This window comes from Acidovorax sp. (assembly GCF_034519795.1).
Classification (GTDB): domain Bacteria; phylum Pseudomonadota; class Gammaproteobacteria; order Burkholderiales; family Burkholderiaceae_C; genus Acidovorax.
In genome coordinates this window covers 565,156-677,055 of sequence record NZ_JAXHOB010000020.1, presented here as the reverse complement: position 1 = coordinate 677,055, position 111,900 = coordinate 565,156, and the positions used below count along the sequence as shown (strand labels likewise).

Sequence of the window (111,900 nt, the reverse complement as noted above, 5' to 3'; positions counted from 1 at the left end):
GCAGCCAGTGAGCTTCGCGGAAAATGCAAATACCGAAGTGATGGCCATCAAGGACGTCGATTTTCGACGTGGTGCCGACGGGTCTGGCAGGGTGGTGGTGACGCTGCCCAATAACCAGGTCGGTGTGGACCTGCGCCCCATTGGCAAGGGTCTGACGGTGGATTTTCTGAAGTCTTCGCTGTCCGAGGGGTTGCGCAGGCGTCTGGATGTCACGGATTTTGGTACGCCCGTGCAGATCATCTCGACCACGCAGCAGGGTGAGCGCGTGCGCATGGTGATCGAGCCGGTCGGGGAGTGGGAGCACAGCGCCTACCAGAGTGACAACCAGTTCGTGGTGGAAGTGCGCCAGAAGAAGGTGGATCTGACCAAGCTGACCCAGGGGCCTGGCTACAGTGGTGAAAAGTTGTCGCTCAACTTCCAAAACATCGAGGTGCGGTCCCTGCTGCAGGTGATTGCTGACTTCACCAACTTCAATATCGTTACTTCCGACACGGTCACGGGCGCGCTGACACTGCGGCTCAAGGATGTTCCGTGGGATCAGGCTCTGCAGATCATCATGGATGCCAAGGGCCTTGGCATGCGCAAGAATGGTTCTGTTCTCTGGATTGCCCCCAAGGACGAAATAGATGACCGTACGAAGAAAGATTTTGAAGCCGCATTGGCCATTCAGAAGCTTGAGCCTCTGCGGACGCAGGCGTTCCAGATGAACTATGCCAAGGCAGTAGACATGGTGGTGCAGCTTTCCGCCACTTCTTCGGGAGGGACGTCGAATCGCTTTTTGAGCGAACGTGGCAGCGCCATTGCCGAGCCGCGCACCAACCAACTGTTCGTAACTGATACAGCCAGCAAGCTAGAAGAGGTGCGCCAGCTCCTTTCTACGCTGGATGTCGCCGTTCGGCAGGTGATGATCGAAGCGCGCATTGTGGAGGCGTCTGACACATTTGGGCGTTCGCTTGGAGTGCGACTGGGTGCGACAGACCTTCGCGCTGCGCGTGGTGGAGACGGTGGGTACTCGTTGGGGACCAGTGGCAACCGGATTGGTTTTGGAACCAACTACAGCAATGCGGTCGCGTCCACTTCGGCGGGTGGCGTGGTCAACACAAATGGTAACTTTGTCAATCTGCCAGCCACTGCGATTGGCGGCTACGATCCATCGAGCTTTGCGATCTCTATTTTCAATTCGGCTGCGAACCGATTCTTGAATCTCGAAATCTCTGCGCTGGAGGCCGATGGCAAAGGCAAGATCGTCTCCAGCCCGCGGGTTGTGACTGCTGACCAGACAAAGGCGTCTATCGAACAAGGCACGGAGTTCCCTTACCCGGTGACTGCGCCGAATGGCGGAACGGTGATTGCGTTCAAGAAGGCCGTGCTGAAGCTGGAAGTGCTGCCTCAGATCACCCCTGAAGGCAATATCATTCTTGATCTGGATGTCAACAAAGACAGCCCTGGCGAGGTGCTGAACAATGTGCGGGCAATCAACACCAAGCACATCAAGACGCAGGTGCTGGTGGAGAATGGTGGAACTGTGGTGATTGGCGGAATTTTTGAGTTGTTCGAAGACAACACTGAAACCAAGGTTCCTCTGCTGGGCGATATTCCCGGGGTGGGCAATCTTTTCAAGACGCGCACGAAATCAGCGAATAAGCAGGAAATGCTGATTTTCATCACACCCAAAGTCATCACCGATCGCTCGGCATTCCGTTAAAGTTATTTGAAATGGGAAAGAAAATGAAAAAGTTATGGAAAGCCTTTCTCCTGTCCTCTGTTGCTGTGCTAGCGGCTTGCGGTGGTGGCGGGGGTAGTGGGGGAGAGTCCAATCTCCAGTACCGCATTACTTTGACGACGGCAAAATCTCAGTTGCCCATCAATATCGGCAATTCGCCTGCCAATATCGGTGCCTTTGCAGCTTATACAACGACGCTCTATGTGGATGCACGAGTCGGCTCCAACCCTATTCCCGGCGGCGAAGATATCTTTGCCTGCAATATTGTCCAAGGTCTCGATACTGGGGCCTTGTACTATCTTGATGGCGATGAAGAACACGAAGACGACAATGGAAATCAGTTACCCTTCCGCTCTATCGTCTTGGGTGCCAACGCTGGTGGCGCTTCCTTTCACTTTCATGCAGGCGATCAGGCAGGCACAGCGCGTGTCGTTTGCTCGGTGACCGACCCTCGTGACAGGAGGGTATACAGCGCGAGCGTGGACATTGCGGTGGGCGCTGCGACGGGTAAAGTCTCGAGCGTCACAGGAGTGGCAGAAGCTCCTGGCGTTTTGTTGTCGCGAGACAACATTGCCCGGGTTCCCTACCGGAACAATATCGGCGTGCAAGCGTTCGTCATGGACGATGCCAATCAGCCTATTCCAGCTCCGTCGGCCCCTAATTTGCAAGTCAGCATCCGACCGATTGGCCAAGCTGCTGTGGGTGCACGCCTGTTGCAAGGGAACCAGTCGGGTAGCGTCTTGCAAGTGCGTACCATTGGCGGCGTGGGACTGTTCTCACTTTCAAGCGGTCCTAGCAACGGCGCTATCGTGCTGGAATATGTCACTGACCGGTTTGACAATGACGTCACCAACGGCATTCAGGACCCAGTGACGGCGCTTCACGCAGTGCCTGTGGTTGACAACGTTGCACAGGCGCCGCTGACCCTGCCCACGCCTGCGGATCAGGAGGCGACGGTTGGCCTGCCTTTTGCCGCAGTGTTCCCAGTTCAGGGAGGCGTTGGTCCCTACACCTGGTCCGCTATTGCGCTGCCAAGTGGTCTGTCCATCAGCAATGATGGCATCGTGAGCGGGGTGCCCCAAGGTCCTGGCTCCTACAGCGGGGTGCTTACGGTGGTCGATTCCCTGGGTGCCAAGGCATCGGGCAATGTGAAGTTCACGGTGGAGGCTGGTGCGTCTGTCCCTAATCCCCTGACGGTGAACGGCTGTGTGAGCAATGGCAGTGCCGTGTGCTCTCTGCCTGCTGGGAATGTTGGCGAAGCGTATCTGTACAGCTTGTCAGTGACTGGTGGAAATGCGACGGACCCCGTGGTATGGACCTTCGCCCCCACCCCCCTGCCAGCAGGCCTGAGGGGCAGCAGCACGGGCAACAGCGGTGTGGTCAGCGGCACCCCTACCGCCTCCTGCAATGCCAGGTTCCTGGTGACGGCGACCCGCGGTTCGGTCACCGTGACTCAGCAGGTGTCTGTGCAGATCGGTGCCAACACGGCGGCGTGCCCTTGATGAGTCCCCAAGGGGCGTTTGGCTGGATTCGGAATTTTCGAGTCCTCTGAGCGCCCTGCAGGAGAATTGGAAAGCCCCGTGGGTCCTGACCCACGGGGCTTTCTCCATTGGACATTGCCGCCCGTGATGTCTCCTGGGGAGCGCGACGGCATTCTGCGTAAACTACAGCCCTATGTCTGAAACCGTCGATCTGAATCCTGTTGCTCGCCCTGCATCCACCGCAGGCATCGCCTCCCACACTGTCTCCATTGACCTGGGTGATCGCAGTTACGGCATCGAAATCGGTGCAGACCTCCTCAGTCGCCTGCAAGGGGGCTTGGAGCTCCCCTGCGGAACATCGGCGCTGGTCGTCACCAATGACACCGTAGGCCCTTTGTATGGCGCTCAGGTGGTGGAGGCATTGCGCAAGCGCTACCCGGTCGTGCACACGGTGACCTTGCCGGACGGCGAGGAGTTCAAAGGCTGGGAAACCCTGCAGCTGATCTTCGACGCCCTGCTTGCGAATGGTTGCGACCGCAAGGCCGTGCTGTTCGCGCTGGGCGGTGGTGTGATCGGCGACATGACCGGCTTTGCCGCAGCGACCTACATGCGCGGCGTGCCCTTTGTGCAGATACCCACGACTTTGCTGGCGCAGGTGGATTCCTCGGTGGGAGGCAAGACGGCCATCAACCACCCGCTGGGCAAGAACATGGTGGGCGCGTTCTACCAGCCTCGGCTGGTGGTGTGCGACCTGGCCACGCTCGACACGTTGAGCGCGCGCGAGATGAGTGCCGGGCTGGCGGAGGTGCTCAAGTACGGGCCCATCGCCGACATGGCATTCATGCAGTGGCTGGAGTCCTCCGTTGATGCCTTGCGTGCGCGCGATCGGGTGGCACTGGCCCATGCCGTGCGCCGCAGCTGCGAGATCAAGGCCTGGGTGGTGAGCCAGGACGAGCGTGAGGGCGGCCTGCGGGCCATCCTGAATTTTGGCCATACCTTCGGCCATGCCATCGAGGCGGGCATGGGCTACGGTGTGTGGCTGCATGGCGAAGGCGTGGGTGCCGGCATGGTGATGGCAGCCGAACTCTCGCGCCGTCTGGGCCTGGTCGACGATGCCTTCGTGCAGCGGCTCGTCACGCTGATCGAGCGTGCTGGGTTGCCGACCAAGGGGCCTGTCCTCGACGCGGCCGACAACGCAGGCCGCTACCTGGAGCTCATGCGCATCGACAAGAAGTCCGAGGCGGGCGAGATCCGCTTCGTGCTCATCGATGGCCCTGGCAAGGCGATTGTCCGAGCGGCTCCCGATGCGCTGGTGCGGGAGGTGATCGATGCATGCTGCCAGTAACGATGCGGGAGGCCTTCGTCCTGCCTGTTCAGCGGCACCACCACCTGTTGATTGATGGCAGGAATTTTGACCAATAGAGCGAATCTTGCCGTCTATGCCAGCCTGTCTGCCCTGAGCAGGGGCCGGCGGTATCCCGAAGCGCCGGCACCCACGCGGACAGAGTACCAGCGCGACCGCGACCGCATCGTGCACTCCACGGCCTTTCGCCGGCTGGTCTACAAGACCCAGGTCTTCCTCAACCACGAAGGCGATCTGTTCCGCACCCGCCTGACCCATTCGCTGGAGGTTGCGCAACTGGGGCGCTCGATTGCGCGCTCGTTGCGCATCGACGAAGACCTGGTCGAGGCCATTTCACTGGCCCACGATCTGGGCCATACACCCTTTGGCCATGCCGGGCAGGACGCCTTGCACGGCTGCATGGCCGGGCATGGCGGGTTCGAGCACAACCTGCAAAGCCTGCGCGTCGTGGACAAGCTGGAAGAACGCTACCCCCATTTCGACGGCCTGAACCTCAGCTTCGAGACGCGCGAGGGCATCCTCAAGCACTGCTCGCGCACCCATGCACAGCAGCTTGAGGAGGCCGAGCCGGGCGGGGTTGGGGGGCGCTTCCTGCGCCGCGAGCAGCCCAGTCTGGAGGCCCAGCTGTGCAACCTTGCCGACGAGATCGCCTACAACGCCCATGACATCGACGACGGAGTGCGTTCTGGCCTCATCACCCTGGCGCAACTGCGCGAGGTGCCGCTCTTCGACCAGTACCGCCATGCGGCCCAGGTGGCGCACCCGCACCTGAACGATGCCGCCATGCACCGCCGCCTGCTGTTCGAGGCCATTCGCCTCATGCTCAGCGCCCAGGTGTACGACGTGATCGACGCTACCTCGGCGGCGCTGGCACAGGCGGCGCCGGACAGCGCCGACGCGGTGCGGCAGTCTGAGCCGCTGGTGATGTTCAGCAATGCCATGCGTGAGCAGTCCACGGTGCTCAAGCGCTTCCTGTTCAAGAACCTGTACCGCCATCCCCAGGTCATGGAGACCACCGGGCGTGCGCAGCAGATCGTGCGGGACCTCTTTGCCGCCTATGTGCAGACGCCGCAGGAGATGAACCCCGCTTTTGCGCAACAGGCCAGCACCAGCGATGGCATGGTCAAGGCGCGTGCGATTGCCGATTTCATTGCGGGCATGACGGACCGCTTCGCCGCGCGAGAGCACGAGCGCTTGACGGGACAACGCCTGCTCTACTGACGGATGGAGGGGCGCTGGATCCGGCCGAAAAGGGTGGCAAAAGACCTGCTGGCCCCCGCCCGTTAAAATTGCCAGCCACCCCACGCGCGCACCCAGCGCCTTTGCATGAACACCCATTCTTCTGCGGCCTTGCCATCGACCGAGGTCTCCTTGCCCCCTGCTGAGCACCCGGTCGTCCGCAACACGGTGCAATGGCTGGAGCGGGCCGTCATCGGACTGAACCTGTGCCCTTTCGCTAAGGGAGTGCACGCCAAGGGGCAGATCCACTACGTGGTGAGTGCCGCCGTCCATCCCCAGCAACTGTTGGCCGACCTGCGTGAAGAGCTGCTTGCTTTGGCGGGGATGGATGCAGCCGTCCGGGACACCACCTTGCTCCTCGTGCCCACGCCGTTGCTGGCGGATTTCCTGGACTTCAACGACTTTCTCGGCGCGGCAGAAGACCTGGTGGACGAACTCGAACTCGACGGCACGCTGCAGATCGCCAGCTTTCATCCACAGTTCCAGTTCGCCGGCACCGCCGCGGACGACGTGACCAACTGCACCAACCGCTCCCCGTATCCTACGCTGCACTTGTTGCGTGAGGAAAGCATCGACCACGCGGTAGAGGTCTTCCCCGAGGCCGAGACCATCTACGAACGCAATATCGAAGTGCTTGAAAAGCTGGGCATGCCGGGGTGGGAGGCTCTGCAGGTTGGTGCCGGCTGCGCCGCTGCCCCAGCGGTGGGAGGTGCTGCATGAACGCGCCCCGCAACAAGCAAAGCGCCAAGCCTGCGGGCAAGGGTGCCCCAGCAGCACAAGCGGATCTGCTGTCCGAACTGCGCCCAGGCCAGTCGATCGAGCTGCTGCAGGAGCTGCACATCCTCACCCGCGATGGGCGGCTCAACCAGGATTCGCGGCGCAAGCTCAAGCAGGTGTACCACCTGTTCAACTTCATCGAGCCCCTGCTCACCGAGTTGTCGGCCGAGGGGCACAGCCCCAGCCTGGCCGACCATGGCGCGGGCAAGTCCTACCTCGGCTTCATCCTCTACGACCTGTACTTCAAGGCGCTCTCGCGCGGCCATATCTATGGCATCGAAACGCGCAGCGAGCTGGTGGACAAGTCGCGCGCGCTGGCCCAGCGGCTCGGTTTTGGCCGCATGTCCTTCCTGAACCTGTCGGTGGCTGAATCCTCCGATGCCGCTGAACTGCCTGCGCAGGTCGATGTCGTCACCGCGCTGCACGCCTGCGATACCGCCACCGACGATGCCATGGCCTTCGGCCTGCAAAAGCGGGCCCGCGCCATGGTCCTGGTGCCCTGCTGCCAGGCCGAGATGGCCGCCTGCCTGCGCCAGGGCAAGGCGCTGCAGCTGTCGCGCACGCCGCTGGCCGAGCTGTGGCGCCACCCCCTGCACACGCGCGAACTGGGCAGCCAGGTCACCAACGTGCTGCGCTGCCTGTACCTGGAGGCCAGCGGCTACCAGGTCACGGTGACCGAGCTCGTGGGCTGGGAGCACAGCATGAAGAACGAGCTCATCATCGCACGCTACACCGGCCAGAAGAAGCGCAGCGCGGCTGAACGTCTGCGCGCCATCCTGCGCGAAATGGGGCTGGAGCAGGCGATGGCCGCACGCTTCGGGCTGCAGCCCGGAGCCGAAGTACAGGCGGACAGCGCCGAAGCCGTCGCGCCCTAGGAGCGTGCGCGGCAGAAGGAGCATCGGCTGCAACGCCCGACAAACCGGTCTCGCCGGGTATCACCTCCGGCGCCCAGGGGGCCACCCTGGGCTTGTCGGTACTACCCAGCGATCCTCGGTTTTCGGACGTTTCGCTTCGATGCCTTCTGCCGCGCACGCTCCTAGAATCCACTCTGGGTCCCTGTGGGCGGCGGGCACCGCATTGGGTGAAATAGGGGACAGGTATATCATGCCTCTCCGTTCCCTCCAACCACCCGCCTTCGCCATGGCCCGCCTGCCCCGACTGACACTGCCCGGCTTTCCCCACCATGTGATCCAGCGCGGCAACAACCGCCAGGCGATCTTCCTGGACCGGGCCGACTTCGAGGCCATACTGGTACTCTTGGACGAAAACGCGCGCAAGTTCCAGGTGGCCCTGCATGCCTATGTGCTCATGGACAACCACTTTCATCTGCTGGCCACGCCGGCCACCGACGAAGGCCTGCCGCAGATGATGCAGTCCATCGGCCGCAGCTATGTGCGCTACTTCAACCAGCGCCACGGCCGCACTGGCACTCTGTGGGAGGGGCGCTACCGCTCCACCGTGATAGAGGCCGAGCGCCATTTGCTGGCCTGCATGGTCTATATCGATCTCAATCCCGTGCGCGCCGGCATCGCCGCGCGCGCAGCGGACTACCCTTGGTCCAGCCACGCCCACTGGCTGGGACTGCGTACCGACAAGCTTCTTACCACCCATGCGTTGTACTGGGCGCTGGGCAACACGCCTTTCGCGCGCGAGGCTGCCTATGCCGCTCTGGTGCAATCGGGCCTGGGCGACACGCAGCTCCAGGCCCTCACGCAGTCTGCCTTGAGCGGATGGGCGCTGGGCGAGCCCGACTTCGTTGCAGAGCTGCAGAAGCTGACCCCCCGTCGGGTGGCCAAGGCCAAGCCAGGCCGGCCGCCGATGCCCGCGCCCTCCATCGAGCTCTGAACGGGTTTTCAAAACGATCGCCCGCAATTCGCTTCGGTTAAATATGTCCCCAATTAAATCCGACTTGCTCGGTTGGGTAATTTAATAAGAATCTGACCCTAATTAATATGCTTGCCTTGCATGTTGCAATGCACTAATCTTGCACTCCCTGCGAAAATTCATGAGGAGTGCGCCATGACCACGGCTGCCGAGATCCAGCATCTCCAACAAAACGGTTTGTATTCATCGTCCAACGAACACGACGCCTGTGGCCTCGGTTTCGTCGCCCACATCAAGGGCGTCAAGCGCCACGACATCGTGACGCAGGCCTTGAAGATCCTGGAGAACATCGACCACCGGGGTGCCGTGGGTGCCGACAAGCTCATGGGCGACGGCGCGGGTATCCTGATCCAGATCCCCGACGCGCTGTACCGCGAAGAGATGGCCAAGCTGGGCGTCACGCTGCCTGCCGCCGGTGAATACGGCGTGGGCATGATCTTCCTGCCCAAGGAGCATGCCTCGCGCCTGGCCTGTGAGCAGGAGATGGAACGCGCCATCAAGGCCGAAGGCCAGGTGCTGCTCGGCTGGCGCGACGTGCCGGTGAACGTCGGCATGCCCATGTCGCCCACCGTGCGCAAGAAGGAGCCCATCCTGCGCCAGGTCTTCATCGGCCGCGGCAACGACGTGATCGTCCAGGACGCGCTGGAGCGCAAGCTGTACGTGATCCGCAAGACCGCCAGCGCCGCCATCCAGAACCTCAAGCTCAAGCACAGCAAGGAATACTACGTTCCCAGCATGTCCAGCCGCACCGTGGTCTACAAGGGCCTGCTGCTGGCCGACCAGGTGGGCACCTACTACATGGACCTGCAGGACGAGCGCTGCGTCTCGGCCATCGGCCTGGTGCACCAGCGCTTTTCCACCAACACCTTCCCCGAGTGGCCGCTGGCCCACCCCTACCGCTACGTGGCGCACAACGGTGAGATCAACACCGTCAAGGGCAACTACAACTGGATGAAGGCGCGCGAAGGCGTGATGGCCTCGCCCGTGCTCGCGGCCGATCTGCACAAGCTCTACCCCATCAGCTTCGCCGACCAATCCGATACCGCCACGTTCGACAACTGCCTGGAACTGCTGACCATGGCCGGCTACCCCATCAGCCAGGCCGTGATGATGATGATCCCCGAGCCCTGGGAGCAGCACACCACCATGGACGAGCGCCGCCGCGCCTTCTATGAATACCACGCCGCGATGATGGAACCCTGGGACGGCCCGGCCTCCATCGTCTTCACTGATGGCCGCCAGATCGGCGCCACGCTGGACCGCAACGGCCTGCGCCCCTCGCGCTATTGCATCACCGACGACGACCTGGTCATCATGGCCTCGGAATCGGGCGTGCTGCCCATCCCCGAGAACAAGATCGTGCGCAAGTGGCGCCTGCAGCCCGGCAAGATGTTCCTGATCGACCTGGAGCAGGGCCGCATGATCGACGACGAGGAGCTCAAGGCCAACGTCGTCAACACCAAGCCCTACAAGCAGTGGATCGAAAACCTGCGCATCAAGCTCGACAGCATCGACGCTGCGGCCGACGCGCCTGCGCCCGAAGCCGCCACGCTGCCGCTGCTCGACCGCCAGCAGGCCTTCGGCTACACGCAGGAAGACATCAAGTTCCTGATGGCCCCCATGGCCCGCAATGGCGAGGAAGGCATCGGCTCCATGGGCAACGACAGCCCGCTGGCCGTGCTCTCGGGCAAGAACAAGCCGCTGTACAACTACTTCAAGCAGCTGTTCGCCCAGGTGACGAACCCGCCGATCGACCCGATCCGCGAGGCCATCGTGATGTCGCTCAACAGCTTCATCGGCCCCAAGCCCAACCTGCTGGACATCAACCAGGTCAACCCGCCCATGCGGCTCGAAGTGAGCCAGCCCGTGCTCGACTTCGCCGACATGGCCAAGCTGCGCGACATCGAAAAGTACACGCAAGGCAAGTTCAAGAGCGCCACCATCGACATCACCTACCCGCTGGACTGGGGCCGTGAGGGCGTGGAAGCCAAGCTCGCCTCGCTGTGCGCACAGGCCGTGGACGCCATCAAGGGCGGTGCCAACATCCTGATCGTCAGCGACCGCGCCGTGAGCGCCACGCAGGTGGCCATCCCAGCACTGCTGGCCCTGTCGGCCATCCACCAGCACCTGGTGGGCGCCGGCCTGCGCACCACGGCCGGCCTGGTGGTCGAGACCGGTACCGCGCGCGAAGTGCACCACTTCGCCGTGCTGGGCGGCTACGGCGCCGAAGCCGTGCACCCCTACCTCGCGATGGAAACCCTGGCCGAGATGCACAAGAACATGCCCGGCGACCTGTCGCCGGACAAGGCCATCTACAACTACGTCAAGGCCATCGGCAAGGGCCTGTCCAAGATCATGTCCAAGATGGGCGTGAGCACCTACATGAGCTACTGCGGCGCGCAGCTGTTCGAGGCCATCGGCCTGAACACCGACACCGTGGGCAAGTACTTCACCGGCACCGCGAGCCGCGTGGAAGGCATCGGCGTGTTCGAGATCGCCGAGGAAGCCATCCGCATGCACAAGGCCGCCTTCGGCGACGACCCCGTGCTCGAGACCATGCTCGACGCCGGCGGCGAATACGCCTGGCGCGCCCGTGGTGAAGAGCACATGTGGAGCCCTGACGCGATCGCCAAGCTGCAGCACTCCACGCGTGCCAACAACTGGAACACGTACAAGGAATACGCGCAGATCATCAACGACCAGAGCAAGCGCCACATGACGCTGCGCGGCCTGTTCGAGTTCAAGATCGACCCCGCCAAGGCCATCCCCGTGGACGAGGTCGAACCCGCCAAGGAAATCGTCAAGCGCTTTGCCACCGGCGCCATGTCGCTGGGCTCCATCTCCACCGAGGCGCATGCCACGCTGGCCGTGGCCATGAACCGCATCGGCGGCAAGAGCAACACCGGCGAAGGCGGCGAGGACGCCGCGCGCTACCGCAACGAACTCAAGGGCATCCCGATCAAGCTGGGGGACACCTTGAAGAGCGTGATCGGCGCCGAGAACGTCGAGGTCGACCTGCCCCTGCAGGACGGCGACTCCCTGCGCAGCCGCATCAAGCAGGTGGCCTCGGGCCGCTTCGGCGTCACGGCCGAGTACCTGTCCTCGGCCGACCAGATCCAGATCAAGATGGCCCAGGGTGCCAAGCCCGGCGAAGGCGGCCAGCTGCCCGGTGGCAAGGTCTCCAACTACATCGGCAAGCTGCGCCACAGCGTGCCCGGCGTGGGCCTGATCTCGCCCCCGCCGCACCATGACATCTACTCCATCGAAGACCTGGCCCAGCTCATCCACGACCTGAAGAACGTGGCGCCGCACGCCAGCATCAGCACCAAGCTGGTGTCCGAAGTCGGCGTGGGCACCATCGCCGCAGGCGTCACCAAGTGCAAGAGCGACCACCTCGTGATCGCCGGCCACGACGGCGGCACGGGCGCATCGCCCTGGTCGTCGATCAAGCACGCGGGCGGCCCCTGGGAGATCGGCCTGGCCGAAACCCAGCAGACCCTGGTGCTCAACCGCCTGCGCGGCCGCGTGCGCGTGCAGGCCGACGGCCAGATGAAGACCGGCCGCGACGTTGCCATCGGCGCGCTGCTCGGTGCCGATGAGTTCGGCTTTGCCACGGCGCCCCTGGTCGTCGAAGGCTGCATCATGATGCGCAAGTGCCACCTCAACACCTGCCCCGTGGGCGTGGCCACGCAGGACCCCGCGCTGCGCGCCAAGTTCTCGGGCAAGCCCGAGCACGTGGTGAACTACTTCTTCTTCATCGCTGAAGAAGTGCGCCAGATCATGGCCCAGCTCGGCATCCGCAAGTTCGACGACCTGATCGGCCGCTCCGACCTGCTCGACACGCGTTCCGGCATCGCCCACTGGAAGGCCCGCGGCCTCGATTTCGGCCGCCTGTTCGCCCAGCCCAATGTGCCGGCCGACGTGCCGCGCTACCACGTGGACGTGCAGGACCACAACATCGAGAACACGCTCGACCGCAAGCTCATCGAGCGCAGCCGCCCGGCCATCGACAAGGGTGAGCGCGTGCAGTTCATCGAGGTGGCGCGCAACGTCAACCGCTCCGTGGGCGCCATGCTCTCGGGTGCCGTGACGCGTGCCCACCCCGAGGGCCTGCCGGACGACACCATCCGTATCCAGCTCGAAGGCACGGGCGGCCAATCGTTCGGCGCCTTCCTCACGCGCGGCATCACGCTGTACCTGATCGGCGACGCCAACGACTACACGGGCAAGGGCCTGTCGGGCGGCCGCGTCGTCGTGCGCCCCAGCATCGACTTCCGCGGTGACTCGGTACGCAACACCATCGTGGGCAACACCGTGATGTACGGCGCCACCACGGGTGAAGCCTTCTTCAGCGGCGTGGCCGGCGAACGCTTTGCCGTGCGCCTGTCGGGTGCCACGGCGGTCGTCGAAGGCACGGGCGACCATGGCTGCGAATACATGACCGGCGGCACCGTGATGGTGCTGGGCAAGACCGGCCGCAACTTCGCGGCCGGCATGAGTGGCGGCGTGGCCTATGTCTACGACGAAGATGGCCAGTTCGACACGCGCTGCAACATGTCCATGGTCACGCTCGAGCGCATCCTGCCGTCGTCCGAACAGGAAGCCACGGTTCCACGCGCCATCTGGCACAACGGCCAGACCGACGAAGCCCAGCTCAAGAAGCTGCTGGAGGACCACAACCGCTGGACGGGCAGCAAGCGTGCGCGCGAACTGCTCGACAACTGGGCGGCATCGCGCAGCAAGTTCGTCAAGGTCTTCCCGACCGAGTACAAGCGCGCGCTGGCCGAGATTTATGAACGCAAGGTGCTCGAGGAGCCTGCCACCCCTGCGGTGGCACCGGCCTCCAAGAACGTGGCCGTACCCGCCAAGTAAGGCGCTGCCCGACCACACACCTGCACAGCATTCATAGACATAGGACACGCAATCATGGGAAAGACCACCGGCTTCATGGAGTACGAGCGCATCGAAGAGGGCTACAAGCCCGTCGGCGAGCGCCTGAAGCATTACAAGGAATTCGTCATAGGCCTGGATGAGGCCCAGGCCAAGGTGCAGGGCGCGCGCTGCATGGACTGCGGCACGCCGTTCTGCAACAGCGGCTGCCCGGTGAACAACATCATTCCGGACTTCAACGACCTGGTCTACCAGGCCGACTGGAAGAGCGCCATCGCCGTGCTGCACAGCACCAACAACTTCCCCGAGTTCACCGGCCGCATCTGCCCCGCACCCTGCGAGGCGGCCTGCGTGCTCAACGTGAACGACGATGCCGTGGGCATCAAGTCCATCGAGCACGCCATCATCGACCGCGCCTGGGAAGAGGGCTGGGTCAAGCCCCTGCCGCCCAAGCACAAGACCGGCAAGAAGGTCGCCGTGATCGGTGCCGGCCCCGCCGGCATGGCTGCGGCCCAACAACTGGCGCGCGTGGGCCATGACGTGACCCTGTTCGAGAAGAACGACCGCATCGGCGGGCTGCTGCGTTACGGCATCCCCGACTTCAAGATGGAGAAGTCGCACATCGACCGCCGCGCTGACCAGCTCAAGGCCGAAGGCGTCACCATCCGCACCAGCGTTTTCGTCGGTGCCGCCAAGGACGGTCTGGGCAAGGGCTCCAAGGTCACCAACTGGGCCAAGGAAACCATCACCCCCGAGCAGTTGCAGGCCGAGTTCGACGCCGTGCTGCTCACCGGCGGCGCCGAGCAGAGCCGCGATCTGCCCGTGCCCGGCCGCGACCTCGATGGCATCCACTTCGCCATGGAGTTCCTGCCCCAGCAGAACAAGGTCAACGCCGGAGACAAGCTCAAGAACCAGCTGCGCGCCGACGGCAAGCACGTCATCGTGATCGGTGGCGGCGACACCGGCAGCGACTGCGTGGGCACCAGCAACCGCCATGGCGCAGTCAGTGTCACGCAGTTCGAGCTCATGCCCCAGCCGCCCGAAGTCGAAAACCGCCCCATGACCTGGCCCTACTGGCCGATCAAGCTGCGCACCAGCTCCAGCCATGAAGAGGGCTGCGAGCGCGAGTTCGCCATCTCCACCAAGGAGTTCATCGGCGAGAAGGGCAAGGTCACCGGCCTCAAGACCGTGCGCGTGGAGTGGAAGGACGGCAAGATGGTCGAGGTCGCCGGCTCCGAGAAGATCCTCAAGGCCGACCTGGTGCTGCTGGCCATGGGCTTCGTGAGCCCTGTGGCCGCCGTGCTCGAAGCCTTCGGCGTCGAGAAGGACGCCCGTGGCAACGCCCGCGCCACCACCGAGTTCGATGGCGGCTATGCCACCAGCGCCCCCAAGGTCTTTGCCGCCGGCGACATCCGCCGCGGCCAGTCCCTGGTGGTCTGGGCCATCCGCGAGGGCCGCCAGGCCGCGCGCTCGGTTGATGAGTTCCTCATGGGCTACTCGGACCTGCCGCGCTGATCGCTGACAGGTCGAAGGCTGAGAGCGGCGCCCGAGCGGCGCCGTTTTTCGTGGTGCGGACAGGGGGAGGTACCGGGAAAAAACCGTTGCGCACGCGCGACGCAGGATGTAGGCACAATTGGAAGCAATGTCCCTCCGGGAATACCAGACACTGGCATACCGGACACTGCTGCATAGCCGTACGGGAAGTGTGCAAACATTCATGTATGTATGTTTGCTGATTCGGCTACCATCGCTGCTGCCCCGCGCGTGGGTTGCCTTGCGTGTGGACCCCCGTTTCTGATCCTTGCCCATTGTTTCTCATCGATGCCTGAGCCCTCGCCCTTTGCCGAATTGCGCAACGTCACCTTCTCCTATGGTGACCGCGCCATCCTGCGCGACGTGTCGCTGAGCGTGCCGCGCGGCAAGGTCACGGCGCTCATGGGGGCCTCGGGCGGCGGCAAGACCACGGTGCTGCGCCTCATCGGCGGGCAGCAGCAGGCGCAGCAGGGCGAGGTGCTGTTCGATGGCCAGAATGTGGGGACGATGGATGCAGCCGCCCTGTACACGGCACGGCGGCGCATGGGCATGCTGTTCCAGTTCGGCGCCCTGTTCACCGACCTCGATGTGTTCGAGAACGTGGCCTTTCCGCTGCGTGAGCACACCGACCTGCCCGAGGCGCTGGTGCGCGATGTGGTGCTCATGAAGCTCAATGCCGTGGGCCTGCGCGGCGCACGCGATCTCATGCCCAGCGAGATCTCCGGCGGCATGGCGCGGCGCGTGGCGCTGGCCCGTGCCATCGCGCTCGACCCCGAGCTCGTCATGTACGACGAGCCCTTCGCCGGGCTCGACCCCATTTCTCTGGGCACGGCTGCCCAGCTCATCCGCCAGCTCAACGATGCCATGGGGCTGACGAGCATCGTGGTCTCGCACGACCTGGAGGAAACCTTCCGCCTGGCCGACCACGTGATCATCCTGGGGGAGGGCGTGGTCGCCGCGCAGGGCACGCCCGACGAGGTGCGCGCCAGCGAGGACCCGCTGGTGCACCAGTTCGTGCACGCACTGCCCACCGGGCCGGTGCCCTTCCATTACCCGGGGCCCACGGCAGAGCAGGACTTCGGCCCTGCCGGAGGGATAGGCCTGTGAGCTGGTACAAACCCTCCGACGTGGGTCTGGCGGTGCGCCAGCAACTGGCCGACATCGGTGCCGCGGCGCAGCTGTTCGTGCGCCTGGTGCGCCTGTTCGGTGCCACCTTCATGCGGCCCTCGCTGGTGCGCGACCAGGTGCACTTCCTGGGCAATTATTCGCTGGCCATCATCGCCGTCTCGGGCCTGTTCGTGGGTTTCGTGCTCGGCCTGCAGGGCTACTACACGCTGCAGCGCTATGGCTCGTCCGAGGCGCTGGGCATGCTGGTGGCGCTGTCGCTGGTGCGCGAGCTCGGGCCGGTGGTCACGGCGCTGCTGTTCGCCGGCCGGGCGGGCACCTCGCTCACGGCCGAAATCGGCCTCATGCGCGCGGGCGAGCAGCTCAGCGCCATGGAAATGATGGCCGTGGACCCCGTGCGCCGCATCCTGGCGCCGCGTTTCTGGGCCGGCATCATCACCATGCCGCTGCTGGCGGCGGTGTTCAGCGCCGTCGGCGTGATCGGCGGCTGGGTGGTCGGTGTGGTGCTGATCGGCATCGACCCCGGCGCTTTCTGGAGCCAGATGCAGGGTGGGGTGGATGTGTGGAAAGACGTCGGCAACGGCGTCGCCAAGAGCTTTGTCTTCGGCATCACCGTCACCTTCGTGGCACTGCTGCAGGGCTATGCCGCCAAGCCCACGCCCGAAGGGGTGTCCCGCGCCACCACGCGCACGGTGGTGATGGCTTCGCTGGCGGTGCTGGCGCTGGACTTCCTCCTCACCGCCATGATGTTCAGCATCTAAGAAGTAAGCAAAGAGATCGCAACCATGCAACGCTCCAAAAATGATGTCTGGGTAGGCCTGTTCGTGATGCTGGGCATCGCGGCGCTGGTGTTCCTGGCCCTGCAGTCGGCCAACCTGCTGACCCTCAATTTCCAGCGCGGCTACCAGCTTACCGCCCGCTTCGACAACATTGGTGGCCTGAAGCCCCAGGCGGCCGTGCGCAGCGCTGGCGTAGTCGTGGGCCGGGTCGAGTCCATCGCCTTCGACGACAAGACCTACCAGGCGCGCGTCACGCTGGCCATGCAGGACCGCTATGTGTTTCCCAAGGACAGTTCGCTCAAGATCCTCACCAGCGGCCTGCTGGGCGAGCAGTACATCGGCATCGAGGCCGGTGGCGACGAGAAGAACCTTGCGGCGGGCGACATGATCACCGCCACGCAGTCCGCCGTGGTGCTTGAAAACCTGATCGGACAATTTCTTTACAGCAAGGCCGAAGACGGCAGTAAGCCCGCAGGGGCAGGTAGCAAAAAATGATGAACAGGATGCCAGCGGGTACTGCCCGCGACGATGAAAACCACCCCGCCCATGGCGCTGCAGCGCTGCGGCGTGCCGGCCGGGCCCTGGTGGCCGTGGTGGGTCTGGCCTTGCTGGTCGGCTGCGCGAGTGGTCCCCGCAACGATCCGCGCGACCCGCTGGAGCCGTACAACCGCGGCGTCACCCAATTCAACGAGCAGGTCGATGCCATCGTGCTCAAGCCAGTGGCCACGGCCTACAAGGAAGTCACGCCACCGCTCGTGCGCACCGGCGTGAGCAACTTCTTCGCCAACCTGACCGACGTCTGGTCCTTCGTGAACAACGTGCTGCAGCTGCGGCTCGAAGGTGCGGCCTCCAGCTTCATGCGTGTCAACGTGAACACCTTCCTCGGACTGGGCGGCGTGCTGGACGTGGCCAGCGAGATCGGCATCGACCGCTACCGCCAGGATTTCGGCCTGACGCTGGGCAGTTGGGGCATGGCTACCGGCCCGTACCTGGTTCTGCCCATCCTGGGTCCTTCCACCGTGCGCGACACCCTGGCCCTGCCTGTCGACATGATGGGCAACCCCGGGCGCTACGTGGACCCGACATCGGCCCGCAATTCGCTGTACGCCCTGCGCGCGGTGGACGCGCGTGCCAACCTGCTGCGGGCCGGCTCGGTGCTCGACAGCGCGGCGCTCGACAAGTACAGCTTCACGCGCGATGTGTTCCTGCAGGTGCGCAGCCAGGCTGGGGCGGTCCCTTACGACAAGGACAAGGACAAGGACGACAGCCAACGCAACGCGAATGACGGTGTGCTGCCCGAGGAGCCCCCGCCGGCGGATGCCAAGACCCGCTGAACCACTGAACCCTGAACACCTGCCTGGTGTTGCACTTGCTTGCAACCCGCTACCGGGCAGAAGCACATGGCAGGCGCTTCGCGCCCACAATGAAATCAAGGGTGCCTTGCCCGCCCCATGAAAGAAGACGACATGATGATGAACCGACGACTCGTGGGCCACATGGCCCTGGCCTTGATGGCCGTGACTTCCCTGGGTCTGCCGCTGGCGGCCTCGGCCGCCGACGAGGCGCCCGATGCCCTGATCAAGCGCCTGTCCACCGACGTGCTCAACACGGTGAAGGCCGACAAGTCCATCCAGGGCGGCGACATCTCCAAGGTGATCGCGCTGGTGGACAAGACGGTCATGCCGAATGTGAATTTCCGCCGCATGACGGCCGCCGCCGTCGGCCCCGGCTGGCGCCAGGCCACGCCCGAGCAGCAAAAGCGCCTGCAGGACGAGTTCAAGATCCTGCTGGTGCGCACCTATGCGGGTGCGCTGGCCCAGGTGGGCGACCAGAGCATCCAGGTCAAGCCCCTGCGCGCCGACCCGGCCGACAAGGATGTCCTGGTGCGCACCGAGATCGTGGGCCGTGGCGACCCCATCCAGCTCGACTACCGCCTGGAAAAGACCCCGGGTGATGGCGCAGGCTGGAAGATCTACAACCTCAACGTGCTCGGCGTGTGGCTGGTGGAAACCTACAAGGGCCAGTTCGCGCAGGAAATCAACGCCAAGGGTGTGGATGGCCTGATCGCTACGCTCCAGGCGCGCAACAAGACCAATGCCGGCACCAAGGGCTGACCAGGCGCCGTCCTCCATGCCCGTACTGGTCCTTCCGCAGGAGCTGACCCACCGCCAGGCACCGGCGTGCCTGCGCATGCTCTTGCAGGGCCTCAAGGTGCACAAGGAACCGGGCGTGGTGGTCGATGCCCAGGCATTGGCCGTGTTCGACACCTCCGCCTTGGCGGTGCTGCTCGAGTGCCGGCGCGAGGCGCTCTCGGACCGCAAGACCTTTGCCGTGCAGGGCCTGCCCGCCGCGCTGGCCAGCATGGCCGGCCTCTACGGCGTCGCGGATCTGCTGCCTGCAGCCTGACCCGCCTAGCAGGGGCTACCGGGGCCGGCACAGCAGGTTTGTGCACCAGGCCTTAAAATCAGCGGCTCATGCCCGCAGTCTCATTCCAAGCCGTTTCCAAGACCTTTGATACGCCCAAAGGCCCTTTCCAGGCACTCAACCAGGTCAGCCTGGACATCGAGGAGGGGGAGTTCTTCGGACTGCTCGGCCCCAATGGTGCCGGCAAGACCACCCTGATCAGCATCCTCGCCGGCCTGGCGCGCCCCAGCAACGGCCGTGTGCTGGTGCAGGGCAGCGACGTGCAGGCGAACTTCGCCCAGGCCCGCCGCAAGCTCGGCGTGGTGCCACAGGAACTGGTCTTCGACCCTTTCTTCAACGTGCGCGAGGCGCTGCGCATCCAGTCCGGCTATTTCGGCGTCAAGAACAACGACGCCTGGATCGACGAGCTGCTGCACCACCTTGGCCTCACGGACAAGGCCAATGCCAACATGCGCCAGCTGTCGGGCGGCATGAAGCGCCGCGTGCTGGTGGCCCAGGCCCTGGTGCACAAGCCGCCCATCATCGTGCTCGACGAGCCCACCGCCGGGGTGGACGTGGAGTTGCGCCAGACCCTGTGGCAATTCATCGCCCGCCTGAACAAGGAAGGGCACACCGTGCTGCTCACCACGCACTACCTCGAAGAGGCCGAGGCCCTGTGCAACCGCATCGCCATGCTCAAGACCGGGCAGGTGGTGGCCCTGGCCGATACCAGCGACCTGCTCAAGGCCGCTTCGGGCAACGTGCTGCAGTTCAAGGCCGACGTGGAGCTGCCGCCCGCGCTGGCGCGCCTGGCGCGCGTCACCGGCCGCATCGTGCAGATGCCGGCGCACGACGCGCGCGAGATCGAGGAGCACCTGGCCGCACTGCGCGTGGCGGGTGTGGAGGTGCATGACATGGAGATCCGCCGCCCTGACCTGGAGGATGTGTTCCTGCAGGTGATGGCCGGCACGTCCTCATCCCATCCCCCTGCGGCGCCCAGCGCGGCCCCTGTGGAGGTGCGCGCATGACCGGCTGGCAGACCCTGTTCTACAAGGAGGTGCTGCGCTTCTGGAAGGTGAGCTTCCAGACCGTGGCCGCCCCGGTGCTCACTGCGGTGTTGTACCTGCTGATCTTTGGCCACGTGCTCGAAGACCATGTGAAGGTCTACGACCGCATCAGCTACACCGCCTTCCTGGTGCCCGGCCTGGTGATGATGAGCGTGCTGCAGAACGCCTTCGCCAACAGCTCGTCAAGCCTGATCCAGAGCAAGATCATGGGCAGCCTGGTGTTCGTGCTGCTCACCCCCCTGTCGCACTGGGCCTGGTTCGTGGCCTACGTGGGCTCGTCCATCGTGCGCGGGCTGGCCGTGGGGCTGGGTGTGTTCCTGGTGACCATCGCCTTCGCGCGGCCGGAGTTCGCCGCACCGCTGTGGATCCTCGCGTTCGCGTTCCTGGGCGCCGCGCTGCTGGCCACGCTGGGGCTCATCGCCGGGCTGTGGGCCGACAAGTTCGACCAGATGGCGGCGTTCCAGAACTTCGTGATCGTGCCCATGACCTTCCTGTCGGGCGTGTTCTACTCCATCCAGTCCCTGCCGCCGTTCTGGCAGACCGTGAGCCACCTGAACCCGTTCTTCTACATGATCGACGGTTTCCGCTATGGCTTCTTCGGCCAGAGCGACACCTCGCCCTGGCTCAGCCTGTCCATCGTCGGCGTGGCCTGGCTCGCGGTCAGCTGGCTGGCCGTGCACCTGCTGCGCACCGGCTACAAGATCCGCCATTGACCGATACTGAACCGCTCGGGAGCGGTTCGCGGTACCCTTGCCGCCCGCCCCGGATGCAGACAACCACGCCCCACCCATGACCGCCGACCAACTCAAAGACCTCATCGCCGCCGGCCTGGCCTGCGAGCACATCGACCTGCAGGGCGATGGCCGCCACTGGTACGCCACCATCGTCTCGGCCGAGTTCGAGGGCAAGCGCCCCATCCAGCGCCACCAGCGCGTGTACGCCACGCTGGGCACGCGCATGCAGACGGACGAGGTGCACGCCCTGTCCATGAAGACCTTCACGCCCGCCGAATGGGCAACGCAGCCGCGCTGAGGCGCTGCAACCCAGCCCTTCCAACAACTTTTTCACTGGTTTAGTGATGGACAAACTCCTCATCCGTGGTGGCCGCACCCTGCAGGGCGAGGTGCTGGTCTCCGGCGCCAAGAACGCCGCGCTGCCCGAACTGTGCGCCGCGCTGCTCACGGCCGAGCCGGTCACCCTGCTCAATGTGCCCCAGTTGCAGGACGTGAGCACCATGCTGACCCTGATCCGCAACATGGGCGTGGCGGCCGAGCGCAGCCCCGACGGCACGGTGCGCATCGACGCGAGCGGCCTGAACACGCCCGAGGCCCCGTACGAGCTGGTCAAGACCATGCGCGCCTCGGTGCTCGCCCTGGGCCCGCTGCTGGCGCGCTTCGGCGAGGCCACGGTGTCCCTGCCCGGCGGCTGCGCCATCGGCTCGCGCCCGGTGGACCAGCACATCAAGGGCCTGGCCACCATGGGTGCCGAGATCGTGGTCGAGCACGGCTACATGATCGCCAGGCTGCCCGCCGGTGCCACGCGCCTGAAGGGCGCGCGCATCACCACCGACATGGTCACCGTGACCGGCACCGAGAACTTCCTCATGGCCGCGTCGCTGGCCGAGGGCGAGACGGTGCTGGAGAACGCCGCGCAGGAGCCCGAGATCATCGACCTGGCCGAGATGCTGATCGCCATGGGCGCGAAGATCGAGGGCCACGGCACCAGCCGCATCCGCATACAGGGCGTGGAGCGCCTTTCCGGCTGCACCCACCGTGTGGTGGCCGACCGCATCGAGGCCGGCACCTTCCTGTGCGCGGTGGCCGCCACCGGCGGCGACGTGGTGCTGCGCCATGGCCGCGCCGACCACCTCGATGCCGTGATCGACAAGCTGCGCGAGGCCGGTGTGCAGGTGCAGGCCGTCGAGGCTGGCATCCGCGTGCAGAGCCCCGGTGCCGGCAAGCTGCGCGCCCAGGGCTTTCGCACCACCGAGTACCCCGGGTTCCCCACCGACATGCAGGCCCAGTTCATGGCCCTTAACTGCGTGGCGCAGGGCACCTCCACGGTGACCGAGACCATCTTCGAAAACCGCTTCATGCATGTGGACGAACTGGTGCGCCTGGGCGCCCGCATCCAGACCGATGGCAAAGTGGCCGTGATCGAGGGCCTGGGCAAGGCCGAGGCCGTGAATCCACCCCTGTCGGGCGCCACCGTGATGGCCACCGACCTGCGCGCCTCGGCCAGCCTGGTGATTGCTGGCCTGGTGGCCGACGGCGAGACCGTGGTGGACCGCATCTACCATCTGGACCGTGGCTACGACTGCATGGAAGCCAAGCTGCGCGGCATCGGCGCGGACATCGAGCGGATGTCCTGACCACCACACCGCCCGCGCCCCTTTTCAGAGAATCCGTATGACCATGATCACCCTCGCCCTGTCCAAGGGCCGCATCTTCGACGAAACCCTGCCGCTGCTGGCCGCCGCCGGCATCGAGGTGCTCGAAGACCCCGAAAAATCGCGCAAACTCATCCTGCCCACCAACCAGCCCGATGTGCGCGTGGTGCTGGTGCGCGCCACCGACGTGCCCACCTACGTGGAGTACGGGGGTGCCGACATCGGCGTGACCGGCAAGGACACGCTGATCGAGCATGGCGGCCAGGGCCTGTACCAGCCGCTGGACCTGCAGATCGCCAAGTGCCGCGTGAGCGTGGCCGTGCGCAACGACTTCGACTACGAGCGCGCCGTCAAGCAGGGCTCGCGCCTGAAGGTGGCCACCAAGTACACCTCCATCGCGCGCGACTTCTTCGCCACCAAGGGCGTGCATGTGGACATGGTCAAGCTCTACGGCAGCATGGAGCTGGCGCCGCTGATCGGTCTGTCCGACGCCATCGTCGACCTGGTGTCCACCGGCAACACCCTGCGCGCCAACCACCTGGTGGAAGTCGAGCGCATCATGGACATCAGCTCCTACCTGGTCGTCAACCAGGCCGCGCTCAAGCTCAAGCAGGCCCCGCTGCGCCGCATCATCGATGCCTTTGCCGCAGCCACCGCAGCGCGCGCCTGAACGATCCACCGATTTCCCACAGCGACAGAGACCCGAAAGCCATGCAAGCCAAGCCCGTTCGCCTGAGTACCGACAGCGCCGATTTCGAAGCCGCCTTCCGCGATCGCCTGCATTGGTCCGCCGACACGGATGCAGCCATAGAGCAGCGCGTGGCCGACATCCTGGCCGACGTGCAGGCGCGCGGCGATGCCGCCGTGCTCGACTACACGGCGCGCTTCGACGGCCTGGCGGCCGATTCCATGGCCGGACTCGAACTCACGCAGGCCGATTTCAAGGCGGCGTTCGACGCCATTCCCGCGGCCCAGCGCGATGCCCTGCAGGCCGCGGCCAAGCGGGTGCGCAGCTACCACGAGGCGCAGAAGAAGGCCTCGGGCGAGAGCTGGAGCTACCGCGACGAGGACGGCACCCTGCTGGGCCAGAAGGTCACCCCGCTCGACCGCGTGGGCATCTACGTGCCTGGCGGCAAGGCGGCCTATCCGTCGAGCCTGCTCATGAACGCCATCCCCGCCCACGTGGCCGGCGTGCAGGAGATCATCATGGTGGTGCCCACGCCCGTGCGCGGCAGCGTCGCCACCGGCGGCTCGGGCGCGCAGCTGGCGTCTACCAAGGGCGAGCGCAACGAACTGGTGCTGGCCGCCGCCTACGTGGCCGGCGTCACGCGCGCCTTCACGATTGGCGGGGCGCAGGCCGTGGCTGCGCTGGCCTATGGCACCGCGACCGTGCCCAAGGTCGACAAGATCACCGGCCCGGGCAATGCCTACGTGGCCAGCGCCAAGAAGCGCGTGTTCGGCACCGTGGGCATCGACATGATCGCCGGCCCCAGCGAAATCCTGGTGCTGGCCGACGGCAGCACCCCGGCCGACTGGGTGGCCATGGACCTGTTCTCCCAGGCCGAGCACGACGAGCTGGCGCAGAGCATCCTGCTGTGCCCCGACGCCGCCTACATCGACGCCGTGCAGGAGGCCATCGACCGCCTGCTGCCCGCCATGCCGCGCGCCGAGATCATCGCCAAGAGCCTGAACGGCCGCGGCGCGCTGATCCACACGCGCAGCATGGAAGAGGCCTGCGCCATCAGCAACCGCATCGCCCCCGAGCACCTGGAGGTGAGCAGCAACGAACCCCACCGCTGGGAGCCGCTGCTGCGCCACGCGGGCGCCATCTTCCTCGGCGCCTATACCAGCGAAAGCCTGGGCGACTACTGCGCCGGCCCGAACCACGTGCTGCCGACCAGCGGCACGGCACGCTTCAGTTCGCCACTGGGGGTGTACGACTTCCAGAAGCGCAGCAGCCTCATCGAGGTGAGCGAGGCCGGCGCCCAGGCCCTGGGCACCATTGCGGCTGAACTTGCCTATGGCGAAGGCCTGCAGGCCCATGCGCGCGCTGCCGAGCTGCGGCTCGTGCCGGTGCCGCCAGCGCGGGGCTGACGGCTGGCGTCAGGCCGCGCGCATGCGCAGGCCTGCAGCGGGCTGCGCACCGGCCAGCGGGGTGGTGGCGCGGCTGGCCGCATCGCTGGCGCGCAGGCTGGCCCAGTTCAGGCGTGCAGGGCGCTGACCCTCGGCGCTTACACGCAGCCGCACCGGCCCGGTGAAGCTCAGGCGTTGTCCGGCTTCCAGAAAATAGTCTTCGAGCAGGCCGTCGCAGGTCACCCAGACCCGGCCTTGCTCCACTTCCAGCAAGGCGGTTTCGCCGGCGCGGAATTCGAGTGTTTGCACCGCCTGCAGGGGCGGCAAGGGTTGGCGGTTCCACTGCAGCGCCAGGGCCTGTGGCCGCAGCGGAGGGACAGTGGGCAAAGCGGGGGAGGGGGTGTGCAGTGGGTTCATGCCTTGCACTGTGCGCGCCCGGGCCCTGGGCCACCAGCCACAGCACGGCGCGAGCTGGTGCAGTACAGATCCCCCGCTGCAGGGCTCTGTGTCGTACTGGCTGGGGGCAATCTGTACTGGCCACCGCTGGCCCTGCCAGTACAGAATGAAGCCATGGACGCCGTGGAAACCACCCCCCTCTACCTGCAGATCGCGGCCCAGCTGGCCGAGCTGGTGCGCAACGGCACCCTGGCGCGCGGCGAAAAGATGCCCTCGGTGCGCGAGCTGGCGCGCCAGCGCGGTGTGGCCCAGAGCACCGTGGTGCAGGCCTACCACTGGCTCGAAGACGCGCGGCTGATCACCGCGCGCCCGCGCTCGGGCTTCTTCGTGGCGGCGCGCCCGGTCAACCTGCCTGAGCCCACGACCCCGCGCCCGCTGCGCCGCCCGCGCGAGGTGTCGGTGGACTGGCTGGGCCAGCGCATCATGGGCCGCGCCCAGCCGGTGGACATGCTCTCATTCAGCAGCGGCACGCCGGGGCCCGACATGCTCAACCCCGACCGCGTGCGCCGCGCCGTGGTGCGATCGGTGCAGCGCAACCGGCAGCTGCTGTGCACCTACCCGTCCTCGGCCGGGCAGGAGGAGGCGCGGCGCGCCCTGGCACGCTATGCCGTGGGCCTGGGCTGCAGCCTGGACCCCGAGAACATCGTGATCACCGGCGGCTGCATGGACAGCATCGCCCTGTGCCTGCGTGCCGTCACCCAGCCAGGCGACGTGGTGGCGCTGGAGTCGCCGACGCACTTCTCCTTCCTCGAAGTGCTGCAGGGCCTGCACCTCAAGGCGCTGGAGATCCCCACGCACCCGCGCCACGGCATCTCGCTCGATGCGCTGCAGCTTGCGCTGGACACGCAGCCCGTGAAGGCCCTGATGGTGGTCCCCACGCTGAGCAACCCGCTGGGCAGCTGCATGCCCCAGCCCGAGCGTCGGCGCCTGGCGCAGATGGCCTCGCGCCACGGCATGGCCGTGATCGAAGACGCGATCTACGCCGACCTGGCCGAGTCCGACGAGATGCGCCGCACCGTCAAGTCCTACGACACCACGGGCCACGTCATGCTCTGCGACTCGTTCTCCAAGACGCTGGCCCCCGGCCTGCGCCTGGGCTGGGTCGAGGCGGGGCGCTGGACCGAGCAACTGCGCAGCATCAAGGACATGCAGGCCGGTGGCCAGTCGGCCGTGCTGGAGCTGGCGCTGGCCGACCTGATCAACCAGAGTGGCCATGCGGCCGCCATGCGCCAGCTGCGCGCCGCCGCAGCGGCCCGGCTCGACGAGGTGCGCCACACCATCGGCGCACATTTTCCGCCGGGCACGCGGGTCAGCGACCCGCCTGGCGGCATGCTGCTGTGGGTGGAGCTGCCGCGCGCGCTCGATTCGGTGCAGCTGCACGAGGCCTGCCTGGCCGAGCACATTCTGATCGCGCCCGGTACCGTGTTCAGCGCCAGCGGGCGTTTTCGCAACTGCCTGCGCATCGGCGTGGGGGGTGACTGGACCCCGGCACACCTGGTGGCCCTGCGCGCCGTGGGCGAGATGGCCTGCCGCGTGCTGGAGGCCAGCGGCCGTCAAGCCGCCTGAATTTTTTCACACGAACTTCGTGAAGCACGAAGTTCGTGTAATATTTGAGCCATGAAAAACGTCACCATCACCATGGACGACGCCGCCGCCGAATGGGTGCGCATCGAAGCCGCCAAGCGCGGCAGCAGCGTGTCGCGCCTGGTGGGTGAGTGGCTGGCCGAGAAGATGCGGCAGGAAGACGCCTATGCCCAGGCCATGCGCGAGGCGCTGGGCTTCGAGAGCTGGGGGGCATCCAGCGGCCCCTATGTACCGCGCGAGATTCTGTTCAAACGATGAGTACCACCGTCCCCCTCTTCGTCGACACCGAGCTGCTGCTCGCCAGCGTGGACGACCGCGACCCGGCGCGCCAGACACGGGCGCGCGAGTGGTTGACCTTCTGCTGGCAGACGCGCAGCGGCCGCATCAGCTCGCAGGTGCTCAACGAGCTGTACAACCAGGCCATCCAGCGCTTCGAGGGCCCGCGCACCGTGCCGCTGGTGCGCGCCCAGGTGCGGCGCCTGCGCGTGTGGCTGCCGCCGCACCTCGATGCCTATACGGTGGACGGCGCCTGGGACCTGCAGGACCGCTATGGCCTGGGCTACTGGGACGCCCTCATCGTCTCCTCGGCCCACCAGCAGGGCTGCCGCTACCTGCTCACCGAGGCGCTGCCGCACGACCAGATGCTGGACGCCGTGCGCTGCATCAACCCCTTTCTTGTCGCCCCCCACGAACTGGATACCGCAGAATGACCACCATTGCCCCGCCCTTGGCCGCCCTGAACCGCATCCGTGCCGACGTGCGCGCCATGCACGCCTATGGCGTGCAGCCGTCCGCCGGCATGCTCAAGATGGACGCGATGGAGAACCCCTTTCGCCTGCCCGCCCATCTGCAGGCCGCGCTGGGCCAGCGCCTGGGCGCGCTGGCACTCAACCGCTACCCCGGCGAGCGCCTGAACGACCTGAAGGCCGCGCTGGCGAAGTACGCCGGCATGCCCGAGGGCCATGGCATCGTGCTGGGCAACGGCTCGGACGAACTCATCACCTTGCTGGCCTTGGCCTGCGCCCAACCGGGCGAGCGCGCCACCATGCTGGCACCCATGCCCGGCTTCGTGATGTACCCGCTGAGCGCGCAGTTGCAGGGCCTGGATTTCGTGGGCGTGCCGCTCACACCCGATTTCGAGCTCGATGAGCCCGCCATGCTGGCCGCCATCGCCCAGCACCGCCCGGCCATCACCTACATCGCCTACCCCAACAACCCCACGGCCACGCTGTGGGATGAGGGTGCCGTACAGCGCATCATCGACGCGGTGGGCGCACAGGGCGGCTTCGTGGTGATGGACGAGGCCTACCAGCCTTTCGCCAGCCGCACCTGGATCGACCGCATGCGCGCCGAGCCCGCGCGCAACGCCCACGTGCTGCTCATGCGCACGCTCAGCAAGTTCGGCCTGGCCGGGGTGCGCCTGGGCTACCTCATCGCGCCGGCGGCCGTGACCACCGAGATCGACAAGGTGCGCCCGCCCTACAACGTGAGCGTGCTCAACTGCGAGGCAGCGCTGTTCGCGCTGGAGCATGCCGACGTGTTCGCCGACCAGGCGGCCGAGCTGCGCGCCCAGCGCACACTGCTGATGCAGGCCCTCAGGGCCCTGCCGGGCATCGAAAAGTGCTGGGACAGCGAGGCCAACATGGTGCTCGTGCGTGTGGCCGATTCCGCCACAACCTGCGAGGGCATGAAAAAGCGCAAGGTCCTCGTCAAGAACGTTTCTACAATGCACCCCATGCTGGTGAACTGCCTGCGCCTCACGGTGGGCAACGCCGACGACAACGCGCAGATGCTTGCTGCGCTCCAAGCCTCCCTATGACTTCTTCTGCTCTCGTAACTTCCGCCTCGACCGATCCCCAGGCCGACCGCACCGCCGAGGTCAGCCGCAACACCGCCGAGACGCACATCACGGTGCGCATCAACCTCGACGGCACCGGCCAGGCCAAGCTGCACACCGGCATCGGCTTTTTCGACCACATGCTCGAACAGATCGCCCGCCACGGGCTGATCGACCTGGAGATCGACTGCGACGGCGACCTGCACATCGACGGCCACCACACGGTGGAAGACGTGGGCATCACCCTGGGTCAGGCCTTCGCGCGTGCCGTGGGCGACAAGAAGGGCATCACCCGCTACGGCCATGCCTACGTGCCGCTGGACGAGGCGCTGAGCCGCGTGGTGGTCGATTTCTCGGGCCGCCCCGGGCTGCACCTGCACATCCCTTTCACGGCGGGCAGCATCGGCGGCTTCGATACGCAGCTCACCTACGAATTCTTCCAGGGCTTCGTGAACCATGCGGGCGTGACGCTGCACATCGACAACCTCAAGGGCATCAACGCGCACCACCAGTGCGAAACGGTGTTCAAGGCCTTTGCCCGCGCGCTGCGCTCGGCCCTCACGCGCGACCCGCGCGCCGCCGGCACCATTCCGTCCACCAAGGGCAGTCTCTGATACCCCTTCGCCAAGAAAAAGGCCGCTACCGCTTTTTGACCAAGCGCCGATAGCTATGAATATGGAAGCAAAAACCGTCGCCGTGGTTGATTACGGCATGGGCAACCTGCGCTCGGTGTCGCAGGCCGTGCAGGCCGCGGCCGAGGGCTCGGGCTGGACCGTGCTCGTCACCTCGCGCCCTGAAGAGGTGCGCGCTGCGCAGCGCATCGTGCTGCCGGGGCAGGGCGCCATGCCTGACTGCATGCGCGAGTTGCGCGACTCGGGCCTGCAGCAGTCCGTGCTCGAAGCGGCTGCCGGCAAACCGATGTTCGGCGTGTGCGTGGGCATGCAGATGCTGCTCGACCACAGCGCCGAGGGCGACACGCCCGGCCTGTCGCTGATCCCCGGTGAAGTGACCAAGTTCGACCTCGCCGGCCGCAACCAGCCCGACGGCAGCCGCTTCAAGGTGCCGCAGATGGGCTGGAACCAGGTGCGCCAGGTGCCCCATGGCAGCGCCGGCGTGCACCCGGTCTGGGCCGGCGTGCCCGATGGCAGCTACTTCTACTTCGTGCACAGCTTCTATGCCCGGCCCAAGGACGCGGCCCACTGCGCGGGCGAAGCCGACTACGGCGGTGTGTTCGCCGCGGCGATTGCACGCGATAATATTTTTGCCACCCAGTTCCACCCCGAGAAAAGTGCGGAGCACGGCCTGGCGCTGTACCGCAATTTCCTCCACTGGAATCCCTGAGTCTTTATTTTCCAACCCTGTTCGGGCCGAGCCCGGCCTCGCCCCTTTCCACCCGAACCCACCATGCTGCTCATTCCCGCCATCGACCTCAAGGACGGCCACTGCGTACGCCTCAAGCAAGGCGATATGGACCAATCCACCACCTTCGGTGAAGACCCTGCCGCCATGGCGCGCAAGTGGCTGGAGGCGGGCGCACGCCGCCTGCACCTGGTGGACCTGAATGGTGCCTTCGCCGGCGTGCCCAAGAACTTCACGGCGATCAAGTCCATCCTCAAGGAAGTGGGCGAGGACATCCCGGTGCAGCTCGGTGGCGGCATCCGCGACCTGGACACCATCGAGAAATACATCGACGGCGGCCTGCGCTACGTGATCATCGGCACGGCAGCCGTGAAGAACCCCGGTTTCCTCAAGGACGCCTGCAGCGCCTTCGGCGGCCACATCATCGTCGGCCTCGACGCCAAGGACGGCAAGGTCGCCACCGACGGCTGGAGCAAGCTCACCGGCCACGAGGTGGTGGACCTGGCCAAGAAGTTCGAGGACTGGGGCGTCGAGTCGATCATCTACACCGACATCGGCCGCGACGGCATGCTCTCGGGCATCAACATCGAAGCCACCGTCAAGCTCGCGCAGTCGCTGAGCATCCCGGTGATCGCCTCGGGCGGCCTGTCGAACATGGCCGACATCGAAAAGCTCTGCGCCGTCGAGGGCGAGGGCGTGGAAGGCGTGATCTGCGGGCGCGCCATCTACAGCGGCGACCTCGATTTCGCGGCGGCGCAGGCGCGCGCCGATGAACTCAACGGCTGACGCGCAAAGCGCGCCCCAACGACTACCTTTGACTGCCATGCTTGCCAAACGCATCATCCCCTGCCTGGACGTGACCGGAGGCCGCGTGGTCAAGGGCGTCAACTTCGTCGAGTTGCGCGATGCGGGCGACCCGGTCGAGATCGCCGCGCGCTACAACGCGCAGGGTGCCGACGAACTGACCTTTCTCGACATCACCGCCACCAGCGACGGGCGCGACCTGATCCTGCCCATCATCGAAGCCGTGGCCAGCCAGGTGTTCATTCCGCTCACCGTCGGCGGCGGCGTGCGCACGGTGGCCGATGTGCGCCGCCTGCTCAATGCGGGCGCCGACAAGACCAGCTTCAACTCGGCCGCGATCGCCGACCCCGACGTGATCAATGCCGCTTCGGACAGGTACGGTGCGCAGTGCATCGTGGTGGCCATCGATGCCAAGCGCCGCTCCGAAGAAGATGCGCAGCGCACCGGCGCCGACGGCAAGGCCGTGGGCCCGGGTTGGGATGTGTACAGCCATGGTGGGCGCAAGAACACCGGCCTGGACGCCGTGGCCTGGGCCACCGAGATGGCGCGCCGCGGCGCGGGCGAGATCCTGCTCACCAGCATGGACCGCGACGGCACCAAGGCCGGCTTCGACCTGGCGCTCACCCGTGCCGTGAGCGATGCGGTGAGCGTGCCCGTGATCGCCTCGGGCGGCGTGGGCAACCTCGACCACCTGGCCGACGGTATCCAGCTCGGCGGCGCCGACGCGGTGCTGGCCGCCAGCATCTTCCACTATGGTGAGTACACCGTGGGCCAGTCCAAGCAGCACATGGCAGGGCGGGGCATCCCCGTGCGCCTGTGAGCCGGCTGCCCCCTGTGCGCTGGACGCTTGCCCTGGTGGCGGGTCTGGTGGTGGCACCCGTGTTCGCCCAGGTGCCCGCGCCTTCGTATGTGAGCGGCTATTTTGATCGCGCGCCCTGCGTGGACCGCATCGGCCGCTGCTTCGACGCGACGATCGGAGGCAAGCCCGTACAGGTGATTGCCGACAAGGCCGAGTACACCCAGCTCAAGGCCCTGCTCAAGGAGCTCAACGACAACGTGCGCGAGGTCTACTGGATCGTGCGCGAGCCGGTGGACGGCAAGGTGGCGCTCGACGTGCTCACCCGTCCCAACGCCATGGGTCTGCCCCACGTGGGCGAAGAAAAGGAAGAGCCCGACGTCACGGTGTATGAGCTTGACGACCAAGGCCTGGAGAGCGAGACCGAAATGGTGGCGCAGCAGAGCGTGCGCATCAACGGCCAGCCCGTGGTCACGCAGCAGGAGACGCTGACGCAGGACTTCCTGCCGCCCGGCCGCTATGTGATCGCCATCAAGTACCTGGGCCGCAGGAACTGGGACCGCAAGTGGGTCTTCCTGACGGTGGCACAGCCCTGATGCACTGCTAGTTCACTGCAGCCGATTTCTCGGTTTCAGTGGACTAGGGTGCAGGCCAGCGCGAGTGCCTGAACCCCTCCGCCACAGGCGGCGGGCCCTGCAGCGGCAGCCACAGCTGCACCACTGTGCCGCCCCCGGCCCCCAGCACGATCCGCGCATGGCCGCCCAACTGCCGTGCGCGCTCCTCGATGTGGCCCAGCCCGCGGCCCTGGTGCCCATGCGGCCGGGCCTGCAGCCCGCGCCCGTCGTCCTCGATCTGCACGCACACCCCCGGCCCCGCGTCCAGTCTGGCCGACAGCGTGACGTTGCCTGCCCCGGAGTGCTTGACCACGTTGGCCAGTGCCTCCTGCACGATGCGCAGCACGTGCAGTGCCGCAGGGGCATCCAGCCAGGGCAGCGGCGGCAGGTCGTCCATGTGCCAGTGCAGGGTGATGCCGCCCTGTGCCAGCCGATGGCCCACGCGCTGGCGCAGGGTCGCCAGCAGGGTGGTGAGGTCCTGGTCGATGGGCTCCATGGAATCGATGGTCAGGCGCAAGTCCTCCAGGCAGTCGCGCAGCACCTGGGCCACCTCGGGCTGCGACAGGCGGCCCTGCTCGATCTGGCCGAGCGACGACACCAGCATGGCACCCAGCCCGTCGTGCATGTCGCGCGTGAGCCGCTGGCGCTCCATCAGGCGCACGCGCTCGTTCTCCACCTCGGCCAGCAGGACGAAATTGCCCTGCAGCGCGCGCTGCTGTTCGGCCAGCCTGTCCTGCAGCACCTGGGCGGCGCCCTCGGCATGCTCCAGCGCATCGATGTAGCGGCGGTTCACGGCGTACAGGAAGGCGCCCAGCACCAGCACCATGGCGTAGGGCATGAGGTACAGACTCTCGGGCGAGATGCGCAGCTGCAGCAGCGCCAGGTCGTGCACGCCCAGGCCCAGGCAGATGCACAGCGCCACAGTCAGCACGCGCAACTCGCGGCTGCCGCGCCAGGCCGACCCGGCGATGAGCAGGGTCACGCCCATGGCGACCAGCGTATTGGCGGCATGCAGCAGCAGCGGCGTATCCAGGGCCCAGGGCAGGAACGGCATGGACAGGGCCGATACCAGAAGTGCAAAGCCCAGCAGCAGGCGTTCTACCCAAGGGAAGCGGCGCGTGGCAAAGCGCAGGGAGAACAGGTAGACCAGCAGCATGACCCAGGTCATCGAGGCATCGGTGGCCCACCAGAACCAGCGCAGGGCGTCGAGGTTCTGCGGCAGCTCGATGCCGTAGTGCAGGTTGCGCAGCCACCAGGCCAGCGACGCGAGCCCGAAGTACAGGTAGGCCGTGTCCTGCCGGCGGCGCCACCAGAAGGCCAGCGAGAACAGCCCGAGCATGAGCAGCGTGGTGCTGGCCGCCAGGGGCACGGTGACGACCCAGCGCTGGCGCGCCGACCACAGGCCCTGGACCTCGGGCTCCGGCCCCATCCACAGGCGGCTCAGGGCATAGCTGCCATCGGCGCGCGGCGGCAGCGCGAGGAACAGCCAGCAACCGCCGCCCGGCTGCGAGGATGGGGAGGCGGCGCCGGGCAGGCGCAGCAGGATGGGCTGGTTCCACTGCGAGGGCCATGCCGGGCTGTTGTCCAGCAACTGCCGCGTGCCCTGCGCCGTGCGCATCCAGACCTGCAAGGGGCCGCCGTTGACGCGCGGCAGGTACAGGGCCAGGGTCTCCTGTGCGACGGGCGCCGGGCAGGGGGTACGGTGCCAGACGGTGGGCAGGGGCAGGTTGACGGCGGCGCGGGTGATCGGCTGGCGCCGCACCGCCTGCGGCAGGTCGACTGCATGCCAGGTGCCCTGCGCAGCGTCGTCTGCGGGCGGGCCGATGGAGGGCTCGGTTCCCGGCCTCGGGGCCCAGCGCTCCATGCGCGTGACCGGCATGGATGCTGCGGCCTCGGGTGCGGCAGCCTGGGCCAGCAGTGGGGGCGTGGCCAGGCAGGCGGCCACCATCCAGCGCAGGGCCTGCCGGCATGGCGGTCGCGTGGAGGATGGGCGGGCCACAGGTGTCACGGGCAGCGGGGCCTTCAGTCGCCCATCAGCCCGCGCTTGCGGGCTTCGTAGACGGCCTCGGAGCGGGAGTGCACCTGCAGCTTGCGGTAGCTGCGCTTGACGTAGGTGAGCACGGTCTGCTGGGTCACGCCCATCATCTGCGCGATCTCGCGGTAGCTGTAGCCCTTGGCGGCCATGCCGAGCATCTCGCATTCGCGCTCGCTGAGCAGGCCCGCGTCGGCTTCGCTGGCCGCGGTTTCCGGCGGGCCGGCCTGCACGCGCTGGCGCGACGGGCCGGCGGGCGCCAGCCGGGTCAGCAGGCGGCGCGCTATCACGGGGCTGATGGGGCTGCCGCCCGCATGCACGGCACGCACCATCTCGGCCAGGTCCAGGGCCGGTGTGTCCTTGAGCACATAACCCGTGGCGCCCGCAGCCAGCGCCTGCATGACATGGGCCTCGTCGCCGAACACCGTGACCACCACCACCTCGCAATGGGGTGCCACGCCTGCGCTGCGCACGATCACTTCGATGCCGTTGAGGTCGGGCAGGCCCAGGTCGAGCAGCAGGACTTGCGGTTGGTGCCGGGCCAGCAGGGCCAGTCCCGAGGCCGCGTCACCGGCAGCGCCCACCAGGCGCAGGTCGGGCGCGGCGGCAATGCTGTCGCACAGGCGCTGCCTGAAGAGCGGGTCGTCCTCGATCACGAGCACGGAGAGCAAAGCGGACATGGAGGGGGCAGGCCTTGGAAGCTCGGCGGTGCATTTCATGATACGCGGGGCCTGCTGTCACAGCTGCTTGCACATGAACCGTTTTGTCCCGTGTTCGAGGGACAGACGGCGAACGCCGGCGGCGGAAGAATCCAGGCACCTTCTTTCCCTCTTGCAGGAGCTGCTCCATGGCTGATTCTTTGAACAGGTTCTTGCGCCGGGCCCTCGTGCTGGCCGGCGCATTGCTCGGGCTGGCCGGCCCGGCGATGGCCGCCATTCCGCACGTCGTCATCGGCGACTACCACATGCTGCTGCTCCATGCGGATGGCAGCGTCACCTCGTGGGGGCGCGGTGACTCAGGGCAACTGGGCCGGGGCCAGGCCGACCGCAGCAACCCTGCGCCCGCGAAGATCGCCGCGCTGGGCACGGACGTGGTTGCCGTGACCGCAGGGGGGCAACTGTCGGCGGCCGTCAAGCGCGATGGCAGCGTCTGGGTCTGGGGCAATGTCTCCGACGGCCTCATCGGCTCCAACACCTCGGGCGGGCAGTTCCGCTACGAGCCTGTCCAGGTGCCGGGCCTCTCGGGCATCGTCTCGGTGCTGGCCGCGACCAATGGCTACTCGCTCTATGCCACGGACGGCAACGGGCAGGTCTGGGCCTGGGGCTATGACAGCGGCTATGGCAACCTGGGCCTGGGGCCCAACGGCCCGCAGCAGCGGGGGCAGCCGCTGCCCGTCGCCGGTGCCACCGGCATCGTGCAACTTGCCGTCACAGGCACCCAGATGATTGGCCGGCGCCAGGACGGCAGCCTGATCGGCTGGGGCAGCAACAGCGTGCGCGACAACCCCATGCAGGCGGTGAACGCTGCCACCGACCCTCTGGGCGTGACGGCGCTCCAGCCCACGGGCCTGGCTTTCATCGATGCGACGGCCACGGGCAACGCGGCCGGGCTGTACTACGGCATCAAGAATGGCCAGGCGCTGGCCTGGGGCGACACCAGCAGCGGCGTGCTGACCTGTGGCCAGGAGAACCCACAGACGGCGGCCCAGCCCTACACCATCAAGAACCTGGCCAACCTGCGCCAGATCGCGGCGGGCGGTGGCTCCGCGCTGTTCGTGGACGGTGCCGGCAGCGTGTTTGCGTGCGGCCAGGGCGCCAGCGGCCTGCTCGGAGACGGAACGACGGTCTCTACCAAGTGGGACTCGGTGCCTGCCAATGCCAAGGTGGGACCGGTGCAGGTGCAGGGCCTGCCCGGTCCGGTGTCGCATGTCTTCGTGGGTGCCTTCGCCGCAGCGGCGCTCATGCCCGACGGTGCGGTCTATACCTGGGGTCGCACCGATGGCGGCGTGCTGGGCAACGGGGTGACCACCTCCAACGGCGTCGTGAGCACGCCCACGCGCCTCGCGCTCAACGCCGGGGTGGACAACAGCAGCAATCCGGTCAATACCGGCAACCCGGGCTCCGGCGGCACCCCTGGCACGGGCACCCCGGCCCCCGGCGACCAGCCTGCGTTCAGCACCGCCCAGAGCGGGCCGCTCACCAGCCTGACGGCCAAGGCCGGCGTGACCCTGCCCGCAGCCCACGCCGGCCAGCCTGGGGCGATCTTCGTGGCCCTGCTGCTGCCCGACGGCCAGCTGTTCATGCTCGATGGTGCGCGGTCCAATTTCGTGCCCTACAACCCGTTCTACATGGCAGCGCTGTATGTCGGGGCATTGCCCGTCTCGGCGCCGGTGCTCAACATCAATGGCATGGACCTGAGCGCGCTGGCCGGCAGCATCGTTATCCTGGGCTACGGACTGGGCGTGAATGGCCAGGCTGCAGCGGCAGAGATGCTGCGTTCGGGGCGCTACTCCAACGTGCTGAACCTGCGCTGAGCGCCCGCTGCGCTGCGGCCCCTCTGCCCGACCAGGGTGCAGAGGGGCCGTTTTCATGTCTGCCCCGGGCCCTGCAATTCGGGCCGGTCACCCAAATCGCCGACAATCCGGGCCATGAACTGGCTCAACGAAGTGAAATGGGATGCGCAGGGCCTGGTGCCCGTGATCGCGCAGGAGCAGGGCACGGGCGACGTGCTGATGTTTGCCTGGATGAACCGCGAGGCCCTCGCGAAGACTGCAGAACTCGGCCGTGCCGTGTACTTCAGCCGTTCGCGCGGCAAGCTGTGGTTCAAGGGCGAGGAATCGGGCCATGTGCAGACCGTGCACGAGATCCGCCTGGACTGCGACAACGACGTGGTGCTGCTCAAGGTGACCCAGTTGGGCCACGCGCCCGGCATTGCCTGCCACACGGGCCGGCACAGCTGCTTTTTCAGCGTGCTCAAGGATGGTGCGTGGAAAACTGTCGATCCGGTCTTGAAAGACCCCGAATCCATCTACAGATAAGACCATGAGCTCCAACGATTCCCTGGTACCGTCCTCTGAGGGCGCGCTGGCGCGCCTGGCCGCCGTCATCGAGAGCCGCAAACCCGCCAACGGGGGCGACCCCGACAAGAGCTACGTCTCGCGCCTGCTGCACAAGGGCCCCGATGCCTTTCTCAAGAAGATCGGCGAGGAAGCCACCGAGGTGGTGATGGCCGCCAAGGACGTGGACCATGGTGCCGATGCCAGCAAGCTGGTCTACGAGGTGGCCGACCTGTGGTTCCATTCCATGATCGCGCTGGCCCACTATGGCCTGTCGCCAGCCGACGTGGTCACCGAGCTCGAGCGCCGCGAAGGCACCAGCGGCATCGAGGAGAAAGCCCTGCGCAAGGCCGTTGCGCGTGCAGCCCACGAGGAAGGATCTCCATGAGCGACATCATCGACGTGCGAACCAATGACCAGAAGGCCGAAAGCCTCAAGAACATCGGCTGGGTCAGCTATGCGCTGCACCTGATCGTGGCCCTGGGCGCCGTGCTGCCGGGCACGCAGGCCAGCGCGCTGCTGCTGGTCATCGCCCTGGTGCTCGACCTGGTCAAGCGCGGCGATGCCCAGGGTACCTGGCAGGAGAACCATTTCTCCTGGCGCATCCGCTCCGTTATCTGGGCCGGCGTGCTGTACGCCGTGACCGCGCCGCTGTGGCTGTTCTTCATCATTCCCGGCTGGATCGCCTGGGGCATCATCTCGCTGTGGTTCCTGTACCGCATCGTGCGTGGCATGCTGGCCATGAGCAAGAACCAGGCGGTGGATGCCTGAACCCCAGGCGCCGCGGCGCCTGAACCTGGCCTTGCAGGGCGGGGGCTCCCACGGCGCGCTGACCTGGGGCGTGCTCGATGCCCTGCTCGAAGACGGGCAGTGGCGTTTCGACGGCATCAGCGGCACCAGCGCCGGCGCCATGAATGCCGTGGCGCTGGCCCATGGCTTTGCCCAGGCGGCGCAGGCCCACAAGGATCCCGTCGAGGCCCATGCGGCCGGCTGCGCGCTGGCCCGGGAGTCCCTTGCCCGGCTGTGGCAGGGGGTGGGGTCTCTGGGCAGCCTGACCTGGGGCACGCCGCTGTCGGCCGCGAACCCGCTGGTGGGCATGATGTCCCAGTGGTTTTCGCCCTACCAGACCAATCCGCTCGGGTTCAATCCGTTGCGCAAGCTGCTGGAGCGCGAAGTGGATTTCGGCCTGCTGTGTTCGAGGCGAGCCAGCATCGAGACCGTGGTCCCTCAAGTCTTCGTGTGTGCCACCAATGTGCGCACGGGACGTGGCGAGATCTTCTCGGGTCCGCGGCTGAGCGCCGACGCCGTGATGGCCTCGGCCTGTCTGCCCATGGTCTTCAAGGCCGTGGAGATCGATGGCGAGCACTACTGGGATGGCGGTTATTCGGGCAACCCGGCGCTGCACCCGCTGATCTACCAGACCGAGACCTCGGACATTCTGCTGGTGCAGATCAACCCCATCGAACACCTCTCGGTGCCGGACAACGCGCACGAGATCATGGAGCGCATGAACGAGGTGACCTTCAACGCCAGCCTGCTGGCCGAGCTGCGCGCCATCGAGTTCGTGCGCCGGCTGCTGGCCGAGGGCAAGCTCGATGCGCGCCGCTACAAGAATGTGCTGATGCACCGCATCGACGGGGGCGCGGTGCTCGCTTCCTTCGGCGCGGACAGCAAGGTACGCGCCGATACGGCCTTCGTGCACCAGCTGTTCGAGCTGGGGCGCCAGCAGGGCAAGGCCTGGATGAAGGCCCACCGCAAGGACGTGGGCGTGCGCCCGAGCATCAAGATCGCCGACAATGGCTGAATGTGCCTTTTGGCAATGACATACCGCCTATTCCCATCCACCCACCATGCACGACCCGAACTGCCTTTTCTGCAAAATCATCGCGGGCCAGATTCCTTCGAAGAAGGTCCATGAAGACGATGACATGTTCGCCTTCCATGACATCCATCCGTGGGCCCCGGTGCACTTCCTGATGGTTCCCAAGGCGCATATCCCTTCCATGGCCCAGGTCACCGAGGCGCATGCCGGCGTGTTGGGGCGCATGATGGCGCTGGCGCCCAGGCTGGCCATGGAGCAGGGCTGCAACCCCTACCCGGAGGGCGGTTTTCGCATCGTGGTAAACACGGGGCTTGAAGGCGGGCAGGAAATCCACCATCTGCACATCCACGTGATGGGCGGTCCCCGCCCGTGGCTCAAAGGCTGACCCCAGCTGACGTTCTGCGGCGATAGACCCCTGTTTCGCCGCAGGGGGCGTGAACTCCGGTCACGGCCGGGGTCTAAAATGATTGCAATTCGTTAGGAGATTTTCCATGGGCTCTTTTTCCATCTGGCACTGGCTGATCGTGCTGTTGATCGTCGTCATGGTGTTCGGCACCAAGAAGCTCAAGAACATGGGTTCTGATCTGGGGGGCGCCGTCAAGGGCTTCAAGGACGGCATGAAGGACGGTTCCACGGCAGACAGCGGTGCTGTCAATCCTCCTGCGGGTCAGGTGACCAGCAGCCAGGCGGCCGACAAGACCACCATCGACGTCGAAGCCAAGCAAAAGAGCTGACCGCTGAACGGTCACCTGCTTCATGATTGATATTGGCCTGTCCAAGATGGCGCTGATCGGCGCCGTGGCGCTGATCGTCATCGGCCCCGAAAAGCTGCCGCGCGTGGCCCGCACGGTGGGTACCCTGCTGGGCAAGGCGCAGCGCTACGTGGCCGACGTCAAGTCCGAGGTCAACCGCTCCATGGAGCTCGACGAGCTGCGCAAGATGAAGGACACGGTGGAAGGCGCCGCACGCGACGTGCAGCAGTCCATCCAGACCGGTGCCAGCGAGTTCGAAAAGGACTGGGCCGCCGCAACGGACATGACCACCCCCGAGCCCTTCGAGACCTCGGTGGTGGTGCCTGCCTACAAGCACCCTGGCAAGAACTGGCGCCTCAAGCGCGGCGCCACACCCCAGTGGTACAAGTCGCGCAGCGGCGTGCGCACCAAGGCGCAGTCCGGCGCGGCGCGCGTTGCCCGTTACCGGCCCCAGAAATTCCATTGACGATGCCGCGCAGCCTCCGGTGCGCGCTGCATGGGTGGCCCCCACGCCCCTGAAAATCCAACATGTCCGAAACTCCCCCCAAAGAAGACGAACTGGCCGGCACCGAGCAGCCGTTCGTGCAGCACCTCATGGAACTGCGCGACCGGCTGGTCAAGGCCATCATCGCCATTGCCATCGCGGCGGCGATCCTGTTCTTCTTTCCCGGCCCTGGCGCGCTCTACGACTTTCTGGCGGCGCCTCTGGTGGCCCACCTGCCCAAGGGCGCCACGCTGATCGCCACCTCGGTGATCTCGCCCTTCATGGTGCCGCTCAAGATCCTGCTGATGTCGGCCTTCCTCATGGCGCTGCCCTTCGTGCTGTGGCAGGTCTGGGCCTTCGTGGCGCCGGGCCTGTACTCGCACGAGAAGAAGCTGGTGCTGCCGCTGGTGGTGTCCAGCACGCTGCTGTTCTTCATCGGCGTGGCGTTTTGCTATTACTTCGTGTTCGGGCAGGTATTTGCCTTCATCCAGAGCTTTGCACCCAAGAGCATCACGGCCGCGCCTGACATCGAGGCCTACCTGAGCTTCGTGCTCTCGATGTTCCTGGCCTTCGGCCTGGCATTCGAGGTGCCGATCGCGGTGGTGGTGCTGGCCCGCATGAACATCGTCAGCGTGGAAAAGCTCAAAAGCTTTCGCGGCTACTTCGTCGTGGGGGCGTTTGTCGTGGCGGCCATCGTGACGCCCCCGGACGTGGTGTCGCAGCTCGCGCTGGCCATTCCCATGTGCATCCTGTACGAGGTGGGCATCTGGGCCGCGCAGCTCTTCATCAAGCACACCAAGGCGCCGGAAGACGCCGAGAGCACGGCCTCGTCGTCCTCTTCCTCCTGACCGGATGCCATCCTTCCCGCGATGGGATGGATCCAAAAAAAAGCAACTGCAGCCAAGAGCGACAGTTGCTTTTTTTATGGGCATGAGTCTGGTAGCGGCCAACCTTTGAAGCCGGCGCGGTCATGCCAGTGCTCCCCTGTGCAAGCGCCGCCAATCTGCGGATGCGGCGGATTCGCCAGGGGGTCTACCTTCTCACGTTGCGTTGCGGCCGGGGGCGCAGGCCCGGGGTGATGTTCAGTTCGACCAGGGCATCGGCGCGCTTGACGTTGAAGGGGGCCGCCGTGCCGGGCTTGAGGGCCGCCACGGCGGTGAGCAGTTCGGAGACATTGCCCACGTTCTTGCCGTCCACCTTCACGATCACGTCACCCGGGCGCATGCCGGCCTGGGCCGCGGGGCCGTCCTGCAGCACGCCGGTGATGATCACGCCTTCGGAGGCCTTCACGCCGAAGGTTTCGGCCAGTTCGGGCGAGAGTTCGTTGGGCTCCACGCCGATCCAGCCGCGCGTGACCTGGCCGTCCTTGACGATGCCGTCGAGCACCAGGCGGGCCGTGGACACCGGGATGGCAAAGCCGATGCCCATGCTGCCGCCCGAGCGTGAGTAGATGGCGGTGTTGATGCCCAGCAGGTTGCCATTGACATCCACCAGCGCGCCGCCCGAGTTGCCGGGGTTGATGGCGGCGTCGGTCTGGATGAAGTTCTCGAAGGTGTTGATCCCGAGCTGGGTGCGGCCCAGTGCGCTGACGATGCCGCTGGTCACGGTCTGGCCGACGCCGAAGGGGTTGCCGATGGCCAGCACCTGGTCGCCCACGTCCAGGGTGTCCGAATTGCCCAGCACGATGACGGGCAGCTTGTCGAGTTCGATCCTGAGGATGGCCAGGTCGGTGTCGGGGTCGGTGCCGATCACGCGCGCGCGGGCGCGCCGGCTGTCGGTGAGGGTGACCTCGATCTCGTCGGCACCTTCCACCACATGGTTGTTGGTAAGGATGTAGCCGTCGGGGCTGATGATCACACCGCTGCCCAGGCCGGCCTGCTGCTGCTGGCTGTTGTTGCCTTGGTCGCCAAAGAAGAACTGGAACCAGGGGTCGTTGCTGCGCGGATGGCGCACGGCCTTGCTGGTGTTGATGCTCACCACGGCCGGCGCGGCCTTGCGCGCTGCGGCGCTGAAGCTGCCGGCGGCAGGCTGCTGGCCCGTGGCCGAGGTGTTGGCGGGGGCCTCGATCAGCGCGATGCCCGCGCCCGAGCGCACCGTGCCGTGCCCCAGCCAGCCAGGCTGGAGGGTGGCCACGACGAAATAGGCCGCGACGAGCACCGTCACGGTTTGGGAAAACAGCAGCCAGAGTCGCTTCATGGGTTGGATGGGGAAAGCATCGCAGGGGAATGTGCGCGCACGGCGCGGGAATGGCAGCATTGTCCTCCATGCGTGCCGCTGGAGGTTGTGGGCGTGGTGCCGCACCCGCGCGACAATAGGCCTATGAGCATTTCCCGGCCCCAACTTCTGCAGGCGTTCGATGCGCTGCTGCAGCCCGCGCGCTTCAAGGACTACGGCCCCAACGGCCTGCAGGTGGAGGGCAAGGCAGACATCGCCCGCATCGTGAGCGGCGTGACGGCCAGCCGCGCGCTGATCGAAGCCGCCATCGATGCGCGGGCGGATGCGATCTTCGTGCACCACGGCCTTTTCTGGCGCGGGCAGGACGGCCGCGTGGTGGGCTGGATGAAACAGCGCCTGCAGCTGCTGCTGGCGCACGACATCAACCTGTTCGCCTACCACCTGCCGCTCGATGCCCATCCCGAGCTGGGCAACAACGCGCAGCTCGGCCGGGTGCTGGGCCTGGCGGCCGATGCGCGTTTTGGCGAGCAGGACCTGGGTTGCGTGGCCAGCGCGCAGTTCACCGATGGCCAGGCTTTGGCCGACCATGTGGCCGGGGCCCTCGGCCGCACCGTGACGCTGGTGCAACCTCCGGGGGCGTTGCAGCGGCCGATTCGCCGCGTGGCCTGGTGCACGGGCGGGGCGCAGGGCTATTTCGAGCCGGCCATCGCTGCCGGTGCCGATGCCTTCATCACCGGCGAAATCTCCGAACCCCAGGCGCACCTGGCGCGCGAGACGGGGGTATGCTTCATCGCGGCGGGCCACCATGCAACGGAGCGCTACGGCGCCCCGGCGGTGGCCGCGCATGTGGCGCAGCAGGCGGGTGTGGAGCATGTCTTCATCGAGGTGGACAACCCCGCATGAGCACCGCCATCGCCATTACGCAGGGCGATCCCGCCGGGATCGGTCCCGAAATCATTGCCAAGGCCTTCCGCGATGCACCAGATGATCTGCGCGGCTGCTTCGTGGTGGGCGATGTGGCCACGCTGCGCCGGGCGGCGCAGTGCATCGAGCGCCCCGGCATGCCGTCGCTGCCGGTGGCGCTGATCGAGGCGCCGGAGCAGGCCCTGCAGGTGCCTGTGCGCTGTGTGCCGGTGCTGCCGTTGCCGGGGCTGCCCGGGCCGCAGCCCTGGGGCCATATCGGCGCCGAGGCCGGCCGCGCTGCTGCCGAATGCGTGGTGTGGGCGGCGCGCGGCGCGTTGCGCGGCGACGTGGCCGCGCTGGTCACTGCGCCGCTGCACAAGGAGGCGTTGTCGGCCGCTGGCGTGGACTACCCCGGCCATACGGAACTGCTGCAGGCCGAGGCAGCGCGGCACCGGGGCGTGCCCTTGGCCGCCATGCCGGTGCGCATGATGCTTGCCAGCGACGAGTTGCGCACGGTGCTGGTCAGCATCCACATGTCGCTGCGCGACGCCATCGATGCCGTGACCCCCGCCAACCTTGCACAGACGCTGCAGATCACCCATGCCGCCCTGCTGCGCACCCTGGGCCGCGCGCCGCGCATCGGTGTGGCGGGGCTCAATCCGCACGCGGGCGAGGGCGGCCTGTTCGGCCGGGAGGAAGTGGACACCATCGCCCCGGCCATCGCGACGGCGAGGGCGCAAGGCATGGACGTGCACGGCCCCTTCGCGCCCGACACGGTGTTCATGCGCGCGCGCCATGTGCCCGGCCACCCAGGCGAGTTCGATGTGGTGGTGGCCATGTACCACGACCAGGGCCTGATCCCCGTGAAGTACCTGGGGGTGGACAAGGGCGTGAACGTGACGCTGGGCCTGCCGCTGGTGCGCACCAGCCCCGACCATGGCACGGCCTTCGACATCGCCGGCCAGGGCATCGCCGACGCCAGCAGCCTGGTGGAGGCCGTGCGCATGGCCCGCCAACTGGCGCGATAGCGCCGGATGCTCAGGGCTGGCGGTTCCTGAGGCTGTCGCGGATTTCGCGCAGCAGCGCGATGTCTTCGGGCGGCGCGGCCGGAGCAGCGGGTGCCGCCGGGGTTTCGCGCTTGAGGCGGTTGATCTGCTTGATCATCATGAAGATGATGAACGCGAGGATGATGAAGTTCACTGCCACGGTGATGAAGTTGCCGTAGGCGAACACCGGCACGCCGGCCTTCTTGAGGGCGTCCAGCGTCATGGCCGTTCCGGCGGGCACATTGCCCAGCACGACGAACAGATTGGAAAAATCGAGTTTGCCGAACACCAGCCCGACCACGGGCAGGATCAGGTCGGACACGACCGAATCCACGATCTTGCCGAAGGCGCCGCCGATGATGACCCCCACGGCCAGGTCGATCACGTTGCCCTTGACCGCAAATTCCCGGAACTCTTGTGCAATGCCCATGGATAACCCCTCTTGATAATAGACAAGAAGGCGAGTATTGCCCAGGTCTGCCCCCTGTCAAGGCGGAGTGTCCGCCTGCAATGACCCTTTTCACTCCGCTACAATTCGCGGTTGACCCCAATAGCGATGTACATCGAGGATCCCCATGAGTGACACCCCAATCGACTCCAGCAAGCGGACGTGGCTGATTGCGTCCGGCTGTGCTGGTGCGGTGGGCGGCGTGGCAACCGCCGTTCCTTTCGTGAGTACCTTCCAGCCTTCCGAGCGGGCCAAGGCTGCAGGTGCGGCCGTCGAGGTGGACATCTCCGCGCTCAAACCCGGAGAAAAAGTCACCGTGGAGTGGCGCGGCAAGCCCGTCTGGATCGTCAAGCGCACGCCCGAGCAGCTCGCCGAGCTGCCCAAGCTCGATGGCCAGCTGGCGGATCCCAAGTCCGAGCGCAAGCCCTCGGAACTGACGCCCGAATACGCCCGCAACGAAGCGCGCTCCATCAAGCCCGAGATCCTGGTGGCGGTGGGCATCTGCTCGCACCTGGGGTGCTCGCCGTCGGACAAGTTCCAGACGGGCGCGCAGGCCTCGCTGCCCGACGACTGGAAGGGCGGGTTCCTGTGCCCATGCCACGGCTCCACCTTCGACATGGCCGGCCGTGTGTTCAAGAACAAGCCGGCCCCGGACAACCTGGAAGTGCCGCCCCACATGTACCTGTCGGAGACCCGCCTCCTGATCGGTGAAGACAAGGCTTGAGGGATACAAGAACATGGCCCACGAATTCAAGGAAATCTCCCCCAACGCCTCGGCTGGCGCGAAGGTCACCAACTGGTTCGAGAACCGGTTTCCGACCGCCTTCGATGCCTACCGCGTGCACATGTCGGAGTACTACGCGCCGAAGAACTTCAACTTCTGGTACATCTTCGGCTCGCTGTCGCTGCTGGTGCTGGTGATCCAGATCGTCACCGGGATCTTCCTGGTGATGCACTACAAGCCCGATGCGGCCAAGGCCTTCGAGTCGGTCGAGTACATCATGCGCGACGTGCCCTGGGGCTGGCTGATCCGCTACATGCACTCCACGGGGGCTTCGGCCTTCTTCGTGGTGGTCTATCTGCACATGTTCCGCGGGCTCATCTACGGCAGCTACCGCAAGCCGCGCGAGCTGGTGTGGGTGTTCGGCTGCGCGATCTTCCTGTGCCTGATGGCCGAGGCTTTCATGGGCTACCTGCTGCCCTGGGGCCAGATGTCGTACTGGGGCGCGCAGGTGATCGTGAACCTGTTCGCCGCGATTCCCTTCGTCGGCCCGGACCTGGCGCTGCTGATCCGCGGTGACTACGTGGTGGGCGATGCGACGCTGAACCGCTTCTTCAGCTTCCACGTGATCGCCGTGCCGCTGGTGCTGCTGGGCCTGGTGGTCGCCCACTTGCTGGCGCTGCACGACGTGGGCTCCAACAACCCCGACGGCGTGGAGATCAAGGGCCCCAAGGCGCCCAAGGATGCGAACGGCAAGCCGCTGGATGGCGTGCCCTTCCACCCTTACTACACGGTGCATGACATCTTCGGTGTCTGCGTGTTCCTGATGGCCTTCACGGCGGTGATCTTCTTCGCCCCCGAGTTCGGCGGCTACTTCCTCGAATACAACAACTTCATCCCGGCCGATCCGCTGAAGACGCCTGCGCACATCGCGCCGGTCTGGTACTTCACGCCGTTCTACTCGATGCTGCGCGCCATCACCAGCGAGATGATGTACGCGCTGATCCTGTGCGTGGTGGGTGGCGCCGTGCTGGCTTCGGTCAAGCTCAAGATCCCGAGCTTCATCAAGGCCGGTGCCGTGGTCGCCGCCCTGGTGGTGGCCGCGCTGATGCTGGCCATCGACGCCAAGTTCTGGGGCGTGGTGGTGATGGGTGGTGCCGTGATCATCCTGTTCTTCCTGCCATGGCTGGACTACAGCCCGGTCAAGTCGATCCGCTACCGTCCCGACTGGCACAAGTACCTGTACGGCATCTTCGTGCTCAACTTCCTGATCCTGGGTTACCTGGGTGTGCAGCCGCCGTCGCCGATCGGTGAGCGCGTCTCGCAGGTGGGTACGCTGTTCTACTTCGGCTTCTTCATCCTGATGCCCTGGTGGAGCCGCCTGGGCACGCCCAAGCCCGTGCCTGACCGTGTGACCTTTGCCGCGCACTGAGCGGGAGACAAGAACAATGAAGAAACTCATCCTCACGCTGATCGCAGCCCTGGGCATTGTTTCGGGTGCGCAGGCCGCCGAAGGCGGCATTGCCTGGGACAAGGCGCCCAACAAGACCAATGACCTGGCATCGCTGCAAAATGGCGCCAAGATCTTCGTCAACTACTGCCTGAGCTGCCACTCGGCGGCGTTCATGCGCTACAACCGCCTCAAGGACATCGGCCTGACCGAGCAGGAGATCAAGGACAACCTGCTGTTCGCGACCGACAAGGTCGGCGAGACCATGAAGGCGTCCATCGATCCCAAGCAGGCCAAGGAATGGTTCGGTGCCAACCCGCCCGACCTGACCGTGATCGCGCGTTCGCGCGCCGGCCATGGCGGCACGGGTGCGGACTACCTGTACACCTTCCTGCGCACCTTCTACCGCGACGAGACCAAGGCCACGGGCTGGAACAACCTGGCTTTCCCGAGCGTGGGCATGCCGCACGTGCTGTGGGAGATGCAGGGCGACCGCCGCCCGGTCTTCGAGGAGCACGAAAGCCATGGCCACAAGACCCAGGTCTTCAAGGGCTGGCAGCAGGTGACCCCTGGAACGGTGACGCCTTTGCAGTTCGAACAGAATATCGGCGATCTCGTGAGCTACCTGCAATGGATGGGTGAGCCCGCGCAGAACACCCGCATCCGCGTCGGTGTCTGGGTGCTGCTCTTCCTGGGTGTGTTCACGGTCATTGCCTGGAGACTGAACGCAGCGTTCTGGAAAGACGTCAAGTAACACGCCGGATCCACATGCCACACCCCTTCGCGGGGTGCGGCGGGGTCTTTACAGAGTGGGCGCTTTTGGCTCCCACTCTTTTGATTTTTAGGAGCCTCACACCATGATGGTGCTTTACTCGGGAACGACCTGTCCCTTCTCCCACCGCTGCCGCTTCGTCCTGTTCGAAAAGGGCATGGACTTCGAAATCCGCGATGTGGACCTGTACAACAAGCCCGAAGACATCAGCGTGATGAATCCCTACGGCCAGGTGCCCATCCTGGTCGAGCGCGACCTGATCCTGTACGAGTCGAACATCATCAACGAGTACATCGACGAGCGCTTCCCGCACCCGCAGCTGATGCCCGGTGACCCGGTGGACCGTGCCCGCGTGCGCCTGTTCCTGCTCAACTTCGAGAAGGAACTGTTCGTGCACGTGAACATCCTGGAGTCGCGCGCGACCAAGGGCAACGAGAAGGCGCTGGAAAAGGCACGCGCCCACATCCGTGACCGCCTGACGCAACTGGCACCCGTGTTCCTCAAGAACAAGTACATGCTGGGCGACAACTTCTCCATGCTGGATGTGGCCATTGCCCCGCTGCTGTGGCGCCTGGACTACTATGGCATCGACCTGAGCAAGAATGCCGCCCCGCTGCTCAAGTACGCCGAGCGCATTTTCTCGCGCCCTGCCTACATCGAAGCGCTGACGCCCTCCGAAAAGGTCATGCGCAAGTAATGCGCGTGCGCCATCGTCCGTCCCAGAACGCCTGCCTCTAGCCCATGAATGCCACGGAATCCACGTCCACACGCCCCTACCTGATCCGCGCCCTGTACGAATGGTGCACGGACAACGGGCTCACGCCCTATGTGGCGGTGCGGGTGGACGATTCCGTGCAGGTGCCGCGCGAGTATGTCAACGATGGCGAGATCGTGCTCAATATCAGCTACGACGCCACCAGTGCGCTGCAGCTGGGCAATGATTTCATCGAGTTCAAGGCCCGCTTTGGCGGCAAGCCGCGCGAGATCCTGGTGCCTGTGGGCCGGGTGATTGCGATCTATGCGCGCGAGAACGGGCAGGGCATGGCGTTTCCGCCGCCGGTGGACAACCTGGTGGGCGGCGCCCAGCCGCAGGGCGTTTCGGCCCCGGCTTCGGCGCCTGCCGAGCTGTCCCAGGTGCCGGTGGCCGTGCCCCCGACGGCCGCACCATCGCCCGGGGATGACCGGGTGGTCCACCTGGTGCCGGGGGAGTCCTCCTCCGCCGCAGATGGCGGGGATGGCAATCCACCGCGTCCATCGCCCTCCGGCGGTGGCAGCCGCCCAGCGCTCAAGCGCGTGAAATAGGGCGGCACACCCCCTGGTTCATTTTTCGGGCTGTTTTTGCAGGATAAAATCCAGCCTTCGCCGGTTTAGCTCAGTTGGTAGAGCACCCGCCTTGTAAGCGGTAGGTCATCAGTTCGATTCCGATAACCGGCACCATCTTTTGCCCCTTTTTTCGTCCATTCGCTGAGCCTGGCAGGGCATCGCCTGTTTTTCAGGTTTGAACTTTCAGCCGAATGGAGTTAACCTCCCACCCCCGGCTGCGCAAGTGCGCCTGCAATGCAGGCAGCAGTTGTCGGATCTTGGCCGCGGCGGCATTGCTCTTGACCAGCAGGCACCAGGTGGACCCATCGATGGGGCCCGCCTGGACGGACTGGCGCAGGCCGGCAGGTAACAACAATTCAATGGCCTTGAGCCGTTCGCTGGAGTCGCGTGTCAATGCGGTCAGCATGTGCAGCGTGGGGGATTCCGCGCTGGCTTGCTGCAGGGTGACGGCGTGGTGGCGGCGGGTCATGGGGATGCGCCGGTGGGCGTGGAGATGTCGTAGTGCACCTGATTATCACGGACGCCCGTTTGGCGCGCAGCCGCGCCATTCACCTTTCCGGGGCTCGCCTTCTGCTGGCGGGCCTGGTTCTTTCCCTGGGACTCATGGTCACGGCCGCTGGGCTCTACCACTGGGTCTTCCTCAAGGGCGCGCGCGAGGGCTGGCCAGTCTTCGGTACGCTGGTGCGCCTGGTGGTGAAGGACGAGTTCGCCGAGCGCGACCGCTTCATGCGCGTCAACCTCGATGCCATGGCCAAGCGCGTCGGAGAGATGCAGGCGCGCATGGTGCAGCTTGAGTCTCTGGGCGAGCGCGTGCTGGGCCTGGCCGGCATGCCTGCCACGGAGCTGCGCAGCGACGGACGCGGCGGCGCCTTGGTGAGTGCCCACAACCTGAGCATGGAAGAGCTGCAGGCCACGCTCGACGACCTGGAGCGCCTGACCAACCAGCGCGTGGACCTGATGACAGTGATGGAATCGCGCCTGTTCGACCAGCACATCCGCAAGAAGATGGTTCCCACGCATGCGCCTGTGGCGGGAAAGCAGCCCGGCTCTTCCTTCGGCTGGCGCATCGACCCGATCACCGGGCAGTCGGCCCTGCACACCGGGCTCGATTTCCAGGCGGACACCGGCACGGCCATCCTGGCCGCCGCCGGCGGCGTGGTCGTGACACAGGAATACCACTCCGCCTACGGCAACATGATCGAGGTGGACCATGGCAACCAGTTGGTGACACGCTATGCCCACGCCTCGCGTACCCTGGTAAAGCGAGGGGACATCGTCAAACGTGGGCAGAAGATCGCGGAGGTGGGCACCACCGGCCGCTCCACCGGACCGCACCTGCACTTCGAGGTGCTGGTGCAGGGGGTTTTCCAGGACCCGCAGAAGTTTCTCAGTGCCGGCAGCGCCGTCGCGGGAGGCCAGCTTGCCACGGCGCAAAGGCCGGGCCTGGTGGCGGCTTCCGGCAGTCCTGCTGCAGGCAGGTAAAATCGCGGGTCCGGCGTTCGCGGCCCTGGGTAGTGCAGTCCTTGCAATACCGGGCGGCGGACCCAACTGATCTCAATTCATCTTAGGGGTTTCGGTCGCTTCGCGCGCTGATTGCAGCGGGTGGGGCGGTCCTGTTCGCATGGCCACCAACTTCCTTACCAAACTATTCGGCAGCCGCAATGACCGGCTTCTCAAGCAGTACCGCAAGACGGTCTCCCGCATCAATGCGATGGAGCCCGACTACGAGAAGCTGACGGACGAGGCGCTTCGCGCCAAGACGCAGGAGTTCAAGGACCGGGTGGCCAAGGGCGAGTCGCTGGACGATATCCTGCCCGAGGCGTTTGCGGTGGTGCGCGAGGGCTCCAAGCGCATCATGAAGATGCGCCACTTCGACGTGCAATTGCTCGGTGGCATGGCGCTGCACTTCGGCAAGATCGCCGAAATGCGCACCGGCGAAGGCAAGACCCTGACCGCCACGCTGCCGGTGTACCTGAATGCGCTGTCCGACAAGGGCGTGCACGTGGTCACCGTGAACGACTACCTGGCCAACCGCGATGCGCAGTGGATGGGCCGGCTGTACAACTTCCTGGGCCTGACGGTGGGCATCAACCTGCCCAACATGCCCCGCGAGGAAAAGCAGGCCGCCTACCGCGCCGACATCACCTACGGCACGAACAACGAGTACGGTTTCGACTACCTGCGCGACAACATGGTCTACGAGGCCGCCGACCGCGTGCAGCAGGGCCTGAACTTCGCGATCGTCGACGAGGTGGACTCGATCCTGATCGATGAAGCGCGCACGCCCCTGATCATCAGCGGCCAGGCCGAAGACCACACGGCCATGTACATCGCCATGAACAAGGTGGTGCCGCTCCTGGTTCGCCAGGAAGGCGAAGCTGATCCGCGCACCGGCGAAGGCGTGACCAAGCCCGGCGACTTCACGCTCGACGAGAAGACCCACCAGGTGTTCCTGACCGAACAGGGCCATGAAAGCGCCGAGCGCATCCTGGCCAGCCACGGTCTGATCGCCGAAGGCGCCTCGGTGTACGACCCCGCCAACATCACGCTGATGCACCACCTGTACGCAGCGCTGCGTGCCAACCACCTGTACCACCGTGACCAGCACTACGTGGTGCAGAACGGCGAGATCGTGATCGTCGACGAATTCACCGGCCGCCTGATGTCGGGCCGCCGCTGGAGCGAAGGCCTGCACCAGGCTGTGGAAGCCAAGGAAGGCGTGAACATCCAGGCCGAGAACCAGACCCTGGCCTCGATCACCTTCCAGAACTATTTCCGCCTGTACAACAAGCTCGCGGGCATGACCGGCACGGCCGACACCGAAGCCTACGAGTTCCAGGAAATCTACGGCCTGGAAACCACGGTGATCCCGCCGAACCGCCCGAGCCGCCGCGACGACCAGCTCGACCGCGTCTACAAGACCACGCGCGAGAAATACGAAGCCGCGATCAAGGACATCCGCGAATGCCATGAGCGTGGCCAGCCAGTGCTGGTGGGCACGACGTCGATCGAGAACTCCGAGATTATCGACCAGTTGCTCAACAAGGAAGGCCTGCCACACCAGGTGCTCAACGCCAAGCAGCATGCCCGCGAGGCCGACATCGTGGCCCAGGCCGGGCGTGCCGGCATGATCACCATCGCCACCAACATGGCAGGGCGCGGTACCGACATCGTGCTGGGCGGCAACATCGAGAAGCTGATCGCTGCCGTCGAAGCCGACGAGGCGCTGGACGAGGCCGGTCGCGCGGCCCAGATCGCCCAGTTGCGCGCCGACTGGTCCGTGGACCACGAGAAGATCAAGGCCCTGGGTGGCCTGCGCATCATCGCCACCGAGCGCCATGAGTCGCGCCGCATCGACAACCAGCTGCGTGGCCGCTCGGGCCGCCAGGGCGATCCCGGCTCCTCGCGTTTTTACCTGAGCCTGGACGATTCGCTGATGCGCATCTTTGCGGGCGACCGCGTCAAGGCCATCATGGACCGCCTGAAGATGCCCGATGGCGAGGCCATCGAAGCGGGCATCGTGACCCGCAGCATCGAGTCGGCCCAGCGCAAGGTGGAAGCGCGCAACTTCGACATCCGCAAGCAATTGCTGGAATACGACGACGTGGCCAACGACCAGCGCAAGGTGATCTACCAGCAGCGCAACGACATCCTCGATGCCTCGGAGCTGTCGGACGTGATTGCCGCCATGCGCGACGACTGCATGACCGATCTGGTGCGCCAGTACGTGCCTGCCGAGTCGGTGGAAGAGCAATGGGATATCCCCACGCTGCAGAAGGTGCTGGCCGACGAATGGCAGGTCGACATCGACCTCAAGGCCATCGTAGAGGGTGCGAGCGCCATCACCGACGACGAGATCCTGGAAAAGGTGGTGCAGGCCGCCCAGGCCGCGTTCGAGGCCAAGGTGGAGCAGGTCGGCCGCGAGAACTTCACGCAGTTCGAACGCGTGGTGCTGCTGCAGAACTTCGACTCCAACTGGCGCGACCACCTGAGCTCGCTCGACTACCTGCGCCAGGGCATCCACCTGCGCGGCTATGCGCAAAAGCAGCCCAAGCAGGAGTACAAGCGCGAAGCCTTCGAGCTGTTCCGCCAGTTGATCGACCAGGTCAAGAACGAAGTCACCAAGGTGCTGATGACCGTGCAGGTGCAGTCGCAGGCCCAGCTCGATCAGGCCGCGCAGGACATGGAAAGCCGGGCCGAGAGCATTGCCAACGTGACCTACACGGCGCCCACCGAGACCGGCGAGGTGGAAACCACGCTGGAGCAGCGCCAGGCCACAGGTGCCCGCGAGCTGCCCTTGCCCGAAGGCGTGCGCGTGTCGCGCAACGACCCTTGTCCTTGCGGCAGCGGCAAGAAGTACAAGGCGTGCCACGGCAAGCTGGCCTGATCTTCTGACGTACACAACACGGGCTTCGGCCCGTGTTTTCATTGGCGCGCCACGGTTTTCCGGATAATCGGACGCAAGTTTTCCTTCAAGAAAGAGCTTCTCCCATGCCCGTCCATCTTCTTGCCCCCGTTGCCGCCGATCTGCATGCGATTGCCGGTGTTCGTATTGGTGTTGCCGAAGCCGGTGTCCGCAAGGCCAACCGCAAGGATCTCACGGTGTTCCTGATCGACGAGGGCGCCAGCGTGGCAGGGGTGTTCACCCAGAACCGTTTTTGCGCTGCGCCGGTGCAAGTCGGCCGCGAGCACCTGGCGGGCGGCCAGGCGATTCGCGCGATGGTGATCAATACCGGCAATGCCAACGCCGGCACCGGTGCCGACGGCCTGGCGCGTGCCCGTGCCACCTGCGTGGCCATGGCACGCCAGCTGAACGTGGCGCCCGAGCAGGTGCTGCCGTTCTCCACCGGCGTGATCATGGAGTCGCTGCCGGTGGACCGCATCGAGGCCGGCCTGCCAGCGGCCATCGCCGATGCGCAGCCCGACCACTGGGCCCGCGCCGCCGAAGGCATCATGACCACCGACACGCTGCCCAAGGCCTTTTCGGCCCAGGTGCAGATTGCGGGCACGACGGTGTCCATCACCGGCATCAGCAAGGGCGCTGGCATGATCCGTCCGAACATGGCCACGATGCTGGGCTTCATGGCCACGGATGCGGCGGTGCACCCCTCGGTGATGCAGCAACTGGCGCGCGAACTGGCCGATGGCTCGTTCAACCGCGTGACGATCGACGGCGACACATCGACCAACGATTCCTTCGTGGTCGTGGCCACGAACAAGGCGGCGCATCCCCCCATCACCGACCTGGCCAGTGCCGAAGGCAAGGCTTTGCAGGCCGCCATGCTGCAGGTGGCGCAGAAGCTGGCCCAGGCCATCGTGCGCGACGGCGAAGGTGCCACCAAGTTCATCACGGTGCGTGTTGAAGGCGGCAAGACCGGCGACGAGTGCCGCAAGGTGGCCTATGCCATCGCCCATTCGCCCCTGGTCAAGACGGCCTTCTTCGCCAGTGACCCGAACCTGGGCCGCATCCTGGCAGCCGTGGGCTACGCTGGCATCGACGACCTGGACCAGACCGGGATCGATCTGTACCTGGACGACGTGCATGTGGCCGTGAAGGGGGGGCGCAACCCGGCCTACCGCGAGGAAGACGGCCAGCGCGTGATGAAGCAAAGCGAGATCACCGTGCGCGTGCTGCTGGGCCGGGGTGATGCGGTCGACACCGTGTGGACCTGCGACTTCAGCCATGAATACGTGACCATCAACGCGGACTATCGTTCCTGAACACGCGAGCCACTGGCACATGAACCAAGCACTGGAACACCTGATCGCGCGCGCGGAGCAACTGATCACCCGCATCGAGGCGGCCTTGCCACAGCCGCTGTCCGCGCCCGACTGGACGGCCTCGATCGCCTGGCGCTACCGCAAGCGCAGCAGTGGCCACGGCACGTTGGAGCCCGTGCGCCACGTGGCGGCCATGGCCCTGGGCGAGCTCAAGGAGATCGATGGCCAGAAGGACAAGATCGAGCGCAACACGCGCCAGTTCGTGCAGGGCAAGCCGGCCAACAACGTGCTGCTCACGGGCGCGCGCGGCACGGGCAAGTCCTCGCTGATCAAGGCCTGCCTGAATGCCTATGCGCCAGAGGGCCTGCGCCTGATCGAGGTGGACAAGGCCGACCTGACCGATCTGCCCGACATCGTGGACGTGGTTTCGGCCCGACCCGAGAAGTTCATCGTCTTCTGCGACGACCTGAGCTTCGAAGAGGGAGAGCCGGGCTACAAGGCGCTCAAGTCCATTCTCGATGGATCGGTGGCCGCGGCAACGCCGAACGTGCTGATCTATGCCACCAGCAACCGCCGCCACCTGCTGCCCGAGTACATGGCCGAGAACCTGACCTACACGCACAGTGAGGATGGTGAAGTGCACCCGGGCGAGGTGGTCGAGGAAAAGATCTCTCTGTCGGAACGCTTTGGCCTGTGGGTAAGCTTCTACCCGTTCAGCCAGGACGAGTACCTGGCCATCGCGGCGCAGTGGCTCTCGTCGCTGGGCGTGAATGCCCAGGACATCGCTGCGGCGCGCCCCCAGGCCCTGGTGTGGGCGCTGGAGCGCGGTTCGCGCAGCGGCCGCGTGGCCTACCAGTTCGCGCGCGACTACGCGGGGCGCCAGGGTGGCTGAGCCCGTGGCCGGCGAGGCAGTGGTGCGCAAGCACACCGAGGTGGCGGTGGGCATTTTAGTGCGCCCGGACGGCGCGCTGCTGCTGTCCACCCGGCCACCCGGCAAGCCCTATGCGGGCTACTGGGAGTTTCCGGGGGGCAAGCTGGAGGTGGGCGAAACGGTGGAGCAGGCCCTGCGGCGCGAACTGGTCGAGGAGTTGGGCGTGAGCATCGGGCCTGCCGAGGTCTGGAAGGTCACCGAGCACGACTACCCGCATGCGCTGGTGCGCCTGCACTGGTGCAAGGTGCACGCCTGGACGGGGGAATTCGAGATGCGCGAAGGCCAGGAGATGGCCTGGCAGCAGTTGCCGCTGGACGTCAGCCCCGTCTTGCCGGGGGCCTACCCGGTCCTGCAATGGCTGTCTGAGGAGCGCGGCCAGGTGTTCGTGGCGCCGGAACTTCCGAAGTCCTGACGTAGAGGGCCCCGATCAGCGGCTCAGTGCTGCAGCTTGGGGTCACCGTACTGGGCATCTGCCGGCGGTGCTTCGGCGGGCATGCGGAAATCTTCGCTGGCCCAGGCGCCCAGGTCCACCTGTTTGCAGCGTTCGCTGCAGAACGGCCGGTAGGCATTGGTGGGGCTGTAGATACTGTCGCCGCCGCAGGTGGGGCAGACGACGGTGCGGGCTGTGGTGCTGCCAGGGGGTGTTTTTGGGGCCATGGTGGGCGTCTCCTTCACGCGCACAGGGTCAGTTCGAACGCGGCATCCTCCGCACAGGAGTGCAGGCGGCCATCGGCCTCCTGGCGCATCAGCCGTACCGAGACGATCAGGCGGTTGCCGCTGATTTCGGGAATGAGTCCCAGCGACGGGTCCATGCGCAGGCGCAGCAGCTGGAAGGTGCGGCCCTGGGGCAGATTCTGCTGGAACTGGCCCCGTTCGGCGGCCACCTTCTGCGGCACGCCCGAGTCGCGCAGCAGCTTGAGCAGCACGTAGATGGACTCGGCCATGGGCGCCAGGGTCGATGCCCATTCCTGCAGGGCGCTCTGGCGGTAGGCCACGTCGCGGTGCTGCCAAGCGTAGTAGGCGGGCAGATCGAAGCCGCAGGTACCACCGGGGATGCCGACGCGGCTGCGGATGCTCATCAGCCAGTCGTTCTCGGTGAGGGCATGGCCGGACTTGCCGCTCTGGGTGTTCAGGGCCGTGAAGCAGTGGTCGAGCTGCGCGATCACTGCGTCCAGGGCTGTTTCCGAGATCGACGGGTTGCCACGGTAGCTGTCGAGCTGGTGCTTGTGCTTTTCGATGTCCTTGAGCACGTCCGATTTCAAGTCGGCCCGTGCCGCCACGTCCATGATCTCGAAGATCGTGACCAGTGCGAAATGGTGGTCCAGGGCGTGTGAGCGCGGGATCAGTTCGCCGAGCCGGCGAAACAGCTGCTCCAGACGCAGGTACGTTCTGAGGCGCTCGTTGAAAGGGTATTCGTAAAGGATCACGCTGGCGGGTTCCCGGGGCTCTCAGGGGTGTTCTGTGGCACCGTTGGCGTGCACCCTGCAAAAACGGGGCGCAACAGGCTGCGCGTGCATCATAGCCCGAACAGCCGCCCCAGCTGCACGGCCTGGGCCTGCAATTGCGTCAATGTGCAGAGTGGGCCGTTGTGTACCACCGCATCGGCCGCACCCCTGCGCACGGCGCGGCTGGCCTGGTGCGACAGGATGGCCTGAACGGCCTCGCGCGTGAGGCCGCTGCGCCGGACCACGCGCTCGATCTGGGTTTCTGGCGGGCAGTCGATCACCACCACGGCATCGAGTTGCCGGGCCCAGCGCCCGGATTCCACCAGCAGGGGGATGTCGTGCACGATCAGCTGCTTTCCGTCCTGCAACGCCTGGCGGGCTTCGTCGGCGCTGTGCTGTGTGACCAGCGGGTGCACGATGGATTCGAGGCGCACCCGTGCACCGCCGTCGGAGAAGGCCAGGGTGCGCATGCGGGCCCTGTCGAGCGCTCCGGTGGCGTCGACATAGTCGGCACCGAAGGCCTGCCGGATCGCTTCGATGGCCGCGCCTCCCGGGCCTGTCACGCTGCGTGCGATCTGGTCGGCATCGATCAGCGCCGCCCCCAACGACGCCAGCAACTGGCCAAAGGTGCTCTTGCCGCTGCCGATGCCTCCGGTCAGGCCGATGCGCATGGCTTACAGCCCCAGACGGCCCAGCACTGCCTGGAGAATGGCTTCAGGGGTGAAGACCATCGAAGCCAGCCCCGCACCGACCAGGAAGGGGCCGAAAGGAACGTAGCCGCCTTCACGCAACTGGTTTCGGAATTTCAGGGCCAGACCTACGACAGCCCCGATCACCGAAGCCATGAGGATGATCGGTACCAGGGCCTGCCAGCCAAACCAGGCACCGAGCGCGGCGAACAGCTTGAAGTCGCCGTAGCCCATGCCTTCCTTGCCGGTAGCCAGCTTGAAACCCCAGTACACGAGCCACAGGGACAGATAGCCAGCGGCGGCACCCGTCACCGAGGCCGCCACGGGAACGCCTGTCCAGCCGAGCGTCGAAGCAATCAATCCCGCCCACAGCAAGGGCAGGGTGATGTCGTCGGGGAGCAAGGTGGTGTCCCAGTCGATCATGGCAAGCGCCACCATTGCCGCGGCAAACCCGCACCAGACAAGGGTGGGGGCCGATAGCCCGCCCCAATGGCCCAGAAAGGCAAACAGGCCTGCCGTGCCCAATTCCACCAAGGGGTAGCGCAGGCTGATGTGCACTCCACAGGACGAGCATTTGCCACGCAGGAACAGGTAGCTCAGAACAGGGATGTTTTCATACCACTGCACCATGTGCCCACACGCCTGGCAGCGCGAGCGGGGGACCATGAGGTTGAAGGGTTCTGCCGGGGGGGGCTGCGGCTGCGCATCGTCCGCTGTGCCGGTGGATTCCAGCGCTGCCCGTTCTGCGGCGTAGGCGGCCACCTCCGCATTCCATTGCCGCTCCATCATCTTGGGCAGCCGGTAGATCACCACATTCAGGAAGCTGCCGATCAACAAGCCCGTCACGCCGACCAGCGCGGCGCTCCACCACGGATCCAAGACCATTAGACGACTTGGCCGAGCTTGAAGATGGGCAGGTACATCGACACCACGATCCCGCCGATCAGGGTGCCCAGAAACACGATGATGATGGGTTCCATCAGGCTCGAGAGCCCGGCAACCATTTCATCCACCTCGGCTTCGTAGAAATCCGCAGCCTTGCCCAGCATGTGGTCGATAGAGCCGGATTCTTCACCGATGGCGCACATCTGGATCACCATTGATGGAAAGATATTCGCATTGCCCATGGCTGCCGTGAGGCTGGTGCCCGTGGAGACCTCCTGCTGGATCTTTTCGGTGGCCACTGCGTAGACCGAGTTGCCGGAGGCCCCACCAACGGAGTCAAGTGCTTCAACCAGTGGGACACCGGCAGCAAACATCGTGGCCAAGGTCCGTGTCCAGCGGGCCACGCAGGATTTGTCTATCAATGCGCCAAAAATGGGAATCTTCAGCAAGACCCGGTCCATGAATTTCTGCATCTTTTCGTTGCGGCGCCACGCCTCCATGAAGAAATAGAAGCCCCCACCTATGACGCCGAAGATCAACCACCACCATTTGACAAAGACGTCGCTGATGCCCATTACGAGGAGGGTGGGAGCTGGCAGATCTGCTCCGAAAGATGAAAAAACTTCCTTGAAGGCGGGAATCACGAAAATCATGATCACCGTGACCACCACAAATGCCACGATCATCACGGAGATGGGATACATGAGCGCGGATTTGATCTTGGACTTGATCGCCTCCGTTTTTTCCATGTAGGTGGCCAACCGATCCAGCAACGCTTCCAGAATACCGGCAGCTTCACCGGCTTCCACGAGATTGCAGTACAGGGAGTCGAAGTACAGCGGGTGCTTGCGAAACGCCGCATTCAGCGACGTCCCCGTCTCTACATCAGTACGGATATCGTTGAGCAGCTTGGTCACGCTCGCATTGGTGTTGCCGCGACCAACGATGTCGAACGACTGCAGCAAGGGTACACCGGCCTTCATCATGGTGGCCAACTGGCGCGTGAACAGGGCAATATCCTTGGGCTTGATCTTCTTGCCCGACTTCATCCGCCGCTTCTTGATCTTGGTCGGGAACACGCCCTGGCGACGCAGTGTGGCCTGGACCTGGTTTTCACCCCCCGCACGGATTTCGCCGCGCACGATCTTTCCGGCCCGGTCCTTGCCTTCCCATTCGAAGACGAAATCCTTGATGTCCTTCGATGCTGCTGCAGTCGCCATGGTATTCCCCGTCGCTATTCTGTAGTGTTTATTCGTTGGTCACGGCCAGGACTTCTTCGAGGGAAGTCTGCCCCAGCTTGGCCTTGTACAGTGCCGCGTCGCGCAGGGATCGCACGCCCTCGCTCCTGGCCTGCTCGGCGATCTCAAGAGCGCTGCCGTCGCGCAGAATGATCCGCTGGATTTCTTCGGTGATGGGCATGACCTGGTAGACCCCTACGCGGCCCTTGTAGCCGTTGTTGCAGGCAGAGCATCCAACGGGCCGGTAGGTCACCCAGGAGCCATCGAGCTCGTCCTCGGAGTAGCCTGCATCTACCAGGGCCTCGTGTGGAATGTCTGCGGGCACCTTGCACAGGGGGCAGAGCCGACGCGCCAGGCGCTGCGCGGTGATCAGGATGACGCTGGAGGCGATGTTGAACGGGGCAATCCCCATGTTGCGCATCCGTGTCAGTGTCGTGGGCGCATCGTTGGTGTGCAGCGTGGACAGCACCAAGTGACCGGTCTGGGCGGCCTTGATTGAGATGTCGGCCGTTTCCAGATCGCGGATTTCCCCCACCATGATGATGTCGGGATCCTGGCGCAGAAAGGACTTGAGCGCTACGGCAAAGGTCAGGCCGGCCTTGTCGTTGACATTGACCTGATTCACTCCGGGCAGGTTGATTTCCGAGGGATCTTCCGCCGTGGCGATGTTCACGCCCGGCTTGTTGAGCAGGTTCAGGCAGGTGTACAGCGACACCGTCTTGCCCGAGCCAGTGGGACCAGTCACCAGAATCATGCCGTAGGGCCGGCTGATGGCGTCCAGCAGGCGCGCCTTCTCTTCAGGCTCGTAGCCGAGTGCATCGATACCCAATTTGGCACTGGACGGATCCAGAATACGGATCACGATCTTCTCACCAAACAGCGTGGGCAAGGTGCTCACGCGAAAATCGATGACCCGGTCGGGACCGATCTTCAGTTTCATCTTTCCGTCCTGCGGCACGCGCTTTTCGGAAATGTCCATGCGCGAGATCACCTTGATGCGCGAGGCCAGCTTGTCCTTGATGGCAATCGGAGGCGATGTGATTTCACGCAATTCACCGTCAATGCGAAATCGCACGCGGTACTGGTGTTCATAGGGTTCAAAATGCAGATCGGATGCCCGCATATTGAACGCATCGAGCAGCATCTTGTGCAGAAACTTGACGACCGGAGCATCCTCGACGTCAGAGGCGCCAACATCGGCCGGATCGGCCGCTTCCTCAATCGGGACGTCATCAAACTCAAAATCGCCCCCGCTGGTCATGCTCTCCATCGACTCGCTCGTCGATTTCGTACTGCTTTCTACCAGCCGATTCAGTTTGTCATATTCGGCAATAATCCAGTCCACCCCCATCTGGGTCGTGAACTTGATTTTCTCGGCAGCCTCCTGGTCCGTGGGATCGGCGGTCGCAACGATCAGGCGGTTGTTGCGCTTGCTCAGCACCACGACCCGGTAGGACTGGCAGATTTTTACGTCCAGCAAGTCCTTGGGTAGCCGCAAAGGGTCGATGGCTTCCAGGTCCAGCAACGGTGCGCCAAATACAGCGGATACGGTGTGGGCCAGGTCGGTCGCGGACACGACCCCTGAGCCCGTTAACTCCGCAATAAAACTGGTCCGGCTGACTTGTGACTTTTTGTAAATATCCTCGGCTGCCTTTTGGGTCAGCTTTCCCGCAGACATCAACGCCCGGCCCAAGCCTGGAAGGGCTATTGCAGGTGTTTCTTTCTGAGCAGTATCTACAGCAGCCATGTAACCGGTAATGTGTTAGGAGTTGAGCAGCAAGCCATCCTATCATCGCCTATTGGCAAAGACCTGTACAGCATCGCATATTGGCGCCTGAACCACAGTTCACACTGGTTTTGTGGGGTGTCGGGCCACCATGGGGCAGTGGTCGGGGTGAGAGGATTCGAACCTCCGGCCTCTACGTCCCGAACGTAGCGCTCTACCAGGCTAAGCTACACCCCGTGTGGCGCCCGTGGGGCGCGGGGACCTGCGGGTCGCATGGGGGCGGGCCTATGCGCGGCGGTCCAGCAATTGAGAAGCCAAGTGTAGCAAACCGGCGGTGTATTCGTTGTCCGGAAAAGCTCCCAGGGCGGCGATGGCCCGGCGTGCTTCTGAAATGGCCGCGACCCGGGTGACTTCCAGCGCGCCGGTGTCCCGCACGATGCCGACGATGGTGGGCAGTTGCTCGGTGGAGCCTTGCTCAATGGCCTCGCGGATGATGGCCGCCTGCGCCGCCGTGCCGCGCTGCATGGCCGCAATCAGTGGCAGGGTGGACTTGCCTTCGCGCAGATCGTCCCCGAGGTTCTTGCCCATCTCGCTGGCATTGCCGTCGTAGTCGAGCACGTCGTCGATGATCTGGAAAGCGGTTCCCAGGGCCTGTCCGTACATGGCGCAGGCTTCTTCAAGCTCGGCCGGGCTGCCCGCCAGGACCGCGCCCAGGCGTGCGCTGGCCTCGAAGAGCTTGGCGGTCTTGGAGCGGATCACGCGCAGGTAGCCCTCCTCGTCCAGCGAGGCGTCGTGCATGTTCATGAGCTGCTGCACTTCGCCCTCGGCGATCACGTTGGTGGCCTCCGAGAGGATCTCCATGACCCGCATGCTGCCGGTCTCCACCATCATCTGGAAGGATCGCGTGTGCAGGAAGTCGCCCACCAGCACGCTGGCAGGGTTGCCGAAGGTCTCGTTGGCCGTTGCACGGCCGCGCCGCAGGGTGGATGCATCCACGACGTCGTCGTGCAGCAGTGTGGCGGTGTGGATCAACTCCACCACTGCCGCCAGGCCGAAGCGATGCGCGCCGCGGTAGCCCAGCGCGCCACACACCAGCAGCAGCAGCGCGGGGCGCAGGCGCTTGCCACCCGCCGCGATGATGTATTGCGAAATCTGCGCGACCAGGGGGACGGAGGAGGTGAGGCGTGCAGCAATCACCCGGTCCACCTCCTGCATGTCGGCGGCGATGAGCGTGAGTGCGGGCGTGGCGGCTGTTTGGGAGTGGTCAGTCAAGATAGGAGCGCTCGGAGTGCAGCGGATTATAGGAACGGCCGTGGCCTTCCTCGCGCCGCGGTACGCCAGGTTCGTTGCGGATGTCGCTGTCTTGCTACGATCCGCGCCCTATGCTAAACTAGTGGGCTCTGCAGAAATTCGTCTGCGGAACTCATATCAAGAGGTCAACATGTACGCGGTCATAAAAACCGGCGGCAAGCAGTATCGCGTTGCTTCCGGCGAAAAAATTAAAGTAGAACAGATTGCTGCGGACGTAGGCCAGGAGATTGTGATCGACCAGGTTCTGGCTGTCGGCAACGGCGTTGAACTGAAGGTTGGCACGCCCCTGGTGTCCGGTGCAACGGTCAAAGCCACTGTGGTGGCGCACGGCAAGCACGACAAAGTGCACATCTTCAAGATGCGCCGTCGCAAGCACTATCAGAAACGTCAAGGTCACCGTCAGCAGTTCACCGAACTGCAAATCGGCGTGATCGCGGGTTAATAGGGAGCTGATGTCATGGCACAGAAAAAAGGCGGCGGCTCTACGCGAAACGGACGTGACTCCAAGCCAAAGATGCTGGGTGTCAAGGCGTTCGGTGGTGAACTGATCAGTGCTGGCTCCATCATCGTGCGCCAGCGCGGTACGCGTTTCCATCCCGGTACCAACGTGGGCGTGGGCAAGGACCACACCCTGTTCGCACTGGTGGACGGCCACGTATCGTTCGGCACCAAGGGTGCACTGTCCAAGTCGACAGTCAATGTGACGGCCGCCTGAGGGGTTTCACCCCGGCAGCTAACAAAGCCCCGCCTTGTCGGGGCTTTGTTGTTTGGACAGCCTGGTAGTTCCTGCTAACGCGTTCTGTCGGCGTCCCGCACGCCCCTCGAAAAGAGCAAAGCCCTGCTGCTCCTTCACCGGTGATTTTCTTGCGCAGCGCTCTTTTGTAAACTGGATACCCATGAAGTTCGTCGATGAAGCCTATATTGACATTGCCGCCGGTGATGGTGGCAATGGCTGCGTGTCGTTCCGGCACGAAAAATACAAGGAGTTCGGCGGCCCCAATGGGGGCGACGGCGGCCGGGGCGGGCATGTGTTCGCCGTGGCGGACCCCAACCTGAACACCCTCGTCGATTTCCGCTACTCGCGCCGGCACGAGGCCAAGCGCGGCGAGCACGGCATGGGCTCGGACATGTTCGGTGCCGCTGGCTCGGACATCACGCTCAAGGTGCCTGTGGGCACCATCTTCACCGACGCCGAAACCGGCGAGGTGCTGTACGAGCTGCTCAATCCGGGCGAGGTGGTCACCATTGCCAAGGGTGGCGACGGCGGCTTCGGCAACATGCGCTTCAAGAGCGCCATCAACCGTGCGCCGCGCCAGAAGACGCCCGGCTGGCCCGGCGAGAAGAAGAACCTCAAGCTGGAGCTCAAGGTGCTGGCCGACGTCGGTCTGCTGGGCATGCCCAATGCCGGCAAGTCCACCTTCATCACTGCCGTGTCCAATGCGCGGCCAAAGATTGCGGACTACCCCTTCACGACCCTGCATCCCAATCTGGGTGTGGTGCGCGTGGCGCCCGAGCAGAGCTTCGTGATCGCCGACATCCCGGGTCTGATCGAGGGGGCCTCCGAGGGGGCGGGCCTGGGCCACCAGTTCCTTCGCCACCTGCAGCGCACCCGCCTGCTGCTGCACATCGTGGACCTGGCGCCGTTCGACGACGCGGTCGACCCGGTGGCGCAGGCCAAGGCCATCGTGGGCGAGCTCAAGAAGTACGACCAGCAACTGCACGACAAACCGCGCTGGCTGGTGCTCAACAAGCTGGACATGGTGCCGGCGGAAGAGCGTGAGCAGCGCGTGAAGGACTTCGTCAAGCGCTTCAAGTGGAAGGGCCCGGTGTTCCAGATCTCCGCGCTCACCCGCGAAGGCTGCGAGCCGCTGATCCATGCCATTTACCGGCATGTGCAGACGCAACAGCGCGTTGAAAACACGCCCGAGGAAATCGATCCGCGCTTTGCGGGTGATGCGCCCGACTGAAAGCCGGGCAGCATGGCCCTAGGGCCCCCAGACAACAATGCACTGATGGCAGCCGTCCTGGCCGCCCAGCGACAGAGGCAAAAGAAGCAAAAATGGTTTCCAGTGTGCTGCGGGATGCCCGCCGAATCGTCGTCAAGGTAGGCTCCAGCCTGGTCACCAACGAAGGGCGGGGCCTCGATGAGGCGGCCATCGGCGAGTGGAGCCGGCAACTCGCTGCGCTGGTGCGCGGCGAGGGCGGTGGGGCGCCGCGCGAGGTGATCATGGTCTCCAGCGGCGCCATTGCCGAGGGCATGAAGCGCCTGGGCTGGACCACCCGCCCCCATGAGGTGCACGAGCTGCAGGCTGCCGCCGCCGTCGGCCAGATGGGGCTGGCCCAGATGTACGAGACCAAGCTGCGTGAGCAGGGCATGGGCAGCGCCCAGGTGCTGCTCACCCATGCCGATCTGGCCGACCGCGAGCGCTACCTCAACGCCCGCTCCACCTTGCTCACCCTGCTGCGCCTGGGCGTGGTGCCGGTGATCAACGAGAACGACACGGTGGTCAACGACGAAATCAAGTTCGGCGACAACGACACCCTGGGCGCGCTCGTGGCCAACCTGGTGGAGGCCGACGCCCTTGTCATCCTCACCGACCAGAAGGGCCTGTACACCGCCGATCCCCGCCGTGACCCCGCCGCGCAGTTCGTGCACGAGGCCAAGGCGGGAGACCCCGCGCTCGAAGCCATGGCCGGCGGCGCCGGCTCCAGCATCGGCCGGGGCGGCATGATCACCAAGATCCTGGCGGCCAAGCGCGCAGCCGGTTCGGGCGCCTCCACCGTCATCGCCTGGGGGCGTGAGCAGGACGTGCTGCTGCGCTTGGTCAAGGGCGAGGCCCTGGGCACCCTGCTGGTGGCGCAGACGCAAAAGAAACAGGCCCGCAAGCAATGGATGGCCGACCACCTGCAACTGCGTGGTGCCGTGCTTGTCGATGCCGGAGCCGCTGCCAAGGTGCGCGACGAAGGCAAGAGCCTGCTGCCCATCGGCATGACGGCTGTCGAGGGTGATTTCTCGCGCGGCGACGTCATCGCCGTGCGCGACCTGGCTGGGGTGGAGATCGCCCGGGGCCTGGCCAACTACGCCAGCGCCGAGGCACGCCTGCTGTGCCGCAAGTCCTCATCAGAGTTCGAGCGCCTGCTCGGCTATGTGGCCGAGGCCGAGATGGTGCACCGCGACAACATGGTGCTCACCATCGCGTGAGGGTGGACCATGCCGAGGCCCTACCCGGCTGCGGGCATGGCACTCGCTCGGCGCGTGCGCCGGGGCCGGGTTACTTGAGAGGGGGCGGGGCGCTGCTGGCCACCACCGGCTCCGGGGAGGAAACGGGCAAGCCCTCCAGCCCCATGGGTCGGCTGCTCTGCGGATCGGGGTCGAAACTGGCGCCCGGCGGAAGCTCCATGCCCGGATTCACCAGCAGTGAGCCGGTGCGGAACATGGCGCTGCCCGCATGCTCGCCATCGCGCGCGCGCATGCCGCTGCGCAGGTAGCGGTTGCGCTGCTCGTTGCGGGGCAGGAAACGCGCCAGCTCTGTCAGCGCCATTTCGTAGACGCCGCGCTTGAACTCCACCACCACGTCCAGCGGCACCCAGTAGTCGTTCCAACGCCAGGCGTCGAACTCCGGATGGTTGGTGGCACGCAGGTTCAGATCCCAGTCGTGTCCGACCAGTTGCAGCAGATACCATATCTGCTTCTGGCCCTTGTAGTGTCCGCGCGCATCGCGGCGGATGTACCGGTCAGGCACCTCATAGCGCAACCAGTCCCGTGTCCGGGCCACCAAGCGCACATGGTTGGGGTGCAGGCCCACTTCTTCGTGCAGCTCCCTGAACATGGCCTGTTCCGGGGTTTCCCCCCGGTCGATGCCACCCTGTGGGAACTGCCAGCTGTGGGTGCGGATGCGTTTGCCCCAGAACACCTGGTTCTTCTGGTTGAGCAGGATGATGCCGACGTTCGGCCGAAAGCCGTCCCGGTCAAGCATAATCAAACCCCAAATTTTTAAACTGTGTCCATTATGCACGGCGCTTTGAGCGCAGCAAGTGGGCTGCACCCAGACGCCCTCTGCCGAAGCCGATGAAAGCCTCCCAATTCTTTATTTCCACCCTCAAGGAAGCGCCTGCCGACGCCGAGGTGGTCAGCCACCAGTTGATGACGCGGGCCGGCCTGATCAAGAAGCTGGGTGCCGGCATCTACAACTACATGCCCATGGGCCTGCGCGTGGTGCGCAAGGTCGAGGCCATCGTGCGCGAGGAAATGAACCGTGCCGGCGCTGTGGAGCTCGCCATGCCTGTGGTACAGCCGGCCGAGCTCTGGCAGGAGACGGGCCGCTTCGAAAAGATGGGCCCTGAGCTGCTGCGCATCCAGGACCGCCATGGCCGCGACTTCGTCATCCAGCCCACCAGCGAAGAAGTGATCACTGACATCGCTCGCCAGGAACTGCGCAGCTACAAACAGTTGCCAAAGAATTTCTACCAGATCCAGACGAAATTCCGTGACGAGCGCCGTCCCCGCTTCGGCCTGATGCGCGGGCGCGAATTCACCATGAAGGACGCCTACAGCTTCGACCGTGACCAAGCTGCCGCCAAGGCGAGCTACCAGGTCATGGCCCAGGCCTACCGCCGCATCTTCGACCGCTTCGGCCTGACCTACCGTGCCGTGGCCGCCGACAGCGGTGCCATCGGCGGCGACCTGAGCGAAGAATTCCAGGTGATCGCCGCCACCGGCGAAGACGCCATCGTCTACTGCCCCGGCAGCGACTACGCCGCCAACATGGAAAAGGCCGAGGCCCTGGCGCCCACCGGCCCGCGTGGTGCCGCCAGCCAGGCGCTCACCAAGACCCCCACGCCCGGCAAGAGCACCTGCGCCGATGTGGCCCAACTGCTCAACGTACCGCTGAACACCACCGTCAAGTCCCTGGTGCTGGCCACCGACGAGACCAACGAAGCGGGCGAAATCGTCAAGACCCAGGTCTGGCTGCTGCTGCTGCGCGGCGACCACGACATGAACGAGATCAAGGCCGGCAAGGTGCCGGGCCTGGCGGGCTTCCGATTCGCCACCCTTGGCGAGATCGAAGAGCACTTCGGCTGCAAGCCCGGCTACCTGGGCCCCCTGGGTCTCAAGAAGCCCGTGAAGACCGTGGTCGACCGCGACGTGGCGCTCATGGCCGACTGGATCTGCGGCGCCAACGAGGCCGATTTCCACATGACCGGCGTCAACTGGGGCCGTGACCTGCCCGAGCCCGACGCTGTGGCCGACCTGCGCAACGTCGTGGCGGGCGATGCCTCGCCCGACGGCAAGGGGGAACTGGCCATCGAGCGCGGCATCGAAGTGGGCCATGTGTTCTACCTCGGTACGAAGTACAGCCGCGCCATGAACGCCACCTTCCTGGACGAGAACGGCAAGCCCCAGCCGCTGGAGATGGGCTGCTACGGCATCGGCATCACGCGCCTGCCCGCTGCCGCCATCGAGCAGAACCATGACGAGCGCGGCATCATCTGGCCCGACGCCATCGCCCCCTTCACCGTTGTCATCTGCCCCATCGGCATGGACCGCAGCGAAGAGGTCAAGGTCGCTGCCGAAAAGCTGTACGCCGAATTTTTGGCGGCCGGCGTCGACGTGCTGCTGGACGACCGTGGCGAGCGCCCCGGTGCCATGTTCGCCGACTGGGAGTTGATCGGCGTGCCCCACCGCGTGGTGATCGGCGACCGCGGCCTCAAGGAAGGCCAGGTCGAGTACCAGCACCGCCGCGACAGCGCTGCCACCAAGGTGGCGATCACCGACATCTGGGCCCACGTGAAGGGCCGCATGGCGGTATGAACGGGGTGCACGGCTTGGGCGGCGAGGGCCGCGGCCTTTCCCGCCGCGCCTGCCTGGCCGCTTCGCTGGCGGGGCCATCGGCGTGGCTGGGGGCGCCCAGCGCGGCGCTTGCCGGCGGCCAGCTCGAAGAGCCGCTGATGGATTCGGTGCGCACCGCACTGAGCTCCGCCATCGCCAACCAGGCCCCGCCCGAGCCCGAGTTCTTCACGACCGATGCCCGTCTGCACTACGTGCGCTGGTTGGCCGCGATGAGCGACCGCCTGCGCCGGCGCAAGCCCGAGTGGCAGGTGCGGCGCGACTTCTTGCAGACCGTCTGGTATGAATCCAAGCGCGCGGGGCTCGACGTGTCCCTGGTGCTCGGCCTGATCCAGGTGGAAAGCGGCTTCCGCAAGTTCGCCGTCTCCAGCGTGGGGGCGCGCGGCTACATGCAGGTCATGCCGTTCTGGACGCGCGTGATCGGCGATGGCGACGCCGGCAAACTGTTCCACATGCAGACCAACCTGCGTTTTGGCTGCGTGATCCTGCGCCACTACATCGACCGCGAGCGTGGCGATCTTTTCATGGCGCTCGGCCGCTACAACGGCAGCCGGGGGCGCCCTCCCTACCCGAATGCCGTCTTCGGTGCCCAGCGCAGTTGGGAATACGTCGACCGGCCAGCCGCAGGCTAGCAGCCCCGCTTCACACTATCGTGCCGGGGGTGTTCGCATTGTCGTTAGCGGACAGGGACAGCCGTGACACCATCACCTGGTCGATGCGGTAGCTGTCCACGTCCAGCACCTCGAACTTGTAGCCGCCCCAGCTTACGCTGTCCGTGCGGCGCGGCACGCGGCGCAGCATCACCATCAAAAAGCCGGCCAGGGTCTCGTACTCCTCGGCATGCGGCAACTCGTCCAGCGACAGGGCGCGCAGCACGTCGCCGATGGGCGTCACGCCGTCGATCAGCCACGAGTTCTCGTCGCGCCGCACGATCTGCTCCTCGTCGAGCGGCGAAACCAGGTCGCCCATCACCGTGCTCATCACGTCGTTGAGCGTGACCACGCCCACCACCAGGCTGTACTCGTTGACGATGACCGCAAAGTCCTCGTGCACCTGGCGGAACTGCTCGAGCACCTCGGACAGCGTGAGCCGGTCCGGCACGATGAGCACCTTGCGCACCAGGCTGTCGTCGGCCAGCGATATCGGCTGGTTGTTGAGCACGCGCTGGAACAGGTCCTTGGCATCCACATAGCCCACCACATGGTCGATGTCGCCCTCGCACACCGGGTAGGTCGAGAACGGCTCTGCCGCGATGCGCAGGCGTATCACCGCGTCCGACTCGTCGCGCAGGAAGAAGGAGACCCGGTCGCGCTGCGACATGGCGCTCGACACCATGCGCGTGTCCAGCTCGAACACGTTGGTGATCACCTGCTGCTCGCGCGCTGCCAGCACGCCGGCACGGGTGCCGGCCTCCATCATGGCCAGAATGTCGTCGGACGTGATGCGGTCATCGCGCAGCGAAGACAGCCCCAGCACGCGGAACAGCGCATCTGCCAGCCGGCTGTAGAACCACACCACCGGGCGCAGGATCGCCATGCACCAGGCCATGGGCTTGGCCAGGCGCACCACCAGCCGCTCGGGCTCGGCCATGCCCAGGCGCTTGGGAAACAGGTCGGCAAACAGGATGAACAGCGAGGTGATGACCAGGAACGACGCCAGGAAGCCCGCCTTCTGCGCATGGCCCTCGTTCAGCCACCAGCCGAACAGCGTGCTGAAGTGCGGGCTCAGCGCCCCCTCGCCCACGATACCGCCGAGGATGGCCACCGCGTTCTGCCCTACCTGCACCACCGTGAAATAGTCGCCCGGCTGCTCCTGCATGCGCAGCACGCGGTCGGCGCGCCCGTCGCCCTCGTCGGCCATCTGGCGCAGGCGCAGGCGGCGCGCGGCCGCCAGCGAAATCTCGGCCATGGAGAAGAAGGCACTGGCTGCAATCAGCAGCCCGATCACGAAAAAGCTTTGGGTCAGGGACATGAAGAGCGACAGAACGTGGCGCTGCGGCACACCGGGCTACAGAGTGTATCTGGGAGCCCGGCGCCCCAACAGGCCGCGTGCAGCGCCCTACTGCACGAAGCCGATGCGATTGCGCCCCGAGGCCGCCCGCGGCAGGTCGGCGATCTCCACCGTGGAGCGCCGCTCCAGCCGCGCGTTGCCAAAACCCGTCATCAGCGCCCGGCGCATCTCGCGCGGCGGCATCGTGGCCAGCAGGTCCAGCACATCGCCCTGCGGCTCGGGGTCGATCAGGCGGCCCCAGTCGTGCCCGGCGCGTATGCCCTGGTACAGGTTGCGCGCGATGGTGCGCGCCTGCGCCAGCGTGGGGGCTTCCACCTCGAACACGTTCATGCGGTTCAGGATCGGGTCGGGAATGCCCCGGGTGTCGTTGGCCGTGGTGATCCAGATGACCTGGCTCGCGTCGATGGCCACCTCGGCGAACTCGTCGGTGAAGCTCTGCGCGGTGTCGTGCTCGAGCAGGCTGTACAGCGCGCCCAGCGGGTCGTACTGCGCGTCCGACGCGGCCTTGTCGATCTCGTCGACCACGATCACCGGGTTCGCGTACTCGCCCTCCACCAGGGCCTCGAAAACCTTGCCGGGGCGTGCCCCCTTCCATTGGGCCGACGAGCCCGACAGCAGCCAGCCTGCGGTCATGGAACTCATGGGCAACAGGTTCATGCCCGTGCCCAGCAGCTCGGCCAGGTGGCGCGCAAAATGGGTCTTGCCGATGCCCGGGGGCCCCAGCAGCAGCATGGGCGTCACCTCCAGCCCGTCGCAGCTGTCCTGGGCCAGGGCCACATGGCGCTTCACGTCGTCCAGCACGTCCGTGAAATTGGGCAATTGTTCGTAGAGGCTCACCATGTCGGGCACCCCCGAGGGCTTCACCTGGAAGCGCTCCGGTCCGCGCTCCAGCATGCGCTCGTAGACGGTGCGCAGAGTTTCGTATTCGCGCTGGTTGCCCGACTCCTGCAGCCGCGAGAGCTTGCGCTCCACATCGCCGGGGTGGAACACATTGCGCATCTGGGCCACCGGCAGGCGCAGGGTGGGTGCTTGGGGAACAAGGCTATGGCTGGTCATCGCATGCTCTCCTTGTGAGTTGCAAAAACGTCACGTCACGCAAGCATTCAAGCACACAACATGCCTGCGCAAGTGCAGGACAAGCCCTGACAACGCTGGGTGTTGCCCCCAAAGCACAAGGCCGCCCGAAGGCGGCCTTGTGCCAGGCGACGAGTCGCTTACGCGCCGGTGCCCAGCACCTGCTTGAGCTCGCCCGATTCGTACATCTCCATCATGATGTCCGAGCCGCCGATGAACTCGCCCTTGACGTACAGCTGCGGGATGGTGGGCCACTGGCTGTATTCCTTGATGCCCTGGCGGATCTCGTCGTCCTCGAGCACGTTCACCGTGACCACGGACTTGGGGTCCACGCCGCTGGCCTTGAGGATCTGGATCGCGCGGCCCGAAAAACCGCACATGGGGAAGCTGGCGTTGCCCTTCATGAACAGCAGGATGTCGCTGGATTTCACGAGGGCGTCGATGCGTTGCTGGGTGTCGCTCATGGGGATACTCCTTGAAAGGGCTGGCGGGCCTCGCAGGCCCGCAACAGCGCGATTATTTCACTGTCGGCCACTGTCCGCCCGAGCAGCGGGCGATGCCGGCCAGATCCATGCGGCTTTGCACCTCGCTGAACCCCCCGGCACGCAGCAGTTCGCACACGGCATCCGCCTGGTCGTGGCCATGCTCCAGCAACAGCCAGCCCCCTGGCACAAGGTTATTGGGGGATTGCACCACGATGGTGCGTATGTCGTCCAGCCCATCGACGCCGCTGGCCAGGGCCTGCAGCGGCTCGTGGGTCAGTGCCGCCAGGTGCGGGTCGGCGGCAGCGATGTAGGGCGGGTTGGAGACGATGGCATCGAAGCGGCCTTCCACGCCCTGCAGCCAGTTGGCCTGTGCAAACGCTGCGGGCAGTGCCAGGCGCTGTGCGTTGGCCTGTGCCACGGCCAGCGCATCGGTACTGGCATCCACGGCCAGCACGCGGGCCGCTGGGCACTGGTGCTTGAGCGCCAGGGCGATGGCGCCGCTGCCCGTGCCCAGGTCCACCACGCGCGGGGCGGGCAGGGGGGCGATCACCTCCAGGGCCCAGTCCACCAGCGTCTCGGTGTCGGGGCGCGGGTCCAGCACGCGGGCGTCCACCTGCAGCGAGAGGCCGTAGAACTCCTTGCGTCCCGTGAGGTAGGCCACCGGCTCGCCCGCCGCGCGGCGCAGGCACAGTGCCTGGTAGCGGGCCGATGCCTCGGGGGGCAGCACATCGGTGTCGTGCGCCAGCAGCCAGGCGCGGTCGGTGGTGGCGCGGCCCAGCACGTGCAGCAGCAGCAGTTGCGCGTCGATGCGTACCAGGCCCAGGGTGCGGGCCTGGCCCAGGGCGTCGGCCACGGTGGCGGGCGGGTTGGGGGTGGTATCGTCCATGGCGGGGGGGGCGTGCAGGATCAGCCCGCCGCGCCCATTTCCAGCTCTTCGAGCTGCTCGGCCTCGCGGGCATGGGCCATGGCCTGCAGCACGTCGGCCAGGTCGCCCTCCATCACCAGCAGCAGCTTGTACAGCGTGAGGTTGATGCGGTGGTCCGTGAGCCGCCCTTGCGGGAAGTTGTAGGTGCGTATGCGGTCGCTGCGGTCGCCGCTGCCGATCAGGCCCTTGCGCAGCGCGGCTTCCTTGGCGGCGCGCTCGCTGCGCTCCTTTTCCTGGATGCGCGCCTGCAGCACCTGCAAGGCCTTGGCCTTGTTGCTGTGCTGGCTGCGGCCGTCCTGGCATTCGGCCACGATGCCGGTGGGCAAGTGCACCACGCGCACTGCCGAGTCGGTCTTGTTGATGTGCTGGCCCCCGGCGCCGCTGGCGCGGAAGGTGTCGATGCGCAGATCCGCCGGGTTGAGCTTGATGGCCTCGGTCTCGTCGGGCTCAGGCATCACGGCCACCGTGCAGGCGCTGGTGTGGATGCGGCCCTGCGTCTCGGTGGCCGGCACGCGCTGCACGCGGTGCCCGCCGGATTCGAACTTGAGCGTGCCATACACGTTGTCACCCTCGATGCGCAGCACGATTTCCTTGTAGCCGCCGAGCTCGGCCGCGTTCTCGCTCACCACCTCGACCTTCCAGCCCACGTTGGCGGCATAGCGCGAATACATGCGCGTGAGGTCGCCTGCGAACAGGGCCGACTCGTCGCCGCCCGTGCCCGCGCGGATTTCCATGAAGGCGTTGCGCGTGTCGTCCGGGTCCTTGGGCAGCAGCAGGCGCTGCAGCTCGTCTTCCAGCTGCAGCAGCTCGGCCTCGGCGCTGGTGACTTCCTCCTGCGCCATTTCGGCCATGTCGGGGTCGGCCAGCATCTCGCGCGCGCCGGCCAGGTCGGCCTCGCGCTGCACGTAGCGCGCATAGCGGCCCGCGACCTGGGTGACCTCGGCATGTTCGCGCGAGAGCAGGCGGTACTGGGCCATGTCGCCCATGATGTCCTCGCGCGAGAGCAGGAAATCGAGCTCGCCCAAGCGCTGGGCGTAGCGCTCCAGCTGGTTTCTGAGAAATGTCTTCATGCGGTGAAAAAGGGGGAGGGGCTGCTACGCGTTCGTAGCGGGCGCTGCCCTGCGGCGGGCAGCGGGCCGGGTGGAGCGGCGGGCGCCGCTACAGGCCGCTGTTCTTGCTTTGCGAGCGCAGGAACAGGCGCGAGACGGTCTGCGCCGTCTGGGCGCGCATCTCGGCGTCGCCTGCATGCAGCTCGGCCATGGTGCCGTGCAGCATCTTCTGCGTGATGCCGCGCGACAGGGCTTCGAGCACGGCATCCACGTCCTCGCCACGGGCCAGCAGCTTCTTGGCGCGCGCGATCTCGGCGGCGCGCCAGCTGTCGGTCTGGGCGTTGAGCTGCTGGATCAGGGGCACCACGCCACCCTCGGGGTGGCGCTGGTCCATCCAGTGCATGAAGCTCTGCACGCCCGCATCGATGATGGCCTCGGCCTGCTCCACGGCCGCCTGGCGGTTGGCCTGGGCGGTCTGCACCACGCTGGCCAGGTCGTCCACCGTGTACAGATAGACGTCGCCCAGGGCCTTGACCTCGGGCTCGATGTCGCGTGGCACCGCCAGGTCGACCATGAACATGGGGCGGTGGCGGCGCTTCTTGAGCGCGCGCTCCACGGCCCCCAGGCCGATGATGGGCAGGCTGCTGGCGGTGCAGCTGATCACCGCGTCGAACTCGTGCAGCCGCTCGGGCAGATCGGCCAGGCGCATGACCTCGCCGCCAAAGCGCGTGGCGAGTTTTTCGCCACGCTCCAGCGTGCGGTTGGCAATCGCGATCTGCTTGGGGTTCTTGGCCGCGAAGTGGGTGGCGCACAGTTCGATCATCTCGCCTGCGCCCACGAAGAGCACGCGGATCTTGCCAAGGTCCTCGAACAACTGGCCGGCCAGACGCACGGCGGCAGCCGCCATGCTGATGCTGTGCGCGCCGATCTCGGTGGAGGTGCGCACCTCCTTGGCCACGGCAAAGCTGCGCTGGAACAGCTGGTTCAGGGTGGTGCCCAGTACGCCAGCGGTTTCGGCGGCGCGCACGGCGTCCTTCATCTGGCCCAGGATCTGGGCTTCGCCCAGCACCATGGAGTCGAGCCCGCTGGCCACGCGAAAGGCATGGCGCGCCACCAGGCTGTCTTCGAGCGAGTAGGAATGCGAGCGCAGCAGCGCCGGGCTCACGCCGCCGCTTTGCGCCAGCCAGCCCAGGGTATGGTCGATGGCCGCCTGCTCACCCGCACAGTAGATCTCGGTGCGGTTGCAGGTGGAAATGATGGCGGTTTCCACACCGGGGTGGCGACTGGATTGGCCCAGCGACTGGCGCAGGCCGTGCAGCGTGGGGGCGATCTGGTCGAGCGCGAACGCGAACCTGCCGCGCAAATCGAGGGGCGCGGTGGTGTGGTTGATGCCGAGGGCCCAGACTGCCATAGACGCTGATTATAAAATTGTTGGAACCTCCCGGTACAACTGCCTGGGAAAGCCTTGATCTGGGTCAATTCCTATGGGTCCTCTGGACACGCTGAACCACCTGCTGAATTTCCTCGCGCCCGCCGCCGCCATGGCCGTGCTGATGGTGCTGGGCGCCCGCCTGCTGGGCTGGAAATCCGGTGCCTACCGCGCCACGTGGGCCCAGGCTGCTATCCATTTCGCAGTGGGCAGCACTGTTCTGCTGGGCGGACTGGTGCTGCTGGGCCGCGACGGCAAGATGGCCACCTACGCCGCGCTGGTGCTGGCCTGCGCCAGCTGCCAGTGGGCCATGGGCAAGAGCTGGCGCGCCTGAGCGCACCCTCAGGCTGGGGCAACCGGCGCCAGCGGCGTGTCTCCCCCCTGTGCGCGGGTGCCATGCGTGATGGCCGTCGTGGCGGGTGGTGACAGCGCCAGGCCCGCATCGCGCAGGCTGTCCAGGATGGAGAACAGCAGGTCGCTGCGCACCCCGCCCGAATTGCGCGGGTTGCTCACATAGCCGATGGCCAGAAAGGTCAGCGTGCCGTTCAGGATGCCTTCGAGCTGCACGATGGGCTCGGGGTCGGCCATGATGCCTTCGTGGGCCGTGAAGGCCGCCAGGATCACCTCGCGCATGCGCTGGGCGTCGGTATCGAGCGGCGCCGGCAGTCGCAGCAGCACGCGGCCGGGGGCGCCGGTCAGCGTCATGTTGCGCACGGTCTTGGTGATGAACTCGGAGTTGGGCACGATCACGGTGGAGCGGTCGCCGAGCTGGATCTCGGTGGCGCGCACGTTCACGCGGCGCACGTCGCCCTCGGTCTCGCCCAGCACCACCCAGTCGCCCACGCGCACCGGCCGCTCCGCCAGCAGGATCAGGCCCGAGATGAAGTTCTGCACGATGGCCTGCAGCCCGAAGCCGATGCCCACCGAGAGCGCGCTGGCCACCCAGGCGATGCGCTCCACGCTGATGCCCAGGCCCGCCAACGCAATGGCGATCACCGCCACCCCGCCCACATAGCCCAGCAGGGTGACGATGGAGCTGCGCATGCCCGGCTCCAGCGAGGTGTTCGGAAAGAACTGGTCGCTGAGCCAGCGCTTCAAGATGCGGATCATCAGGAAGCCGGCGCAGGCGATGGCCAGCGCCGTCAGCAGCGCCTGCGGCGCCAGCGTCACGCTGCCCACCTGCAGGGTCTGGTTCACGCTGCCACCGCGGCGGAACACCTCGTCGGGCGCCGTGCCCAGCGGCGCCAGCAGGGCAATCACCATGTAGAACAGCAGCACCACGCGCAGCGCGCCCGAGGCCACCACGGCGCTCTGGTCCAGCAGCTTGCCGTCGATGCCCAGGCCCTTGTGCAGGCGCTGGCCGAAGCCCCCGCGCGAGGACAGCACAGCCTGCGCCAGGTCTTCCACCAGCTCGAACAGCAGGTAGGTGGTGGCGAACACCACGCCGGTCCAGACCATCTGGCCGGCCAGCATGTGCGCCAGGGCCACGAAGCCCAGCACCAGCAGCACCAGGATGGCGCAGGCCGTGGCGGCTGCCGCAGCCACCAGCAGGCCCACCCAGATGGGCCGAGGCGCGGGCGGTGGCTCCTGCGCCGGGGTTTCGGTGGCCGGAGCGTCCCCCGCAGGCGCTGCGGGCGCGCGCAGGTGGCGCAGGGCGCACAGGATGACCAGCGCCATCAGCAGGGCCGACAGGGTGTGCGCCGACACCTCGGCCGAGAGGCTGGCGCCCACCAAGCGGTTGACCTCGATGATGAGCCCGCCCAGCACGGCCGTGAGCGCCAGCCACCAGGGGTAGGGGGCCAGGCGCGTGGCCAGCTCGTCCGACAGGGCCGTGAGGCGCCAGGAGCTGCGCTTGCGCGAGATCAGCGCATGGCCCAGCGCAATCATGAAGGCGGCGAACACCACCAGCTGCATGGTGGCCCGCTCAAGCGCCTGCAGGCGCGGGCCCAGGCCGCCGTCTACCGTGAGGCTGCTCCACGCCAGTTGCGCCGCCAGCCCGAGCAGCAGGGTGTGCGCCACCACCGAGGCAAAGGCCAGCAGTGAGCGGCGCAGGCGGCCCTGCGGCAGGCGTGCCGGGGCCAGGCGCAGCAGCAGGCGTTCTGCCAACCAGGTGCCGGCAATCGCCACGAAGAGTGCCATGGCCAGGCTGACCGCAAAGCCTGTGCGGTGCCGGGGCTCCCAGGCTTTTTCCACCGCCTCCTGCAATTCGGAGCCCAGGGACTGCAGGCGCATCCAGTCGCTGGGGAACGAGCTGCGCACATTGCGCCAGAAGGTGCCGGTCAGCGGCGAGTCGATGCGCGTCGTCAGCGCCGTCTGGAACAGCTCGCGCCGCTGGCGGATGATGTCGGCGCTGCGCTGCTCGGCATCCACCGCGATCAGGCGCGCCAGCTTGAGTTCGGAGTCGATGCCGCTGCGCTCCTTGGTCAGCGCGCTGCGCTGCTGCGCCACGTCGGGCGCCTCGGCCGATGCGCCCTTGTCCGGCGCGGGCCCCAGGCCCGCGAGCCGGGAGTCGACGTCCGCCAGCGCCTCGGCGCGCCGCGCGGCCACCTGGCTCGCGGCCGTGCCGATGGCCGAGACATCGCTGAGCCATTGGCGGTAGTCGTCGTCCTCGCCGATCTTGGCCGGGATGGCATCGAAGCGCTCGCGCAGCGCGTCGACGCTGGGCAGTTCGGGCTTTTCGCCGGCGGCGCTGCTGGCTGCGGCGGCGGGTGCCGTGGCTCCGCGGCCCTGGGCCAGCGCGGACGGCAGGGCGAACGGTCCGATCAGCAGCGCCAGGAGGGCGGCCTGCAGCAGGCCGGTCAGGTGGCGGGAATACCGGGGCGCAGGAAGGAGGGCCGTGCAGGCCGCAAGGCGGTCACGGAGGCGGTGCAATGTCATGCGTGCATTGTGGCGCGCCCATCGCACCGCTTGTGAGAGAGTGTTCCAGCCCGGGAAGGCTGGAACTGTGGGTCAGCCTGCGGGGCTGAACAGATCGACCCGGTCGGTGATGATGCCGTCCGTGCCCAGCGCGATCAGGCGCTGCACGGCCCAGGGGTCGTTCACGGTGTAGCTCAGCGTGCGCATGCCCTGGCCGTGCACGGTGGCCACCAGCGCGGCGTCCCACAGCGCATGGTTGCAGACGATGGCCACGCAGCCCAGGCCATGGGCCTCGTCGACGAAGCCCTGGCGGTGAACGTCGACCAGCAGCGCGCGCGGCAGCTGCGGCGCCGTGGCGCGCGCCCCCGCCAACGCGGCCGGCTGAAAGGACGACAGCAGCGGCGGCACCGCCTGGCCCTGCCACAGTCGGGCGGCAGTTTCCGCCACCACGCGGCCGGTGGTCTCTTCCAGCCCGGGCGTGGGCTTGATCTCGATGTTCAGGAAGTAGGCATTGGCGATGCAGTAGCGCGCCAGGGCCTCCAGCGTAGGCAGGGGTTCCCCCGCATGGGCGCGCGAATGCCAGCCACCGGCGTCGAGCTGCGACAGGGCGCTCCAGTCCAGGTCGCCGCCGGTGCCCTGGCCATTGGTCGTGCGCTGCAGCGTGGCGTCGTGCATCAGGAAGGGCACGCCATCGCGGCTGAGCTTGGCATCGCATTCGAACATGCGGTAGCCATGCTGGGCCCCGAGGCGAAACGCTGCCAGGGTGTTCTCGGGCGCGAGCTTGCCCGCGCCGCGGTGCGCGATCCAGCGCGGGTAGGGCCAGGCAGCGACCAAGCCGGCCTCGGTTTGCGCGTCACTCATGGAGTTCAGCCCGCAATGCGCTTGCCCGTGGTGGCGTCGAAGGCGTGCAGGCGGTCGGCGCGCGGCACCACGTGGATGATCGAATCGGGGGCCGGCGAGTGCGTGCCTTCTTCCACGCGCACGATGAGCTGCTCGCCATGCACGCGGCCGTAGATCAGGCGCTCGGCGCCCAGCAGTTCCACGGTTTCCACGGTGACTTCCCAGCCCTCGCCGCGCACGTCCAGGTGCTCGGGGCGGATGCCCAGGATGGTGCCGGGCTTGCCGCTCGGCGCATTCTTGAGCAGGTTCATCGGCGGCGAGCCGATGAAGCTGGCCACGAAGGTCGAGGCGGGCGTGTGGTAGACCTCCTCGGGCGTGCCGAACTGCTCCATGTTGCCGGCGTTCATCACGATCATGCGCTCGGCCAGGGTCATGGCCTCGACCTGGTCGTGGGTCACGAACAGGCTGGTGATGCCCAACTCGCGGTGCAGCTTCTGGATCTCCAGGCGCGTCTGGGCGCGCAGCTTGGCGTCCAGGTTGGACAGCGGCTCGTCGAACAGGAACACCTGGGGCTGGCGCACGATGGCCCGGCCCATGGCCACACGCTGGCGCTGGCCGCCCGAGAGCTCGCGCGGCTTGCGTTCGAGCAGGTGGCCGAGCTCCAGGATCTTGGCGGCCTTGTCCACGCGCGCCTTGATCTCGTCCTTGGGCACCTTGGCGATCTTCAGGCCATAGGCCATGTTCTCGAAGTTCGTCATGTGCGGGTACAGCGCATAGTTCTGGAACACCATGGCGATGTCGCGCTGGGCCGGTTCCAGGTCGTTCACGACGCGGTCGCCGATGCGCAGCTCGCCGCCGGAGATTTCTTCGAGGCCCGCCACCATGCGCAGCAGGGTGGATTTGCCGCAGCCCGAGGGGCCGACGATGACGACGAACTCGCCGTCCTGGACCTCGGCGTTCACGCCATGGATGACCTGGTTGGCCTTGGGGCCGGTGCCGTAGCGCTTGACGATATTGCGAAGGGAGATGGATGCCATAACAACTTGGGGATCTGGGTTGTGTCTGGGCGGCACGGGTGGGTGGCCGCCACGGTCATTGGGTTGCGGGTGTGTCGCTTACTTTTCGGTATCGACCAGGCCCTTGACGAACCAGCGCTGCATGAACACCACCACCAGCGCGGGCGGCAGCATGGCCAGCAGGGCTGTGGCCATCACGATGTTCCATTCATTGCCGGTGTCGCCGCCGGCGATCATGCGCTTGATGCCGATCACCACGGGGTACATGTCTTCCGAGGTGGTCACCAGCAGCGGCCACAGGTACTGGTTCCAGCCGTAGATGAACTGGATCACGAACAGTGCGGCGATCGAGGTGCGCGACAGCGGCACCAGGATGTCCTTGAAGAAGCGCATGGGGCCGGCGCCGTCCACGCGGGCGGCCTCCACCAGCTCGTCGGGCACCGTCAGGAAGAACTGGCGGAACAGGAAGGTCGCGGTGGCCGAGGCGATCAGCGGCACGGTCAGGCCCGCATAGCTGTTGAGCATGCCCAGGTTGGAGACCACCTGGTAGGTAGGTCCGATGCGCACTTCCACCGGCAGCATCAGCGTGATGAAGATCAGCCAGAAGCAGATGCCCTTGAAGGGGAAACGGAAGTACACGATGGCGAAGGCCGAGAGCAGCGAGATCGCGATCTTGCCCACGGTGATCACGATGGCGGTGACGAAGCTCACCCACATCATGCGCGCCACGGGCGCGGTGGAGCCGGCGCCCGCGCCGCCGCCGAACAGCGTGTCGTGGTAGGTCTGCCAGAAATTGCTGCCGGGCAGCAGGGGCATGGGCGCCTGCACGATGTCCTGTGCCGTGTGCGTTGAGGCCACGAACGCCAGGTACAGCGGGAAGCCGACGATGATCACCCCCAGCACCATGATCAGGTGCGAGAAGAGTTTGAGATAGGGACTGCGCTCTACCATGGTCAGTACTGCACTTTCTTTTCTACATATCGGAACTGGATCACGGTAAGCGTCACCACGATGAACATCAGCACCACCGACTGCGCGGCCGAGCCGCCCATGTCCATGGCCTTGAAGCCGTCGTAGTACACCTTGTAGACCAGGATCGAGGTCTCGCGCCCCGGGCCGCCTTGGGTGGTCGAGTCCACGATGGCGAAGGTGTCGAAGAAGGCGTAGACCACGTTGATCACCAAGAGGAAGAACGTGGTGGGCGACAGCAGCGGGAACTGGATGCTCCAGAACCGGCGCCAGGGGCCGGCTCCGTCGATGGCGGCGGCTTCGATGAGCGACTTGGGGATGGACTGCAGGCCCGCCAGGAAGAACAGGAAGTTGTAGGAGATCTGCTTCCACACGGCCGCCACCACGATCAGCGCCATGGCGTGGTCGGAGTTGAGTACGTGGTTCCAGTTGAAGCCCGACTGGCGCAGCATGTACGACACCACGCCGAGCGAGGGCGAGAACATGAACATCCACAGCACGCCGGCCACGGCCGGGGCCACGGCATAGGGCAGCAGCAGCGCCGTCTTGTACGCCAGGGCGCCCTTGACGATGCGGTCCGCGAAGATGGCCAGGACCAGCGACAGGCTGATGCCGCTGACGGCCACCAGGATGGAGAAGAACGCGGTGGTCTTGAACGAGGCCAGGTATCCGGGGTCATCGAACAGCGCCTTGAAGTTGTCGAACCCTACCCATTCGTTGGAAAAGCCGAAGGTGTCCTGCACCTGGAACGACTGCACCAGGGCCTGCCCCGCAGGCCAGAAAAAGAAGACGCTGATGATGACCAACTGGGGCGCGAGAAGCACCCAGGGTAGCCACGCAGAGCGAAAGAGAACGCGTTTTTCCATGTCCAGACTCTCAAAAAGACAACCCGCCGACCAGCAAGCCGGGTGGGCTTGCAAGGGAGGCGGGCTTTCGGCAACGCCCTGGCCGGTGTGCCAGGGCTGCTGCCATGGGCGCTAAAAGCGCTTACTTGTTGGCGCGTGCGAAGCGCGCCAGTTGCTCGTTGCCGCGGGTGGTTGCGGTGTCCAGGGCTTCCTTGGGAGACTTCTTGCCGGACCAGATCTGCTCGGTTTCCTCGTCGATGATGGTGCGGATCTGCACGAAATTGCCCAGGCGAATGCCGCGCGACTTGTCGGTGGCCTTGCGGATCATCTGCGTCACGGCCACGTCGGTGCCGGGGTTCTTTTCATAGAAACCGGAGGCTTCGGTCAGCTTGTAGGCTGCCGTGGTCACGGGCAGGTAACCGGTGCGCTGGTGGCTGGCGGCCTGGATCTTGGTGTCGTTCAGGAAGTTCAGGAAGTCGGCCACGCCCTTGTATTCCTCGGCCTTCTTGCCGGACATCACCCACAGGCTGGCGCCGCCGATGGCGGTGTTCTGGGGCGCGCCCTTCACGTCGTCGTAGTAAGGCAAAGTCGAGATGCCGTAGGCAAACTTGGCTTCCTTGGCCACGCGGGCATACAGACCTGCCGAGCCGATGATCATGGCGCACTCGCCCGAAGGGAAGGAGGCGTCGGGCGCGTTGGCGCGGCCCTTGTAGACGAAACTGCCGTCCTTGGAGGCCTTGGCCAGGTTTTCGAAGTGACGCACGTGCAGCGGTGTGTTGATCTGCAGCTGGGCGTCATTGCCGTCGAAGCCGTTGTTCTTGGACGCGAACAGCGTGTTGTGCCACAGCGAGAAGCTCTCCAGCTGCGTCCAGCTGATCCAGCTCGTCGTGAATGGGCAGCTGTGGCCGCTGGCCTTGAGCTTGGAGGCGGTGGCGAACAATTCGGGCCAGGTCTTTGGCGGCTTGTCGGCGTCCAGGCCCGCCTTCTTGAAGGCGTCCTTGTTGTAGTAGAAGATGGTGGTGGAGCTGTTGAGCGGGTAGCTCAGCATCTGGCCGTTGGGCGCCGTGTAGTAGCCGGCCACGGCCGACACGTACTGGGTCGGGTCGAACTTGAAGCCGCCGTCGTTGAGCACCTTGGCCACCGGCACGATGGCGCCCTTGCTGGCCATCATGGTGGCGGTGCCCACTTCGAACACCTGGATGATGTGGGGGGCATTGCCCGCGCGGAAGGCCGCGACCGCACCGGTCATCGACTCGTCGTAGGTGCCCTTGTACGTGGGTACGACCTTGTACTTGGTCTGGCTGGCGTTGTACTGCTTGGCCAGATCGTTCACCCAGTCGCCCAGGGCGGCGCTCATCGAGTGCCACCACTGGATTTCTACTTGTTGGGCCTGCGCAGGCGCGCAGACGGACAGGGCGATGGCAGCAGACAGTGCCAGATGCTTGATTTGCATGGATGGTTCCTTCCGGAGATGGCGAAATGCACAAAGGGCGGATGCTAGGCACCCCATGTGACAGTGATGTGTCGTTGTCGCACAGCACTGTAGTGGTCACAACTGGGGAAATCCCCTTGCGCTGGGCGCGGTGTGTCCAATTGTGACGCTTATGTGACAGTATTTTGCCATTCACGGAGCGCTGCAAGGTTTTGTGCGTTGCACCATCCTTGGTGCATAGTGGTGCTTGCGCCGCACACCTTCGGTGCGCCGCATGACCTGTTCCGTTTTTCATCCGCAACCACAACTGCCATGGCCAACAACTCTCTGGACAAGAACAAGATCAAATTCCTGCTGCTCGAAGGCATCCACCCCTCTGCGGTGGAAGTGCTTCGGTCTGCGGGCTACACCCAGATTGAAACCATCTCCGGCGCGCTGCCCGACGAGGAGTTGAAGGCCAAGATCGCCGACGTGCACTTTCTGGGCATCCGCTCGCGCACGCAGCTGACCGAGGAAGTCTTTGCCAAGGCCGGCAAGCTCGTGGCCGTGGGGTGCTTTTGCATCGGTACCAACCAGGTGGACCTCGATGCGGCGCGCGAGCGGGGCATTGCCGTGTTCAACGCCCCGTATTCCAATACCCGCTCCGTGGCCGAGCTGGTGCTGGCCGAGGCCATCCTGCTGCTGCGCGGCGTGCCCGAGAAAAATGCCGTGGCGCACCGTGGTGGCTGGCTCAAATCGGCCGACAACGCTTACGAGATCCGCGGCAAGACCCTGGGCATCGTCGGCTACGGCTCCATCGGCACGCAGCTGTCGGTGCTGGCCGAGGCCCTGGGCATGCAGGTAGCCTTCTTCGACGTGGTCAACAAGCTGCCCCTGGGCAATGCGCGCCAGGTGCACAAGCTGCACGACCTGCTCGCGCAAAGCGACATCGTGACCCTGCACGTGCCCGAGCTGCCCTCCACGCAATGGATGATCGGCGCCGCCGAGATCGCCGCCATGAAACCGGGCGGCATCCTGATCAACGCCGCGCGCGGCACGGTGGTCGAGATCGAGCCGCTGGCCGAGGCGCTCAAGTCGCGCAGGCTGCTGGGCGCCGCCATCGACGTCTTCCCCGTCGAGCCGCGCACCAACAAGGACGAGTTCCTGTCGCCCCTGCGTGGGCTGGACAACGTGATCCTCACCCCGCACGTGGGCGGCTCCACCATGGAGGCCCAGGCCAACATCGGCCTGGAAGTGGCCGAGAAGCTGGTGAAGTACAGCGACAACGGCACCAGCACCTCGTCGGTCAACTTCCCCGAGGTGGCGCTGCCCGCCCACCCGGGCAAGCACCGCCTGCTGCACATCCACCGCAACGTGCCGGGCGTGCTGTCCGAGATCAACCGCATCTTCTCGGACAACCAGATCAACATTTCTGCCCAGTACCTGCAGACCAACGAGAAGGTCGGTTACGTGGTGATCGACATCGACGCGGCCTCGTCCGACCTGGCGCTGGACAAGCTGGCCGGCGTCACCGGCACGCTGCGCAGCCGGGTGCTGTTCTGAACATCGCCTGAGCGGGTGCGCGGGGTGGGGCAGGGGCCTGCCCTGCACCCGCCGGGCCTCTGGCGTAAAATCACGCCCCCGAGGCTCATGGGCGCGCAGCGCCCACCCCAGGTAGACCCCCATGAATGTTCCGATAGCGTTGGCTGCCTTGCAGACGCAGGCCGCCGAGCCTGTGCGTCTGCGCGAGATCCCCTATAACTACACCTCGTTCTCCGACCGGGAGATCGTGATCCGCCTGCTGGGGTCCCCAGCCTGGGAGGTGCTCGATCAGCTGCGCAAGGAACGGCGCACCGGGCGATCCGCCCGCATGCTCTACGAGGTGCTGGGCGACATCTGGGTGGTGCAGCGCAACCCCTACCTGCAGGACGACCTGCTGGACAACCCCGGCCGGCGCAAGCAACTGGTGGAGGCCCTGCAGCACCGCCTGGCCGAGATCGACAAGCGCCGCACCCCGGGCGACGACGCCGGGCGTGACCGCCTGGTGGGCGAGCTGGTCGAGGCCGCCGGCAAGGCCGTGGCCGCGTTCAATGCCACCTTCGTGCAGGCCACCGAGCTGCGCCGGCGCATCCAGCGCACGCTGGGGCGCCTGACGGCCAAGGACAACATCAAGTTCGACGGTCTGTCGCGCGTGAGCCACGTGACCGACGCCACCGACTGGCGCGTCGAGTACCCGTTCGTGGTGCTGGTGCCCGACACCGAGGCCGAGATGGCCCTGCTGGTCAAGGGCTGCATCGAGCTCGGGCTGACCATCATCCCGCGCGGGGGCGGCACCGGCTACACCGGCGGCGCCATTCCGCTGACCTGGAAGAGCGTGGTCATCAACACCGAGAAGCTCGAGGCCATGACCGAGGTGGAAATGCGCCGCCTGCCGGGCATGGACAGCGAGGTGGGCACGGTGTGGACCGAGGCCGGCGTGGTCACCCAGCGCGTGGCCGATGCGGCCGAGCGCGCGGGTTTCGTCTTCGCCGTGGACCCGACCAGCGCCGAGGCCTCGTGCATCGGCGGCAACATCGCCATGAACGCCGGCGGCAAGAAGGCCGTGCTCTGGGGCACGGCGCTCGACAACCTGGCCAGCTGGCGCATGGTGACGCCCGAGGCCCAGTGGCTCGAAGTGACCCGGCTGGACCACAACATGGGCAAGATCCATGACGTGGAGACCGCCACCTTCGAGCTGCAGTACTTCGAGGCCGACGGCAAGACGCCGCTGCGCACCGAGCGCCTGGCCATTCCGGGCAAGACCTTCCGCAAGGAAGGCCTGGGCAAGGACGTGACGGACAAGTTCCTCTCGGGCCTGCCCGGCATCCAGAAAGAGGGCTGCGACGGCCTGATCACCAGCGCGCGCTGGGTGGTGCACCGCATGCCGCAGCACACCCGCACCGTGTGCATGGAATTCTTCGGCAATGCCAAGGACGCGGTCCCGAGCATCGTCGAGATCAAGGACTACATGTTCGCCGAGCAAAAACGCTCCGGCGTGCTGCTCGCCGGCCTGGAACACCTGGACGACCGCTACCTCAAGGCCGTGGGCTACGCCACCAAGAGCAAGAAGGGCAACGGTGGTTTGCCCAAGATGGTGCTGATCGGTGACATCGCGGGCGACAACGCCGACGAAGTGGCGCGCGTGACCAGTGAGGTGGTGCGCATCGCCAATTCGCGCAACGGCGAAGGCTTCATCGCCATCAGCCCCGAGGCGCGCAAGAAGTTCTGGCTCGACCGCAAGCGCACGGCCGCCATCAGCCGCCACACCAACGCCTTCAAGATCAATGAAGACGTGGTGATCCCGCTGCCGCGCATGGCCGAGTACACCGACGGCATCGAGCGCATCAACATCGAGCTGTCGCTGCGCAACAAGATCAAGCTGTGCGATGCGTTCACCGACTTCTTCGAGCGCGGCAACCTGCCCCTCGGAAAGCAGGACGACGCCAACGAGATCCCCTCGGCCGAACTGCTCGAGGACCGCGTGGCCCAGGCCATCGCCCTGGTGGCCGAGGTGCGCACGCTGTGGGCCACCTGGCTGCAGAACGTGGACAGCCTGTTCCCCCAATTGCAGGACCACACCCTGCGCGCGAGCTGGAAGACCCAGCTGCGCGCCCCGCTCTCGGGCATCTTCGCGGGCGCGGCGTTCAAGCCCATCCTCGACGAGGCCACGGCCATCCACAAGCGCGTGCTCAAGGGCCGCGTCTGGGTGGCCCTGCACATGCATGCCGGCGACGGCAATGTGCACACCAACCTGCCGGTCAACAGCGACGACTACGAGATGCTGCAGACCGCGCACGAGGCGGTGGCGCGCATCATGGTGCTGGCGCGCAGCCTGGACGGAGTGATCTCGGGCGAGCACGGCATCGGCATCACCAAGCTCGAATTCCTGACCGACGAGGAGCTGCGCCCCTTCGCCGAGTACAAGCAGCGCGTGGACCCCGAGGGCCGATTCAACAAGGGCAAGCTGCTGCGCGATGCCGCGCCGGTGCTGGCCATGGACACCACCCCCGGCGGCCAGGCGCGCGACCCGGCGCTGCTGCACGCCGACCTGACCAACGCCTACACGCCGAGCTTCGGCCTCATGGGGCATGAGTCGCTGATCATGCAGCAGAGCGACATCGGCGCCATCGCCGATTCGGTCAAGGACTGCCTGCGCTGCGGCAAGTGCAAGCCGGTGTGCGCCACGCATGTGCCGCGCGCCAACCTGCTGTACAGCCCGCGCAACAAGATCCTGGCCACCTCGCTGCTGGTGGAGGCCTTCCTGTACGAGGAGCAGACCCGCCGCGGCGTGAGCATCAAGCACTGGCAGGAGTTCGAGGACGTGGCCGACCACTGCACGGTGTGCCACAAGTGCGAGAGCCCCTGCCCGGTGAAGATCGACTTCGGCGACGTCACCATGAACATGCGCAACCTGCTGCGCAAGATGGGCAAGAAGACCTTCCGCCCCGGCAACGCGCTGGCGATGACCATGCTCAACGCCACCAATCCCGAGACCATCAAGTTCATGCGCTCGGCCATGGTGGACGTGGGCTTCAAGGCCCAGCGCATGGCCGTGGACCTGCTGCGAAAGGTCGGCCGCAAGCAGACCGCCAAGCCGCCTGCCACCGTGGGCACCGCGCCGGTCAAGGAGCAGGTGATCCACTTCATCAACAAGAAACTGCCCGGCGGCCTGCCCAAGCGCACCGCGCGTGCGCTGCTGGACATCGAGGACAAGGACTACGTCCCCATCATCCGCAACCCCAAGGCGACCACGGCCGAGGCCGAGGCGGTGTTCTACTTCCCGGGCTGCGGGTCGGAGCGCCTGTTCAGCCAGGTGGGCCTGGCCACCCAGGCCATGCTTTGGCATGCGGGCGTGCAGACCGTGTTGCCCCCGGGTTACCTGTGCTGCGGCTACCCGCAGCGCGGCAGCGGCCAGTTCGACAAGGCCGAGAAGATGATCACCGACAACCGGGTGCTCTTCCACCGTGTGGCCAATACGCTCAACTACCTCGATATCAAGACCGTGGTGGTCAGCTGCGGCACCTGCTACGACCAGTTGCAGGGCTACGAGTTCGACAAGATCTTCCCGGGCAGCCGCATCATCGACATCCACGAATACCTGCTGGAAAAGGGCATTGCCCTGCAGGGCAAGGGCGCCTACCTGTACCACGAGCCCTGCCACAACCCCATGAAGCAGCAAGACGCCTTGAAGACCGTGAAGGCGCTGGTCGGCGAGCAGGTCTTGAAGAGCGAGCGCTGCTGCGGCGAATCGGGCACGCTGGGCGTGACGCGCCCCGACATCTCCACCCAGGTGCGCTTTCGCAAGGAAGAGGAAATCCGCAAGGGCGAGGCCGCCCTGCGCGCCAGCGGCGCCGTGGGCGAGAAGGACAACGTGAAGATCCTCACCAGCTGCCCAAGCTGTCTGCAGGGCCTGAACCGCTACCAGGACGACCTGAACAACGGCCTGCTCGAAGCCGACTACATCGTGGTCGAGATGGCGCGCGAGATCCTGGGCGAGAACTGGATGCCCGAGTACGTGGAGCGCGCCAACCAGGGCGGCATCGAGCGGGTGCTCGTATGAGTGACGGGGGGGCGAATGCCTGCCCCCTGTGCGCCACCGATGGCGGCGCACTGGTCTGGCGCGGCACGCGCGTGCGTGTGATCCGCGCCGACGAAGCCGGCTTTCCGGCCTTCTACCGCGTGGTGTGGAATGCGCACGCGGCCGAGTTCTCCGATCTGTCGGCCGCCGAGCGCGTGCACTGCATGGAAGCCGTCACGGCCGTGGAGCAGGCGCTGCGCGAGCACCTGGCGCCCACCAAGGTCAATCTGGCGGCGCTGGGCAACATGGTGCCGCACCTGCACTGGCACGTGATTGCGCGCTTTGCCTGGGACAGCCATTTCCCCGCGCCGGTGTGGGCGGCGGCCCAGCGGCCCAGCCCGGCGGACGAGGAGGCCGCGCTGCGTGCGCGCTTGCCGGCGGCCGAGGCCGCCATGGTGGCCGCGCTGCAGACACTGCGGTAACCGCGCAGCCCGGCGGGTTGCACGCGGTACGGCCTGCGGGTGGGAGAATGCAGGCCGGCCTGGCGGTCGTCGCCAAGGCCGTTTTTCACAGGTGGATATCCATGGCAGGTTTGAAAACGGGTTCGCCCACGCCCCAGGCGCTCACGGTGCATGGCAAGTCGCGGGTGCTCGAAGTGGTGTTCTCGGATGGCGCGGCATTCCGCATCCCGTTCGAACTGATGCGCGTGTACTCGCCTTCGGCCGAGGTGAAAGGGCACGGGCCCGGCCAGGAGGTGCTGCAGACCGGCAAGCGCGACGTGGCCCTCGAAGGCCTGGAGCCCATCGGCAACTACGCCGTCAAGCCCACGTTCTCGGATGGGCATGACACGGGCATCTTCACCTGGGAATACCTGTACGAGCTGGGCCAGCAAGAGGCCGCCCTGTGGGCGCAGTACGAAAGCCGGCTGGCCGATGCTGGCGTGGACCGCGATGCGCCCATGGCCCCCAAGGGCCACGACCACGGCGGCGGCGCCTGCGGCAGCCATTGATACCCGCCCAACTCCGTACGGGCCGTGCCGGCGCAGCCACTGTGGCCCGCGCGCACCACTGTGGCGCCCGGTGCGCTGGCCTTTGGTGCTCTTCTTACAATAGCAAACCCGGCATGCATGGACAGGTGTTGCCTGTCTTTTGATGCGGGGTATTGAAAAACCCCTGCGGCAGATGCCCCGTTTCAGTGCGGGGTTGTCGCTGTACCTTGGGCGCACAGGCGCCTAGCATGAATCCCATGAGCAGCACCCATTTCGGTTTCCAGTCCGTCGACGAGCAGGACAAAGCGCGCCATGTGCGCGGTGTGTTCGATTCCGTCGCGTCCAAGTACGACGTCATGAACGACCTCATGTCGGCGGGCCTGCACCGCGCCTGGAAGGCCTACACCGTCATGGTGGCCAACCTGCGCGAAGGCAGCCAGGTGCTGGACATCGCGGGTGGCACGGGCGACCTGGCCCTGGCGTTTTCGAAGAAGGTCGGCACCACCGGCCGCGTGGTGCACACCGACATCAACGAGGCCATGCTGCGCACCGGGCGCAACCGCCTGATCGACGCGGGCGTGGTGCTGCCCACCCTGGTCTGCGATGCCGAGAAGCTGCCGTTTCCCGATGCCCACTTCGATGTGGTGAGCGTGGCGTTTGGTTTGCGCAACATGACGCACAAGGATGTTGCGCTCAAGGAAATGTGCCGCGTGCTCAAGCCCGGCGGCAAGCTGCTGGTGCTCGAATTCTCCAAGGTCGCCAAGCCGCTGACCAAGGCCTACGACTGGTATTCCTTCAAGGTGCTGCCGCAATTGGGCAAGCTGGTGGCCGGCGATGACTCGAGCTACCGCTACCTGGCCGAGTCCATCCGCATGCACCCGGGCCAGGAGGAGCTCAAAAGCCTCATGCAACAAAGTGGCTTTGGGCATGTGGACTATCACAACATGACTGGCGGCATAGTGGCCTTGCATGTTGGAATCAAGTGCTGAGCAGCAAAGCTCAGCCGTATACAAGATGGAGATGACATGATGAAACTGTGGTCTGTGGTTCTGGTGGCAATGCTGGCGTTCGCGCATGCGGATGCCGACGCCCGCCGCCTGGGTGGCGGCAACTCGGTGGGCAAGCAGTCCAGCAACGTGACGCAGCGCGAATCCGCGGCGCCCGGCGGCCCTGCCCAAAACGCCAACAACGCGGCCAAACCGGCCACGCCCGCTGCGGCCCCTGCGGCCGCCGCTCCCAAGAAGCCCTGGGGTGCCATGCTCGGCGGCCTGGCTGCGGGCCTGGGCCTGGCCTGGCTGGCCAGTTCGCTGGGCCTGGGTGCAGGCTTCGGCAACATCCTGATGATCCTGCTGCTGGCCGTGGCGGCGTTCGCCATCTTCAAGATGGTCATGCGCATGCGCAGCGGCGCTGGCAACCAGGGCGGTGCAGCGGCGGGTGGTTCGCCCTTCGCCTTCCAGGGCGCCGGTGCGGCCACGCCGGCCGCGGCCCAGGTGCCCCCGCAGTACAGCCCCAACAATGTCGGCAACGATGCATCGGCCCGTCCCTGGGAGCGCAACAGCATGGCCTTCGAGGCGGCGCGCGCGCAACCCGCTGCGGCCGGTTCGGGCGTGGTGATCGGTTCCGGCCTGGGCGGCGCTGCCGCCGGTGCGGCGGCGCTGTCCGGTTCGCAGAACTGGGGCGTGCCCGAGGGCTTCGACACGCCCGGTTTCCTCGCAGCGGCCAAGCGCAACTTCGTGACCCTGCAGGCGGCCTGGGACCGTTCGGACATCAACACCCTGCGCTCGATGATGACCGACAGCATGCTCGAAGAGATCCGCTCGCAGCTGGCCGAGCGCGAGACGCACCGCGGTGCCGAGCCCAACCACACCGACGTGGTGATGATCGATGCGCAGTTGCTCGGCATCGAGGAACTGGACGATGGCTACATGGCCAGCGTGGAGTTCTCGGGCATGATCCGCGAAGAGCTCTCGGCAGGCCCGAGCCCCTTCCGCGAAGTGTGGAACATGACCAAGGCCAAGAGCGGTGACAGCGGCTGGCTCGTGGCCGGCGTGCAGGCCCTGCAGTGAGCACGGCTTTGTAAATCACCTCGGATCGGTCCAAAACCCATGTTTTGGACCGAGTTCAGGGAATAATCGGGGACTATGGCAACACAGTCCCCTTTTTCGTTCCTGGACGGCCTCTTCGAGCGCCTGGCCGCAGGCCCGCAGCCGCCGCAATGGCTCGTGCACGAGGTGCAGCAGCGGCTGGTGCTGTTCCTGAACCATGTGCTCATGCAGGAGCGCGAGGCCATGGAGCGCCTGGTGCGCCAGCGTGGGCGCGTGGCGCGGGTGCAGTGGCGCGCGTTCTCCATGGCGCTGGTGATCACGCCGGCAGGCCTGTTGAACCTGGCGGCCGAAGGCGCCACGCCCGATCTGCAGCTCGAAATCACCGAGACCTCGCCCCTGGCGTTGGCCCAGGTGGCGCTGCGCGGCGACAAACCCGCCATCCGCATCGAGGGCGATGTGCAACTGGCGGCCGAAATCAACTGGCTGGTGGACAACGTGCGCTGGGATCTGGAGGAGGACCTCTCCCGCGTGGTGGGTGATGCTCCCGCGCACACCATCAGCGAAGTGGCGCGCAAGGCAGCGCAGGCGCTGCGCCAGTTCGTCGGCTCGCGCGTGCCGCCGGCCGATGGCAGCAGCCACACCGCCACCGCGTACCCGCCTGCACCGGCCCCCGTACCACCGGCGGGCAACAGTGGCAGCAACCACAGCCCTGGCGCCGACCGGACCGGTCCATGAAGCGTTTTCTCCGGGGTGTGGCCATCCTCTGGGTGGTGTTCCGCTATGGGCTGGACGGGCTGGTGCTCGACAGCTTCCAGAAGCCGTGGCTGCGCCTGGTGTCCCGCATCGTCTCCATCGGGCGCACCCTTGACGCTCCGCGCGGCCAGCGCCTGCGCGAGGCGCTGGAGCGCCTGGGGCCCATCTTCGTCAAGTTCGGCCAGGTGCTCTCCACCCGGCGCGACCTGCTGCCGGCGGACATCGCCGACGAACTGGCGCTGCTGCAGGACCGCGTACCGCCATTCCATTCCGACATCGCCATCGCCACCATCGAGCGTGCCTTCCGCCGCCCGGTGGATGAGGTCTTCACCTTTTTCGACCGCACCCCGGTGGCCAGCGCCTCCATCGCCCAGGTGCACTTCGCCACGCTGCGCGACCGCCACGGCATCGAACGCGAAGTGGCCGTGAAGGTGCTGCGCCCGGGCATGCTGCCGGTGATCGAGAAGGACCTGGCGCTGATGCGCATGATGGCCGGCTGGGTGGAGAGTCTGTCGGCCGACGGCAAGCGCCTCAAGCCCCGCGAGGTGGTCGCCGAGTTCGACAACTACCTGCACGACGAGCTGGACCTGGTGCGCGAGGCGGCCAATGCCGCCCAACTGCGCCGCAACATGTCGGGCCTGGACCTGGTGCTGATCCCGGAAATCTTCTGGGACTTCTGCCATGCCGAGGTGATGGTGATGCAGCGCATGAACGGCGTGCCCATCAACCAGATCGAACGGCTGCGCGACGCCGGGGTGGACATTCCCAAGCTGGCGCGCGACGGCGTCACCATTTTCTTCACCCAGGTGTTCCGCGACGGCTTCTTCCACGCCGACATGCACCCGGGCAACATCCAGGTGAGCCTGGACCCTGGCACCTTCGGGCGCTACATCTCGCTGGACTTCGGCATCGTGGGCACGCTCACCGAGTTCGACAAGGAGTACCTGGCGCAGAACTTCACGGCTTTCTTCCGGCGCGACTACAAGCGCGTGGCCGAACTGCACATCGAAAGCGGCTGGGTGCCTCCCGACACGCGGGTGAATGACCTCGAATCGGCGATCCGAACCGTCTGCGAGCCGTACTTCGACCGGCCGCTCAAGGAGATCTCGCTGGGCATGGTGCTGATGCGCCTGTTCCAGACCTCGCGGCGCTTTCACGTGGAGATCCAGCCGCAGCTGGTGCTGCTGCAAAAGACGCTGCTCAACATCGAGGGCCTGGGCCGCCAGCTCGATCCCGAGCTGGACCTGTGGAGCACCGCCAAGCCCTTCCTCGAGAAATGGATGCTCGACCAGATGGGGCCGCAGCGCCTGTGGCGCGAAATCCAGGCAGAGAGCCCGCACTTTGCCAAAATGCTGCCCGAGCTGCCGCGCCTGCTGCACGACTACCTGCGCAACCGCCCCCAGGACCACCGGCGCGAGCTGGTGGAGCTGCTGGCCGAGCAAAAACGCACCAACCGCCTGCTCAATGGCATCATCTACTCGGGGATCGGCTTCTTCCTGGGTTGGCTGTTCTTCATGCTGGTACAGCAGTTGCAAGTGCTGCAGCGTTTCCGGATTTTCTAGCCGTTCCCTTTCCTACCCCCCCTTCGCGACATCGAGGAGCATGCCGTGCTGTTGACCCTGGTTATTGTCTATCTGTTGATCACCATTGCCATCGGCCTCGTGGCGGCCCGGCGCGTGAAGAACGCGGCGGACTTCGCCATCGCCGGGCGGCACCTGCCGCTGTACATGATCATCACCACCACGTTCGCCACGTGGTTCGGCTCGGAGACGGTGCTTGGCATACCGGCCAAGTTCATCGAGGGGGGGCTCGGCAGCGTGGTCGAAGACCCCTTCGGCGCGGGCTTCTGCCTGATCCTGGTGGGCCTGTTCTTCGCGGGCAAGCTCTACCGCATGACGCTGCTGACCATCAGCGACTACTACCGCGAGCGCTTCGGCCGCACGGTCGAAGTCGTCTGCTCGCTGATCATCATGCTCAGCTACCTGGGCTGGGTCTCGGCGCAGGTCACGGCGCTGGGGCTGGTGTTCAACCTGCTGTCGGGTGACGCCATCAGCATCCCCATGGGCATGGTCATCGGCGTGGTGTCCATCCTGGCCTACACGCTGTTCGGCGGCATGTGGTCGGTGGCCGTCACCGACTTCATCCAGATGATCATCCTGGTCGTGGGCTTGGCCATCATCGCGGTGTTCGCGGGCAACATGGCCGGCGGGGCCGACAAGGTGATCGAGTTCGCCTCGAACCGCGAACTGTTCCGCTTCCTGCCCGAGCCCAAGTTCCACGACGTGGTGTTCTTCATCGCAGCGGGCCTCACCATGATGTTCGGCTCCATCCCGCAGCAGGACGTGTTCCAGCGCGTGATGTCGGCCAACAACGTACAGGCCGCCACGCGCGGCCCGATCATCGGCGGCATCTGCTACATCCTGTTCGCCTTCGTGCCCATGTTCCTCGTGGCCAGCGCACTGATCATCATGCCCGGCGAGACGGCGGAGTTGCTCAAGGACGATCCGCAAAAGGTGCTGCCCACGCTGGTGATGGCCAAGATGCCTTTCATCATGCAGGTGCTGTTCTTCGGCGCGCTGCTCTCGGCCCTGAAATCCACTGCCTCGGCCACGCTGCTGGCGCCCAGCGTCACCTTCACCGAGAACATCTGGCGCCAGTTCCGCCCCACCATGACGGACAAGGAACACCTGCGCACCATGCGCATCACGACCCTGGTGTTCAGCGGCTGCGTGCTGGCCTATGCGATCCGCATGCAGGGCACGTCCATCTACGAACTGGTCTCGGGCGCCTACCAGGTGCCGCTGGTGGGCGCCTTCGTGCCGCTGGTGGCGGGCCTGTACTGGAAGCGCGCCACCACGCAGGGCGCCATTGTGGCCATCGTGCTCGGGCTGGGCACCTGGCTGCTGCTGCTCAACACCCCTTGGGGTGAAGTGTTCCCGGCCCAGCTCGCCGGCCTGCTGGCCGCCGTCGTGGGCATGCTGGTGGGCTCGCTCATGCCCCAGCTGCTGGCCGACACGCACTCGCCGCACCACCGTGTGGTCGGGGTTGAGTAAGCCAAGCCCACTGGTGCCAGGCTCCAGGGTCCAGGGTCGCAGGGGTACCGGATAGGGACTTCGGGCCCGCACGCCTATAATTGAAGGTTTTGCACTTTGCCTTCAACGACGCGCCCGACATGCCTATCTACGCCTACAAATGCAGTTCCTGCGGCCATGCCAAGGACGTGCTGCAAAAAATCTCCGACGCACCGCTGACGGTGTGCCCGGCGTGCGGCGCCGAGGCGTTCTCCAAGCAGGTCACGGCCGCGGGTTTCCAGCTCAAGGGCTCGGGCTGGTACGTGACGGACTTCCGCGGCGGCAACAGTGGCGCCACGTCCGCGCCTGCTGCCGACGCCAAGGCCGGCGATGCCCCTGCGGCGGCCCCGGCACCCAGCACGGACAGCGCGAAGAAAGAATCCACAGCCCCTGCCGTGAGCGCCCCGAGCGCTGGCACGGGCTCCACCCCCAAAACCTGAGTATCTGCGGATGCCTTCCTTGCGCAAATGGTTGTTCACCGGTCTGCTGGTCATCGTGCCCGGTGTCATCACCGCGTGGGTGCTGCACTGGATCGTCAGCACGCTGGACCAGACCCTGCAGATCCTGCCGGAGGCCTGGCAACCCGACCGATTGCTGGGCGTGCACGTGCCCGGCTTCGGTGTGGTGCTCACGTTGGCCATCCTGCTCGTGGTGGGCGCCATTGCCAGCAACTTCGCCGGCCGCAAGCTGGTGCAGTGGGGCGATGCCCTGGTGCACCGCATCCCGGTGGTGCGCTCGATCTACTCGAGCGTCAAGCAGGTCTCCGACACCCTGTTCGCCGAGAACGGCAACGCGTTCCGCAAGGCCGTGCTGGTGCAGTGGCCGCGCGAAGGCGTCTGGACGGTGGCCTTCGTCACCGGGGCGCCCAATGGCGAGATCGCAGCCTACCTGCGCGATGAATTCGTGAGCGTCTACGTTCCCACCACCCCGAACCCGACGGGCGGTTATTTCGTGATGCTGCGCAAGAGCGACTGCGTCGAGCTCGACATGAGCGTGGATTCCGCGCTCAAGTACATTGTTTCGATGGGCGTGGTGGTTCCGGTCGATCCGACCCAGTTGCCCCCCCTCAAGTAACCCTTTTTCTCTCAATGCGCCCGAGGGGCGCCGGAAGTTCTGCCATGGCCATGCGTTCCCACTATTGCGGTCTTGTGACCGAAGCCCTGTTGGGCCAAACCGTCACCCTGTCTGGCTGGGTGAACCGCCGCCGTGACCACGGTGGCGTGATCTTCGTCGACCTGCGCGACCGCGAAGGCTATGTGCAGGTGGTGTGCGACCCGGACCGCGCCGAGATGTTCAAGATCGCCGAAGAAGTGCGCAACGAGTACTGCGTGCAGGTCAAGGGCGTGGTGCGCGCGCGCCCCGCCGGCACCACCAACGACAAGCTCAAGACCGGCCAGATCGAAGTGCTGTGCCACGAACTGAATGTGCTCAACCCTTCGGTCACGCCTCCGTTCCAGATCGATGAGGAAAACCTCAGCGAAACCACGCGCCTCACGCACCGCGTGCTGGACCTGCGCCGCCCCTACATGCAAAACAACCTGATGCTGCGCTACAAGGTGTCCATGGAGGTGCGCAAGTTCCTCGACGCCAACGGCTTCGTGGACATCGAGACCCCCATGCTCACCAAGAGCACGCCCGAAGGCGCGCGCGACTACTTGGTGCCAAGCCGCGTGCACGACGGCCACTTCTTCGCGCTGCCCCAGTCGCCCCAGCTGTTCAAGCAGCTCTTGATGGTGGCCGGTTTCGACCGCTACTACCAGATCACCAAGTGCTTCCGCGACGAAGACCTGCGTGCCGACCGCCAGCCCGAGTTCACCCAGATCGATATCGAAACCTCGTTCATGGAAGAGCAGGACATTCGCGACATGTTCCAGGGCATGATCAAGACGGTGTTCCAGAACACGCTGGGCGTGGACCTGGGCGAGTTCCCGGTCATGACCTACCAGGACGCGGCCTACCGCTACGGTTCGGACAAGCCCGACCTGCGCGTGAAGCTCGAGTTCACCGACCTGACGGACGTCATGAAGGACGTGGACTTCAAGGTCTTCTCCGGCGCGGCCAACATGAAGGGTGGCCGCGTGGTGGCCCTGCGCGTGCCCGGTGGTGCCAAGGAAGGCTCGGGCCTGTCGCGTGGCGAAATCGATGCGTATACCGAGTTCGTCAAGATCTACGGCGCCAAGGGCCTGGCCTGGGTCAAGGTCAACGACCTGTCCAAGGGCCGTGAAGGCCTGCAGAGCCCGATCGTCAAGAACATCCACGACGCGGCGATCGCGGAAGTCGTCAAGCGCACCGGCGCCCAGGACGGCGACCTGATCTTCTTCGGTGCCGACAAGGAAAAGATCGTCAACGACGCCATCGGCGCGCTGCGCATCAAGATCGGCCACAGCGAATTCGGCAAGAAGAACGGCCTGTTCGAAGACCGCTGGGCCCCGCTGTGGGTGGTGGACTTCCCGATGTTCGAGTTCGACGAAGACAACCAGCGCTGGAACTCGGTGCACCACCCCTTCACCAGCCCCAAGGACGGCCACGAGGACTGGATGGTCACGGCGCCCGAGAAGTGCATCTCCAAGGGCTACGACATGGTGCTCAACGGCTGGGAAATGGGTGGCGGTTCGGTCCGTATCCACCGCGCCGACGTGCAGCAGAAGGTGTTCGATGCCCTGAAGATCTCGCCCGAGGAAGCCCAGGAGAAGTTCGGCTTCCTGCTGGACGCGCTGCAGTACGGCGCGCCCCCGCACGGTGGCCTGGCCTTCGGCCTGGACCGCATCGTGACGCTGATGACCGGCGCCGAATCGATCCGCGATGTGATCGCCTTCCCCAAGACCCAGCGCGCCCAGTGCCTGCTCACACAGGCCCCGTCGCCCGTGGACGAAAAGCAATTGCGCGAGCTGCACATCCGCCTGCGCAACGTGGACGCCGCCAAGGCGGCCTGAGCGGACGGGCCGGCCCCCAGCCTGTCATCTCCATGACCGGGCATCCCTGATGAAAAGCGGTAGCGGCCCCTGGCCGGTGCCGCTTTTTTCATGGGCCATGCCCACCGTGTTCCCCCTTTCGAATCGAGTCGAGGTTCCCCATGCGTTCTTGCGTGAAAGCCCCCCTGGCCCTGTTGCTCGTGGCCCTGCTGCTGGCCGGCTGCGGTGAAAAGAAGACCGAACTGGGCCAGGGCGGCTCGGTGGTCACCGGCTCCGCCGGGCCTGCGGGCGCCAAGGAGGCCGCCAAGGAACTCACCCAGTGCAGCCAGCCCGTGGCCACGCTGGCCCTGGCCGAGAACGCAAACGGCTACACCGTCTCCAGCAGCTACCAGCTGCCCGCATCGCCCGTGCCGCTGATCCGCCTGATCGCCCAGCAAAGCGGCTGCTTTCGCATCGTCGACCGCGCAGCGGGCCTGCGCGGCACGGTGCAGGAGCAGGAACTCAAGGACGCCGGCATCCTGCGCAAGAATTCCACCGTGGCCAAGGGCAAGGGCTACGAGGCGCAGTACACGCTGACGCCGAGCCTGACCTTCAGCGAGCAGGACGCGGGCCGCAGCATCGCCAGCATCATCGCCATGATCCCTGTGCTGCGTGACATCGCGGGCCTGGTGGGCCTGGCCGAGCAGGTCAAGTTCAAGGAGGCGCAGACCGCACTGCTGCTCACCGACAACGAGACCACCGAGCAGGTGGCCGCCGCCACCGGTGCCGCGCGCACCACCGACCTGGGTGCGGCGGGCCTGCTCTGGGGGCGCATGGGCGGGGCTGGCGGCGCCGGCTGGAGCAACACCAACGAGGGCAAGGTGATCGCAGCGGCCTTCTTCGATGCCCACAACAAGCTCGTGACCCAGGTGCAGCAGCTGCAGGCCAAGGAGCTGCCGCCACCCGTGGCGACGCGCAAGCCCTGAGAGGCCCCACCGCGCCCGGGTCGCGGCATTGGAGGGGGTTGGGTGCATCGGCAGGGGCGGCACCTGTCAGCCTAGTGCAAAGCCACGCAATATATTTGCAAACGGCATGCAATATGCTTGTTTGCGAATGAAGGGGCCGGCAGCACAATGGCGCTTCGCGCATCTCCGGGCCCGTTTGCACAAAGGCTTCCCTCCGTGTCTCACTCCCTGAATTCCCCCGAGCAATGGCTTCGCTACATGCCTGCGGCCCAGCACCAGCGCCAGGAGCTGCGCCTGGTCGAAACTGCCTGGGATCAGCTCGCGCTGCTGTCTTCGCTGTCGCTGCTGTCGTCCAAGGCCTCCTCGGGCGGTGACCTGGCCCAGGCGCGCAGGGACTTCGCGGCCCTCGCGAGCGACCTGATGCAGGGCCTGGTCAGCGAGGCCCTGAAAAACCGCACCGAAGACCTGGCGGCCCGCGCCCAGGTGTGCATCGACGTGCTGGTGCGCAACCTGTTCGAGCGCACGGCCGACATCGGTTTCTTCGCCACCGACGTGGGAGTGGCCGAGTACCTCGCCGACCCGGACCCGTCCCTGCGCCCGCTGATCGAGGCGCGCCTGGCCGAGTACGCCAGCAAGTACACCGTCTACGGCAACATCTTCCTTTTCGACACCGATCTGCAGCCCTGTGCCAGTTTGCGGGCCGTGAGCCCGGTGGGCGGGCTCGACCAGGTGGATGCCGATGCGGTCTTCCTGCGCTCGGTGCTGCAAAGCGATGCGGGCTATGTCGAGCACCACGCCGTGCACGGCTTTTGCGGCACGCCGGCGCAAACGCTGGTCTATGCCCGGCGTGTGCATTCGGGCGGGCGCATCGTGGGCGTGCTGTGCCTGGAGTTCAAGCTGGCCGACGAGATGCCGGCCATCTTCGATTCGGTGCAGCAAGGGGATGCACAGGGCCTGCTGCAAGGCAGCGATGCGGTGCTGGCCCTGGTCGATGCCAGCGGGCGCGTCCTGGTGTCGGGCGACCCGCTGCAACTGCCCGCAGGCTGGCTGCTGCCCCAGGCGGGCAGCGCGGGCGTGTACCCGCTGGGCCATGCCAGCCGGCGCTACCTGATGGCCGTGCGCGATACCCAGGGCTTCCAGGGCTACCAGGGGCCGGGCTGGCGCGGGGTGGCGCTGCTGCCGCTGGACATCGCGTTCGACGAGGCCTCGCACGACGAGCGCAGCGCGCTGGCCAACGAACTGTCGGGCCAGGCACAGCTGCTGTCGCAGGAACTGCGCGACATTCCCCGGCGCTCGGCCGCCATCCAGTCGGCGCTGGAGCGCTCGGTCTGGAACGGCCTGCTGGAGCTCAACCAGATCGGCGATGCGGGCGATGCTGTGGGTGGCGGCCGGGATGCAGCGGCCCCGCGCGAACTGCTGTTTGCCAAGACCCTGCTGTCCGAGATCGGTGCCACCGCGCGCAAGACCGCGCAGGCCTTTGCCAGTGCCCTGCAAGACCTCTACAGCGTGGTGCTGCGCTCTCTGTTGCGCGACGCCCAGGGCCGCGCCGCACTGGCCATGCAGATCCTGGATCGCAACCTCTACGAGCGCGCCAACGACTGCCGTTGGTGGGCGCTCACGCCGCAGTTCGCCCGCACCCTCGCTGCAGGCACCCAGGGCTGCAGCCAGGCCACGGCGGTGCTGGCGGAGATCAACAGCCTGTACACGGTGTATGCCTGCCTGGTGCTGTTCGGCACCGATGGCCGGGTCGTCGCCGTCTCGCAACCGGGGCAGGCCCACCAGGTGGGCACCCGGCTGGACGAGGACTGGGCACAGCGCTGCCTGCGCCTGCAGGGCAGCCAGGCCTACACCGTGAGCCGCTACGAGACCAGCCGCTTCTACAGCGAGGGGCCGACCTTCGTGTATGCCGCCGCCGTGCGGGCCGACGTCGGCGACGGCATGGGAGGCAGTGCGGGTGGACCGGTGCTCGGCGGCATCGCCATCGTCTGGGATGCGGCCCACCAGCTCCAGTCCATCCTGGACGACTGCGCCGTGGGCACGGGCGCGCGCGATACGCTGGCCTTCGTCGATGCCCAGGACCGCCTGGTGCGCGCCAGCGGGGATGCGGCGGTCCTGCAGGCGCCCGAGGCCATTGCCACCAGCCGCCAGGGCGGACGTACGGCCGCGCTCGGCGGCCATCTGTACGGCATGGGCCAGGCGCGCGGCCAGGGATACCGCGAGTTCCGCACCAGCGACGGCTACGAGCATGGCCTGGGCTGCCTGGTGCTGCGCCACTTGTGCGAACGCCGCCCGGCAACCCCTGCCGCACCCATGGTCGATGCGCATGCGGGCGCTGCACGGGTGGACGCAGCCCACCGCGTGCAGATGGCGACGTTCCTGATCGGCTCCCACTGGCTCGGGGTCGAGGCGGCCCAGGTCGTCACGGCCGCTCCCGACGTGGCGGTGCTCCACGGTGGTGGATCGCGCCATCCTTTCCTGGGGCTTGCGCAGATCGGTGAGCGCGTCTACTCCGTGGTGGACCTGCGCAGCGTGGTGGCAGCGGGGCCGGGCGATGCGCCCGTGCTGCGCGCGGCCGACCCCAACCGCCAGATGGTGCTGGTGCGTGTGCCGCTGGAGGGGGGCAGCACGCGCGAGTTCGTCCTGCGCGTCGACGCACTGGGCGCCATGCTCGACCTGGACCGGCGCGAGCTGCGCCCCGTGGGCATGGCTGCCGGGCCTGCGGGCACGCCGTTGATCGATGCCGTGATCCCGGTACCCAGCGCCGGCGGCAAGCCGGCCCCCGGCTTGCTGTGCCGCATCTCCCCGCAGTGGCTGCTGCAGTGCGCCCTGGGCGCGCTGACCGACGGCCCGGCACACGACGTCGACGCGCTCGTGGCCGCGGCATGAGTGGCCAGGAGGTAGCGGCGCGGCCTTTCAAGCTGCCGCAGTCGGTGCTGGTGGTGGTGCACACGCCAGCCCTCGACATCCTGCTCATCCGGCGTGCGGACGGGGGTGAGCACTGGCAGTCCGTCACCGGCAGCAAGGACCGCGAGGACGAACCCTGGGAAACCACCGCCGCGCGCGAAGTGCAGGAGGAAACCGGCATCGACGTGCAGGCCAGCGGCTGCGTGCTGAGCGACTGGCTGCTGGAAAACGTCTACGACATCTGGCCCCAGTGGCGCCACCGCTATGCACCGGGCGTGGTGTTCAACCGCGAGCGCGTTTTTGGCCTGTGCGTGCCCGCTGGCACGCCCGTGGTGCTGAGCCCGCGCGAGCATGTGGCCTACCAGTGGCTGCCCTGGCGCGATGCGGCGGACCGCTGCTTTTCGGCCAGCAATGCCGAGGCCTGCCTGCTGCTTCCCCGCTTCAGCGGCGTTGGGGAAGGACCTTGACCAGGTGCTCCGCAAAGCCCTCGGCCGCAGGGGACGTGGCGCGCTGCGTGGGGCTGTACAGGCAGACGTAGCGCATGGCCTCGGGCGCCAGGATGCGCCGGCGCACCAGCCCGAGCGGCTTGGCCAGCGCGCCCACGTAGTCGGGCGCCAGCGTGGCGGCCACGTCGGCGGCGGCCAGGCCCAGGGCGGTGGAGATGTTGTCCACGATTTCCACCGGCGTCACGCGCTGCTCGCTGGGCAGGCCGGTGTGCATCTGCGCCACGCTGCGTTCGTGGTCACGGCCCGCAGCCACCAGCGGGTGCGCGTGCAGCTGTTGCCAGGTCACGCTGCGCTGGCGCGCCAGCGGGTGCGTGGGGGCGCACCACAGCACCCAGGGGCTTTCGAACAGTCGGGTGCGCGCCACGTCGTCGCCGCAGGCCCGGTCCGGGCCCAGGGCCAGGTCAGCGTCGCCGCTGGCGACCGCATCCACCAGCTTTTCCACCGGCACGTCGCGGATGTGGATGCGCACCTTGGGGCGCTGCTGCAGGTAGGCCTTGATGGCCTGGGGCAGGATCACGCTGGCGACGACCAGGGGCGCCGCAATGCGCACGATGCCGGCCGCGCGGTTGCGCACATCGCTGGCGGCCGACTGCGCCATGCGCAGGTGCTTGAGCACCGACGCGGCCGAGCCCAGGAACTCGCGCCCCGCGCTGGTGATGGCCACGCGGCGCGTGCTGCGCTCGAAGAGCTTGAAGCCGAGTGCGTCTTCCAGCTCGCCCACGAGCTGGCTCACGGCCGAGGGCGTGAGCGCCAGCCGGTCCGCCGTGGCCGTGAAGCTGCGCATCTCGGCCACGGTGACGAAAGCTTCGAGCTGGCGCGGCGTGAAGTGGGGCAGGGACATGGCCATTCATTAGACCATCTTCACAATCGGTAAGAAAGCGTTGATTGTGGTCGGCGCCCCGGCTCCCGATACTTCGTGGGCAACGCGGATGCCGCGGTCCCCGATGGAGAAACCCCCTTGAGCACTGAGACGCTGAACGTCGCCGGCATCGCCGTGTCACCCCACCATTACATCGACGGCCAGCGCGTGGCGTCCGAGATGCGCTTCGACCTGCACTCGCCCATCGACCAGGCGCTGCTGGGCCGCATCAGCGAGGGCTCGCCGGCGCAGGTGGATGCCGCCGTCACCGCGGCGGCGCGCGCCTTCCCGGCGTGGAGCGCGCTCACGGCGGCCGAGCGCAAGCTTTACCTCGACCGCTTCGCGGCCGAGATCGGCCAGCGCGCCGAGGCCTTCTGCACGCTCGAGTCCAACGACGCAGGCGTGCTGCTCTCGCGCATGAAGCATGGCGTGGTGCCGCGCGCCATGCTCAACATCACCTGGTTCGCCGAACTTGCACTGACCCTGCAGGACCGCCCCATCGAGACCGAGCAGGCCACCCACCTCGTGCGCCACGACCCGGCCGGCGTGGTGGCCATCATCACGCCGTGGAACGCGCCGCTGATGCTGGCCACCTGGAAGCTCGGCCCGGCCCTGGCCGCTGGCAACTGCGTCATTGTCAAGCCGCCGGAATGGGCGCCGCTGACCAGCAGCCTGCTGGCCGACTGCGCGCACGCCGCCGGCCTGCCGCCCGGGGTGCTCAACATCGTGCAGGGCGCGGGCGCCAGCACCGGCGCGCGCCTGGTCAGCGATCCGCGCCTGGCGCGCGTCTCGTTCACCGGCTCGGTGCCCACGGCCAAGTGGATCGCCCAGTCCGCCGGCGCCAACCTCGTGCCCTGCAGCCTGGAGCTCGGGGGCAAGTCGGCCTTCATCGTGCTGGAAGACGCCGACATCGACAACGCCGCCGCCACCGGCGCGCTGATGTACCGCAACGCCGGCCAGGTGTGCCTGGCGGGCACGCGCTTCCTGGTGCACCGCAAGGTGCACGACGCCTTCGTGGCCGCCCTGCGCGGCCATGTGGAAAAGCTCACCGTGGGCGACCCGCGCGAGGCGACCACCGAGGTCGGCCCCATCATCCACCCGCGCCAGGTCGAGCGTGTGCACGGCTTCGTGCAGCGTGCCGTGGCCGATGGCGCGACGCTGCTCTGGGGCGGCGCGCACCACCCCCTCGGCGCACAGTACTACCAGCCCACCCTGCTCACCAATGTGCGCCAGGACAGCGAGATCGTGCAGAACGAGGTCTTCGGCCCGGTGCTCACCTTGCAGGCCTTCGACAGCGACGAGGAGGCCATCGCCCTGGCCAACGGCACCGACTACGGCCTGGGCGGCGTCTGCTACGGCGCAACGGAGCACGCCAGCGCCGTGGCGCAGCAGGTGCGCACCGGCTTCATCTGGGTCAACAGCTTCGGCATCCGCGACCTGGCCGCGCCCTTCGGCGGCATCAAGCGCAGCGGCGTGGGCCGCGAGGGCGGGGACTGGAGCTTCGAGTTCTTCTGCGACGTCAAGGATGTCGTCCTTCCGAAAAAACCTTTCCGCGCCAGCTTCAGCCATCGCTGAGCACTACCTGCACAGGAGACACATCCCATGGGAAGCATCGTTGGCGCTGCCATCGCCTCGCACCACCCCGGCCTGATGCAGTGCGAAGAGTTTCGCGTGCTGCAGGGCGCGGGGGCCGACTCGGACCTGATCCCCGGCTATGCGCGCCTGCGCGAGCGCATTGCCGCGGCCCGGCCCGACGTGGTCATCCTCTTCGACTCGCACTGGTTCACCACCGGCTACCACCTGGTGGACGGCGCGCCGCGCTACCAGGGCATGTTCATCTCGGACGAGATGCCGTGGTATCTGCACGGCGTGCCCTACGACTACCGGGGCCACCCGGAGCTGGCATTGGAGATCGAGGCCGTCTCGCGCGAGCACAAGGGCTACAACCGCGTCATCAACCACCCCGATCTGGGCAAGCAGTACGCCACCATCAACCTGGTCAAGCACCTGCGCCTGGAGCGCAGCGACACGCCCGTGGTCACCGTGAGTTCGTGCCAGAACTGCGACTGGCGCCACTTCCTGCAATCGGGCGAGGCGATTGCAGAGGCCGTGCGCCGCAGCGACCTGCGCGTGCTGCTGCTGGCATCGGGCGCGCTGAGCCACCGTTTCAACCCCATCGACTGGAAGCCTACGCACCCGCGCATCTTCCACGAGAGCAATGTCTCGCGCCCCGAGAACATCGAGAGCGACAAGGGCGCCATCGCGTTCATGGAGCAGGGCCGCCACGACCTGGTGCTGGAGCGCTGGCAGGACGAGTACCGCAAGATGCCCTGGGAGGCCTTCGGCGCGCACTACCTGCAGATGCTGGGCGCCATGGGCGGTGCCGACTGCCGCGCGCGCGGCGTGGCCCTGTCGGCCTACGAGAACGCACGCGGCACGGGCAATGTGCACATGTGGTTCGATGGCGAGGGCGCCACGGCAGTCCAGGCGCAGGTGGCGGCATGAACTTCGAATTCCCGGTCACCGAACTGCCCGCCGTGATGCGCGGCCCGCGCGTGGAGCGCCGCCGCGTGCTGGTGGGCGGCAGTGCCTGCTGGGGCACCATGGTGGAAGAGGGCGCGCAGCAGGGGCAATTGCGCCTGGACGATGGCCGCGTGCTCGACCCCGCCAGCGTGCAGCACCTGCCGCCGGTGTCGCCCAGCAAGGTCATTGCGGTGCATATCTCGTACCGCTCGCGCAGCATGGAAACCCGCAACCAGCCCAGGCCCACCGAGACGCCCACCTACTTCACCAAGCCACCGACCTCCGTCAACGGCCACGGCTGCGAGATCCACAAGCCCGCCGACTGCCTGTACCTGAACTACGAGGGCGAGTACGCCGTGGTCATCGGCAAGACCTGCCGCAACGTGCTGCCTGACGAGGCCTGGGACTTTATCGAAGGCTTTTGCCCGGCGCTGGACATGGGACTGCAGAACTACCGCGACACCGACCAGGGCAGCATGCTGCGCGTGAAGGGCGCGGACACGCTGCTGCCCATCGGCCCCGGCATCGTGCGCGGCGTGAACCTGTTCGCACAGACGCTGCGCACTTACCGCAACGGCCTGGTGGTGCAGGAGGCGCACATTGGCGACGAGACCATCTGGGGCCCGCACTACGTGGTGGCCGACATCGCGCGCCACATCACCCTGGTGCCGGGCGACGTGATCCTCATGGGCACACCCTGCCATTCGCGCTCGGTGGACCCGGGTGACCTGGTGGAATGCGAGATCACCGGCCTGGGCCGCCTGGCGGGCACCGTGGTCGCCATCGATGCGCCGCGCGCCTCGGCCCTGGGCGTGGGCCACCAGCCCACCGACAGCCCCGAGGTGCGGCGCGTGGCCTGCGGCTTCGACGAGCGCGTGCCCGAGCACCTGAAGACCAACTACCGGCAGGCCGCCAAAAACAGCGGGAAGGATTGACGATGCTCGATGACGCACTGATCCAGCAACTCGCCCATGAGCTGCACCAGGCCGAGAAGACCCGCGTGCAGGTAGAGCATTTCTCCAAACGCCATCCCGACATGGCGGTGCAGGACGGCTACGCGATCTCGCGCGCCTGGGTGGCGATGAAGATCGCCGAGGGCCGCACGGTGCGCGGCCACAAGATCGGCCTGACCTCGCGCGCCATGCAGATCGCCAGCCAGATCACCGAGCCCGACTTCGGCACCCTGCTCGACGACATGTTCTTCGCCGAGGGCTGCGACATACCGATGCAGCGCTTCATCCTGCCGCGCGTGGAGGTGGAACTGGCCTTCGTGCTCGGCAAGCCGCTGCGCGGCGAGCCGGGACGCCCGCCCGTGAACATCTTCGACGTGCTGGCCGCCACCGAGTACGTGGTACCCGCCATCGAGATCATCGACGCGCGCATCGAGCAGCACGACCGCCACACCGGGGTGATGCGCAAGGTGTTCGACACCATTTCCGACAACGCGGCCAATGCCGGCATCGTCACCGGCGGGCGCCCCGTGCGGCCCGACGCGGTGGACCTGCGCTGGTGTGGCGCGCTGCTCTACAAGAACGGCGTGATCGAGGAATCCGGGCTGGCCGCTGCGGTGCTCAACCACCCGGCCACGGGCGTGGCCTGGTTGGCCAACAAGCTCGCGCCCTACGGCGAGGGGCTTGCGGCCGGCGAGGTGGTGCTGGGTGGCTCGTTCACGCGGCCGGTGGCCGCCGCCGCAGGCGACACCTTCCATGCGGACTACGGGCCGCTGGGCAATATCGCCTTCCGCTTTGTCTGAGGGTGCAGAGCCTGCTGCGGCATCTGATCGTGGCTACAGCGGCCGCAGCCTGAGCTTCTCCGCCGGATCGGGGGGCTCGGGTGTGGGAACGCCCAGGATGTCGTCGATGGAGGGCTCGTCGGGCATGTCCAGGATCTGGTCTGCGGACAGTTCAGTGCGGGCCGCAATGGCGGCCAGCGCGGCGGACGCGGCCGCTTCGGGCGGTGGTGGCGTGCGCGTGCGTATCACCACGCCACCGGGGCGGCGATCGCCGTCCTGCCCCAGCACCGCGCGGGTCGGGGCGTTGCCGCAGCGGGCGCGCACGGCCTGCACCTCTTCCTGCAGCGCATCCGCATCCGCAATGCGCTCGCGCTGGCGCAGCAGCACCTGCTGGGCCATGTCCGCGAGCTTGGAGTTCAGGGAGCTTTCGGCCAACTGCAGCAGCTTGCGCACGGCCCCTTCGGCATCGCCGGCCAGGCTCTGGGCCATGGCCTTCTCGGCCGACTGGTTGATCTGGGGCAGGCATTCGCGCACCATGTCGCTGTACGCGGGGTAGACGTTGCAGGCATTGGCCATCAGTTCCGTGAGGCCGCGCGTGTTGGCATAGCGCATGCCCAGGGCGCGCACCCATTTTTCGCTGTCCGACAGGTCGATGGAGGTGGCGGCCAGCACCGCCAGCAGGCTGGCCAGGTTGCAGGCGGCCTCGAAGTCGAAGCTGGCCTCGCCGATCTCGCGCGCCATGTCGCGCACCGCCGCCACGGCGGCGGAGAACTGCCGCTGCTGGATCAGCAGCAGGGTCTGGGCAATGCTGGCGAAGCGCTGGATGCGCGTGCTGTCCTGGTGGCGCTCCAGGATGCGGGCGAAGTCCGCCACGCAGCGCTCGATGCCCTTGCGGTCCTTGTCGGAAAAGTAGGAAAAGGCCAGCAGCACCAGGGCCTGGAAGTCGAACAGCTTGGAGTCGATGCCCAGCATGGCCGCGCGCGAGAGCACGCTGGCGGCGGTCTTGCGGTCACCCATGTAGTAGGACATCATGCCCAGCTTCTGCAGCCGCACCACCGAGTCGGGCGTGAGCGCACTGGCCGTGCGGTAGGTTTCGATGGCGTCGGAAAAATTGCCCAGCTCCACCTGGGCGCGGCCCAGCACATCGTAGGCATCGGCGAACGAGGCATCCTCACCGATCAGGCCCTGCAAGGTGGTGATGGCGCGGTTGGCCTGTCCCGATTCGATCTGCGCGCGCGCCACGCCGAGCTTGGCCCAGGGCAGGGCGCGTGCGGCGATCACGGCCTCGAACAGGGTACGCGCCTCGTCATGGCGGTTCAGCCGCAGCAGCAACTCGGTGCCGATGCGCGCGGCATACAGCCAGTAGGGTTTGCGCGCCTCGAAGCGCTCCACGCAAAGGCGCGACGCGAGTTCGAAGTCCTCCTGCTCGATGGCGTCGAAAATGGGCTTGAGGTGGATCTTGCGCAGGCGCGCCAGGCTCAGCCGCTCGAACAGGGCACTCGGAGTGAAGGGCTTGAGCAGGTAGCCATCGAGCGCCGACTCGGCGGCCTCGGCCACGGCCGCATACGAGGCTTCGGCCGTGACCATGAAGAACACGGTGGAGAACGGCAGCAGCTGCGCTCGGCGCAGGTCGTCCAGCAAGGTCTGCCCGGAGTCGCCAGATTCGCTGAAGAACTGGTCGCACAGCACATAGTCGAACACCGTGTGCTCCAGCCTGGCGCGGGCGTCACGCACGCGGCTGCATTGCACGATCTTGGTGACCCCGTACTCGCGCAATTGCCCCACCAGAATGCTGCGCGAGGTGGCATTGCTGTCGATGATCAGCGCCTGGCTCTCGGGTGGATCCGGGTCTTTGCCTGTGGCCATCTGCAGTTCAGGGTGGTGTAATTAAAAGTAACTGCTCACTGCAAGCACAGTGTATGCCCGGTCTGCCCATTGTGCGATGCGGGAAAGCCCGTCCCGACCGGCGATCTGTCGGCTGCTTGCGACACAATCGGTGCCATGGACAACACAGACATCCTGCGGGTGGCGACCTACAACATCCACAAGGGGGTACAGGGCATCGGCCCGGCCCGCCGCCTGGAGATCCACAACCTGGGGCATGCGGTCGAGCAGCTCGATGCCGACATCGTCTGCCTGCAGGAGGTGAGGAAGCTGCACCGTGGCGAGGCCAAATACTTCCAGCGCTGGCCTGAGCTGCCCCAGGCCGAGTACCTGGCGCCCGAAGGCTACGAGGCGGTCTACCGCACCAACGCCTTCACCCGCCACGGCGAGCACGGCAATGCGCTGCTCTCGCGCTGGCCCGTGATCGGCCACCAGCACGAGGACATTTCCGACCACCGCTTCGAGCAGCGCGGGCTGCTGCACGTCGAAGTGGACGCCCATGGCCGCAAGATCCACGTGATCGTCGTCCACCTGGGGCTGATCCCGGGCAGCCGCATCCGCCAGATCGAGCGGCTGCAGCGCTTCATCGAGCGCGAGATTCCCGGCGGCACGCCGCTGGTGGTCGCGGGCGATTTCAACGACTGGGGCCTGCAGGTCAAGCGCATGCTCGCAGGCTTCGGCCTGCATGAATTCGAGGACCCCCGGGCCTTCACCTACCCTGCGCGCCTGCCCCTGGTGCAGCTCGACCATGTCTATGTGCGTGGCCTCACGCCCCTGTCGCTGCATGTGCCGCGTGGCCGCATCTGGTGGCGCATGTCGGACCACCTGCCCCTCATCGCCGAGTTCCGGCTCTGAATGTCACCCCCTGAGTCGCTTCGCGCCTTCCCCCTTGAAGGGTGCCGCTCCCACTGCGGCGCGGCGGCCCTTGCACGGGGGCTCTGGCCCCGGCCGCGCCAGTTTCGCAGGCTGTGGGTGGCGCGCCACGCGGTGGAGCCGCTGCGTTGACTCTGTCGCGGGCCTTCACCGCCGACCACCGGGTGCGCCTGCTGCAAGGCGCGCAGGAGCTGTTTCCCGCGCTGGTCGAGGCCATGGACGCAGCGCTGTCGGACATCCAGTTCGAGACCTACATCTTCGATTTCACCGGCACCGGCGCCAGTGTGGCCGAGGCCCTGGAGCGCGCGGCCCGGCGCGGCGTGCGCACCCAGCTGGTGGTGGATGGCGTGGGCACGGGCGCCTTCCCCCTGGAGTGGACCGAGCGCTTCCTGGCCGCCGGGGTGCGCTTTCGGGTGTACTCACCGCTCGGGCCGCTGGGCCTGCTGCTGCCGCACCGCTGGCGCCGCCTGCACCGCAAGCTGTGCGT

The 111,900-nt window shown here is 66.2% G+C and carries 107 protein-coding genes and 2 tRNA genes (2 of these 109 cut by a window edge); 80 read left to right on the top strand and 29 right to left on the bottom strand.

Annotation, left to right across the window (positions count from 1 at the left end):
* The 21 genes from pilQ to hisD all read left to right on the top strand — a co-directional run.
* Positions 1–1,705 carry the 3' portion of a type IV pilus secretin PilQ gene (gene pilQ / locus U5N23_RS24390; protein ID WP_322595568.1) on the top strand. The gene continues 407 nt to the left of window position 1, outside the view, so only the last 1,705 of its 2,112 coding nucleotides appear in the window; its start codon lies off the left edge, out of view; it ends in the stop codon at positions 1,703–1,705.
* A 23-nt stretch (positions 1,706–1,728) separates the two neighbouring features.
* On the top strand, positions 1,729–3,225 hold the full coding sequence (locus U5N23_RS24385; protein ID WP_322595281.1) for an Ig domain-containing protein: 1,497 nt from the start codon (positions 1,729–1,731) through the stop codon (positions 3,223–3,225).
* Between the two features lie 172 nt (positions 3,226–3,397).
* Positions 3,398–4,549: a 3-dehydroquinate synthase gene (aroB, locus tag U5N23_RS24380; protein ID WP_322595280.1), complete on the top strand. Its 1,152-nt coding sequence runs from the start codon at positions 3,398–3,400 to the stop codon at positions 4,547–4,549.
* A 54-nt stretch (positions 4,550–4,603) separates the two neighbouring features.
* Entirely contained in the window at positions 4,604–5,788 is a 1,185-nt protein-coding gene (locus U5N23_RS24375; protein WP_322595279.1) for a deoxyguanosinetriphosphate triphosphohydrolase, read from the top strand.
* Positions 5,789–5,893: 105 nt separating this feature from the next.
* The gene (locus U5N23_RS24370) at positions 5,894–6,526 is read left to right on the top strand and encodes a DUF1415 domain-containing protein (protein ID WP_322595278.1); all 633 of its coding nucleotides are present in this window, start codon (positions 5,894–5,896) and stop codon (positions 6,524–6,526) included.
* Positions 6,523–7,458: an SAM-dependent methyltransferase gene (locus U5N23_RS24365; protein WP_322595277.1), complete on the top strand. Its 936-nt coding sequence runs from the start codon at positions 6,523–6,525 to the stop codon at positions 7,456–7,458. The genes U5N23_RS24370 and U5N23_RS24365 overlap by 4 nt, the downstream gene beginning before the upstream one ends.
* A 265-nt stretch (positions 7,459–7,723) precedes the next feature.
* Entirely contained in the window at positions 7,724–8,428 is a 705-nt protein-coding gene (locus U5N23_RS24360) for a transposase (RefSeq protein ID WP_322595276.1), read from the top strand.
* A 174-nt stretch (positions 8,429–8,602) separates the two neighbouring features.
* A complete protein-coding gene (locus U5N23_RS24355; protein ID WP_322595275.1) occupies positions 8,603–13,339 on the top strand; it encodes a glutamate synthase-related protein in 4,737 nt (1,578 codons plus the stop codon).
* A 54-nt stretch (positions 13,340–13,393) separates the two neighbouring features.
* On the top strand, positions 13,394–14,872 hold the full coding sequence (locus U5N23_RS24350; protein ID WP_322595274.1) for a glutamate synthase subunit beta: 1,479 nt from the start codon (positions 13,394–13,396) through the stop codon (positions 14,870–14,872).
* A 306-nt stretch (positions 14,873–15,178) separates the two neighbouring features.
* Entirely contained in the window at positions 15,179–15,997 is an 819-nt protein-coding gene (locus tag U5N23_RS24345) for an ABC transporter ATP-binding protein (RefSeq protein WP_322595273.1), read from the top strand.
* Positions 15,994–16,776, top strand: coding sequence for a lipid asymmetry maintenance ABC transporter permease subunit MlaE (mlaE, locus tag U5N23_RS24340; RefSeq protein WP_322595272.1), 783 nt, complete (start codon positions 15,994–15,996; stop codon positions 16,774–16,776). The genes U5N23_RS24345 and mlaE overlap by 4 nt, the downstream gene beginning before the upstream one ends.
* Before the next feature lie 24 nt (positions 16,777–16,800).
* Complete coding sequence (mlaD, locus tag U5N23_RS24335) at positions 16,801–17,289, top strand: outer membrane lipid asymmetry maintenance protein MlaD (protein ID WP_322595271.1); 489 nt, start codon at positions 16,801–16,803, stop codon at positions 17,287–17,289.
* 8 nt (positions 17,290–17,297) lie between these two features.
* Entirely contained in the window at positions 17,298–18,128 is an 831-nt protein-coding gene (locus U5N23_RS24330) for a VacJ family lipoprotein (RefSeq protein ID WP_322595270.1), read from the top strand.
* Positions 18,129–18,260: 132 nt separating this feature from the next.
* Positions 18,261–18,908: an ABC transporter substrate-binding protein gene (locus U5N23_RS24325; protein WP_322595567.1), complete on the top strand. Its 648-nt coding sequence runs from the start codon at positions 18,261–18,263 to the stop codon at positions 18,906–18,908.
* Between the two features lie 16 nt (positions 18,909–18,924).
* A complete protein-coding gene (locus tag U5N23_RS24320) occupies positions 18,925–19,200 on the top strand; it encodes an STAS domain-containing protein (RefSeq protein WP_322595269.1) in 276 nt (91 codons plus the stop codon).
* Positions 19,201–19,268: 68 nt separating this feature from the next.
* Complete coding sequence (locus U5N23_RS24315; protein WP_322595268.1) at positions 19,269–20,225, top strand: ABC transporter ATP-binding protein; 957 nt, start codon at positions 19,269–19,271, stop codon at positions 20,223–20,225.
* Positions 20,222–20,977, top strand: a complete 756-nt coding sequence (locus tag U5N23_RS24310; RefSeq protein WP_007855757.1) for an ABC transporter permease — start codon at positions 20,222–20,224, stop codon at positions 20,975–20,977. Before U5N23_RS24315 ends, U5N23_RS24310 begins: the two co-directional genes overlap by 4 nt.
* Positions 20,978–21,053: 76 nt before the next feature.
* On the top strand, positions 21,054–21,296 hold the full coding sequence (locus tag U5N23_RS24305; protein WP_322595267.1) for a BolA family protein: 243 nt from the start codon (positions 21,054–21,056) through the stop codon (positions 21,294–21,296).
* 46 nt (positions 21,297–21,342) lie between these two features.
* Positions 21,343–22,635, top strand: a complete 1,293-nt coding sequence (gene murA / locus U5N23_RS24300; protein WP_322595266.1) for a UDP-N-acetylglucosamine 1-carboxyvinyltransferase — start codon at positions 21,343–21,345, stop codon at positions 22,633–22,635.
* Positions 22,636–22,678: 43 nt separating this feature from the next.
* Entirely contained in the window at positions 22,679–23,323 is a 645-nt protein-coding gene (hisG, locus tag U5N23_RS24295; protein WP_369819501.1) for an ATP phosphoribosyltransferase, read from the top strand.
* A 41-nt stretch (positions 23,324–23,364) separates the two neighbouring features.
* A complete protein-coding gene (hisD, locus tag U5N23_RS24290; RefSeq protein ID WP_322595265.1) occupies positions 23,365–24,747 on the top strand; it encodes a histidinol dehydrogenase in 1,383 nt (460 codons plus the stop codon).
* Between the two features lie 9 nt (positions 24,748–24,756).
* Here hisD and U5N23_RS24285 read toward each other — a convergent pair whose 3' ends face one another.
* Positions 24,757–25,143, bottom strand: coding sequence for a DUF2917 domain-containing protein (locus tag U5N23_RS24285; RefSeq protein WP_322595264.1), 387 nt, complete (start codon positions 25,141–25,143; stop codon positions 24,757–24,759).
* A gap of 153 nt (positions 25,144–25,296) precedes the next feature.
* Between U5N23_RS24285 and U5N23_RS24280 the strand changes: the two genes are divergently transcribed.
* The 9 genes from U5N23_RS24280 to U5N23_RS24240 all read left to right on the top strand — a co-directional run bounded on the left by U5N23_RS24280 (position 25,297) and on the right by U5N23_RS24240 (position 32,158).
* Positions 25,297–26,748 carry a PLP-dependent aminotransferase family protein gene (locus U5N23_RS24280; RefSeq protein WP_322595263.1) on the top strand — a complete coding sequence of 484 codons (1,452 nt, stop codon included), beginning with the start codon at positions 25,297–25,299 and terminating at the stop codon, positions 26,746–26,748.
* Between the two features lie 51 nt (positions 26,749–26,799).
* Positions 26,800–27,024, top strand: coding sequence for a CopG family transcriptional regulator (locus U5N23_RS24275; protein WP_179681935.1), 225 nt, complete (start codon positions 26,800–26,802; stop codon positions 27,022–27,024).
* Positions 27,021–27,476 carry a PIN domain-containing protein gene (locus tag U5N23_RS24270; RefSeq protein ID WP_322595262.1) on the top strand — a complete coding sequence of 152 codons (456 nt, stop codon included), beginning with the start codon at positions 27,021–27,023 and terminating at the stop codon, positions 27,474–27,476. Before U5N23_RS24275 ends, U5N23_RS24270 begins: the two co-directional genes overlap by 4 nt.
* Entirely contained in the window at positions 27,473–28,585 is a 1,113-nt protein-coding gene (gene hisC / locus U5N23_RS24265; protein WP_322595261.1) for a histidinol-phosphate transaminase, read from the top strand. The genes U5N23_RS24270 and hisC overlap by 4 nt, the downstream gene beginning before the upstream one ends.
* Positions 28,582–29,217, top strand: a complete 636-nt coding sequence (hisB, locus tag U5N23_RS24260) for an imidazoleglycerol-phosphate dehydratase HisB (protein WP_322595260.1) — start codon at positions 28,582–28,584, stop codon at positions 29,215–29,217. Before hisC ends, hisB begins: the two co-directional genes overlap by 4 nt.
* A gap of 55 nt (positions 29,218–29,272) precedes the next feature.
* Entirely contained in the window at positions 29,273–29,944 is a 672-nt protein-coding gene (gene hisH, locus U5N23_RS24255; protein WP_322595259.1) for an imidazole glycerol phosphate synthase subunit HisH, read from the top strand.
* Positions 29,945–30,007: 63 nt separating this feature from the next.
* Positions 30,008–30,748 carry a 1-(5-phosphoribosyl)-5-[(5-phosphoribosylamino)methylideneamino]imidazole-4-carboxamide isomerase gene (gene hisA, locus U5N23_RS24250; protein ID WP_322595258.1) on the top strand — a complete coding sequence of 247 codons (741 nt, stop codon included), beginning with the start codon at positions 30,008–30,010 and terminating at the stop codon, positions 30,746–30,748.
* Positions 30,749–30,785: 37 nt separating this feature from the next.
* The gene (gene hisF, locus U5N23_RS24245) at positions 30,786–31,586 is read left to right on the top strand and encodes an imidazole glycerol phosphate synthase subunit HisF (protein WP_322595257.1); all 801 of its coding nucleotides are present in this window, start codon (positions 30,786–30,788) and stop codon (positions 31,584–31,586) included.
* 14 nt (positions 31,587–31,600) lie between these two features.
* Positions 31,601–32,158 (top strand): hypothetical protein, encoded by a 558-nt coding sequence (locus tag U5N23_RS24240; protein WP_322595256.1) that lies wholly within the window; start codon positions 31,601–31,603, stop codon positions 32,156–32,158.
* A gap of 43 nt (positions 32,159–32,201) precedes the next feature.
* Here U5N23_RS24240 and U5N23_RS24235 read toward each other — a convergent pair whose 3' ends face one another.
* Positions 32,202–34,175: a sensor histidine kinase gene (locus U5N23_RS24235; RefSeq protein WP_322595255.1), complete on the bottom strand. Its 1,974-nt coding sequence runs from the start codon at positions 34,173–34,175 to the stop codon at positions 32,202–32,204.
* 23 nt (positions 34,176–34,198) lie between these two features.
* Entirely contained in the window at positions 34,199–34,888 is a 690-nt protein-coding gene (locus U5N23_RS24230) for a response regulator transcription factor (protein WP_322595254.1), read from the bottom strand.
* A 167-nt stretch (positions 34,889–35,055) separates the two neighbouring features.
* Between U5N23_RS24230 and U5N23_RS24225 the strand changes: the two genes are divergently transcribed.
* The 9 genes from U5N23_RS24225 to tatC all read left to right on the top strand — a co-directional run bounded on the left by U5N23_RS24225 (position 35,056) and on the right by tatC (position 41,169).
* A complete protein-coding gene (locus tag U5N23_RS24225; RefSeq protein ID WP_322595253.1) occupies positions 35,056–36,741 on the top strand; it encodes a hypothetical protein in 1,686 nt (561 codons plus the stop codon).
* 105 nt (positions 36,742–36,846) lie between these two features.
* A complete protein-coding gene (gene hisI, locus U5N23_RS24220) occupies positions 36,847–37,245 on the top strand; it encodes a phosphoribosyl-AMP cyclohydrolase (protein WP_322595566.1) in 399 nt (132 codons plus the stop codon).
* A gap of 4 nt (positions 37,246–37,249) precedes the next feature.
* Complete coding sequence (locus tag U5N23_RS24215; RefSeq protein WP_322595252.1) at positions 37,250–37,651, top strand: phosphoribosyl-ATP diphosphatase; 402 nt, start codon at positions 37,250–37,252, stop codon at positions 37,649–37,651.
* Positions 37,648–38,034, top strand: a complete 387-nt coding sequence (locus tag U5N23_RS24210; RefSeq protein ID WP_322595251.1) for a hypothetical protein — start codon at positions 37,648–37,650, stop codon at positions 38,032–38,034. The genes U5N23_RS24215 and U5N23_RS24210 overlap by 4 nt, the downstream gene beginning before the upstream one ends.
* Positions 38,027–39,067: a patatin-like phospholipase family protein gene (locus tag U5N23_RS24205; RefSeq protein WP_322595250.1), complete on the top strand. Its 1,041-nt coding sequence runs from the start codon at positions 38,027–38,029 to the stop codon at positions 39,065–39,067. Before U5N23_RS24210 ends, U5N23_RS24205 begins: the two co-directional genes overlap by 8 nt.
* Positions 39,068–39,113: 46 nt before the next feature.
* On the top strand, positions 39,114–39,470 hold the full coding sequence (locus U5N23_RS24200) for a histidine triad nucleotide-binding protein (protein WP_322595249.1): 357 nt from the start codon (positions 39,114–39,116) through the stop codon (positions 39,468–39,470).
* Positions 39,471–39,576: 106 nt separating this feature from the next.
* Positions 39,577–39,819, top strand: a complete 243-nt coding sequence (gene tatA / locus U5N23_RS24195; RefSeq protein WP_057205028.1) for a Sec-independent protein translocase subunit TatA — start codon at positions 39,577–39,579, stop codon at positions 39,817–39,819.
* Positions 39,820–39,841: 22 nt separating this feature from the next.
* The gene (tatB, locus tag U5N23_RS24190; RefSeq protein WP_322595248.1) at positions 39,842–40,303 is read left to right on the top strand and encodes a Sec-independent protein translocase protein TatB; all 462 of its coding nucleotides are present in this window, start codon (positions 39,842–39,844) and stop codon (positions 40,301–40,303) included.
* A 62-nt stretch (positions 40,304–40,365) separates the two neighbouring features.
* The gene (tatC, locus tag U5N23_RS24185; RefSeq protein WP_322595247.1) at positions 40,366–41,169 is read left to right on the top strand and encodes a twin-arginine translocase subunit TatC; all 804 of its coding nucleotides are present in this window, start codon (positions 40,366–40,368) and stop codon (positions 41,167–41,169) included.
* 184 nt (positions 41,170–41,353) lie between these two features.
* Here the strand turns inward: tatC and U5N23_RS24180 are convergent, their stop codons facing one another.
* Positions 41,354–42,517, bottom strand: a complete 1,164-nt coding sequence (locus tag U5N23_RS24180) for a S1C family serine protease (protein ID WP_322595246.1) — start codon at positions 42,515–42,517, stop codon at positions 41,354–41,356.
* Between the two features lie 123 nt (positions 42,518–42,640).
* Between U5N23_RS24180 and U5N23_RS24175 the strand changes: the two genes are divergently transcribed.
* Positions 42,641–43,399, top strand: coding sequence for a Nif3-like dinuclear metal center hexameric protein (locus tag U5N23_RS24175; protein WP_322595245.1), 759 nt, complete (start codon positions 42,641–42,643; stop codon positions 43,397–43,399).
* Positions 43,396–44,427, top strand: a complete 1,032-nt coding sequence (pdxA, locus tag U5N23_RS24170) for a 4-hydroxythreonine-4-phosphate dehydrogenase PdxA (RefSeq protein ID WP_322595244.1) — start codon at positions 43,396–43,398, stop codon at positions 44,425–44,427. The genes U5N23_RS24175 and pdxA overlap by 4 nt, the downstream gene beginning before the upstream one ends.
* A 10-nt stretch (positions 44,428–44,437) precedes the next feature.
* On the opposite strand, the gene mscL is transcribed toward pdxA, so the two are convergent.
* A complete protein-coding gene (gene mscL / locus U5N23_RS24165; RefSeq protein ID WP_322595243.1) occupies positions 44,438–44,875 on the bottom strand; it encodes a large conductance mechanosensitive channel protein MscL in 438 nt (145 codons plus the stop codon).
* Between the two features lie 145 nt (positions 44,876–45,020).
* Between mscL and petA the strand changes: the two genes are divergently transcribed.
* From petA to U5N23_RS24135, 6 genes are all read left to right on the top strand, one after another.
* Complete coding sequence (petA, locus tag U5N23_RS24160; RefSeq protein ID WP_007854498.1) at positions 45,021–45,617, top strand: ubiquinol-cytochrome c reductase iron-sulfur subunit; 597 nt, start codon at positions 45,021–45,023, stop codon at positions 45,615–45,617.
* A 13-nt stretch (positions 45,618–45,630) separates the two neighbouring features.
* The gene (locus tag U5N23_RS24155; RefSeq protein ID WP_322595242.1) at positions 45,631–47,046 is read left to right on the top strand and encodes a cytochrome bc complex cytochrome b subunit; all 1,416 of its coding nucleotides are present in this window, start codon (positions 45,631–45,633) and stop codon (positions 47,044–47,046) included.
* A 16-nt stretch (positions 47,047–47,062) separates the two neighbouring features.
* On the top strand, positions 47,063–47,818 hold the full coding sequence (locus tag U5N23_RS24150) for a cytochrome c1 (RefSeq protein ID WP_322595241.1): 756 nt from the start codon (positions 47,063–47,065) through the stop codon (positions 47,816–47,818).
* 103 nt (positions 47,819–47,921) lie between these two features.
* Positions 47,922–48,533: a glutathione S-transferase N-terminal domain-containing protein gene (locus tag U5N23_RS24145; protein WP_007854512.1), complete on the top strand. Its 612-nt coding sequence runs from the start codon at positions 47,922–47,924 to the stop codon at positions 48,531–48,533.
* A gap of 44 nt (positions 48,534–48,577) precedes the next feature.
* On the top strand, positions 48,578–49,138 hold the full coding sequence (locus tag U5N23_RS24140) for a ClpXP protease specificity-enhancing factor (protein ID WP_322595240.1): 561 nt from the start codon (positions 48,578–48,580) through the stop codon (positions 49,136–49,138).
* Positions 49,139–49,197: 59 nt separating this feature from the next.
* Positions 49,198–49,273: transfer RNA gene (locus U5N23_RS24135), tRNA-Thr, on the top strand.
* A 55-nt stretch (positions 49,274–49,328) separates the two neighbouring features.
* Here U5N23_RS24135 and U5N23_RS24130 read toward each other — a convergent pair.
* The gene (locus U5N23_RS24130; RefSeq protein ID WP_322595239.1) at positions 49,329–49,628 is read right to left on the bottom strand and encodes a hypothetical protein; all 300 of its coding nucleotides are present in this window, start codon (positions 49,626–49,628) and stop codon (positions 49,329–49,331) included.
* Between the two features lie 32 nt (positions 49,629–49,660).
* On the opposite strand from U5N23_RS24130, the gene U5N23_RS24125 reads away from it, so the two are divergent.
* From U5N23_RS24125 to U5N23_RS24105, 5 genes are all read left to right on the top strand, one after another.
* Entirely contained in the window at positions 49,661–50,641 is a 981-nt protein-coding gene (locus U5N23_RS24125) for a M23 family metallopeptidase (protein ID WP_322595238.1), read from the top strand.
* 139 nt (positions 50,642–50,780) lie between these two features.
* A complete protein-coding gene (secA, locus tag U5N23_RS24120) occupies positions 50,781–53,546 on the top strand; it encodes a preprotein translocase subunit SecA (protein WP_322595237.1) in 2,766 nt (921 codons plus the stop codon).
* A gap of 104 nt (positions 53,547–53,650) precedes the next feature.
* A complete protein-coding gene (gene argJ / locus U5N23_RS24115; RefSeq protein ID WP_322595236.1) occupies positions 53,651–54,880 on the top strand; it encodes a bifunctional glutamate N-acetyltransferase/amino-acid acetyltransferase ArgJ in 1,230 nt (409 codons plus the stop codon).
* A 19-nt stretch (positions 54,881–54,899) separates the two neighbouring features.
* The gene (locus U5N23_RS24110; RefSeq protein ID WP_322595235.1) at positions 54,900–55,772 is read left to right on the top strand and encodes an ATP-binding protein; all 873 of its coding nucleotides are present in this window, start codon (positions 54,900–54,902) and stop codon (positions 55,770–55,772) included.
* Entirely contained in the window at positions 55,765–56,223 is a 459-nt protein-coding gene (locus U5N23_RS24105) for an NUDIX domain-containing protein (RefSeq protein WP_416208659.1), read from the top strand. The genes U5N23_RS24110 and U5N23_RS24105 overlap by 8 nt, the downstream gene beginning before the upstream one ends.
* Positions 56,224–56,246: 23 nt before the next feature.
* Here U5N23_RS24105 and U5N23_RS24100 read toward each other — a convergent pair whose 3' ends face one another.
* The 8 genes from U5N23_RS24100 to U5N23_RS24065 all read right to left on the bottom strand — a co-directional run bounded on the left by U5N23_RS24100 (position 56,247) and on the right by U5N23_RS24065 (position 63,009).
* Positions 56,247–56,468, bottom strand: coding sequence for a DNA gyrase inhibitor YacG (locus U5N23_RS24100; protein ID WP_322595234.1), 222 nt, complete (start codon positions 56,466–56,468; stop codon positions 56,247–56,249).
* Positions 56,469–56,482: 14 nt separating this feature from the next.
* Positions 56,483–57,238: a cell division protein ZapD gene (gene zapD / locus U5N23_RS24095; RefSeq protein ID WP_322595233.1), complete on the bottom strand. Its 756-nt coding sequence runs from the start codon at positions 57,236–57,238 to the stop codon at positions 56,483–56,485.
* An 89-nt stretch (positions 57,239–57,327) separates the two neighbouring features.
* Positions 57,328–57,927: a dephospho-CoA kinase gene (coaE, locus tag U5N23_RS24090; protein ID WP_322595232.1), complete on the bottom strand. Its 600-nt coding sequence runs from the start codon at positions 57,925–57,927 to the stop codon at positions 57,328–57,330.
* 3 nt (positions 57,928–57,930) lie between these two features.
* On the bottom strand, positions 57,931–58,830 hold the full coding sequence (locus tag U5N23_RS24085; protein ID WP_322595231.1) for an A24 family peptidase: 900 nt from the start codon (positions 58,828–58,830) through the stop codon (positions 57,931–57,933).
* Positions 58,830–60,050 (bottom strand): type II secretion system F family protein, encoded by a 1,221-nt coding sequence (locus U5N23_RS24080; protein ID WP_322595230.1) that lies wholly within the window; start codon positions 60,048–60,050, stop codon positions 58,830–58,832. The genes U5N23_RS24085 and U5N23_RS24080 overlap by 1 nt, the downstream gene beginning before the upstream one ends.
* A 28-nt stretch (positions 60,051–60,078) precedes the next feature.
* Positions 60,079–61,815 carry a type IV-A pilus assembly ATPase PilB gene (gene pilB, locus U5N23_RS24075; RefSeq protein ID WP_322595229.1) on the bottom strand — a complete coding sequence of 579 codons (1,737 nt, stop codon included), beginning with the start codon at positions 61,813–61,815 and terminating at the stop codon, positions 60,079–60,081.
* 139 nt (positions 61,816–61,954) lie between these two features.
* Positions 61,955–62,031: transfer RNA gene (locus tag U5N23_RS24070), tRNA-Pro, on the bottom strand.
* A 48-nt stretch (positions 62,032–62,079) separates the two neighbouring features.
* Positions 62,080–63,009 carry a polyprenyl synthetase family protein gene (locus U5N23_RS24065; RefSeq protein WP_322595564.1) on the bottom strand — a complete coding sequence of 310 codons (930 nt, stop codon included), beginning with the start codon at positions 63,007–63,009 and terminating at the stop codon, positions 62,080–62,082.
* Positions 63,010–63,235: 226 nt separating this feature from the next.
* Between U5N23_RS24065 and rplU the strand changes: the two genes are divergently transcribed.
* The 4 genes from rplU to proB all read left to right on the top strand — a co-directional run bounded on the left by rplU (position 63,236) and on the right by proB (position 66,307).
* Positions 63,236–63,547 carry a 50S ribosomal protein L21 gene (rplU, locus tag U5N23_RS24060; RefSeq protein ID WP_322595228.1) on the top strand — a complete coding sequence of 104 codons (312 nt, stop codon included), beginning with the start codon at positions 63,236–63,238 and terminating at the stop codon, positions 63,545–63,547.
* 15 nt (positions 63,548–63,562) lie between these two features.
* Positions 63,563–63,820, top strand: a complete 258-nt coding sequence (gene rpmA / locus U5N23_RS24055) for a 50S ribosomal protein L27 (protein WP_007854552.1) — start codon at positions 63,563–63,565, stop codon at positions 63,818–63,820.
* 181 nt (positions 63,821–64,001) lie between these two features.
* On the top strand, positions 64,002–65,072 hold the full coding sequence (gene cgtA / locus U5N23_RS24050) for an Obg family GTPase CgtA (protein WP_007854555.1): 1,071 nt from the start codon (positions 64,002–64,004) through the stop codon (positions 65,070–65,072).
* Between the two features lie 92 nt (positions 65,073–65,164).
* Complete coding sequence (proB, locus tag U5N23_RS24045) at positions 65,165–66,307, top strand: glutamate 5-kinase (protein ID WP_007854558.1); 1,143 nt, start codon at positions 65,165–65,167, stop codon at positions 66,305–66,307.
* Positions 66,308–66,377: 70 nt separating this feature from the next.
* Here proB and U5N23_RS24040 read toward each other — a convergent pair whose 3' ends face one another.
* Positions 66,378–67,082, bottom strand: a complete 705-nt coding sequence (locus U5N23_RS24040) for an RNA pyrophosphohydrolase (RefSeq protein ID WP_007854562.1) — start codon at positions 67,080–67,082, stop codon at positions 66,378–66,380.
* 92 nt (positions 67,083–67,174) lie between these two features.
* On the opposite strand from U5N23_RS24040, the gene U5N23_RS24035 reads away from it, so the two are divergent.
* Positions 67,175–68,917, top strand: coding sequence for a proline--tRNA ligase (locus U5N23_RS24035; protein WP_322595227.1), 1,743 nt, complete (start codon positions 67,175–67,177; stop codon positions 68,915–68,917).
* Complete coding sequence (locus tag U5N23_RS24030; RefSeq protein ID WP_322595226.1) at positions 68,914–69,585, top strand: lytic transglycosylase domain-containing protein; 672 nt, start codon at positions 68,914–68,916, stop codon at positions 69,583–69,585. The genes U5N23_RS24035 and U5N23_RS24030 overlap by 4 nt, the downstream gene beginning before the upstream one ends.
* 10 nt (positions 69,586–69,595) lie before the next feature.
* Here U5N23_RS24030 and U5N23_RS24025 read toward each other — a convergent pair whose 3' ends face one another.
* The 6 genes from U5N23_RS24025 to hemA form a co-directional block, all read right to left on the bottom strand.
* A complete protein-coding gene (locus U5N23_RS24025) occupies positions 69,596–70,924 on the bottom strand; it encodes a hemolysin family protein (RefSeq protein WP_322595225.1) in 1,329 nt (442 codons plus the stop codon).
* Between the two features lie 87 nt (positions 70,925–71,011).
* Complete coding sequence (locus tag U5N23_RS24020; protein WP_322595224.1) at positions 71,012–72,019, bottom strand: AAA family ATPase; 1,008 nt, start codon at positions 72,017–72,019, stop codon at positions 71,012–71,014.
* Positions 72,020–72,177: 158 nt separating this feature from the next.
* Positions 72,178–72,501 (bottom strand): Grx4 family monothiol glutaredoxin, encoded by a 324-nt coding sequence (gene grxD, locus U5N23_RS24015; protein ID WP_322595223.1) that lies wholly within the window; start codon positions 72,499–72,501, stop codon positions 72,178–72,180.
* A gap of 52 nt (positions 72,502–72,553) precedes the next feature.
* A complete protein-coding gene (gene prmC, locus U5N23_RS24010) occupies positions 72,554–73,408 on the bottom strand; it encodes a peptide chain release factor N(5)-glutamine methyltransferase (RefSeq protein ID WP_322595222.1) in 855 nt (284 codons plus the stop codon).
* A 20-nt stretch (positions 73,409–73,428) separates the two neighbouring features.
* On the bottom strand, positions 73,429–74,517 hold the full coding sequence (gene prfA / locus U5N23_RS24005) for a peptide chain release factor 1 (protein ID WP_322595221.1): 1,089 nt from the start codon (positions 74,515–74,517) through the stop codon (positions 73,429–73,431).
* An 88-nt stretch (positions 74,518–74,605) separates the two neighbouring features.
* Complete coding sequence (gene hemA, locus U5N23_RS24000) at positions 74,606–75,907, bottom strand: glutamyl-tRNA reductase (RefSeq protein WP_322595220.1); 1,302 nt, start codon at positions 75,905–75,907, stop codon at positions 74,606–74,608.
* Between the two features lie 73 nt (positions 75,908–75,980).
* Between hemA and U5N23_RS23995 the strand changes: the two genes are divergently transcribed.
* On the top strand, positions 75,981–76,259 hold the full coding sequence (locus U5N23_RS23995; protein ID WP_322595219.1) for a hypothetical protein: 279 nt from the start codon (positions 75,981–75,983) through the stop codon (positions 76,257–76,259).
* A gap of 8 nt (positions 76,260–76,267) precedes the next feature.
* Here U5N23_RS23995 and U5N23_RS23990 read toward each other — a convergent pair whose 3' ends face one another.
* The 6 genes from U5N23_RS23990 to ugpB form a co-directional block, all read right to left on the bottom strand.
* On the bottom strand, positions 76,268–78,802 hold the full coding sequence (locus U5N23_RS23990) for a DUF3772 domain-containing protein (protein ID WP_322595218.1): 2,535 nt from the start codon (positions 78,800–78,802) through the stop codon (positions 76,268–76,270).
* Between the two features lie 72 nt (positions 78,803–78,874).
* The gene (gene ugpQ, locus U5N23_RS23985; RefSeq protein ID WP_322595217.1) at positions 78,875–79,642 is read right to left on the bottom strand and encodes a glycerophosphodiester phosphodiesterase; all 768 of its coding nucleotides are present in this window, start codon (positions 79,640–79,642) and stop codon (positions 78,875–78,877) included.
* A 5-nt stretch (positions 79,643–79,647) separates the two neighbouring features.
* Positions 79,648–80,658 (bottom strand): sn-glycerol-3-phosphate ABC transporter ATP-binding protein UgpC, encoded by a 1,011-nt coding sequence (ugpC, locus tag U5N23_RS23980; RefSeq protein ID WP_322595216.1) that lies wholly within the window; start codon positions 80,656–80,658, stop codon positions 79,648–79,650.
* A gap of 78 nt (positions 80,659–80,736) precedes the next feature.
* On the bottom strand, positions 80,737–81,588 hold the full coding sequence (ugpE, locus tag U5N23_RS23975) for a sn-glycerol-3-phosphate ABC transporter permease UgpE (protein WP_057265119.1): 852 nt from the start codon (positions 81,586–81,588) through the stop codon (positions 80,737–80,739).
* Between the two features lie 2 nt (positions 81,589–81,590).
* Positions 81,591–82,472, bottom strand: coding sequence for a sn-glycerol-3-phosphate ABC transporter permease UgpA (ugpA, locus tag U5N23_RS23970; protein ID WP_322595215.1), 882 nt, complete (start codon positions 82,470–82,472; stop codon positions 81,591–81,593).
* Between the two features lie 121 nt (positions 82,473–82,593).
* Positions 82,594–83,904: a sn-glycerol-3-phosphate ABC transporter substrate-binding protein UgpB gene (gene ugpB / locus U5N23_RS23965; RefSeq protein ID WP_322595214.1), complete on the bottom strand. Its 1,311-nt coding sequence runs from the start codon at positions 83,902–83,904 to the stop codon at positions 82,594–82,596.
* 291 nt (positions 83,905–84,195) lie between these two features.
* On the opposite strand from ugpB, the gene serA reads away from it, so the two are divergent.
* The 15 genes from serA (at position 84,196) to nudB (ending at position 103,503) form a co-directional block, all read left to right on the top strand.
* Positions 84,196–85,425 carry a phosphoglycerate dehydrogenase gene (gene serA / locus U5N23_RS23960; protein ID WP_322595213.1) on the top strand — a complete coding sequence of 410 codons (1,230 nt, stop codon included), beginning with the start codon at positions 84,196–84,198 and terminating at the stop codon, positions 85,423–85,425.
* Positions 85,426–85,546: 121 nt separating this feature from the next.
* Positions 85,547–89,461, top strand: coding sequence for an FAD/FMN-binding oxidoreductase (locus tag U5N23_RS23955; RefSeq protein WP_322595212.1), 3,915 nt, complete (start codon positions 85,547–85,549; stop codon positions 89,459–89,461).
* Positions 89,458–89,901, top strand: a complete 444-nt coding sequence (locus U5N23_RS23950; protein WP_322595211.1) for an HIT family protein — start codon at positions 89,458–89,460, stop codon at positions 89,899–89,901. Before U5N23_RS23955 ends, U5N23_RS23950 begins: the two co-directional genes overlap by 4 nt.
* A 101-nt stretch (positions 89,902–90,002) precedes the next feature.
* Positions 90,003–90,428: a DUF971 domain-containing protein gene (locus U5N23_RS23945; RefSeq protein ID WP_322595210.1), complete on the top strand. Its 426-nt coding sequence runs from the start codon at positions 90,003–90,005 to the stop codon at positions 90,426–90,428.
* A 236-nt stretch (positions 90,429–90,664) separates the two neighbouring features.
* Positions 90,665–91,396 carry a bifunctional demethylmenaquinone methyltransferase/2-methoxy-6-polyprenyl-1,4-benzoquinol methylase UbiE gene (gene ubiE / locus U5N23_RS23940; protein ID WP_322595209.1) on the top strand — a complete coding sequence of 244 codons (732 nt, stop codon included), beginning with the start codon at positions 90,665–90,667 and terminating at the stop codon, positions 91,394–91,396.
* A gap of 36 nt (positions 91,397–91,432) precedes the next feature.
* Positions 91,433–92,473: a Tim44 domain-containing protein gene (locus U5N23_RS23935; protein ID WP_322595208.1), complete on the top strand. Its 1,041-nt coding sequence runs from the start codon at positions 91,433–91,435 to the stop codon at positions 92,471–92,473.
* A gap of 75 nt (positions 92,474–92,548) precedes the next feature.
* Positions 92,549–93,187, top strand: a complete 639-nt coding sequence (locus tag U5N23_RS23930) for a hypothetical protein (protein WP_322595207.1) — start codon at positions 92,549–92,551, stop codon at positions 93,185–93,187.
* Positions 93,184–94,767 (top strand): ubiquinone biosynthesis regulatory protein kinase UbiB, encoded by a 1,584-nt coding sequence (gene ubiB, locus U5N23_RS23925; protein ID WP_322595206.1) that lies wholly within the window; start codon positions 93,184–93,186, stop codon positions 94,765–94,767. The genes U5N23_RS23930 and ubiB overlap by 4 nt, the downstream gene beginning before the upstream one ends.
* 45 nt (positions 94,768–94,812) lie before the next feature.
* Positions 94,813–96,258 carry a sodium:solute symporter family protein gene (locus tag U5N23_RS23920; RefSeq protein WP_322595205.1) on the top strand — a complete coding sequence of 482 codons (1,446 nt, stop codon included), beginning with the start codon at positions 94,813–94,815 and terminating at the stop codon, positions 96,256–96,258.
* A gap of 119 nt (positions 96,259–96,377) precedes the next feature.
* Positions 96,378–96,716: an FmdB family zinc ribbon protein gene (locus tag U5N23_RS23915; RefSeq protein ID WP_322595563.1), complete on the top strand. Its 339-nt coding sequence runs from the start codon at positions 96,378–96,380 to the stop codon at positions 96,714–96,716.
* 10 nt (positions 96,717–96,726) lie between these two features.
* Entirely contained in the window at positions 96,727–97,350 is a 624-nt protein-coding gene (locus tag U5N23_RS23910) for a DUF502 domain-containing protein (protein WP_322595204.1), read from the top strand.
* 44 nt (positions 97,351–97,394) lie between these two features.
* On the top strand, positions 97,395–99,209 hold the full coding sequence (gene aspS, locus U5N23_RS23905; protein ID WP_322595203.1) for an aspartate--tRNA ligase: 1,815 nt from the start codon (positions 97,395–97,397) through the stop codon (positions 99,207–99,209).
* Between the two features lie 140 nt (positions 99,210–99,349).
* Positions 99,350–100,153 carry a CsgG/HfaB family protein gene (locus tag U5N23_RS23900; protein WP_322595202.1) on the top strand — a complete coding sequence of 268 codons (804 nt, stop codon included), beginning with the start codon at positions 99,350–99,352 and terminating at the stop codon, positions 100,151–100,153.
* Between the two features lie 195 nt (positions 100,154–100,348).
* Positions 100,349–103,018, top strand: a complete 2,670-nt coding sequence (locus U5N23_RS23895; RefSeq protein ID WP_322595201.1) for a chemotaxis protein CheW — start codon at positions 100,349–100,351, stop codon at positions 103,016–103,018.
* Entirely contained in the window at positions 103,015–103,503 is a 489-nt protein-coding gene (gene nudB / locus U5N23_RS23890) for a dihydroneopterin triphosphate diphosphatase (protein ID WP_322595200.1), read from the top strand. Before U5N23_RS23895 ends, nudB begins: the two co-directional genes overlap by 4 nt.
* Here nudB and U5N23_RS23885 read toward each other — a convergent pair.
* Positions 103,478–104,383, bottom strand: coding sequence for a LysR family transcriptional regulator (locus tag U5N23_RS23885; protein ID WP_322595199.1), 906 nt, complete (start codon positions 104,381–104,383; stop codon positions 103,478–103,480). The two genes, nudB and U5N23_RS23885, sit on opposite strands and share 26 nt — an antisense overlap.
* A gap of 117 nt (positions 104,384–104,500) precedes the next feature.
* On the opposite strand from U5N23_RS23885, the gene U5N23_RS23880 reads away from it, so the two are divergent.
* The 4 genes from U5N23_RS23880 to hpaH are packed head-to-tail and all read left to right on the top strand — an operon-like array spanning position 104,501 to position 108,677.
* A complete protein-coding gene (locus tag U5N23_RS23880) occupies positions 104,501–105,976 on the top strand; it encodes an aldehyde dehydrogenase family protein (RefSeq protein ID WP_322595198.1) in 1,476 nt (491 codons plus the stop codon).
* A 27-nt stretch (positions 105,977–106,003) separates the two neighbouring features.
* Positions 106,004–106,906, top strand: a complete 903-nt coding sequence (locus U5N23_RS23875; RefSeq protein WP_322595197.1) for an extradiol ring-cleavage dioxygenase — start codon at positions 106,004–106,006, stop codon at positions 106,904–106,906.
* Positions 106,903–107,859: a fumarylacetoacetate hydrolase family protein gene (locus U5N23_RS23870; RefSeq protein WP_322595196.1), complete on the top strand. Its 957-nt coding sequence runs from the start codon at positions 106,903–106,905 to the stop codon at positions 107,857–107,859. Before U5N23_RS23875 ends, U5N23_RS23870 begins: the two co-directional genes overlap by 4 nt.
* A gap of 2 nt (positions 107,860–107,861) precedes the next feature.
* The gene (gene hpaH, locus U5N23_RS23865) at positions 107,862–108,677 is read left to right on the top strand and encodes a 2-oxo-hept-4-ene-1,7-dioate hydratase (RefSeq protein WP_322595195.1); all 816 of its coding nucleotides are present in this window, start codon (positions 107,862–107,864) and stop codon (positions 108,675–108,677) included.
* Positions 108,678–108,710: 33 nt separating this feature from the next.
* Here the strand turns inward: hpaH and U5N23_RS23860 are convergent, their stop codons facing one another.
* Positions 108,711–110,522, bottom strand: a complete 1,812-nt coding sequence (locus tag U5N23_RS23860) for a response regulator (protein ID WP_322595194.1) — start codon at positions 110,520–110,522, stop codon at positions 108,711–108,713.
* 135 nt (positions 110,523–110,657) lie between these two features.
* Here U5N23_RS23860 and U5N23_RS23855 point away from each other — a divergent pair, with 135 nt between their 5' ends.
* Together U5N23_RS23855 and clsB are read left to right on the top strand one after the other, a co-directional pair.
* On the top strand, positions 110,658–111,395 hold the full coding sequence (locus tag U5N23_RS23855; RefSeq protein WP_322595193.1) for an endonuclease/exonuclease/phosphatase family protein: 738 nt from the start codon (positions 110,658–110,660) through the stop codon (positions 111,393–111,395).
* 146 nt (positions 111,396–111,541) lie between these two features.
* A protein-coding gene (gene clsB, locus U5N23_RS23850; RefSeq protein WP_322595192.1) for a cardiolipin synthase ClsB crosses the window boundary here: on the top strand, positions 111,542–111,900 show its 5' end (the start). 859 nt of this gene lie beyond the right edge of the window; 359 of the gene's 1,218 nt are visible here — the first part of the coding sequence; its start codon is at positions 111,542–111,544; the stop codon falls past the right edge of the window.

Excerpts from the sequence above, each read along its gene's own strand:
- aspS (WP_322595203.1), top strand. The coding sequence starts at position 97,395 with ATGGCCATGCGTTCCCACTATTGCGGTCTTGTGACCGAAGCCCTGTTG.
- rpmA (WP_007854552.1), top strand. The coding sequence starts at position 63,563 with ATGGCACAGAAAAAAGGCGGCGGCTCTACGCGAAACGGACGTGACTCC.
- ubiE (WP_322595209.1), top strand. The coding sequence starts at position 90,665 with ATGAGCAGCACCCATTTCGGTTTCCAGTCCGTCGACGAGCAGGACAAA.
- cgtA (WP_007854555.1), top strand. The coding sequence starts at position 64,002 with ATGAAGTTCGTCGATGAAGCCTATATTGACATTGCCGCCGGTGATGGT.
- U5N23_RS23885 (WP_322595199.1), bottom strand. The coding sequence starts at position 104,383 with ATGTCCCTGCCCCACTTCACGCCGCGCCAGCTCGAAGCTTTCGTCACC.
- U5N23_RS24155 (WP_322595242.1), top strand. The coding sequence starts at position 45,631 with ATGGCCCACGAATTCAAGGAAATCTCCCCCAACGCCTCGGCTGGCGCG.
- U5N23_RS24330 (WP_322595270.1), top strand. The coding sequence starts at position 17,298 with ATGCCAGCGGGTACTGCCCGCGACGATGAAAACCACCCCGCCCATGGC.
- U5N23_RS24030 (WP_322595226.1), top strand. The coding sequence starts at position 68,914 with ATGAACGGGGTGCACGGCTTGGGCGGCGAGGGCCGCGGCCTTTCCCGC.
- hisF (WP_322595257.1), top strand. The coding sequence starts at position 30,786 with ATGCTTGCCAAACGCATCATCCCCTGCCTGGACGTGACCGGAGGCCGC.
- U5N23_RS23995 (WP_322595219.1), top strand. The coding sequence starts at position 75,981 with ATGGGTCCTCTGGACACGCTGAACCACCTGCTGAATTTCCTCGCGCCC.
- U5N23_RS23900 (WP_322595202.1), top strand. The coding sequence starts at position 99,350 with ATGCGTTCTTGCGTGAAAGCCCCCCTGGCCCTGTTGCTCGTGGCCCTG.
- U5N23_RS24230 (WP_322595254.1), bottom strand. The coding sequence starts at position 34,888 with ATGTCCGCTTTGCTCTCCGTGCTCGTGATCGAGGACGACCCGCTCTTC.
- ugpC (WP_322595216.1), bottom strand. The coding sequence starts at position 80,658 with ATGGCATCCATCTCCCTTCGCAATATCGTCAAGCGCTACGGCACCGGC.
- U5N23_RS23945 (WP_322595210.1), top strand. The coding sequence starts at position 90,003 with ATGGCAGGTTTGAAAACGGGTTCGCCCACGCCCCAGGCGCTCACGGTG.
- U5N23_RS24065 (WP_322595564.1), bottom strand. The coding sequence starts at position 63,009 with ATGCAGGAGGTGGACCGGGTGATTGCTGCACGCCTCACCTCCTCCGTC.
- U5N23_RS24365 (WP_322595277.1), top strand. The coding sequence starts at position 6,523 with ATGAACGCGCCCCGCAACAAGCAAAGCGCCAAGCCTGCGGGCAAGGGT.
- U5N23_RS24110 (WP_322595235.1), top strand. The coding sequence starts at position 54,900 with ATGAACCAAGCACTGGAACACCTGATCGCGCGCGCGGAGCAACTGATC.
- U5N23_RS23870 (WP_322595196.1), top strand. The coding sequence starts at position 106,903 with ATGAACTTCGAATTCCCGGTCACCGAACTGCCCGCCGTGATGCGCGGC.
- U5N23_RS24025 (WP_322595225.1), bottom strand. The coding sequence starts at position 70,924 with ATGTCCCTGACCCAAAGCTTTTTCGTGATCGGGCTGCTGATTGCAGCC.
- U5N23_RS24305 (WP_322595267.1), top strand. The coding sequence starts at position 21,054 with ATGACCGCCGACCAACTCAAAGACCTCATCGCCGCCGGCCTGGCCTGC.
- U5N23_RS24270 (WP_322595262.1), top strand. The coding sequence starts at position 27,021 with ATGAGTACCACCGTCCCCCTCTTCGTCGACACCGAGCTGCTGCTCGCC.
- U5N23_RS24320 (WP_322595269.1), top strand. The coding sequence starts at position 18,925 with ATGCCCGTACTGGTCCTTCCGCAGGAGCTGACCCACCGCCAGGCACCG.
- U5N23_RS24310 (WP_007855757.1), top strand. The coding sequence starts at position 20,222 with ATGACCGGCTGGCAGACCCTGTTCTACAAGGAGGTGCTGCGCTTCTGG.
- U5N23_RS24225 (WP_322595253.1), top strand. The coding sequence starts at position 35,056 with ATGGCTGATTCTTTGAACAGGTTCTTGCGCCGGGCCCTCGTGCTGGCC.
- U5N23_RS24100 (WP_322595234.1), bottom strand. The coding sequence starts at position 56,468 with ATGGCCCCAAAAACACCCCCTGGCAGCACCACAGCCCGCACCGTCGTC.
- murA (WP_322595266.1), top strand. The coding sequence starts at position 21,343 with ATGGACAAACTCCTCATCCGTGGTGGCCGCACCCTGCAGGGCGAGGTG.
- hisB (WP_322595260.1), top strand. The coding sequence starts at position 28,582 with ATGACTTCTTCTGCTCTCGTAACTTCCGCCTCGACCGATCCCCAGGCC.
- tatB (WP_322595248.1), top strand. The coding sequence starts at position 39,842 with ATGATTGATATTGGCCTGTCCAAGATGGCGCTGATCGGCGCCGTGGCG.
- rplU (WP_322595228.1), top strand. The coding sequence starts at position 63,236 with ATGTACGCGGTCATAAAAACCGGCGGCAAGCAGTATCGCGTTGCTTCC.
- U5N23_RS24315 (WP_322595268.1), top strand. The coding sequence starts at position 19,269 with ATGCCCGCAGTCTCATTCCAAGCCGTTTCCAAGACCTTTGATACGCCC.
- U5N23_RS24150 (WP_322595241.1), top strand. The coding sequence starts at position 47,063 with ATGAAGAAACTCATCCTCACGCTGATCGCAGCCCTGGGCATTGTTTCG.
- hisD (WP_322595265.1), top strand. The coding sequence starts at position 23,365 with ATGCAAGCCAAGCCCGTTCGCCTGAGTACCGACAGCGCCGATTTCGAA.
- U5N23_RS24200 (WP_322595249.1), top strand. The coding sequence starts at position 39,114 with ATGCACGACCCGAACTGCCTTTTCTGCAAAATCATCGCGGGCCAGATT.
- hisH (WP_322595259.1), top strand. The coding sequence starts at position 29,273 with ATGAATATGGAAGCAAAAACCGTCGCCGTGGTTGATTACGGCATGGGC.
- U5N23_RS24275 (WP_179681935.1), top strand. The coding sequence starts at position 26,800 with ATGAAAAACGTCACCATCACCATGGACGACGCCGCCGCCGAATGGGTG.
- U5N23_RS24175 (WP_322595245.1), top strand. The coding sequence starts at position 42,641 with ATGAGCATTTCCCGGCCCCAACTTCTGCAGGCGTTCGATGCGCTGCTG.
- U5N23_RS24020 (WP_322595224.1), bottom strand. The coding sequence starts at position 72,019 with ATGACCAGCCATAGCCTTGTTCCCCAAGCACCCACCCTGCGCCTGCCG.
- hemA (WP_322595220.1), bottom strand. The coding sequence starts at position 75,907 with ATGGCAGTCTGGGCCCTCGGCATCAACCACACCACCGCGCCCCTCGAT.
- U5N23_RS24140 (WP_322595240.1), top strand. The coding sequence starts at position 48,578 with ATGAATGCCACGGAATCCACGTCCACACGCCCCTACCTGATCCGCGCC.
- prmC (WP_322595222.1), bottom strand. The coding sequence starts at position 73,408 with ATGGACGATACCACCCCCAACCCGCCCGCCACCGTGGCCGACGCCCTG.
- tatC (WP_322595247.1), top strand. The coding sequence starts at position 40,366 with ATGTCCGAAACTCCCCCCAAAGAAGACGAACTGGCCGGCACCGAGCAG.
- nudB (WP_322595200.1), top strand. The coding sequence starts at position 103,015 with ATGAGTGGCCAGGAGGTAGCGGCGCGGCCTTTCAAGCTGCCGCAGTCG.
- argJ (WP_322595236.1), top strand. The coding sequence starts at position 53,651 with ATGCCCGTCCATCTTCTTGCCCCCGTTGCCGCCGATCTGCATGCGATT.
- U5N23_RS24035 (WP_322595227.1), top strand. The coding sequence starts at position 67,175 with ATGAAAGCCTCCCAATTCTTTATTTCCACCCTCAAGGAAGCGCCTGCC.
- U5N23_RS24370 (WP_322595278.1), top strand. The coding sequence starts at position 5,894 with ATGAACACCCATTCTTCTGCGGCCTTGCCATCGACCGAGGTCTCCTTG.
- U5N23_RS24375 (WP_322595279.1), top strand. The coding sequence starts at position 4,604 with ATGGCAGGAATTTTGACCAATAGAGCGAATCTTGCCGTCTATGCCAGC.
- U5N23_RS23875 (WP_322595197.1), top strand. The coding sequence starts at position 106,004 with ATGGGAAGCATCGTTGGCGCTGCCATCGCCTCGCACCACCCCGGCCTG.
- U5N23_RS24205 (WP_322595250.1), top strand. The coding sequence starts at position 38,027 with ATGCCTGAACCCCAGGCGCCGCGGCGCCTGAACCTGGCCTTGCAGGGC.
- mscL (WP_322595243.1), bottom strand. The coding sequence starts at position 44,875 with ATGGGCATTGCACAAGAGTTCCGGGAATTTGCGGTCAAGGGCAACGTG.
- U5N23_RS24145 (WP_007854512.1), top strand. The coding sequence starts at position 47,922 with ATGATGGTGCTTTACTCGGGAACGACCTGTCCCTTCTCCCACCGCTGC.
- U5N23_RS23935 (WP_322595208.1), top strand. The coding sequence starts at position 91,433 with ATGATGAAACTGTGGTCTGTGGTTCTGGTGGCAATGCTGGCGTTCGCG.
- U5N23_RS23855 (WP_322595193.1), top strand. The coding sequence starts at position 110,658 with ATGGACAACACAGACATCCTGCGGGTGGCGACCTACAACATCCACAAG.
- U5N23_RS23950 (WP_322595211.1), top strand. The coding sequence starts at position 89,458 with ATGAGTGACGGGGGGGCGAATGCCTGCCCCCTGTGCGCCACCGATGGC.
- grxD (WP_322595223.1), bottom strand. The coding sequence starts at position 72,501 with ATGAGCGACACCCAGCAACGCATCGACGCCCTCGTGAAATCCAGCGAC.
- tatA (WP_057205028.1), top strand. The coding sequence starts at position 39,577 with ATGGGCTCTTTTTCCATCTGGCACTGGCTGATCGTGCTGTTGATCGTC.
- U5N23_RS24210 (WP_322595251.1), top strand. The coding sequence starts at position 37,648 with ATGAGCGACATCATCGACGTGCGAACCAATGACCAGAAGGCCGAAAGC.
- U5N23_RS24350 (WP_322595274.1), top strand. The coding sequence starts at position 13,394 with ATGGGAAAGACCACCGGCTTCATGGAGTACGAGCGCATCGAAGAGGGC.
- coaE (WP_322595232.1), bottom strand. The coding sequence starts at position 57,927 with ATGCGCATCGGCCTGACCGGAGGCATCGGCAGCGGCAAGAGCACCTTT.
- U5N23_RS23930 (WP_322595207.1), top strand. The coding sequence starts at position 92,549 with ATGGCAACACAGTCCCCTTTTTCGTTCCTGGACGGCCTCTTCGAGCGC.
- U5N23_RS23955 (WP_322595212.1), top strand. The coding sequence starts at position 85,547 with ATGAATGTTCCGATAGCGTTGGCTGCCTTGCAGACGCAGGCCGCCGAG.
- petA (WP_007854498.1), top strand. The coding sequence starts at position 45,021 with ATGAGTGACACCCCAATCGACTCCAGCAAGCGGACGTGGCTGATTGCG.
- U5N23_RS23915 (WP_322595563.1), top strand. The coding sequence starts at position 96,378 with ATGCCTATCTACGCCTACAAATGCAGTTCCTGCGGCCATGCCAAGGAC.
- proB (WP_007854558.1), top strand. The coding sequence starts at position 65,165 with ATGGTTTCCAGTGTGCTGCGGGATGCCCGCCGAATCGTCGTCAAGGTA.
- U5N23_RS24280 (WP_322595263.1), top strand. The coding sequence starts at position 25,297 with ATGGACGCCGTGGAAACCACCCCCCTCTACCTGCAGATCGCGGCCCAG.
- U5N23_RS24085 (WP_322595231.1), bottom strand. The coding sequence starts at position 58,830 with ATGGTCTTGGATCCGTGGTGGAGCGCCGCGCTGGTCGGCGTGACGGGC.
- mlaD (WP_322595271.1), top strand. The coding sequence starts at position 16,801 with ATGCAACGCTCCAAAAATGATGTCTGGGTAGGCCTGTTCGTGATGCTG.
- U5N23_RS23910 (WP_322595204.1), top strand. The coding sequence starts at position 96,727 with ATGCCTTCCTTGCGCAAATGGTTGTTCACCGGTCTGCTGGTCATCGTG.
- U5N23_RS24285 (WP_322595264.1), bottom strand. The coding sequence starts at position 25,143 with ATGAACCCACTGCACACCCCCTCCCCCGCTTTGCCCACTGTCCCTCCG.
- hisG (WP_369819501.1), top strand. The coding sequence starts at position 22,679 with ATGATCACCCTCGCCCTGTCCAAGGGCCGCATCTTCGACGAAACCCTG.
- hpaH (WP_322595195.1), top strand. The coding sequence starts at position 107,862 with ATGCTCGATGACGCACTGATCCAGCAACTCGCCCATGAGCTGCACCAG.
- secA (WP_322595237.1), top strand. The coding sequence starts at position 50,781 with ATGGCCACCAACTTCCTTACCAAACTATTCGGCAGCCGCAATGACCGG.
- U5N23_RS24385 (WP_322595281.1), top strand. The coding sequence starts at position 1,729 with ATGAAAAAGTTATGGAAAGCCTTTCTCCTGTCCTCTGTTGCTGTGCTA.
- pilB (WP_322595229.1), bottom strand. The coding sequence starts at position 61,815 with ATGGCTGCTGTAGATACTGCTCAGAAAGAAACACCTGCAATAGCCCTT.
- ugpE (WP_057265119.1), bottom strand. The coding sequence starts at position 81,588 with ATGGTAGAGCGCAGTCCCTATCTCAAACTCTTCTCGCACCTGATCATG.
- ugpB (WP_322595214.1), bottom strand. The coding sequence starts at position 83,904 with ATGCAAATCAAGCATCTGGCACTGTCTGCTGCCATCGCCCTGTCCGTC.
- prfA (WP_322595221.1), bottom strand. The coding sequence starts at position 74,517 with ATGAAGACATTTCTCAGAAACCAGCTGGAGCGCTACGCCCAGCGCTTG.
- serA (WP_322595213.1), top strand. The coding sequence starts at position 84,196 with ATGGCCAACAACTCTCTGGACAAGAACAAGATCAAATTCCTGCTGCTC.
- hisA (WP_322595258.1), top strand. The coding sequence starts at position 30,008 with ATGCTGCTCATTCCCGCCATCGACCTCAAGGACGGCCACTGCGTACGC.
- U5N23_RS23990 (WP_322595218.1), bottom strand. The coding sequence starts at position 78,802 with ATGACATTGCACCGCCTCCGTGACCGCCTTGCGGCCTGCACGGCCCTC.
- pdxA (WP_322595244.1), top strand. The coding sequence starts at position 43,396 with ATGAGCACCGCCATCGCCATTACGCAGGGCGATCCCGCCGGGATCGGT.
- U5N23_RS24080 (WP_322595230.1), bottom strand. The coding sequence starts at position 60,050 with ATGGCGACTGCAGCAGCATCGAAGGACATCAAGGATTTCGTCTTCGAA.
- U5N23_RS24180 (WP_322595246.1), bottom strand. The coding sequence starts at position 42,517 with ATGAAGCGACTCTGGCTGCTGTTTTCCCAAACCGTGACGGTGCTCGTC.
- ugpA (WP_322595215.1), bottom strand. The coding sequence starts at position 82,472 with ATGGAAAAACGCGTTCTCTTTCGCTCTGCGTGGCTACCCTGGGTGCTT.
- aroB (WP_322595280.1), top strand. The coding sequence starts at position 3,398 with ATGTCTGAAACCGTCGATCTGAATCCTGTTGCTCGCCCTGCATCCACC.
- U5N23_RS24130 (WP_322595239.1), bottom strand. The coding sequence starts at position 49,628 with ATGACCCGCCGCCACCACGCCGTCACCCTGCAGCAAGCCAGCGCGGAA.
- U5N23_RS24215 (WP_322595252.1), top strand. The coding sequence starts at position 37,250 with ATGAGCTCCAACGATTCCCTGGTACCGTCCTCTGAGGGCGCGCTGGCG.
- U5N23_RS24040 (WP_007854562.1), bottom strand. The coding sequence starts at position 67,082 with ATGCTTGACCGGGACGGCTTTCGGCCGAACGTCGGCATCATCCTGCTC.
- ubiB (WP_322595206.1), top strand. The coding sequence starts at position 93,184 with ATGAAGCGTTTTCTCCGGGGTGTGGCCATCCTCTGGGTGGTGTTCCGC.
- U5N23_RS24355 (WP_322595275.1), top strand. The coding sequence starts at position 8,603 with ATGACCACGGCTGCCGAGATCCAGCATCTCCAACAAAACGGTTTGTAT.
- U5N23_RS23860 (WP_322595194.1), bottom strand. The coding sequence starts at position 110,522 with ATGGCCACAGGCAAAGACCCGGATCCACCCGAGAGCCAGGCGCTGATC.
- U5N23_RS24345 (WP_322595273.1), top strand. The coding sequence starts at position 15,179 with ATGCCTGAGCCCTCGCCCTTTGCCGAATTGCGCAACGTCACCTTCTCC.
- hisC (WP_322595261.1), top strand. The coding sequence starts at position 27,473 with ATGACCACCATTGCCCCGCCCTTGGCCGCCCTGAACCGCATCCGTGCC.
- U5N23_RS24360 (WP_322595276.1), top strand. The coding sequence starts at position 7,724 with ATGGCCCGCCTGCCCCGACTGACACTGCCCGGCTTTCCCCACCATGTG.
- ugpQ (WP_322595217.1), bottom strand. The coding sequence starts at position 79,642 with ATGAGTGACGCGCAAACCGAGGCCGGCTTGGTCGCTGCCTGGCCCTAC.
- U5N23_RS24325 (WP_322595567.1), top strand. The coding sequence starts at position 18,261 with ATGATGATGAACCGACGACTCGTGGGCCACATGGCCCTGGCCTTGATG.